Source organism: Actinomadura meridiana, assembly GCF_039537545.1.
Lineage (GTDB): Bacteria > Actinomycetota > Actinomycetes > Streptosporangiales > Streptosporangiaceae > Spirillospora > Spirillospora meridiana.
Genome location: NZ_BAABAS010000021.1, coordinates 283,594 through 381,688, shown reverse-complemented (window position 1 = coordinate 381,688; position 98,095 = coordinate 283,594). Strand labels below are relative to the sequence as shown.

The window sequence follows — 98,095 nt, the reverse complement described above, 5'->3', positions numbered from 1 at the left end:
GTGCCAACGACCTTCCTTTCCGGTTCCCCCAACCCTAGTTGGGGACCTGTCCGGAAGGTCCGAGGCACCTCAGATCGAGGGACGTTTCCTGGGCGGTCGGCCGCCTTATGGGTACCGGCTGGCTGATGCGGGCCCGCATCCCAACCCGGTGATGGCGGCTTTGGGGGCGCGGAGCCATCGGCTGGAGCTCGACCTGGAGGCGGCGCCGATCGTGGAGCAGATCTTCGCCCTGCGTCTTGCGGGATACGGCGCGCGGCGCATTGCCCGGGTGTTGGACGCCGACGGCGTTCCGTGCCCCTCGGCGCATGATCCTGCCCGTAACCGGCATCGGAACGGAGCGGGCTGGACGGTGGGCACGGTGCTGGCCATGGTGAGGAATCCGCGCTACACCGGGTTCGAGGTGTGGAACAAGCAGTCCAAGGCCGAGGTGCTCATCGACCCCCACAACGTTGGACTGGGTACGCGCACGGTGATGCGGTGGAATCCGCACGAGGCGCGTCCCTGCTGCTGATACACCTTCGCAAGGAGCACACGTACACGGACGCTGCCGACGACCCTGTCGTGATCACCCGGGCTCAGGTGGCCGAGTTCCTGCGCCCGTTCCGGGAGGAGGGCGACGGCGACGAGGCCAAGTTCGAGGGTCGCGTGGACGCCGCCATCCGTGCTGTGGCCGAACTGAAGCTGCTGACGCCGGACCCGGACGCCGATTACCTGTTCACCGTTTCGCCCGCCGTCGTGCCCCTGATCGGTGCCGACGAGATGATGCGCTTCGAGCAATACTTCATCCGGGCTGCCGAAGCCGCTGGCGCGACTGATGAGCCCGCGGGCGCGGAGTTTGGCGAGGACCTCGCGTGACCACGTCCGAGGCGACCGCGGGACCGGTCGAGCGGAACGCCCTGCCCTTGGTCGTGGCCGACGGGCAAGGCCCCGCGCAGTTCCGCATAAGCCAGGTGCAGGTCCTCAACTGGGGTGCGTACTCAGGTCTGCAGGCCATGACCGTGGCGCGCTCGGGCACCGCGATCGTCGGCCCATCCGGGCGCGGCAAATCCACCCTGCTGGACGCGATGGCCTCGGTGATCTTGCCCAATCCACAGGAATTCAATCAGGCTGCCCGCGACGACCGTGGCAAGAAGCGTGAACGGACCGTCTATTCGTACGCGCGCGGTCACACTGATCAAAGGCAGGACGAGAACCGGCGCTCTGCGACGACGAACTACCTGCGACCACCCGGCGGGCCCAGCTTTCCCAGCGGTGCCGCGATTACCTGGGAGACCCGCGACGGGCGCCGCGCCACCGCATTCCGCCTGGCATGGGTCGGCCCGGACGCTGATGGACACGAAACGATCAACGCCGCCACCGTGTACGGATTCGTCAACGACCGTTTCGACTTGGCGCAGCTCAACGGCATCACCGCCGTCCGCCAGGGCGCCTCCCCGTTGTCCAAGACGTCCCTGGAACGTCTTATCGTCCCAGGCCGGGGCGACGTGGTGGACTCCTCGCAGGCACGTGTGCACGCGAAGATGCGCACCGTCATGGGCATGGGCTCCACCGACGAGTCACAGCGCTTGGCCATGCGGTTGCTGCGGCGCGCCCAGGCATCCAAAGGAATCTTCTCCATCAACGCCCTGTTCAAGGACTTCGTGCTCACCCAGCCGCTCGCGCTGACCCGGTGGGATGTCGCGCTCGAGGCGTACCGGGAGGCTTCACGGCTGTACGAGGAGTTCGAGGCGGCACGCCGCCGCACCGAGACGCTCGCGCCCCTTCCCGAAATCGCTGAGAGGTACCGCGCGGTCGGCGCCGACTATGTGGTCAAGAACAGGCTGCTGACCGGTGACGGCCCAACTCGGATTCATGTGTGGCACGCGGAAAAGGTCGCCGAGTGGGCTGAGATCGCCGTTGACGACAACCGTCTCGCCAAAGCGGAGGGCGACGAACAGCACGCGGCCGCGGCCAAAAGGGCCGACGCCGCCGACCGGCGCGAGAAAGACACGATCGACCAGCTCACCGCAGCCGGCGGCGACCGTTCCAGGCTCATCCAGCTACAGATCGAGCGTGCGAAGGAAAAACTGGAGCAGGTGGATGCTGAACGGCGGCGATTCGAGAGCGGCCTCTCCGTGTTCGGATTGTCTCTGCCCATCTCATCAGGCGACGTTACGCTCACGCACGCCAGCCTCGATGACCTTGTCGCACAGGAAGCGAAGGCGCTGAAAGAAGCCTCCGAGACTGCCACCAAGGCCGCTGGCCGGCTCTGGCAGCTCCGCAGCGACGCCGAGGCGAAGAAGCGCGAGATCGCCGGGTTGCGGGCACGACGCAGCCTCATCCCCGAGGACGCCGATGCACGCCGCAATCGGATCGCGTCCGACCTTGGCATCGAGAACGAACGGCTCCGGTACGCCGGCGAGCTGCTACAGCTAAAACCCGAGCACCGCCGGTGGGAGAAGGCCGCCCGTCGGCCTGCTGCTGCCGTTGTCGAGCACGCTCCTGGTCGACAGCCATGAGTTCGCACGTGTGCGGCGGTACGTGCACGACCACGACATGCGAGGTTCGGTCACCATCGCCCCCGCTGTCTCCGACGCACCGAGACCCGTCCGGATGGACGGTGGGGTCCCGGCACTGCTCGACATCGCCGACCATCCATTCCAAGGGTGGCTCCTAGCCGAGCTGAACGAGACCGCGAACTACTTCTGTGTGGAGACCGAGGCAGAGCTGGATGACCAGCGCCCTGCATGGGCTCGAGGCGCGATCACCCCGGCGGGTATGCGCACCAGCGTCCGCGACCGGTTCACGAAGGACGATCGGCGCCTGCGCTACCCGTGGGTCGGGTGGGACACCCGCCGGCTGCTGCAGGAGCTGGACGACGAGCTCGAGTCGATCCAACGCGAGCTTCAGGTCGCCGAGGCGTCGGCGAATGATGCCGACCTGCTACGCGAGTCAGCTCGCGCCCGACTGGATGAGCTGCGAGCGCTCCGCAATGATCTTGCTTGGGACCGGATCGACACGTCAGCCACGAAGGATCGGATGGGTGAGCTCGAAACTCAGCTCGCGCAGGCGAACTCGCCTAAGGTCGCGCACCTGACGGAGCTGCTGCAGAAGCAGCGCGAGGAGGCTGTCGAGGCCCGCGGTCAGGTGAAACGGCTTGAGGGGGAACAGAAGAGACTTGACAGGGAATGGGGCGAACTCACCACGGCCGTTGACGATGCGAAGGACCGTATCGACGCAGCGCCGCCGCTGACCGACGATGAGCGTGCGGCGCTCGCCGCCACCCCGTTCGCCGCGCCGGCCGACACCACCGAAATCGCGGCAAGCCTGACGACCGCGATCACCGACTTGCGTCGGCAGATCGAACGGCACAAAGACGACAGGGAGAAACTCGAGACTGCCGTCGTGGGCCACATCGCCGCCTACCGGAACCTGGACGAACGAACCGCGCGGGAGACGGACGGCACGATCGATTCCCTGCCCGCGTTGCTGGCGATCCACGAGCAACTTGTGACCGACGACCTGCCCCGCGCGAAGCATGCGTGGCTGGCGAAGGTCGACGAGGACATGAACCAGCAACTGCGCGGGGTGCTCGTCCAGATCGACGACGACGCGCGGAGCATCAGGCGAGGGCTGGACCCGATCAACGATGTGCTACGGCACGTACGGTTCCGGCAGGACGCCACGTTGAGCATCGAATCGGTCGAGCGGCCAAGCAGCGACCTGAAGGACTTCCGTCAGATCATCATCCGATACACCAGCAACACCGTTGGCATGGACACTAGGCGAGACGCTGACCAGGTGGAGAAGTCATTCGTCCGCCTGCGCAAGCAGCTGGCCAAACTCGACGATCAGTCGCGAGCCGGGGACGCGTGGCGGCGGCGAGTGTTCGACGCCCGCGAGCACGTCGAGTTCCAAGCCGTCGAGACCCGTCCTGACGGGGTCAAGATCATCCATGACGGTGTCTCTGGCATGAGTGGCGGCGAAGGACAGGAGTTGATCGCGTTTATCCTCGGCGCCGCCCTGCGGTTCCGCCTCGGCGACGGCCACGAAGGTCCGCCCAGCTATGCGTCAGTCATCCTCGACGAAGGGTTCGTCAAAGCCGACAGTGATTACACGGGCCGGTCCCTGTCCGCACTGAAGGCCCTCGGCTTCCAGCTGATCGTGGGCGCTCCCCGCGAGAAAGCGACCGCCTTCGAGGACTACGTGGAGTCCGTTGCGTACATCAATCTCGACGTGGACGACCGCACCCGCGTGCGCATCTACCCGATGACGATGACGGAAGCGCTACAACTAAAGGACGAACAGCATTGATGCGCGATCCCAATCGGGTCATGGATCAGGTACGCGTTCGGTATCGCAAGAACTGGCGCGACTGGCTACTGGACGGTGCCGACGCCCAGTTCTCTTTTCCCCTCGCCGCACCGTCTGCGCAGGCGATCGCCCGCGAGTCCGACGCTGTCGGCCGGTGGGTGCGCGACTGGCGGAACTGGTCAGAGAAGCACCCTGCCGCCTGTCTGCGCAGCGTCACGCGGCGCACCGCCGTTGGTGCCCAAAAGATATTCACCCACTTGGACCTTTCGACGGTCGACGACCTCGTCGTCCTCGACCAGGTACTCGCCGATCACTGGCGGCGAGCGAACGTCAGGTGGTCACGGATCCGCGCCTTGCCGGGCGGTGTGGTCGAGCAGCGGTTGCGCCCCTATTTGCAGCAGATCATGGACCTGGACGGTGCCGACTTCGAGATTCTGCTCGAGGCCGCCAAGTGGTTCACCGAGAACCCGCGTTCCGGACTGACGATCCGGCAGGTTCCCGTTCTGGGCATGCATACCAAGTGGCTTGCCCGAAACCGCCGGCTCGTCTTGGCCTGCCTCAACATCACCGAACAACCACACGCTGATAAACAAGGCGAGGAGCTGGAACAGGACGACCTAGACCCGCTCGGGCTGAAGGCGTTGCCGGTTCATGTCGATGTGATCCTGGCCGACCCCGCCGATCGCGCACTGGTGGGTGGCTTGCGGCATTTGAGCGCACCCTTGCCGGAAGTAGGCGCGCTGCCCGTCCACCCCGAGACGATCTTGATCGTCGAGAACAAGGAGTCCGCCTACCTGGTCCGCGACCGACCCCGAACCGTGATCGTCCACTCGCTTGGCAACCACCTCAACGTCCTGGACGAGATCAGTTGGCTGGACGATGCGCGCCATCTGTACTGGGGAGACCTCGACCGTGCCGGGTTCACCTTGCTGTCACGTGCTCGTGCCCGGCTGCCGCACCTCGTCTCCGTCCTTATGGACCCGGTCACCCTCGAACAACACAGAACTCTTGCCGTTGAGGACGCGACACGAACCGACCCGCCGGATCACAACCTCACTGACATCGAAGCCGCCGCCCTGGCCGCACTATCTGCGGAGCAGGGCACCTACTTGCGCCTGGAGCAGGAACGCCTTCCGTCGCCATTCGTCCACGACCAGCTAAACCGCGCCATGAACAATAACGGCCCCGTCCAAGCGCGGTAGTATCCGCGGAGCGAGGCAGATGCCGGCATTCTGACGCTGCGACTCATGCAGGGCGCCCGCCCTACCGAACGAACGCTCAACTCACATTCCGGATACCTAAGTTAGAACGTGCCGGGCTTACATGACCGCTATCGGCCTACGACCAGGGCCGACGAGAGTCCACAGATATAAGGGTATGCATGGCATCGAAAGAACATTACATCACCCAATCCTACCTCGGGGACACAGAGCGAGCCTTCAAAGAGGCGTGCGAGGATGTCAGGTCCGCCGCCAGGATCTATGGAGGCTTCCGGTCGACCAATCCAACCAGCCGAGGCACTGTCAAGGCCCGCAATAGTTGGAACCTCAACGTCATCCTATGGATTTCCTCGACCGTCGTATTAGAGGAGGCTCTGGAGACAGTGCTCGTCTTGGAGCATGCCACCGATCCCACAGCGGCTGTGCCGGACCGGCCAGCTGTCGACTTGTCGACCGTTGATCTCCCCACGGGGCGCCTGCGAGACAAGGCTCCAATACCCGCGCAGAAGGCACTCGACCAGGTTGAGCGGTCAGCGACCGCAAGGCCGACTTAAGAGCCCGTTACAGAACGAGTCAATGCTTCCTGCGCCGCATTCACGAACAGTAGTTTCGCTTTCTCAAGATCGTCGAGGGAGTGGCTTGGCTCCTGACGCAGAGACTCGACGAACACCTGCGCTGTGCGAACCACGTCCGGCGGTCCCGCCAGGAGTAGCGCCATGCTGGTGCGTTGCAGGGCAAGACGCACATCTTCGGTGCTCGATCCGGTCCGGCGCGTCACGATCGCGGTCTCTGCGGCTTCGAGAAATCTCAGGTAGGTCTGACGGCGCTCCTCCGCTGTCCGTATCGCGCGCTGTTCCTCCAGGGTCATCCGCATGGTTTCGATCATGGCGTCCGCCTGCCGATCCCCGGCGTGCCTGGCCGCCGCCGCCTGTCGGGTCCCGGCGACGCGCGCGTACCAACCGGTGATCATGCTGCCGCCGAACGCCGAACCCGCCGCTATCAGCGCGACTCCCCAATCAGCCATGTGCACATTGTTCAGCACGGCGCACCAGCCGGGGGGCGCCATCTGAGCGGTGACCCCAACGTGTACCATCTGCGCACATTCCCCCATTGATGCAGGGACTACCCTTGATCTGCGAAAACAGCCCGCATTGCGGGGCTTTCCTCACTACGATGGGAAGGTCGATAGCGACGAGCGACGAGCGACGAGCGACGAGCGACGAGCGACGAGCGACGAGCGACGAGCGACGAGCGACGAGCGACGAGCGACGAGCGACGAGCGAGGTCACATCAGATCAGTCTTGTTCGCCGCACGGTCAGCGATCGCGCTGAACCGGCTCCTTGACGTTCTGCCTGTGTTCGCTGGTGATGACCGTGTAGAGCGGCTGTTCACCTTGATCCCCGGCTCGGAGTTTCATGTCGAGGCACTGACCTCGATCGAACGGGCACACGCGCGGATGATCCCCTGGGATCGTGCACGCGAGCGGTCCTTCGATCTGATTGTGGCGTCAAGCCCCAAGGGCATGTTCAGGTTGTTGCGCGGTAGGCGTGTGTTGCTCCCCCACGGGGCTGCTTTCAGCAAGACGATCCCGGGCGAGGGATCGGAGGGGTCGGCGTCTGGTCTGGACCCGGTGTACCTGCTCCACAATGGCCGTGCCGTGGCCGCGTTCCACGGGCTGGCCCACCCTGACCAGGTGAGACACCTGAACTCCGTGGCCCCGCGGGCCGCCGAGCGGGCAGCGGTCGTCGGTGACCCCACCCTCGAACGCCTTCTTGCTTCGCGGACGCACCGCGACCGATATCGAAGTTCGCTGGGCACCGGTGCGCGGAGCCTGGTCGTCATGGCGTCCACGTGGGGGCCCGAGTCACTACTTCAGAGACGTCCGAGGTTGCCTGCCGACCTGGCGACGCGGCTCCCCCATGACGCCTACCAGTTGGCGCTGGTCCTCCATCCGAACGCGCGCAGCGAGATCGGCGGCTTCGATCTGGCCCAACGTCTCGCGCCCGCGCTGGACGCGGGCCTTGTCCTGGGCGAGCCGTACGAGGAGTGGGCCGCGCTCCTTATCGCCGCCGATGCCGTCATCACCGACCATGGGTCGACAGCCCTGTACGCCGCCGCGCTGGACCGTCCGATAATCGGTGTTTACGACGGAGGCGATGAGCTGATTCCCGGCAGCCCGATGGCCGAACTCCTGGACCGCGCCCCGCGACTGGAGGTCGAGGGCGATCTTCAGGCGGCGATCCGCGGGCACGTTCCCGGCAGCGGTCCTCGACTCGCCGAATCGGTGTTCGCCGAGCAAGGAAGGGCATTGGAACTGCTGCGGCAAGAACTCTACGAGTTGCTCGGACTCACGCCGCCGGCGATTCAGGTCACCGCCCGCGTGCTCCCTGCTCCCTCTCCCCCCGTTCGGGCCCCCGTAGCCTTCGCGGCACGCACATACATCAACGGTTTCCAGGTGCGGGTTGAACGTCGCCCCGCGCACGGTGACGCACCCGCGCACCACCTTGCCGCCGAATTCGGTGTGGCCGGCGAGCGGCTCATCCAAAGTGCCGGACTTCTTTATCGCCGAGCCGAACACTCCCCCGAGTCCGTCTACGGTTTGGCGTGGACGGTAGAGGCATGGCTCGCGGACGTGCTGGAGAACTTTCCGGGCTGCCGGACCGCAGCAGTCATCATGTCCCCTTCCCTCAGCCTGACGCGCCGCCGTGGTGGGCCGATCCTGACAGTCAGTATCGGCCCCTGCCGTGAAGATGGCCGCATAATGCGGACTGACCCCGCCGCGATCCTCAGCGCGGTCCATGCCTGGCTCAGTTCGCATCCCGACCCACCTGCCGCGATCACCTGCGAGATTGGGCCGTACTCCTTCCCGGTACGGATCTCTCCGGCCACCGCTGAGGAAGCCGCCCGCGTGCTTTAGGCGAAACCTCCGCTGCGGTCGCGCAGAGCGTCAGCCATCTGACGATGCTGTTCCGCCTGGGCGGGGTCTCCGGCCTCTTCGGCCGCTGCGGCGAGGGAGCGCAGAATTCGCGCCTGGTCATAGGTGGAATCCCGCTCACGCGCGCTTTCCAGAGCCGCCACGTAGAGCGCGTGCGCTTGGTCGGCCTCTCCGAGTCTGCGCATCACGCCGGCCAGCGCGACGCCCGTCCGCGCGGTCATACGCTCACGCTGCAATGCGCGGGCCTTGTCATGGGCCTGCCTGAGCAGGGCCGCGGCCCGGTCGTTCTCGCGCAGTTCGGCGAGGGCTTGGCCGAGCCGGTAGGTCAGGAGCATCACGCCATACTCGTTGGGAATGGCCTGGTGCATTTCGCGGGAGGTCTCGAAGTCGGCGGCGGCGGCTCTCCATTCTCCCCGCGCCCCGTGCAGCATGCCACGGAACTCCACGACCGAGGCTTTGATTTTGCTGTTTGGTTCCGACGTCCCCAGGGCCGCGGCCGCGTTCCGCGCCGCCTCCAACTCACGCCCTGCCTCATCGAACCTGCCCTGCTCCCAGTAGGGGCGGGCAAGCTGGCAGCGCATGCGCGCCACCGCGGCGACATCGCCCGTCCGCTGTGCCGCCGCCAGCCCGGTGGTGAACGCGTCGACGACATCCTCGTAATGCGGAAAGTCCAGGTAGTGCGTCCACAACGGCTCACACAAAGCCCACGCGGTTTCGTCGAGCCCGTACGCATAGGCCTCGCGCACGCATCCGTTCAGCACATGCCGTTCGGACTCCAACCACCGCAATGCCTGGCCTTTGCCGGCGAACTGCACGTCGGGGGCACCCGGGATCGGTGGCCGGGGTTCCGCCAGACGCATCCGCTTACCCGCGGCGAGCGTGTCGGCTCGCTGCGCCTGGCGTAGATACCACTCCACAATGCGCCGCCGCCCGTCGGTGGCCTCCTCCGACCCGCCATCACGGCGGGCACGGCGCCTGGCATGCGCGCGCAGCAAATCCGGCAGGCGCATCCGACCGGTCCGCAGATCGAGCAGACTCGCGTTCTCCAACTCCTCCAGCGCATCGTCCGCGGCATCCCTCCCCCGGCCCAGCAGCGCTGTAACGGCCTCATCGGTGAACGACGGCCCAGGAAAGTCCGCGAGCAGCCGGTACAGCAGAGCCGCATCAGCGCTCAAGTCCCTGTACGCCGCGTCCCACACCTTCTCGACCACCGGAAGCCCTTTCTCCTGCAGATCGGTGGCCAGTTCGGACAGCAGCCGCGGCAAAGAGCGCCGCCGGTGCTTGCGAAGCAGGTGGCCCGCCGCGTGCACCGCTCCGGGCAACCCCGAGCACAGGCGAACCAACTCGATGGAAGTGTCGGGTTCGGCGGCCAGACGCGGATCCTCAGTGATCCGTTGGAGTAGTTCCATCGCATCCGCGTCACCCAGCGGCTCCACTGCTACCTCGACCGCCGCCCCGGCCTCCAGATCGAACAACCGTGCCTGACTTGTCACGATCACCACGGCGCTTTCCGACGCCGGGAGAAGCGGGACCACTTCGGACCCGTACCGGGCGTTGTCGACAAGCACAACCAGGCGTCGGCCGTCCGTCTTCACCGAATACTGCCGCTGACGTTCCCTGAGCGACCCCTTCAGCCATTCCGGCGCGACATCCAGCGCGCGCAACAACTCACCCAGCACATCAGTGGCCGACACGGCCCCCTGAACCCGCAGATCATCGAGATCGACATACAGAACCGCCTCAATGTCCTGATGCCGCTCGCGCAGATTCCGAGCGATCCGAAACGCCAGCTCGGTCTTCCCCGCCCCCGCCAGCCCACTCAACACCACACACATCGGACGATGTCGCCCACGCCACTCGTCAATCGCACGCAACGCTCGCCTCTCCTCGTCCACCCGATCGACGAAATGCGCGACGCCCGGCCGAAGATCAAACGCCACAGCGGCAACTCCGATACCTCACACGAATGACGACGAACCAACCGTAGTACCCAAACGGCCAACAGCCCCTCAAACTCATGCCTTCACCGCTGGGCTGAACCCGACGCCGCACCAGTGCGACGCAGCTCCCGCCGTCGGACCGCAGCCACCAGGGGGAAGATGCGTAGGGTCGGCGTCCGGCGAACACTCCGGGCGTAACCTCGTTACTCGCCGAATCCTTACCAGGCAGAGGAGGCGATGCCTGACGGACCGCGTCGGTGCGCTAGGAGTGCCCCACCGCTGAGCTCGACCGAACATGTCCCGTCAGCCTCCCCCGTGCCCACGGCTGGCTGGCGGCTAGGACTCCGGGTTGGCCGCATCGCCGATGTGTAGGTCGCGGCCAGCCACGTAGGTGCCCGATTGGTGAAAGTCGTTGGCGGCTACGGCTCCGGAATCGGTGATCTGGAGTTGACGGATCTCGGCGTGGTTGACCTGTTCGAGGAGTTGTTCCAGGCGGGCGGCGAAGTCGGGGTCGGCCGCGAGAAGTTCGGCGAGTGCGTTCTGCAGGGCGGCCCGTCGGCCTTCGTTGTCGGGTTGGGCTTCGGCGCCGTCAAGAACGGCTTCTTCGTAGGGGGTACCGGTCACGCGGCTGCGGATCGTCCGGTAGAGCTCCACGATGTGCTGGGAGGCGCTGTCCGATGCGGCTTCGCCGAGGCGGGCCAGACTTCCGCCAGCGAGCTGGCTGAGGTAGGGGACGAGTGCGCCGACTGCGGCGGCGGCCAGGGTGACTGGTTCCATGTTGTTTCCTCAGGGTCGGTTGAGGCCGAGGCGGGTGAGGATGGCCTCGGCCGCAGCGGCGTGGTCGGCGGCCGGATCAATTTCGGCGAGACCGAGGAGTGCGAGCGCTTCGCCGTGCGGGTCGGCGGCCCGTCGCAGGAAGGTCAACGCGTTTTCGTACGAACGTGCCGCAGCCCGGTGGTCTCCTGTGCGGCGTTCAAGATCGGCGCGTTCCCTGAGTGCGTTTCCCTGGCCGAGGAGGCTGCCGACGACTTCGAAATGACCGATTGCTTCATTCAGCAATGCCGGGTCGCGCTGGAAATGCCCCTGCCACAGCAAGGTGGTGCCCAGGCCATCCTGTTCGGGAACGTCCATGCCAGCGAATATGCGCTTCGCTTCCTGTAGTTGCTCAGGATCCTGGCGCGCCACCCCCAAATGTACGAGTGCCCAGCCCCGGCCGTAGAGATCGCCGATCTCGACGAACAACTCCAGGGCTTGGCTGTTGTGTTCGATTGCCTCAGCGGTCCGGCCGTACTGGCGGAGAATCCGGCCCAGATGGTTGTGAGCCCATGCCTGGCCCTGCCGGTGCTCGATGCGCTCAAAGATGCGCAACGCCTCCTGATGGTGTTGCTCGGCATCCTCGTAGCGCCATTGCGCGCCGCGCACGGAGCACAGGTTGTTGTGCGACCAGCCTTCGGCTGCCTGGTCCCCCACGCTGCTTAGCAGGCTGATCGCACGAGTGAGGGTGATTTCCGCGCCGTCCAGGTCACGGCGCCAGAACTGGACGTGCCCCAGCGTTCGGAGCACCAGGCCCTCGCCATGGGGGTCGGCGACGGCGCGGAAGATCTCGGCGGCCTGGTCCAAGCAGTGCTCTGCCTCGTCGTACCGATGGCTCTCGCGATACAGCGTGCCCAGGTGCGACAGCACATCGGCGCGCGGCACCTCTTCGGCGGGGACGTTCCGCAGCAGGGCCAGCGCCGCGACGCTCTCCTCGATCGCCTCGGTCAGCCGCCGATACTGCCGCAACGGCCACGAACGCATGTGCCGTGCGACGGCCAGCGCGAAGGGATCAGTGAGCCTGGAAGCGGACTCCATCGCCAATTCCGCGCTCTCCAGCCAATCCGACCAATCGCCCCGGACTTCGAAATAGCCCGCCAGGTGCGAGACGAGACGCCATGGAACATCGTCACGTCCGGTCTCGGCGGCCTGACGCACGAGGGCCATCAGGGCACGGTGCTCGCTGTCGAGTCCCCGCAGCGCCGCCTCGTACGCGGCGTCGTCGGCCGTGCGTCGACCGTCGACACCGATATGGCTGCCCCAATGGGTGACGGTCTCAACGGCCCAGGCCAGGGCACGGTCTACAGCCGCTTCCCGTTCGTCGCCGGTGTCCTCGGCGGCGGCTCTTTCCTGCGCGAAGACCTTGACCAGGTCATGAAACCGGCAACGATCCTCGCCGACCGGTTCGATCAGGTGAGTGTTGAGCAGTTCAGCGAGTGTCTCCTCCCCTGCCGCGGTGCCGTCGACGGCCACCGCCAACGCGGTCCCAAAGTCGGGGACCGCGATCAGGCTCAGCAGCCGGAAGTGCCGCGCGGCCTGCGGGCTGAGTTCCTGATAGCTGACGGAGAAGCTGGACCTCAGGTCCAGGTTGTCGGTCTGGAGTAGATCCAGCCGTTCGGCGGCAAGACGGTCGGCGAACCTACTCAACGGCAGCCGTTTGTTCGCCGGTTTGGTGAGTTGGGCCCCGGCCATGTGCAGGGCCAACGGCAGCCCTCCGCACAATTGGACGATCCTGCGCGCCGCGTCCGGCTCGGCAGCGACACGATCCGCGCCGATCCGCGTCTCCAGCAAGGCGTGGGCCTCGTCATCGGGCATACTGCCCAGATCCATCTCCCGAATACCTTCCAGCTCGGAGAAGCTACGCCGGGACGTCATGAGGACCCCGCAGTCAGGGCGGTTAGGCAACAACTCCAGGACCTGACTGACCGACGTCACACTGTCGAGCAGAAGCAACGTCGGTTTCCGCAGCTCAGCGTGGAAGACCTCGATACGACCCGAGAGACTTTCAGGAATCCGGTTCTCGGGAAGACCAAGTTGAAGCAGCAGCCGGAACAGCGCTTCGAAGGCGTCCAGTTCCGGCAGGCCCGCCTGGCTCAGTTCCAAGAACAGCTGCCCACCGGGATAGCCCGCAGCGACATCTCGCGCCACACGAAGGGCCAGCGAGGTCTTCCCGCACCCCGGCCCGTTAAGAACATTCACCAACGGGAACGGGTTGTGCTGGTAGTCCAGCAATCTGCCCAGATTCTCGCGTTGCTCGGTCCGACCGATGAAGGTCGTCACCCCACGACGTAACCCGGCAGCCGGGCCTCTGGACCGCGGACCGTCGCCCTGGTGGTAATGGATACTCATCGTTCCGATGTGAGTATCACGGCCTGCCACGAACTGCCCATCCTGGTGAACGTCACGGCCCGCTGACGCACCGGAACCAGTCTCGTGTCCGCCACCTACCGGGTTCTCCATGGCACGAGTCTCCGTGATCGCCGTAGCCCTTGTCCACGCGATCCACTCCAGACGACCGTGCCCCACGAGCCCAGGGTGGGCGATACTGCCTACATGCCCGATTTCCCACTCAGCATCGCCCAGGTATCGGAGCATGCCAGCCCCCTCGCCGAGGACATCGGCAGCACCGACGCGGGGGGCCAGAACATCTACGTCCGTGAACTCTCCCTCGCCCTGGCCGCCCAGGGCCACCACGTCACGGTGTTCACCCGACGCACCTCCCCACATCAACCCGCACGTGTCCGCCTGGCCCCCCGGGTCCAGGTGATCCACATCCCTGCCGGACCTGCCCGGCAACTCCCCAAAGAGGACCTGGCGCCGCTGATGGGCGACTTCGGCGACCAACTCGCCCTGCACTGGCAAGAGGAACCACCCGACCTGGTCCACGCCCACTACTGGATGAGCGGCATCGCCGCCCTCGCCGGGACACGCCGCACCGCGATCCCCGTCGTCACAACCTTCCATGCCCTGGGACTGGAACGAATCGCCTACCACCCCACCCCGCACCAAACGATCAACGAGAGAGAGAGAGTCGGGTCCGAACGCGCCGTTGGACAAGTCGCCGATGCCATCATCGCTCTAACCCCCGAAGAGGTCGACTACCTCACCGGTCCGAACGGCATCCCACCGAGCAAGATCACGACAATCCCCGTGGGCGTGAACCTGGACCGCTTCACACCCCACGGCGACGCCTTCCCGCGTAACGACCGCCTTCGAGTGGTGACCGTCGGACGCATGGTCCCTCGAAAAGGTGTCGACACGGTCATCGGCGGCTTCGCACAGGTAGCCGAAACATTCAACGCCGAACTGCTCATCGCAGGCGGCCCAGCGCCAGACGCCCTATCCGCGGATCCCACCGTACGACGCCTGCGCGACCGCGCCCGAAGACTCGAAGTCGACAGCAGAACCGAATTCCTCGGACGCATCTCTCATAAACGCGTCCCCGAGCTGCTACGGTCCGCCGATATATTCGTCTGCGCACCGCACTACGAACCCTTCGGCACCGCCGCCCTCGAAGCCGCCGCCTGCGGAATCCCCGTCATAGCATCTGCGGTCGGCGGCCTCAAACACCATGTCCACGACGGACGAACGGGACTACTGATTCCGGCGGCCAACCCAGATGCCCTCGCGACCGCCCTAGTCTCCCTCCTCAGCAGCCCCCGGACACGTAGCAACATGGGAGCAGCCGGGGCCGCCAACGCCGATCGCTTCTCCTGGCCCGTCGTCACCGGTCAGATTCTGGGCCTATACCAATCCATGCTAAAACACCGATGAGGCGCTGCTCCTAGGTTTCAGGCCGGCCCATCGGTGACGTGTGCACTGCGATCAAGAGGGCGGTGTCGCCCTCCCTGAGCCTCCTTCTAGGGCGTGTCCGGTAGATCTTGATCTATCGGTTCGGTAGTTGTTGGTCGGTGACGCGGCGGTTCGAGCTGACTGATGCGGAGTGGGAGCGGCTTGCGCCGCTCCTGCCATCTTCTGGTGGTCGTGGTGGTCAGTGGGTCGACCACCGGCGAGTGGTGTCGGGCATCTTGTACCGGGTTCGGACGGGGGTGCCGTGGCGGGATCTGCCGGAACGGTTCGGGCCGTGGAAGACCTGCTACGAGCGACATCGCCGCTGGTCAGCGGACGGAACCTGGCGCCGGATCCTGGATGAGCTCCGGATCGGGGCCGACCTGGCCGAGGGCGATGATTGGACGGTCGGGGTCGACTCCACCGCGGTGCGTGCGCACCAGCACGCGGCCGGAGCCCGGCATCGCCGACCGCGTCGGCTCCGCAAAAGGGGGACCTGAGAAGGGACGAATCCGACGGCCGGGAGGCACTGGGCCGGTCCCGCGGTGGGCTCACCACCAAGATTCACCTGGCCGCCGACCGGCGCTGCCGGCCGATCGCCCGGCTGACCTCACCGGGCCAGCGATTCGACGGCACGATGTTGCTGAGAGTGCTCGGCCAGGTCCGCATCAAACGCTGCGGCATCGGCCGCGATCGAGTCCGGCCCGGCCGTGTGCTAGCCGACAAGGCCTACTCCAGCCGAGCCATCCGCGCCCATCTCCGCCGCCGGGGCATCAAGGCGGTCATCCCGGAGAAGACCGACCAGCAGAAATGGCGTAAGCGCCGTGGCGCGGCAGGCGGTCGCCCGGTCGCGTTCGACTCCCAGGCCTACAAGGACCGCAACGTCGTCGAACGCTGCATCAGCAAGCTCAAGCAGTTCCGGGCGGTCGCAACCCGCTACGACAAGAGGGCGTTCGTCTACGACGGCACCATCGACGTCGCCTCCATCAAGATCTGGCTCCGCGACCTCACCCAAGATCTACCGGACACGGCCTAATAGTCTCCGGCTACATCCTCGCCTACGCGGTGTTGCTGGTGACCGGGGCGCGACTCGGTGACATGCGCGGATACCGGCGAATGTTCATTGTCGGTCTGGTGGTCTTCACCGCGGCGTCGCTGTGGTGCGGGCTGGCCCCGAACGCCGGGACGCTCATCGCCGGGCGGCTCGTCCAAGGCGTCGGCGCGGCGCTCATGGTTCCGCAGGTGCTCACCGGGATCCAACTGAACTTCACCGGCCCCGCGCGTGGACGCGCCTTCGCCTACTACGCGCTCTCGCTCGCCGGAGGGGCGGTCGCCGGTCAGGTTCTCGGTGGCGTGCTGCTCTGGGCCGACCTGTTCGGCGCCGACTGGCGGCCGCTGTTCCTCATCAACGTGCCGATCGGCGCGATCCTGCTCGTCGCGGCGTTGCGGTATCTGCCCGTCGACCACATCGACGACCGCGGTCCCGCCAAGAAACTCGATCTGGGCGGGGTGGTCGCCATCCTCGCCGCGATCCTGCTGCTGGTCGTCCCGCTGGTGATGGGCCGCGAGCAGGGGTGGCCCGCGTGGGCGTTCGCGGCGCTCGCGGCCAGCGTCCCGGCGCTGGTGCTGTTCGTGGCGGTCGAACGGCGTGTGGCCGCGCGCGGCGGATATCCGCTCCTCAATCTGCAAATCATGACCTGGCCGCGGATCGCCTGGGGCCTGGTCGCGCAGATGGCGGTCCAGTCGTCCTACTTCGCCGTGCTGTTCACGCTCGCGCTGTACCTCCAGCAGGGACTCGGCCACAGCCCGCTCTACTCCGGGCTCGCCCTGCTGTCGTGGGTGATCGCGTTCGGCGTCGCAGGATTCGGCGTCCGGCGCGTGCCCAAACGGTGGAGCCCGCTGACCCCGGCGACCGGCTACCTGTTCCTCGCACTGGTGTACGTGCTGCTGAGCGTCGCCACGGGCCTGGGCGTCCACAACGGCGTCCTGCTGATGACGCTGCTGGGTCTCGGCGGTGCCGGACTGGGCACGGGGTTCAACTCGATGATCGCCCATCTGACGGCCTCGCTGCCGGGACGGTACGCGCCCGACTTCAGCGGCATCCACAGCACGGTTCTCCAGGTCGCGGGCACCCTGGGCGTCGCCGTGTGGGGCACGTTCTACCTGAGCGAAGCACCGGACGGCGGACGGGACCCCGCCACGCACGCCTTCTCGGTCGTCTGCGCGGCCCTCGCGGCCTCGGCGTTCGTCGCGGCGGTGGCGGCCTACCGCTCCACCCACGCGCGGGAGATCACGGAGGAGCCTCCCGCCGGTGAGCGGACGGCGCGACGTCAGACGGTGGCCCGGGCCGACAGGTCCGGTTAGCGGCGCGGTCCGGTGTGGGTGATCACGCTCGCCTTCCTGACCAGTTCCGCGCTCGTCATCATGGCGCCCGGGCCGGACCTCGCGTTCATCACCCGAACGGTGCTGCGGCGCGGACGGCGTCCCGCCATGGCGGCGGCGGCCGGAATGATCAACGCGGGCGCGCTCCAGGCGGCCATCGGTTTCGTCGGCGTCGCCGTGCTCATCCCACCGAACCTGCTGCGGTTACTGGGCGCGGCGACGCTCACCCTGTTCGGGGCGTTCTTCGTCCGGGCGGCGGTCAGACCGACCGCCGCCCCCGACGGCGACGTGCAGGGAGCGCCGGACCGGGCGCGGCGGGCGTACTTCCAAGGGTTGGCCTGCACCGGCCTGAACCCGAAGGTCGGCGTGTTCCTGATCGCCTACCTCCCGCAGTTCGTCCCTCCGGGCGCGCGGACGGGTCCGTCGACAGCCGTGCTCATGGCGGTGTATCTCGGCATGGGAATGGCGTGGCTCGCGATCTGGATCGGTGTCGTCCACCGGCTGGGCAAGCTCTTCCTCGCACCGCGCATGGTCCGCGCCTCGGACCTGTTCGTCGGGCTCGTCCTGATGACGTTCGGCCTAAGACTGGCCATCCTCTGAGACTCGGGGCACCACCCAACCGCCGGAGCCCCTTGACAGCGGGGCGGGAAGCCGTCTAACTGGCAACAAACCTTTCAATTTCCCGCCGCTGAAGGGTCCGCCCTGATGAACGTCGCCCGGCTTCCGCGTGCACGATCGCGCTCCAAGCAGTTCTTGGTCGTCCTGTCCTCGCTGACACTGTTCGTGGCGGGTGCGGGGCCGGGGGTGCGGGCGGGGGTGCACGCGGCGCCCGCCGTCCAGGTCGCGAGTATGCAGGACGTGGTTCCGGTGCCGGTCAAGGTCGAACCGGCCACGGGCGCCGACTACGCGGTCACAAGCGATACGGCGATCTATGTCCAGTCCGGTTCGTCCGGGGTGGGTGACTATCTCGCCGCGCTTCTGCGCCGGTCGACCGGCTACCCGCTGCCGGTCAAGGACGCGCCCGCTGCGCCCGCCGACGGCATTTCGTTGCTGCTCACCGGCGCCGACCCGACCGTGGGTGACCAGGGCTACCAGTTGGACGTCACGGCGTCCGCGGTGGTGATCCGGGCCAAGCAGCCCGCCGGTCTGTTCGCGGGTGTGCAGACGCTGCGGCAGCTTCTCCCGGCGGCGATCGAGAGCACCAGCACGCAGCCGGGTCCGTGGGTCGTCCCAGGCGGCCACATCGTCGACTATCCGCGGTTCGCCTATCGCGGCGCCCACCTCGATGTCGCCCGCCATTTCTTCACCGTCGACGAGGTCAAGCGGTACGTCGATGAGATCTCTCTCTACAAGGTCAACTATTTGCATCTGCATCTGACCGATGACCAGGGCTGGCGCATACAGATCAACAGTTGGCCCCGGCTGGCGACGTACGGCGGCGAACTCGAAGTCGGTGGCACCCCCGGCGGGTACTACACCCAGGACCAGTATCGCGACATCGTCGCCTACGCCGAAAGCCGCCACATCACCGTCGTCCCCGAGATCGACCTGCCCGGCCACACCAACGCGGCGCTGGCCTCCTACGCGGAACTCAACTGCAACAACACCGCGCCGCCCCGTCGAACCGACGTCGAGGTCGGCTACAGCTCGCTATGCATCAGCAAGGACGTCACCTACAAGTTCGTCGGCGACGTCATTCGCGAGGTCGCGGCGCTCACCCCCGGCCCCTACCTCCACATCGGCGGCGACGAGGCCAGTTCCACACCCCAGCAGGACTACATCACCTTCCTCAACCGGGTGCTGCCACTCGTCCAGCAGCAGGGAAAGACCGCGATGGGTTGGCACGACATCGTCGACGCCACCCCGCCCACCTCCGCCGTCCCGCAATATTGGGGGACGGCCACATCGCACGCGGGCGTTCAGGCGGCGGCGCGTCGAGGCAACAAGATCCTCATGTCACCGGCCAACAAGTCCTACCTCGACATGAAATACAACTCCAGCACGCGTCTCGGGCAGAACTGGGCGGGCTTCATCGAGGTGCAAACCGCCTACGAGTGGAATCCCGGAGCACACCTGACCGGCGTAAACGAATCGCAGGTGTCCGGGGTCGAGGCCCCGCTGTGGTCGGAGACCCTGCTGAACATCGACGACATAGAATTCATGGCCTTCCCCCGGCTGCCCGCCATCGCCGAACTCGGCTGGTCACCGCAATCCACCCACAACTGGAGCGCCTTCCGGCAACGCCTGGCCGCGCAGGGACCACGGTGGCAGATCATGGGTGTCGACTTCTACCGATCAAGCCAGGTGCCCTGGAAGACCGACAACACCCCCGGGTCATGCGCCGACTCCGCGTGGGAATCCTCAGTGGCCTACACCGGCGGCCAGAAAGTCTCCTACAACGACCACACCTGGACCGCCAGATGGTGGACCCAAGGCGACGTCCCCGGCGACAACTCCCAAGACGTCTGGACCGACGACGGCCCCTGCTGACAACCAAAGACCCGTCCATCCCCTCCGAGCAAAGGCAACCCCACAGAGCCCACCCTGGTATTGGACGGCGCCGGGCAGCCGCCGATCGTGCGTGGCCGTTGAGCCATCCGCACGGCGCTGTCGCGCGAATGGACGGTGATCAGTCGATTCGCATGGCAGGGAGAGCCCATGAAGCCCGTCTCACCAAGACCTACCGACTCCACGTCGGCCTCCAACCACGCCGACCTCCTCCTGGGGGAAAGAAGTACTGCCCCACCGCCTCGCCACCGACCAGTCGGGGGCTGGAGCCGACGGCTGTTGTCCGCCATAATCGCGGCAATCGTCGTCGCCGGTTCTTTCCTGGTCATCACCAGTGCCCCGGCGGCGGCGGATCAGCAGGGCTTGATAGACCAAGCCCGTTTCCGCGCCCAGCTCGCGCTACTGCGTGCCGATTGCAGGCAGTACCTGACCGGCCCGGACTTCCAGCCGCCGGATGACCGCGATCCCCAGCAGGTGGCGGTGCGCGCGGAGATCGTTCCGGGTCCGGTCCCCGCGGGCCAGCCCGCGGGCGCCGTCGCGTCCTCGCCGATTCGCGGTGGGGTCCGTGGCAAGATCACCGTGCACCCCGATTTCTTCGCGGCCGACCCGGGCCTGCCGATCTCCCCCGCCGCCGCGTTCGCCCCTTCGGCCGATCAGCAGCGCACCATCGCCGTCCTGCATGAGATCGGTCACCTGACCGGCCGGGAAGGCGACCACAACGGGGACCTGCCGCGGCAGTTCGACTACAACGCCACCATCCTGAACCTGTGCCTGCTCGGGCCGCCCCTGGAGATCACCGCGTTCAGCTGTGACGGGGACGGTTCGGATTACTACCGCCACTACTCCTGCTATCTCTCCTGGACAGGCGGCACCGACCCCGACCAGGTCCAGATCAGCTCGAACACCGGCATGGCCCGCCGAACCAACCACTACGACGAGAACTACGTCACCCTTGAGGGGACCTGCCGCGGCGTCAACAACCCCTACGTCTCGGCCACCGTCTTCGACTCCGGCGGACGCCGCGCCGACGCCTACCTGTACGCCTTCTGCTGACCAGGCACCGGGCCCGCCTCCACTCCAACCCGCCCGGAGGCGGGCCCCTCCCAGGTTCAACGGGCGACGCTCTACCAAGACCGGGCGGCCTTACTTGACCGCCTTCAACTACGGACGCGTCGCGGAACCGACCGCGCGCAATGGGATGTGTGGCGGCGCGTCGGAGAGGAGCGGTGAGCCCTCTGGTGGGGATACGAAGATCGCTGACTGGAAGTGGCCGCTCCGGCGTCTTCAAACTCGCTGTCGCAGGTCAGAGCCGAGGTAGGTGGTGCATGGTCTGTGCCCGAAGGGGGCTTCGGGTGGGGCGCCCGGCGGGGTTGACCTTGACGTGGCGGCAACGTTTGTAATGGGGGAATGCGGATCGGGGAGCTGGCCGCGCTGGTCAGGGTGTCGACCCGGGCCGTGCGGCATTACCACCATGTCGGGCTGCTGCCCGAGCCGGAGCGGCTGGCCGGGCTGCTGGACGAGGCGGAGCTCAGCGCCGACTCGGCGGTCTCGCCCGAGATGGCCGAGGCGTTGCGGGGGTTGCCGCCCGGACGCCGGTGAAGAGGCCGATCACCGTGGCGGGGTCGTCGGCGTAGAAGCGGATCGTCCGCGCCATGGCCCGTTCGCCCAGGGGCCGGACGACGACGATCGGCTCGTCCAGCTCGACGACCACGTTCGTCTGCGCCGCCACGGCCACCTGACACTGCCGAGGTGGCGCCCAGGGCACCTGCCCCGTTTACGCGGTTCGGTCGGGGTATCGGCGGTGGATGGACGACCGCTCACGAAGGCTTCTCGGCATCTACCTCAACGATCACCTCGCGGCGGCCGCAACTGGCGTCGCCCTGGCCCGCAGGCTCACGCGCGCTCATCGCGGCTCGGACGAGGTCGCGCGGCTGGCCGACGACATCGCCGCCGACCGTGGGGCCCTCCTGGACATCCTCATGTCGCTCGGGCTGCCGATTCGCCGATACAAGAGCCTGGCGATGGCGGCGGCCGAAAAGGCGGGACGCGCCAAGCTCAACGGCGCCCTGGTCCGCCACTCGCCGCTGAGCGACATGGTGGAACTGGAGGCCATGACCCTCGCGGTCGAGGGGAAACGCACCGGATGGCGCACCCTCCTCGCCATCGCCGACCAGGAACCCGAACTCGACATCAAGCGACTACGGCTGCTCCAGGCACGCGCGGACGACCAACTCGCCGTCCTGGAACGGCTCCGGGCCGACGCGGTCCGCGACACCTTCCGCGAACCGAGCGCCGCCGATCCCGCCGAAACGTCGCTGACACCGTAGGCGGCACGGCGGCGGCAGGCCGTCGAGGCCTCCGAACATCGGGACGATCGGGGGGCGGACCGTGCAGACCTTCCTTCCGCACGCCGACTTCGCCGCCACGGCCCGGGTCCTCGACCAGCGCAGGCTCGGCAAACAGCGCGTCGAGGCAATCCAGATACTCCGCGGCCTGACCGTCCCGGGCTACGGCTGGCGCAACCACCCGGCCGTGCGGATGTGGACCGGATACGAAGAGGCGCTGGTCCGCTACGGGCTGGAGATCTGCCGCCGGTGGTCCAGCCTCGGGCACCGCGACACCTGCGCCACCACGCTGACCACCGAGCTGGCCGAAGCCTCGGGCATCGAACGGCCACGCGACCAACAGCGGCTGGCGGACGCCGGTGAAGTGCCGCCCTGGCTCGGCGATCCGGCGCTGCACCGAAGCCACCGCTCCGCGCTCGTCCGGAAGGACCCCACGTTCTACCGGCCGCGCTTCCCCGACGTCCCCGACGACCTGCCATACGTCTGGCCCACATCAGACCGCGAACGCACGACAGACCCCTCCTGACCGGCATGGCCCCCGGATGGACGGCTGTCAGCCACCGGGACGGTCCAGCGGGCCCCATTCGACGTTCGTGTTCCGCTTCAGGAGTTCCTCGGCCTCGTCCAGGACCCGCTTGTCGATGAGGGCCACCAGGCGCGGCCGGGCGATAACGGGTTCGTTGTCCGGTCCGCGGCGGGCTCCGCGCCCGCGCGTGCACGGTTTGACCTGTTTTGGACGGGTATGGCTGGGCGGGTTCCGGCCGGACGGGCGTTGGGGACCTCACACGGCGAACACACGGCGAACATCGGGGGACGCTGTGCGGACACGATGGAAGCGGCGGGCGCGGGCGGCACGCTGGCCCGCGGGCATGGGCATCGCCGGGTGGCGATGGCTGCGGCGCTCCCGGCGGGTCTCGCGGCGCAGGCTCCGGGCGGGGGCGCTGCCGGAGGCCGGACAGTTCCCGCGACGCGACGGAGCCCGGATGCAAGGCGCGCGGCAGGGAGTCGGCCCCAGCTTCCAACGGCGCTACATCGTCCAGATCACCGGCAGCCCGCTGACCCCGGCACAGTTGATCACCCGGCTGGGCGACGATCTCAACGCCGCGTCGCCGGTGGAGATCGCCGTCTTCGACAAGACGTCGGGAGGCTCCCGGCGGCTGAAGGCCGACGACGAATACGTGGTCCACATGCCGGGGCCGTGGAACTGTCCCGTCCGGGTCGTGGAGCGGACACCGGTGTCGTTCCGGTTCGCCACCCTGCGCGGCCATATGGAGGCCGGTGAGATCGAGTTCCGGGTGGCGGAGGGCCGCGACGGCGGCCTGGTCTTCATGATCGAGTCCTGGGCGCGCAGCGGCGACCGGCTGGCGGAGCTCCTCTACGCGAAGGTCGGCATCGCGAAGGAAATGCAACTGCACATGTGGTCACATTTCTGCATGCGGGTCGCCGAACTCTCGGGCGGCCGCATGGCCGGGGAGGTAGAGGTCCAGACGGAACGAAGGGAAGTCCCCGAGACGGGGCGGCGGAGACGGCCGGTCGCTCGCGCCGTCGAAGCGGTGTTCACCCGGGGTTTCGCGCTGGCGGCGCGGCGGCTGCGGAACCGGCCGCTGCATCCGAACGGCCTTGTGGTCGATGCCGTCCTGCGCCTGCACGGCACGTCCCAACGCTGGGGAGTGCCATTGCTGGACGACCAGACGGAATTGCGCGGCAAAGCCCGGCTCTCCCGCGCGCTGGGGCTGCCGTCCGCGCTGCCGGACGTCCTGGGACTGGCGCTGCGATGGACGCGGCCGGAAGCGGAGACCGACGATCGGGAAACCGCCGAACTGCTGCTGGCCACGACCGGGCGCACCATTCTCGGCCGCCATCTGCTCCGTCCGACGAACCAATGGAGTCCCGCGTTCTACGGCTCCCTGCTGGCATACCGGGTCGGTGATCGCCGCGTCCTGCTGGGGGCGGTCGCCCGGGGAACGCGTCGCACACCGGCCGACCTCGCGACCCTCGCGCGGGCACTGCGCGAACGGCCACTGCTCTTCGATCTGGTCGTGGCGACCGAGTCCGGCCCGTGGGAACGGTTCGGCGACCTGCGGCTCACGGGACCACCCCACAGTGACGAGCGTGAACCAATGCGCTTCAATCCGACCCTGCATCCGATACCCGAACTGCACCCCGCAGGACTGTTCCAGCAGATTCGCGGCACCACCTACGCGGCCGTCCAGCGAGCCGCGTCCCCTCGCGCGGGCCGTGGCTCCGTCCGCCGGAGAAGCCGCGCCCCTCGCCGCATGCGACGGCGGTACGCCGACCTGCACCGCCTTTCCCTCAATTTCGACCCACGGCAGCACGACATGGAAAGGTCCGAGAAGGGCTGGCACGTCGACGACTACCGGCAGCAGTTGCCCCCGGAGCCGCCGGGTCCTCCCGTCTCGGGGGGAAGCTGGGAGGTCGCCCGCCGCCTCGTCAGGAACTACGAGTACGCCGACCCGGCCGTCATCAGGCGGATCTGTCGCTCGGGCCCGCCCGAGCCCGGCCGGGACATGCTGCTCGAAGCCCGGTTCTACGGCCTGCGCTTCCACCTCGGCCTCCGGGTCGGCGGCGTCGTCGACACGACCATCGAGAAGAACGGACGCCAGGCGAGAGTGTGGGGCTGGAACTACCAGACGCTGGAAGGACACCTCGAACGTGGCCAGATGAGCCAGGAGGTGCGCAAATGGCTCGACACGGGCGAGGTCGAGTTCCATATCCACGTCTTCTCGCAGGGCGCGTCCGCGTCCCACCCCGTCGTCCGTCTCGGCTTCCTGATCTTCGGCCGATACATGCAGCTGAAGTTCTACAAACGGGCATGCCGCCGCATGAGGACGCTGACAGTGTCCGCCCTGGCCGACCCCGATCACGCGCCGACGGACAGGGGACGTTGGCACTGATGAGCCATCGGCGATGGGCAGATGACGAACTGCCCGGACAGATGGATGGCGCAGACCGGACGTGCCGGGGTCAACGCAGTGAAAGGGACCCCGACAGCCGGACGCGCGCCCGGTGGCCAACGGGCCGCCAGCAGCAAGAAGGCAAGCAGAGAAGAGAACGCAGGTAGGGAGAATACGGAAGGAGGACCTCGGCACCATCGGGATCGCCCGTCGCAGGCTTCAGTGACGCCGCGCGGGTACCGCAGCCCCACAGATTGGACGGTGGTCTACGGTCACGCATCCGCGATCCCCGCGCCCCCGCCCCAGGCGGCTGGCGCGGACGACAACCGGCCCCAGAGCCGGATAGATGGTGTTGTACCTCATGGCCCCGGCGTCGCCCTTTGACGCCGGGGCCCCGTCATGCCCGACCCCCTACCGCGACGGCAAGCACAGACCGACAAACACGCAGACGGCAGTACGGAAGGTTTTGTGAGCCCACCTCAGCCGGTCAGGCCCGGCACCAACCCAGTCCACCCCGACCCGCACCCCACGCGGCCCGACCCAATGCTGAACGAATCCGACACCAGGCTGGACGACAAGCTCGACGACGAGGACTATCCGGCCTACAGCATGGGCCGCGCCGCCGAACTCCTCGGTGTCACCCCCGGGTTCCTGCGCAGCCTGGACGCCGCGAGACTGTTCGCCCCGCAACGCTCGGCCGGTGGGCACCGCCGCTACTCCCGCTACCAGCTTCACCTGGCCCAACGCGCCCGCGACCTGGTCGACCAGGGCACCGCGCTGGACGCGGCCTGCCGCATCATCATCCTGGAGGACCAGCTCGCCGAAGCCCAGCGCATCAACACCCGACTCCAACAGCGCATCGACCAAGACCCCGAACGGGACTGATCGGCGGCACCGACGACGCGGGCAGCAGGGGTTCGGCCCAGCCAGTCGCTCCGAGCGGGACCACGACGGCGGTGAGCCCGAGGGAACCGAGGCGAGGGGCATCTCGCTGCCGACTGGCACGGGCGCTGGCGGCTCTGCCAGTGCCCGTGCCAGCCAGTGCCCGTGCCGTCCAGTTCCTTGACGGGGCGGTGGTCAGGCTGGGGCCAGGCGGCGGAAGCGGCTGGTGTGGAAGACCAGTGGAGGGGTTTCCGGCCTGGCCGCCAGGCATTGGACCTCCAGGAGGACGATCATGTGGTCGCCGGCCGGGATCTCGTCGTGGAGGCGGCAGTCCAGCCAGGCGGTGGCGTCCAGGACGAACACTCCACCGCCCGGACGGGCCTCCCAGTCGACCCCGGTGAAGCGGTCGCCCTCCTTGCGGGACAGGCGTAGGCAGGCTTCGTTGTGGTTCTCCGCGAGCACGCTCAGCCCGAGCCGCGGCGCGTTCCGCAGTTTCGGCCAGGTCTCCGACGTGTTCTGAACGCAGATCGACACCAGCGGCGGGGCCAGGGACACCGAGGTGAACGTGCTCGCCGCCATGCCGGTCGGCGTCCCGTCGACGAGGGCGCACACCGCGGTCACGCCGGACGGGAAGCACCCGAAGGTCCGTCTGAGCGCCGCGACGTCCTCGGTGACCTCCTGCATTTCGATCACCTCTCCGTCAGGCCGTGGCGAGCGAGGGGGCCTGGGACGGGTCCAGCCCCATCGTGATCAGTCCGGCCATCTCGGCGCAGGCGTACGCGTTGGGCGGCATGATCGCGGCCGTGGTCACGTCGCGGAGCATGCGCTCGTAGCCCCTGGGACGCATCAGCGCGTTGAGGCCGCCCGCGGCGGTGCCGAGTTCGACGAGGCGTCCGATCGCGTCCGCCAGCATCAGCTTGGCCTTCAGGTAGGCGTGGCAGGTGCCGAGGCCCGGGCCGGTCGTGTCGGCGTTCCACGCGGCCTGGTACATCATCAGCCGGGCGGCTTCGACGTGGGTCGCGACGCGGCCGACCGCGGAGCTGATCGTCGGGTGGTAGCCCATCGGCTGGGCGTAGCCCTTGGCGGTCCGGGTGCCGAGGTTCTCGGTCAGCCAACCCACCATTCCCTCGGCGAGGCCGAGGTAGCAGCCGGTGTAGCCGCCCCAGCTCACGGCCGCCTGCGCGACGATCCAGTTGGTGACGAAGTCGTCGATCGGGCCGAGGACGAGTTCCGCCGGGACGTGCGCGTCGGTGATGTTCACCTTGTTGCTGCGCGTCGCCCGCATCCCGAGCGTGTGCCAGACGTCCTCGACGACGATGTGCTCCGGCTGCTCGACCGGGAGCAGGAACGCGATGACGGACGTCGGGTCGTCGCTCCAGTCGGGACGGGCGAACATGAAGGCGTAGTCGCTCGCCTCCCAGATCGACGCGAACATCTTCGTCCCGCTGACGCGCAGCCCGCCGTCGGCGGCGCGGGTGGCCGTCACCGTCGGCAGGAACGTTCCAGGCAGCAGGCTCGACGAGGACGGCTCGGACAGCGGCGCCGAGATCAGCGCGCCGTCGTCGATCACCAGCGCGGCCACGTGCTTCTTGACCTCGGGGTCGAACGACGGCAGTTCCGCCGCGATGCGCGTCGCCACGTAGTGCATGTTGAATCCGAGGGCCGTCGAGGCGTCGCCCTGCGCGAGCTGCTCGACGGTCGCGAGCCACGCCATGGACCGCGCGCCGAGCCCGCCCAGGTCGGTGGAGATACCCGCCCCGTACAGTCCCGCCGAGCGCAGGGCGGCGAAGCTTTCCGTGGGAATGGCGCGCTGCTCGTCGGCGTCGGCGGCGCGGGGCGCGATTTCGGCCGCGAGCTGTTTTCCGATCTCCGCCATTCGCAGGCTTTGTTCGTCGAGCTGGAAATCCATTGTTCCTCCACGAGGTTCGGGTGGCGCGTCAGTCCCACATCGGGGGACGCGCGTTGTCGAGACTGACGTTGACGACCTTCGTGGCCTGGTATTCGGCGATCGTCTCGGCGGCGCCCTCGCGCCCGAAGCCGCTGGCCTTCACCCCGCCCTGGGGTTGGCCGAGGGGGGTCGCGAACCAGGTGTTCACCCAGACCATGCCCGCTTCCAGGCGTCCGGCGATACGGTGCGCGCGGGCGAGGTCGGTCGTCCAGACGCCGCTGGCCAGGCCGTAGTCGACCGCGTTCGCGCGGGTGACGGCGTCGTCCTCGTCCGTCCAGCGTTCGACGGTGAGGACGGGGCCGAAGAACTCGTCGCACGAGGCGCTCGTCCGGCCGTCCGGGTCGGCGAGGATGGTCGGCCGGTAGAACGCGCCGCCGCCGAGATCGCCGCCCAGCTCCGGGACGGCGTGCCCGGCGACGACGATGGCGCCCTCCGCGACGGCCCTGTCGACGGCCGCCGCGACACGGTCCCGGTGCGTGACGCTGATCAGCGGACCGACCTGCGTCGACGGGTCGAGCGGGTCGCCGACGCGGATCCGCTCGGCGCGGGCGGCGACGCGTTCCAGCAGCTCGTCGTGCACGTCGGCGTGCGCGAGGACGCGGGACGCGGCGAAGCACACCTCGCCGTTGGCGGCGAAGATCCCGGTGAGGACGTCGTCGGTCAGCGTGTCGAGATCGGCGTCCGGGCCGACGACGAGCGAGCCCTTGCCGCCGAGCTCCATCAGCGCGGGGGTCAGCGCGGCGCCCGCCCGGCTGAGGATCGTCCGCGCGGACGCCGTCCCGCCGGTGAAGCTGATCTTGGCGACGCGGGGGTCGGTGACCAGCGCGTCGCCCGCGCTCGCGCCGAGGCCGGTGACCACGTTGACGACGCCCGGCGGCAGCAGGTCCGCGATCGCCTCGACGAAGCGGACGGTGCTCACCGACGCCAGCTCGGACGGCTTCACCACCACCGTGTTACCCGCCGCGAGCGCCGGGGCGAGCTTGTGGGCGACGGAGATGAGCGGCGAGTTCCACGGCACGATCGCGGCGATGACGCCGAGGGGCCGCCTGGTGGTGTAGACGTGCGACGACTCCGGGGCGCCCTGGATCGTCTCGCCGTGGACGCCCCGCGCCATCCCGGCGAAGTAACGGAAGATCTCCGCGGCGGTCGGGACGTCGATCAGCTGCGCCTCGCGGATCGCCCGCCCGTTCTCGGTGGCGAGCAGCGCGGGCCAGTCCTGGGCCGTCGCGGTCAGCCGGTCGGCGATCGCCCACAGCACGGCCTGCCGCTCCGCGAGGGAGGTCGTCCGCCAGGTCTCGAACGCGGCGGCCGCCGCGCCGACCGCCTCGGACACGACCCCGGCGTCACAGTCGGCGATGTGCGCCCAGGTCCGGCCGGTCGCCGGTTCGACGGCCGGGAGCAACTTCGAGACCGGCCGCGGCTCGCCGCCGACGATCGCCGGCAGCGGCCGGTCGATCGTCAGGCGGCCGGTCGCGACGGTGGTCACGAGTCGAGTCCGATGTGGGCGGAGTGGAACGGGTTGTCGATCACGATGCGCCAGGTTCCGTCCGGGCGGCGACGGAAGACGTTGGAGTCGATCGCGCTCATCTCGACCCGGGTGCCGTCGGGGCCCGTGCCGGTCAGCTCCCAGCGGAGCGCGACCAGGACGATGTCGTCCGCCTCAACGCGGTGCAGTTCGTTGATCGTCAGGTGCGGCTTGAGTTCGAGGAACTCGGCTAGGGCCGCCCGCAACTGGTCCATGCCGCGCGCCGGGGGCGTCCCCGGGCCGGTCTGGAACACGGTGTGCTCGTCCCAGCAGGAGAGCGCGCCCTCCAGATCACCGGCGTTCATCGTCTCGACGAACAGATCGTTCAGCTCCGTGACACTGTTGTGTGATCCCATGCCGGAGACGCTACAAATCGTCCATTCCCAGCACATCACCCGTTCACGGGAATGCTCAGGTCACCCGAAGATGGGGGCCTACCCGCAGGCGGGGTTCCACCCGAAGGTGAGGCTCAACATGAGGCTCAACCCGAAGGCGGGATCAGCGCAGAAACAAACCCGCCAACTCGACCCGCGAATGCACATCGAGCTTCGAGTAAATCGACTTCAGATGGTGTTTCACGGTGTTCGGGCTGATGTGCAGGCGGCTGGCGATCTCGTGGTCGCGGCGCCCGGCGGCGACGAGTTCGGCGATCGCCGTCTCCCGGCCGGTGAGCAGGCGGCGCAGCGCGGGCGGCAGCTCCGGCGTGGACGACTCCGCCGACAGGATCGACACGATCACCGAGGGCCGCTCGGGCAGGGGCGCCGACGTCACGCTGACCTCGGTCGCCGCGCCGCCCCCGGCGGGCCGCACCGTCAGCCGCTGGATCGCCTCGCCGCCGTCGATCGCCGCGTCGAGGACGGACCACGCGTCGTCCGCGGCGTCCAGCAGCGCCCGCGCGGGACGGTTCGCGTGCCGCTCGGCCCGCTCCAGGTCGGTGACGACGATCGCCTGGCCGCTCGACTCCAGCGCGCCCCACCACGCGGCCCGCTCGGCGTCGATGGCCGTGACCAGGTCCGTCGCGGCGACCGCCGCCTGGAACATCATCGCCGCGACGGTCGCCCGCCGCCGGTCGCGCTGGTCGAAGGCGGGCTCGCCGCCGGCGCGGGCGAAGTTGACGGTCCCGACGATCTCACCGCCGCTGACCAGCGGCGCGCACATCACGTGCGCCATGTCGTAGTGCCGGAACAGTTCCTGGACGATGGGCGCCCGCCGCCACTGGTCGGCGGGCGCCACCAGGGAGTCGTCGAAGGCCCGCCGGGCCGCGACCGCGCCCCGCAGCACCGGGTCGACCGGTCGGCCGAAGCGCTCGTAGCGGTGGACGTAGAACCGGCTGAGCCCGCGCACCGCCGACGCCCGCGTCTCGCCCGTCCGGGGGTCGAACAGGTAGACGCCCAAGGCGAAGGACGGCACGTGGCCCGCGACCCACTCGAAGTAGCGGTCCTGCAACTCGTCCAGGCCCCGGGCGGTGACGAGCACGGCCAGCCCGGAACTCAGATGCTCCTCGTCGGCGACCATCGCGTCGCCGACACCGATGTCGTCGCCCATCCAGCGAGTATGCGCCGCAGACATGCGTTCCTGCTAGATGGGACGGCCACTGATCGTGGCTCTGGCCTGCGAAGTCATGATCGTCCAAGCTCTCCCGGCGCCGCGTGGGCGGCCGTTCAGTCGTCGTGCCGCTGGTTCAGGAAACCGGTCACGACCGAGTAGAAGTCGTGCGGACGCTCCTCCTGCAAATGGTGCGAGGCGTAGTCCATGACGTACAGATGGCCGCGCGGCACCATGCGGGCCAGCATCAGCGGATAGTCGGGCGTCAGGAACGCGTCGTGCATCCCCCACGCGAAAAGGACGGGCGCGACGACGCGGCCGAGTTCCTCGGTGAGATCCTGCCAGTCGCCGCGCGGGTTGTCCGAGGACGCGGCGAGCGCCATCTCCTCAGGGTCGAGGCTCTGCTCGTAACGCAACGTGACGGTCTCTTCCGGGAGGGCCCCGGCGTCGTACCACTCCAGGCGGGCGACGAGGTCGCGCATCTTCTCCCAGGTCGGGCCCGTCCCGCCGTAGTAGGCGTCGCGGGCGTTGCGTCCCCGGCGGCCGCCCTCCGGCAGCGGGGCGAGCGGCCCGTAGAACACCGGCATGCTGCCCGTGACGACCAGGGACCGCACCCGCTCCGGGTACTTCGCGGCCAGGTTCAGCGCGATCGTGCCGCCCCAGGAATTGCAGACGAGGTCGGCGCGGCCGATTTCCAGGACGTCCATGAGCGCGACCGTCTTGGCGGCGTGGAAGTCCCACATCGGCCCGGTGATGACGCATTTCGCCGACCGGCCGTACTGGAGGATGTCGACCAGGAAACAGTCGCGGTCGCGGGCGAACATCGGGGCGACGGCGGCGAAGTCCGTCCAGGCCGTGCAGCCGGGGCCGCCTCCGTGCAGGAATATCGTCGGGGCGCCCGAGCCCATTCGCGTGTAGTGGTAGTTCACGCCGTCCGCCTCGGCGTAAAGGCCCTCGGGGCCCGGCTTGGTGTCCATCCCCGGATCCTCATCGCCTGGCGCGGACGCAGGAAGCGCGGCGGTCCGCTGAGCGGGACGTTTTCGTAGGCAAGCCCTTTCCGTCGGCCAATCATCTCGGCATCGCTCACCGTGACATCCGAGAGGACGATGCGCATGACCGGCTCAGACTCGCCCGCCCCGAAGGACGGGGACGGCGCCCGTCCCAGGGCACGCGGGGTCGCGCGGCCGGGCCGGCAGGACTGGTCCGCCTGGCCCGAGTACGACGCCGCCACCGCGGGCTTCCGCGGCTACTGGTACCCGGTCACCTGGTCCAGCCACGTGACCGGGACGCCGCTCGCCGTCACCGTCTGCGGGGAGAAGATCGCGCTGATCCGGGACGGCGGGCGGGCGTACGCGCTGCACGACCGCTGCCCGCACCGGGGCGTCCCGCTGTCGCTCGGCGACCAGCAGTTCCCGGGCACGCTGAGCTGCCCGTACCACGGCTGGACGTACCGGCTCGGCGACGGCCAGTTGTGCGCCGTCATCACCGACGGGCCCGAATCCCGCATCTGCGGCAAGGTCACCGTCCGGACCTATCCGGTCGAGGAACGGCTCGGAATGGTGTGGGTGTACGTGCCGCTCGCGAACGAGGAGCCCCACCCGATCGACTCCCAGCTTCCCGAGGAAATGGTCGAGAACCCCTTCGTCATGGGCGGACGGATCCAGCCCCGCACCGGGAACTGGCGTTTCGCCGCCGAGAACGGCTTCGACGAGGGGCACGCGAAATACCTGCACCGCACCTCGCTGTGGCGGCTGTTCAAGCCGATGCCGACCTGGAACATCACCAAGATCGTCCCTGGTGGGCGGTGGATCTACCGCGTCCAGCAGGAGGTGCACTGGGACGCGATCTTCCCCGGCGTCGGACGCTGGTCGAACACGCGGTGGTGGAAGTTCCAGCCGCCGAAGGAGACCTTCAACATCGGCAACACGGGAAAGCCGAAGAAGCTCGATCCAGTCATCGAGAAGTGCGATTTCCCGGGATTCGCGTCGCTGTCCATGCCGGGCGTACTGCGCATCGTCTACCCGAACTTCATCCACTACGAGTTCTACGTCCCGGTGGACGCCGACAACCACCGGTACGTCGGCGTGATGATCAACTTCACCGAGGGGTGGAAGGTCGCCGGGTTCTACCTCAAGTACCTGGGCGCCATCCGCTGGCTGTTCCACGGCCAGTTCACCGGCCAGGACGCCTGGATGGTCGACGTCACCGACGCCCCGCCGGAGAAGCTCTACCGCCCCGACGTGTCGCTCACCGCCTGGCGCGGCCTCGCGCAGGAGGAGTTCGCCAAGAAGAAGGCGGCGGCGGGCGCGCAATGAGATCCGAGGAGAGAACCATGCGACGTACCCTGCTGACCCTTCTCGCGGGCGTGGCCCTCACCGTGGTCGCGCCACTGCTCTGGCGGCGGCTCGCCCGCACCGTCAACACCCAGGTCCACCGGATCGACCCGTGAGTGTTACGGACGGCCTCGCCGGGCTGGACGGACGCCGCCGTGACCAGGTCAAGGCGGCATGGCGGCACGTCACCGCCGACCGGCTCCGCGACCTGGTGCGCGGCCTGGTGGACGTGCCGAGCCCGACCGGCCACGAGACCCCGCTCGCCCGGCACATCGCGGACACTCTCGCCGCCGCCGGGATCCGCGCGGCGACGCAGCCGATCGACGACCGGCAGGCGAACGCGTGGGGGCGCCTGCCCGGCGACGGCACCGGCCCCGACCTGATGCTGTACGCGCCGATCGACACGCTGACCACCGGCGACGCGGACGAGGACGTCCCGTGGATCGGTCCGGAGTTGCGTCCCGACATGCGCGCCGAGGCCCGGGACGTCGGCGACCTCGTGACCGGGCTCGGCGCGTCCAACCCGAAGGGCCACGCCGCGTGCGTGCTGATGGCCGCCGAGGCGATCCACCGCGCCGGGCTGCCGCTGACCGGCGATCTTCTCGTCGCGTTCGGGGCCGGGGGGATGCCCACGAACGCGCTCGCCGGGGACGTCCGGCGCAACACCGGGCAGGGCGTCGGCTGCTCGTTCCTGCTCGAACAGGGCCACTGGACCGACTTCGCGATCATCGCCAAACCCGGCTGGACGGTCTCCCGGGAGGAGGTCGGCCTCGTCTGGTTCGAGGTGACGGTGCACGGCGTCCACACCTACGTCGGGTCGCGGCACCGCCTGCCCTACCGCAACGCGATCGCCGCCGCGGGCGAGGTCGCGAAGCGGCTCGAAGCCTGGTTCCCCGAGTACGCCTCACGACACACCGAGGGCACGGTCGCGCCGCAGGGCGTCATCGCCTCGGTGGAGGGCGGCTGGCCACGGATGGCGGCCGTCACGCCCGCCGCCTGCCGCCTGCTGGTCGACCTGCGGATCGGCCCGCACACCACGCCGATGCAGGCCAAGCGCGAGTTCATCGCCGCGATCGAGCGGATCCAAGCCGACCTCCCCGAAACGGAGATCACCGTCGAGATGGTGCTCGCCATCCCCGGCACCGCGTCCGACCCAGACCGGTGGGTGTGCCGCAGCGCGGTCGCCGCCTGGGAGGCCATCGCGGGACGCCCGCACGAGGTGATCCGCGGCAACAGCGGCGCGACGGACGCCAACATCCTGCGCGGCCGGGGAATTCCAACGGTGCGGATCGGCATGCCCAAGGTGACCGACGCGCCTTTCGACATCGACTTCTCGATGGGGATGAACACGGTCGACGTCCGCGAGATGGAACGGCTCACGCGCCACCTTATCCGCACTGCCGTCGACACCCTGACCCGAACCCGAGCCGAGGTGGGACTGTGACGGAAATCGTGCTCGGCGTCGGAGCGTCGCACAGCACTCTGATGAACACCCATTGGGACGAGACGACCCACAAAGCCGAGGCCGAGCGTTTCCGCGACGGCCTTCACTCGGCCCGCGACGAACTGGCGGCGGCGCGTCCGGACACCGTCGTCCTGGTCGGCTCGAACCATTTCCGCGGGTTCTGGCTCGACCTCATTCCGAGCTTCACGATCGGCGTCGGCGAATGCGTCGCCAGCGGCGAGTCGGGAACGCCGAAGGGCCCGCAGCCGGTGGACGTGGACTTGGCCCGGCACCTCGCCGAATCTCTCGTCGGCGGCGGCCGCTTCGACGTCGCCTTCTCGGCCCGGCTCCAGATCGACCACGGGCAGTCGCACGCGATCCAGTACCTGCTCGACGGGCTGGGCGTGGAAATCGTGCCGATCGTCGTGAACGTGTTCGCGCCGCCGCTGCCGACCCTCGCCCGCTGCGAGGCGCTCGGACACGCGATCCGGGAAGCCGTGCACGCCTTCCCCGGCGAAAGGCGCGTCGCCGTCATCGGCTCCGGCGGCCTCTCGCACCGGCTGCCCTGGCCCGACTGGCGGAGCCCGGACGGCGACGACGAGGAGTTCATGGTCCGCGCCTGGCTCGACGGCCGGAACAACTGGCGCGACTACGACGCGCGGCGGCGCCAGATCATCCGCACCGCCGAAAGCGCGATCACCCCGGAGTTCGACCGGGAATTCCTCGACCTCATCGAGAAGGGCGAAACCCACCGCCTCACCGCCCGGACGACCGAAGAACTCGAAGAGGCGGCCGGAAACGGCGCCCAGGAACTGCGCACCTGGCTCGTCATGGCCGCCGCGCTCGGCCACGCGCCCGGCCGCCGCCTCGCCTACGAGGCGATCCCCGACTGGCTCACCGGAATGGCCGTCGCCGTCATCGACCCCACCGAACAAGGAAAGGCTTGGAAATGAGCATCTGGACCGCACTGTCGGACATCGACTATCGGCACACCCACGTCGACGCGGGCGGCGTCCGGACAAGAGCCGTGCAGGCCGGGCCCAAGGACGGCGAACACGTCGTCTTCCTCCACGGCACCAGCGGGCACCTTGAGGCGTTCGTCCGGAACCTCCCGGCGCACGCCGCCGAGTACCGGTGCCACGCCATCGACATGCTCGGCCACGGATACACCGCGAAACCGGACGTCCCGCAGGAGATCCCCCGCTACGTCGACCACCTCATCGCCTACCTGGACGCGGTCGGCGCCGAGCGCGCCCACCTGGTCGGCGAGTCGCTCGGCGGCTGGGTGTCGGCGTGGACGGCCAGCGAACACCCGGAGCGGGTCGCGTCGCTGCAACTGCTGTGCATGGGCGGCACCAAGATCAACCCGCCCGTGATGGAACGCATCAAGAAGACGACGACCGCCGCGTCCCTGAACGACGACGTGGAACTGACCCGCGACCGGCTGCGCCTCCTGTGGGCCGACTGGGACGACGAGTTCGGCGACGAACTGACCGACGTCCGGTACGCGATCTACCACCGTCCGGACTTCCAGAAGAACCTGCCCAACCTGCTCGCCTTGCAGGAGCCCGAGATCCGCGAACGCAACCTGCTGCTGCCGGAACGAATGGGCAAGATCACCGCACCGACGCTGGTCGTCTGGGGCAACAAGAACCCGTTCGGCGACGTGCCCGAGGCGCAGGCGATCGCCGACGCGATCCCCGGCGCGCGACTGGAGATCTTCAACGCGTGCGGGCACTGGCCGCAGCACGAGCGGGCCGACGAGTACAACCCGCTCAGCCTGGCGTTCCTGGCGGATGCCCAGGTCAGAGCATTGCCGAACTAAGAGGCCATGTGATTTGTTGGCCCCCGGACCGCCGAACAACCTGCGAGGTCTGAGTCATGGCAGTAGTGCCGTTCGCCCGTCCCGGATCGACGGCCGCCGCGTCCGCGGCGAACCCCGCGGACGCCGACGCGATGAACTCCGTCATCGGCAAGACCCGCCTCATCATCGAGGCCTTCACCGCCGACGACGACACGCTCTCGCTCGCCGAACTGGTCCGGCGGTCCGGGGTGCCGAAGGCCAGCGTGCACCGAATCGCCCAGGAACTGCTCGACTGGGGCGTCCTAGAACGGGCCGGGAACCCCTACCGCCTCGGCCTACGGCTGTTCGAGATAGGCCAGCGGGTGCCACGGCAGCGGAGTCTCCGCGAGGCCGCCCACCCGTACATGGAGGACCTCCTGCTCGCCACACAGGAGACCGTCCATTTCGCGATCCACGACGGGCTTGAAGTGCTCTATGTGGAGAAGCTCGTCGTCCATCGCGGGATGAAGAAGGAGTCACGGATCGCGGGACGGCTGCCGCTGCACTGCACCGCGACGGGAAAGGTGATCCTCGCCTTCTCGCCTCCCGAGCTGCTTCAGGACGTGCTCCGCGACGGCCTCACCGCGCTGACCCGCAAGACCGTCACCCAACCGGGACGGCTCCGCCAGCAGATCGAACAGTCCCGCGCCGAACACCTCGCGGTCGAGGTCGAGGAGACCAGGCTCGGCTACATGAGCGCGGCGGTCCCGGTCTTCGGCAATGACGACATGCTGGTCGGGGCCTTGTCGATCACGGCCCCCACCTTCCGCATGAACCTCGGCCGCTTCGCCGGAGGCCTGCGCACGGCGGCGAACGGAATCTCCCGCTCGCTCCAGTCCCCCTCCTGACCGGCACCCACCACCGCGCCCCGGCGAGCAAACCGCCGAGGCGCCCACTCGGCCTGAGCACCACCGAACAGGACGCGCCATGGAAGAGAACGAACACGACCTGCTCGTCCGGTCGATGACCTGGGAGGCGGACGGAGTCCTCTCCGTCGTACTGACCCACCCGGACGGCGCGCCGCTACCACCCTGGGAGCCCGGCGCCCACCTGGAACTCGACCTCGGAAAATGGATCCGCCAGTACTCCCTCTGCGGAAAGCCAGGCGACACCGAGACCTACCGGATCGGCATCCTCTACCAACCCGACGGCCGAGGCGGATCCGCCTACGTGCACGAAGAGCTACGTCCCGGCCAAACAGTACGGACACGCGGCCCACGCAACCGTTTCCCCCTAGTGGACGCGCCGCGCTACCTATTCCTCGCAGGCGGCATAGGCATCACCCCACTACTACCAATGCTGGCGCAGGCATCAGCCCAAAACATCCCCTGGCACCTGACCTACGGCGGCCGAACCCAAGCAACAATGGCGTTCCTACCGGAACTCGCCCCTTACGGCGACGCGGTGACCATAGTCCCAGCCGACACCGCCGGACTCCCCGACCTAGACTCCCTACTCAACACACCCACCCCAGACACAGCGGTGTACTGCTGCGGCCCAGAGCCCCTACTCACAGCGGTCGAAAACCTATGCACGACATGGCCAGACGGCAGCCTGCACACCGAACGCTTCGCCGCCGCCCCCCGCGACAAGTCCCAAGACGGCGACGACACCGCCTTCGAAGTCGAATGCGCACGATCCGCCCTGACCGTGAACGTCTCCGCCACCGAATCAATCGTCGACGCCCTGGAACGATCCGGAATCTCCGTCCCAACGGCCTGCGGCGAGGGCATCTGCGGAACCTGCGAAACACCAGTCCTGGCCGGAACCCCAGACCACCGCGACGACCTACTAACCGACACAGAGCAAGCCTCCAACCGAACAATGATGCCCTGCGTCTCCCGCTCCCTGTCGAACCGCCTCGTCCTCGACCTCTGACAGCGATCCACCGGTGAGGGCGACGACGACCAGTCCCCCGCCTCCCCCTGCCCGGTGTGTGTCGTGGTCCTCTCTGGGCCTCCCAACACATACGGGCGTCCCGCTGAGTCCGGTATTGCGAGCACACTGTTTCCGCTCGCTCGGATCACCCTGGCTTGGGTTCGAGCGAGCGGTGTCCTGTCCCTCCAGCGAGATCATCATGCCGACGGCGATGACCATGTCTTCCTGGCCGCATACGAAGCGCGGGGCTCATACTGGGGTGACGCGTGCTGATGGCGCGTCCCGGTCGGCGGACAGGCAGACGCCAGTGCGTCTCGGTTAGGTGAGAGGTGGAGCCATGAGTCTCGCGGGTGAGCGTTTCTCCCTCGGCGCCCCGTTGACCGGCGGTGACCCGGGTGAGAACGCCTCGGGTCCCCGCCCGTGGGGGTTGCGGTACGCGGTGACGGTACCGCGAACCCGGCTGCCCGAGCACCGCTATGACCCCGCCCGGCAGGTCACCGTCACCCCCGGTGGGGAGCCGATGCCGCAACTGGGCACCAGCAAGAAGACCAACCCCGACGGCGACCCCACGAATCCGCCGCCGTGGGATGAGGGTGGCGACTGACCGTGCCCGAGGGGCCGGTGCTGGGTGTTGACGGCACCGCAGGACCACGCCGCCGACCTGGTGGTCGCTGAGTTGGGGCGCCGCGACGTCCCTGTGGTGCGCATGGACGCCGCCGACTTCCCGGTCCGCATGCGCATGGCCACGACACTCGACGGGACCGGCTGGTCCGGGACGCTGTCCGACGCGCACCGCACCCTGGACCTGGACCGGGTGCGGGCCGTGTACAACCGGCGTCCTGGGCTGCACGTGCTGCCGTCCGGCATGTCGCCGCCGGTTGCCGAGTACGCGATGGCGCAGGCCCGCGACGGGTTCGGCGGGGTGTTGATGGCGTTGGACGGCTGGGTGAACCATCCGGCCCGCAACGCCGACGCCTCCGTCAAGCCCTGGGCGCTCGCGATCGCGGCCGAATGCGGGTTCGCCACCCCGGCGACACTCGTTACCAACGACCCCGCCGCCGTCCGCGCGTTCGCCGACCAGCACGGCCCGGTGGTGTGCAAACCGCTGCGCCGTCCCGCCATCGTGGAGGGCGGCGTCGTCAAGGCCGTCTACACGCGGTTGCTCACCGTCGAGGACCTGGCCGACCTGACCGGGATCGAGACCACTGCGCACCTGGTGCAGGCGTATGTCCCCAAGTCGTTCGAGCTGCGGGTGACGGTGGTCGACGACCAGGTCTTCACCGCGCGCGTCGATGCCGGATCGGACGCGGCCCGGATCGACTGGCGCGCCGACTACGATGCGCTGACCTGGCGGCCGTGCGACCTGCCCGGCGAGCTCACCGCCCCCGTCCACGCCTACATGAAGGCGACGGGCCTGGTGTACGGCGCGTTCGATTTCGCCGTCGATCAAGCCGGGACGCCCTGGTATCTGGAATGCAATCCCAACGGCCAGTTCGGATGGCTGATCGAGGCGGCGGGCCTACCGATCCACCACGCCCTGGCCGACGTACTACAGGCCGGGACGGCGCGGTGACCGGCCCTGGGACCACCGCTACCGAGGCCGCGGCCCACATGGCCTCCCTCGCCAACGACCTGGTCCTCCGAGGGCGGATCACCGACGAACGGTGGCGGGAGGTTTTCGCCAGCACTCCCCGGCACGTGTTCACCCCCGAGTTCTACCGTCGCACCGACGGCCCGGACGGCACCGTATGGCGCACGGTCACCGCCGCCGACACCGGCTGGCTCGACGCGGTCTACGCCGACGTCACCCATGTCACCGCCTTGGACCCGGCGACCGTGCGGCCGGCCCCGGGCGGCGGCGTTACCGGGGTGCCGACATCGTCGTCCACCCTGCCTTCGGTGATGGCCATCGTGCTGGGCCACCTGGGCTTGGACGACGGGGACACCGTGCTGGAGATCGGCACTGGCACCGGCTACACCACCGCGCTGCTGTGCGAACGGCTCGGAGACGCCCAGGTCACTAGCGTCGACATTGATCCCGGCCTGGTCGAGAACGCCCGCCGACGGCTCACCGACGCGGGATACGCCCCCGAGTTGGCCGCCACTGACGGAGTCACCGGTTATCCGGCCCGAGCCCCCTACAACCGGATCATGGCGACCTGCTCGGTCCCCGCGATCCCGGACGCGTGGATACGGCAGACCCGCCCCGGCGGGCTGATCCTGGCCGACGTGCGCGGCGGTGTCGGCGGCGCGCTCGCCGCACTCACCGTCACCGGCGACGGCGCCGCCGAGGGGCGGTTCCCCGCCGACGGCGCCTACTTCATGCCGCTGCGCCACGACACCGTCGGCTACCGCGACCGGCCCGCCCCGCCACCCGCCCCGTATGACGCGGACACCGTTGACGGCCGTACGTCGCTGGACCCGATGCTGCTGCACGACTTCGCGTTCGGGTTCGTCGCGCAACTCCACCTCCCCGGTGTGGACATCGGTCATGACACCGACGACGGAGCCCCCGCGACCATCCTGACCGGCACCGACGGCTCCACCGCACGCATCACCACCGATGGAGCCGAATGGCGGGTGCACCAACACGGATCACGCCACCTGTGGTCGACGGTCGAGACCGCCCACGCCTGGTGGACCGGCGCCGGGCGCCCCGACTGGTCACGGTTCGGCATGACCGTCACCCCCACCCAGCAGACGATCTGGCTCGACACACCCGCAGGCCCCGCTTGGCCCCTGCCACCCACCCCATGATCAAGACCTCGCGACCGCGGCGTCCCGCCGACCGTCAGATTCCGAGCTCGCGGGCCGATGTTCGCGATCGTCGCCTTGCGCCGCTCGGGAACGAGCCGGAAGTAGACCCTCCCGGCAATGGTGAGAAGCGGCCATGCCAGTCGAAGAGCCTCACAATCCCGTCGAAGTCGTCGGATTCGCAGAGGCGCTCGCGATTCGCAGACTGGGGTGCCACGCAAAACCGCCGGGCAGGCTCGGGCGACCGGGCTGGATCCCACAGTCCGATAGTTCTCACCGCTGGTGCGGCTCGGCGTTCGCGTCGTTGTCGTACCAGCAGACGACGTCTTCCGCCGTGTCGTAGAGGTCGGTGATGGGGCGGCGGACGCGGGCGGTGGCCGTGCCGTAGGAGAGGTGGCCCGGCTCGATCCACACGTTGAGTTCCCGTCCGGCCCCGGCCCGGACGCTCACCACCGCCACGCGCCTGCCGTAGCCTTCGACCACGGTGAGCCCACGGGACCTGATCGTGGACGCGAGGTGACCGGCGGTCGCCACCGGTGGAGCGGTGACGCACCCGCGCGGCCACGGGCGCGGCAGCGTGAAGGCGCACCACACCGCCTTTCCCCGAACGCCGTTCCCCGCCCAGGAGCGAGAGGGGTGCGCGCCCCAGGAGTCGGCGAGCATGCCGACGATGGCCAGTCCCTTGCCGTGCTCGTCCAGCAGATCATTGGAAGCGGCGTTCGGCCGGGACCAGCGGCAGGCGTCGAACACCGACACCACCAGTTGCGGCCTCGGCGTCGCCCGCGCCCACAGCCACAACTCGGGCGGGACGAGCGCGGCGCCTTCCTGGATGCGCAGCCCGTGGTTCAGGGCGTTGGTGGTGAGCTCACTGGCCGCCAGGACCGCGTCCTCGACGATGGCGCGTTCCAGACCGAGCGTCGCCACCGCCCCTCGGACCAGAGAACGCGCGATGGACGCGCACCTCTCGTCCGGAGGGAGACGCCACGCGCCCATGCCGCCTTTCGAGATATCGCGCGAAAAAGCACCGCCAATATGTCCAGACTGCACCATGTGTGCCATTTTGGAACTCACCTCACAAGTCAGAACTCCCTTTCTTCGCAACACACAGTGCGCGGCGATCCCTACGCTTGTCCGAGTTGCTTGCAACACCCGCAACTGCGAGAAAACGGAGGCCAGGTATGTCGCACCGCCCTTCGCCTGACCCGAAGTCCTCCCTGTGGGACCTCATCGCCTTCTACCTGCGGTTCTGTCGGCTCCAGCGGAAGCTCACCGGTGACCTGCTGGGCGAGATCTTGAGCTGCTCGAAGTCCACAGTTTCTCGACTGGAGACCGGCGCGCTGAAACTGGACGAGACCCAGGCCGCGGCACTCGACCGGGCGTGGAATACCGGAGGGCTCTTCAGTTTCCTCGTCTGGTACGCCGCATTGGGGCATGATCCAAACTGGTTCAAGCAGTACGTCGATCTTGAAAGGCGGTCCTCCGTCATCAAGGACTGGCAGGTAGACCTTGTCCCAGGTCTCCTCCAGACCCCGGACTACGCTCGGGCTGGCCTGGCCACCGGCAACGTGAGCGACGTGGAAGCCAAGCTCGAAGAGCGCATCGCTCGGCAGGCGATCCTGGACCAGGAAGCTCCACCGACTTTGTGGTTTCTACTGTCGCAGACCCTCTTGGAGCTACCGTGCGGCGGTGTCAAAGTCATGAAGGCGCAACTCGCCCACATCCTTGAGGCATCAGATCGCCCCAACGTCGGTGTACGCATAGTCCCCAAGTCCGTCGGACACCACCCCGGCCTAGACGGGGCCTTCATGCTGATGACACTCGCCGAGCCGCACAGGGAGGTCGCCTACGTCGAGGCACCGGGCGGCGGAAGGCTCGTGGCATCCAGCGCCGAAGTAGCCGGGTATGCACTACGGTATGACCGAATCGGTCATCATGCCCTACCCGAAGGGCTATCCCGAGATCTGATCAAGCAGATCATGGAGGGAATGGAATGAGTCCCGTGTGGCGGAAGAGCCGCAAGAGCACCAATCAGGGCGGTGCATGCGTTGAGGTAGCCGCCATTTCTGACTCAATCGGAGTGCGAGACAGCAAGAACCCCGGCAACGGACACCTCACCCTCACAGCCGAGCAGTTCGCCGCCCTCCTCCAGCGAGTCAAGGACGGCATCTAGCCGATCGGCAGCACTCTTATTGGGCACGGTCACCCCGCTCGCACGGGTCGCGCGTACGCGCCAAGGATCATGACGGCCCTGCCCTCGGGGTCGCCGTCGTGATCGCGTCGCGGATCGGCAAAGCCGGGCGAATGGGGGGCGCCTCGGACACCCCCTGACCGGGCGCGCCGCCCCACACCGCGGGAACCCCACACTGGTCACGGCGATGACCGAACGCGGCATACGCGTCGAAGAAGAACAGGTGCTGCCCGACCTCCTCAAGGGTTTGTGATCGGGCACCACGAGACCGAGTCTGCGGCCCGCTGAACCGCATGGCGATGTCCGAGGAGTCCAGCGAGATCGGCGAGCTCTCGTTCGAGTTCGCGTTGATGGCCGCGCAGTTCTGCCAGCCCGGCTCTCATAGGGGCTTGTTCTGGTGGGTGTCGGGTACGGGGCGAGGGAGCGGGGGGCGACCAACATGCTTCATCGGGGGATCGGCAAGGCGTTCCGGCTGGTGTGCGGTGACTCACCGGCGAGCCCATGATGGGCGGCCAGCGGGACGGCGACGCGCGGGTGTTCTTGGTTACGGGGGCCAGTGGGTATATCGGGGGGCGGCTGGTGCCCGAGTTGTTGCGTGCTGGGCATCGGGTTCGGTGCATGGTGCGGTCGGCGCGGCGGGTGCGCGATCATCCGTGGGCGGGGCGGGTGGAGGTCGTTGAGGCCGATGCGACGGATCGGGAGTCGACTCGCCGGGCTCTGGACGGGGTGGATGTCGCTTACTACCTGATTCATGCGATCGGTGGCGGGGCTGGGTTCGCCGAGACAGATCGCGTGGCCGCGCGCAACTTTGCTGCGGCTGCTTGCGAGGGTGGTGTGCGGCGGCTCGTTTATCTGGGTGGGATGGATCCGGAGGAGGAGTTGTCGCCGCACTTGTCGTCCCGTGCCGAGGTCGGGCGGATTCTGCTGGACGCGGGCGTGCCCGCGGTGTGGTTGCGGGCGGCGGTGATCACCGGGTCGGGTTCGGCGTCGTTCGAGATGCTGCGTTACCTGACGGAGCGGCTGCCGGTGATGGTCACGCCGCGTTGGGTGCGCTCGCGGATCCAGCCGATCGCGATTCGGGACGTCCTGCACTATCTGGTCGCGGTCGCTGATCTGCCTGAAGACGTCAGCCGGGGGTTTGATATCGGCGGGCCGGACGTGCTGACCTATGCCGACATGATGCGTCGCTATGCCGTCGTGGCGGGGTTGAGGCGGCGGATCATTGTTCCGGTTCCGGCGCTGAGTCCGGGGTTGTCGAGTTTGTGGGTCGGGGCCGTCACGCCGGTGCCGGGGAGCATCGCGCGTCCGCTGGTGGAGTCGTTGCGCAACGAGGTCGTCTGCCGGGAGCACGATGTTGGGCGGTATGTGCCACCGCCGCCCGGTGGGCCGACTGGCTTCGAGCGTGCGGTTGAGCTGGCGCTGCGTCGCGTCCGCGATGCCGATGTGGCGACGCGTTGGTCGTCGGCGAGCGTTCCGGGGGCGCCCAGCGATCCGTTGCCGACCGACCCGGACTGGGCGGGCGGCAGCCTGTACACCGACGAGCGGAGCCGGGCGGTGGACGCCCCCGCCGAACGTCTCTGGACGGTGATCGAAGGCATCGGCGGTGATCACGGCTGGTACTCCTTCCCGCTCGCCTGGCGGGTACGCGGTGTCGTGGACCGGCTGGTGGGCGGGGTGGGCCTGCGGCGGGGCCGCCGGGATCCGCGGCGGCTGCGGATCGGCGAGACCGTCGACTTCTGGCGTGTGGAGGAGATCGACCCCGGGCGGCTGCTACGGCTGCGCGCGGAGATGCGGCTGCCCGGTCTCGCCTGGCTGGAGCTGCGCGTGTCGGAGCGGGACGGCCGTACTGAGTATGTTCAGCGGGCGCTGTTTCATCCGCTTGGGCTGGCGGGACACGCCTACTGGTGGGCGTTCAGACCCTTCCACGATGTCGTGTTCGGGGGGATGTGCCGGGGCATCGCCGAGGCCGCGCAAGGGGGACGGATCTCAGCGGGCGGCCGGGCCGGGGCTGTTTACGCTGCCTGGGACGGGTACCGGCGGTGGATGGACGTGTCGCGCTCACGACGGCTTCTGGGCATCTACCTCAACGATCATCTCGCGGCGGCCGCGGGCGGTGTCGCCCTGGCCCGCAGGCTCGCGCGGGCTCATCGCGGCTCGGACGAGGTCGCGCGGCTGGCCGACGACGTCGCCGCCGACCGCGGCGCCCTCCTGGACATCCTCATGTCGCTCGGGCTGCCGGTTCGCCGGTACAAGAGCCTGGCGGTGGCGGCGGCCGAGAAGGCGGGACGCGCCAAGCTCAACGGTGGGCTGATACGGCACTCGCCGCTGAGCGACATCGTGGAGCTGGAGGCCATGACCATCGCGGTCGAGGGGAAGCGCACCGGTTGGCGGACCCTCCTCACCGTCGCCGACCAGGAACCCGGGCTCGACATCGAGCGGCTGCGACTGCTCCAGGCTCGCGCGGACGATCAGCTCGCCCTCCTGGAACGGCTTCGGGCCGACGCGATCCGCGACACCTTCCGCGAACCGAGCGCCGCCGATCCCGCCGAAACGTCGCTGACACGGTAGGTCGACCGGCGCGGGACGGCGGCGGCCGGGACGATCGGGGGACGAGCCGTGCAGACGTTTCTTCCGCACGCGGACTTCGTCGCCACGGCCCGCGTTCTCGACCAGCGCAGGCTCGGCAAGCAGCGTGTCGAGGCGGTGCAGATACTGCGCGGTCTGACCGTCCCGGGCTACGGCTGGCGGAACCACCCGGCCGTGCGGATGTGGACGGGGTACGAGGAGGCGCTGGTCCGCTACGGGTTGGAAATCTGCCGCCAGTGGTGCGGCCTCGGGCATCGCACACGTGCGCCGCGACGCTGACCACCGAGTTGGCCCGGGCGTCGGGCATCGAACGGCCACGAAAGCAGGAGCGGTTGGCGGACGCCGGTGAGCTGCCGCCCTGGCTGGGTGATCCGGCGCTGCACCGCAGTCACCGTTCCGCGCTCGTCCGGAAGGACCCCGATTTCTACGGGCCGCGTTTCCCCGGCGTCCCCGCCGACCTGCCCTATGTCTGGCCCAAGTCGGATCGCGAACGCATGACCGATCCCTGATCGCGGGTTCGTCCGCCCGGTGATGCTCTCGACGCCGTCGCCATCATCGGGAAGGATCTCCTCAGCCTCGGCCATCACGCGGTCGCGGCGCCGTAACCGCTCGGGGAACACAGGAAGGAATGTCCGTGCGAAGAACCATCACGTACCCCCTCGCCAGCCGCGGCGACATCCGCTTCGAGAACTCCGCATGAACCCGAAGCTCCCGCGACCCCGCCAAACCGCCAAGCTCCCCCGCCGCCCCGCAGTGCGCTCGCCGCACCGTGTGCTCGCTGGAGTTCTCTTCGCCTTTGTCATGGTGCTCACGGCGTGCGGCACTTCAAAGGCGAGTGATCCGGCAGAGGCCAAGCCGAAACAGAACGCGACGGCCGATCACAATGGCGACGACGTCATGTATCTGCAAATGATGATCGCGCATCGTCAGCAGGCGCTCGACATGGCCCGGCTGGTGCCCGGCCGCTCCCAGCGCGCCGAGGTCCAGAAGCTGGGCGCGTCCGTCGAGAAGGACAGCACCGGTGAGATGCGGCAGATGACCTCATGGCTCACCGCGTGGTCGGAGCCGACCACGTTGCAGGGACCGGCGAACTCCCACGCCGCCCATGGTGGCCTTCCGGCCGTCGGCCCGGTGGAGATGGAGTCGCTGAAACAGGCCAAGGGCCCCGGGTTCGACAGCACGTTCCTCAACCTGCTCCTCGGCCATCAACACAACGCGGTGGAGATGTCGAAGGTGGAGATGGCGAAGGGCGCCAACCCCGCCACCAAAACCTACGCCAATGGCGTCATGCAAAGCACCAGCAATATGGTCAGGCAATTGCTCGGCCTGCTCAACAGCTGACACTCGCCAGGCACGGGCCCGGCCTCGATTCGATGTCGAGGCCGGGCCTCCGCGCGTCGGATTGGTCAGTCGAAGTAGTCTTCGGCGCCGCCGGTGCGGACGGTGTCAAGGGTGAAGCAGTGGAAGCCGCCGCCGAACAGGCGGCGGTGGCGGTGACGGGCGGGGACGACCGTGAAGCCGTGCGCCTCCAGGGTGCTGATCAGCGTCTTGCAGGCGTCGTTGACCAGGACGGTTTCCTCGTCGATCGACAGGACGTTCAGGTCGACATAGGGGCTGGCCGGGATGGGGTCGTCGTTCTCGTACTGCGGATAGTCGTCGATCTCGGGAGTGGGTGCGACGACCGTTTTCCACGTGCGCAGTTTTTCGGGTAGGTAGTCCAGGACACGCTCGGAGCGGACGAGGAGCGTTCCCGGACGGAGCGGGATCACCACGCTGTCGATGTGGCTCTGGGTCAGCCGGTGCATGCGGTGGACGCGGAACCGGCCCTCCAGGTGGCGTTCCAGCCAGTCGCAGCCCAGCGCGTGGTTGGTGTTGGAGATGTTGACGATCAGGTCGCGGCCGAGGCGGAGACAGTTCGCGCCGTCGATCATGATCTCCATGCCGACGTCGCAGGGGGACGGCCGGGGCTCCTCGGGCACCTCGATGTTGGGAGCGGCGTTCTCCACGTTCGCGGGGTCGAAGGAATGGTCGGTCATCATCGGCCGCGGCATGGTCGTCCAGCGCGCGCCCTGCTGGAAGTACTGCATGAAGACGGGTTTGAGGAACTGGGTCTCGAAATAGCGGGCGCGCAGCGTCGGGGGCGTCTCGACGATCTCGTCGCCGAGGACGAGGGTGTTGTCACGCACGTTCAGCGGCGGGGTGACCGGCGCGGACCACGCCGGAGTGACCATGTCTTCAAGGGCCGTCGGCATCGGACGATGCACCGTCACCGAAAGGGACTGCAACAGGGTCGCGATCCCCTCGATGTCCTCGATGAGTTCTTCGACGAACCGTTCTTTCATTGCCAACAGGTGCGGTTCGTTCCGGTTGCGGCGGGCCTCGCCGGGACGCCAGTCGGTGATGCTCGGGTAGTAGCCCCGCGCGCCCGAGAGGTTGTCGCTGATGAACATGTCGAACGACAGATCGCGGATGCGATCGGCGTAGCCCGTCGCGGAGCCGAGGATGACCTCCTTGAGCGGAGTGAAGTCGTCGTAGCTGTTCAGGAGCATCAGGGGCCTTCCTGTCGAGGCTCGGCCTCCGTCACGGTGATGGCTTGCATCGGGCACCGGTAGGCGGCTTCGCGCACGTCGTCGTGCAGTTCCCGGTCGGGGCTGTCGTTGATCAGCAGGACTTTGCCTTCGGTGTCGTCCTGGTCGAATATCTCGGGCAGTGCCAGCGCGCACTGGCCGGACCCGATACAGCTGTCGGTGTCGGTGGTGATGTGCATCGGCGTTACCAGGTGACGGGCAGGCTGTGGGCTCCGTAGACGCTCATGTCCGTGGAGAGCGGCACGTCCTCGGGGGGAATGGCGAGGGCCAGGTTCGGGAAGCGTGCGAACAGGGCGGGCAGGGCGGAGCGCATCTCCATTCGCACGAGATTCTGGCCGAGGCATTGGTGGATGCCGTAGCCGAAAGCGAGGTGGCCGGTGGTCCGCCGCTCGACGTCGAACGTGTCGGGCGAGTCCTTGAACCATCGCGGGTCGCGGTTCGCCGCAGGCAGCGACACGGTGATGGATTCCCCGGCCTTGAGCTGCTGTCCGGCGAATTCCAGGTCTTCCAGTGGGGTGCGTGGAACGCCGAAGTGGAAAACGGTCAGATACCGCAGCAGTTCTTCGACGGTGTTGTCCACCAGCGAGGGATCGTTCATCATCCTGGCCAGCTGGTCGGGATGGGAGAGGAGGGCGAACGTGCTCAGCGCCAGCGAACTGGAGGTCGACTCGTGTCCGGCGGTCAGCAGCAGCACGCCGACGCCCGCGATCTCCTCGGCGTCGAGCGTTCCGTCCTCGGCGAGCATGCTCAGCAGGCCCTCGGGACGGCCGGCCGTCCGCCCCTTGGCCAGCTCGCGGAGGAACGTGTAGAGCCGGTCCATCGCGGCGGACGCCTCTTCGGCCGTGACCTTCAGGCTGAACAGCTGCTCGCTGTTGCCCTGGAACTCCTCCCGATCGCCGTACGGGACGCCGAGCAGCTCACAGATCATCCGAGACGGCACGGGCAGCGCGTAGGACTCCACCAGGTCGACCGGAGGCCCCTGGCGTTCCATGTCCGTGAGCAGTTCGTCGACGATGCGGTCGATCACCGGCCGCATCTCTCTCATCCGGCGGGCGGTGAACTTCCCGGCAAGCCGCTGCCGCAGCCGGGTGTGCTCCGGCGCGTCCATGTCGACCAGCCATCCGGGCAACGCGGGCGCGCCATAGAACGGTTCCGCGCCGGGCCTGGCGACCGGTGCCCGTTTGAATTCCGAACGGGCGCTGAAACGCGGATCCGACAGCATGCTCCGGGCAAGGCTGTGGCTGGTGACCAGCCAGCCGATGTGGCCGTCCGGGTAGCGCATCCGGCGGATGGGGGCCTGCTCGCGGTCCTCACCCAGTTCCGGTGGCGGATCGAATGGTGCGGGACGAACCGTCGGATGCGGCGGAACGTTTCGCGGGTTCATACCCCGATCTCCTCTCGGATGAAATCGGCAAGTCGCCGCACTCCCGTCTCGATCTGCTCGGGATCGAGGTAACTGCATGAAAGCCGCAGCTGGTGGTCGCCGCCGCCGTCCAGGTAGAACGGCGCCATGGGCGTCCAGAGGACCCCGTACTTGGCCGCGGAGACCTCCAGCAGGTCAAGGTCAACCGGAACCGGAAGCCTTACTCGGACGAAGAAGCCGCCTTCCGGCCTGTTCCACGTGACCCCGGCCGGGGGTGGCTCGCCCAGGTGCCGGTCCAGCGCGGCCAACAGGCAGGCCAGGTTGCGCCGGTAGATCGCGGCCCTGCGGTGGCTCGGCTCCGCGAGGGAACCGCCGTGCTCCAGCAGGAACCCGGCCACGGCCGCCTGGCTGAGCGGTGCGGTGTTCACCGTGATCATGCTCTTGAGCGCGGCGAGTTCCGTGGCGAGCAGCCGTTCGCCGCCGTGACCCGCGTCCAAACCCCCTGGTCGCGCGTCCAAGCCCCCTGGTCGCGCGTCCAAGCCCGTCGGCCCCGCGTCCAAGCCCGTCCGCCCCGAGCGCTTCGGCGCCGGGTCCGAGTGGCTCGGGTTCTCGGCGGTGATGGGCTGGTCGGCGACGATGTAGCCGACGCGGGCGGCTGGGAAGCAGGTTTTGGCGAATGTGCCGATGTGGAGCACGCGACCGTCGATGTCCAAGGCCTTCAGGGACGGCAGCTCGTCCGTCGGCGCGGCGGTGAAGCCGTAGGTGTTGTCCTCGATCAGCAGGAGTTCTTCCTGTTGGGCGAGTCGGAGCAGGTCGCGGCGGTGGTCGAGCGACATGCGGCCGCCGCCGGGGTTGGCGAAGTCCGGCGCCAGGTGGCAGGCGCGGACGCGGTGGCCGTCGCGGCGGGCCGTCCGGCACGCCTCGGTGAGGGCTTCGAGGTCGATGCCGTGCTCGGTCTCGCGGACGGGGACGACTCCGACGTCCAGCAGCCGTGCCGCCCCCACGATCCCGACGAAGCACGGGCTGGCCACGGCGAGCAGGTCGCGCGACGACCCGAAGAGCGCGCGCAGCGCCAGGAGCATGGCCTCCTGCGCGCCCACGGTGATCACGATCGCGGCGGGGGGCACGTCGATCCCCTGGTCCCGCCGCAAAGCCTCGGCGACGATGCCGTTGATGAGCCCGCGGGCAGGCCCGTATTCGTAGAGAAGGCGGCGGGCGCGCTCGGGGTCGTGCCCTTCCACGCGCACCAGATGATCGAGGAATCGCTCGACGTACCGGTGGACGTCGAGTTCGTCGTGGAAGTCCGGGTGCGGGGCGCCCGGGGCGAAGGAGATCGCGTCCGGGTAGCGGCCCATCACCTCGTTGAGGAAGCCGATCGACCCGAGTACCGGGTCCCTCAGCGAGTCGTGCAGCGCGGCGGGATCCAGGGCCACCATGTCAGGTCCCCTTTCCAGCTTGCCGCCTGGATTCCGAGGCCTGCCACCGGCGTTCCACCTTGGCGAGGACGTCCTCGCTGTAGGCGCGCTCGACCTGGACGACCGCGAACTCGGCCAGGTACTCGCGGAACACGTCCACCGGCTCCTCGCCGTGGGCGAGCATGCGCCGGTTGGCGGCCACAGCGGGGACGGACAGCTCGCGGACGGCGCGGTCGATCGCCTCGTCCATCCGCTCGGGGGGCACGACCTCGTCGCACATCAGGGCCGCCTCGGGGTCGGTCGCCATGATCCGGCGGCCGCCGAGGATCACGTCGCGGGCGACCCGCGCTCCGGTGCGCCGGGGAAGCCGCAGGTTGCCCAGCCCCGGAACGATCCCTTCGTCGGCGGCGGGAAGGCTGAAATACGCCCCCGTCTCGGCGATCACACGATCGAGGACCAGCAGCAGTTGCATACCGCCGCCGATGGCGAACGACTCGACGGCGCCGATCCAGGGTTTCTGGACGGTGCGCGTGCAGTTCGTCGTCCCGGCTGGGTCGACGAGCACGCCGCGAAGCATCTTGTTGATGTAGCCGAGCTCCCGGCCGAGCAGAAACTCGACGAGTGGGATGCGGCCGTCCCGCAGGTCCTTGAGGTTGATGCCCGCGCTGAACACGCGTCGGCCACGGTAGCGCGGGTGGTCCATCTCGCCCCCGCGCAGGACGCCGACCCGGACCTGGTCGTCCAGCAGGACCAGGTCGATCGCCGTCTCCATGTCGGCGATCAGCCGCTCGCTCTCGGCATTGAGGCAGTGCCCGTTGTGGAAGGTCACGTGCGCGGCGGGCCCACGGCGCTCGACCAGGACGGAGCCCAGGTCAGCGCGGCCCGTCTCGCCGAACTCGTCGAGCAGGGCGAGCGAACGTGCCACGGGACGCAGCATCGCGTCGATGAGATGGCGTCCGGCGGTCGGGGAACCGAGCAGGGCGCCGCAGAGGATGCCCTGGTCGATCTCGCGTCCCTCCTTGTGCGCCTGGATGCACGCCCGTTCGGCTTTCATCTGCGCGCCGGTCGGGACAAGCCCCGGGAACCGTTCGGACGCCTTGTCCACAAGTTCCGGTAGCCGCACGTAGCGGGTACGTCCGTCGGTAATGGCGTCGTACACGGCGTCGGCGTGCAGGCCGAGGAAGGCGCGGCGTGACGCCCGGACCTCGGCGAGGATCTCCGAGGCGAGGCGCCGTTCGGCCACGCTGCGGTCCGGAACGGGCGGTAACTCGGCCAGCGCCTCGTCGGCCGCGCCCGCCTCCAGCGCGAGCGCCGCCGCGTCCGGCCCCAGCTCCCCCGAGAAGATGGCGGGCGCCGCGCTCGTGGTCATGGCGCCGCTCATGAGGCGTTCTCCGCCGCCGGCCTCAGCGCCTCGTCCCGCAGCCGCCGCAGTTCCCGGTCGCAGGCCGCGAGATGCACGCCCAGGGCGGCCTCGTACTCCGCCGATCCCGCCTCCAGCAGCAGTTGCCGCCGGATCGAGAACTCCCGGTCGGAGATGCGGCCCGCGAGCACCGACGCCTCACGCACACCCTCCACGGCGTCCTTGCTGACCTGGTCGATCAGGCCGAGGTCCGTCGCCCGGTCCAGGGGGATGTCGGTCCCCCACAGCACGATCTGCCGGGCCCGCGCCAGGCCGAGCTGCTGGACCAGCCGGTAGGCGGCCATCCCGGGCCAGAAGTGACCGTCGTTGACCGGCAGCATCAGGACGAGGTCCGGCGTGCCGATCCGCCAGTCCGCGGCGAGCAGGACGTCCAGGGCAGGGCCGCCGCAGGTGCCACGCGCGACCGCGATGGTGACCGCCGACAGCCGTTCGAAGCGGCGGACGGCGCGCTCCCAGCGGTTCACCTCCTGGATGCTGTCGGCGTCCGGCCACTCCCGGCGCGGGACGTGCGCGAGTTGTAGGACGACCACCGATCTCTCCTGGCGTTCCTCCACCTCGTCGCAGACCGCGTTGATCGTGGCGGTCAGCTCCCAGAGGGGCGGCGACCCGTCGATCACCGCGACCGGGCCGAGGTCATCGGATAACTGAGGCGTGTTCACCATGTTCACCGTGCTTCCTTCCGTCACCGGCTTCCTTCCGTCACCAGCCCACGAGGGCCATCTCGATCGTCGATCCCGGACCCATGGTCATGAACACGCCGAGATCATCGGGTTGCGTGCACGCTTCGGCGCGCAGCCGCTCGTACGAGAAAAGGAAAGACCCGCTGGACACGTTTCCGTGGTCGCGGAGGACGCGGGTCGTGTGCCGCAGGTCGTGGCGCGTCAGGCCAAGGTTGACGCGGACCGAGTCGATGACCTTCTTCCCCCCGGAGTGCACGATCCAGTGGGAAATGTCGGAGCGCTGGACGCCCGTCCCCCGCAGCAGCCGGTCAAGAGAGATCTCGGCGTTCGCCCCCACCACGTAGGGGACCTCGGGGTCGAGATAGAAGCTGAACTTCCCGTGGTCGTCGTCCCAGTCGTAGCGCATCGCTCCGACCGCCTCCGGAATGATGCGACTGCTGAAACGGAGCAGGGCCGGGCCCGCGGACGGCGCGGCGTCGGCCGCCAGGACCGCGATGGCGGCGGCGCCGTCCCCGAAGAGGCTGTTGACCACGGACGATCGCATCGTTCCATCGAAGACGTACGCCGCCGAGCAGGCCTCGACGCACACCATGATCGCCAGTTCGCCGGGGTGGGCGGCGGCCCATCCGGCGACCGCGGTCAGGCCGTTGAGCCCGGCGTTGCAGCCCATGCCGACGACGTCGAGCCGCGAGCAGTGCCGGTCGATTCCCAGCTCCTTGATGAGCAGCGCGGAAAAGCCCGGGGTGAGAAAGCCGGTCGAGGTGACGCAGCATAAGTACCGGACGTCGGCGAGGGTGGCGTTCGCGTCCCGGAGGCATGCCTCGACGGCCTCCCGTCCCATGGCGAGTCCGTTCGCGGTGTGCTTGCGCAGGAGTTCACCCTGGGTCTCCATGCGTCGCTCGCCGTTGGCGTCGACCGGCGGCAGGCTGAGGCCGCGCCGGTCGATGGCGCTGTTCAGGAAGACCGACCGCACGCGCGGATCGGTGATGTCGAACTCGTCCAGAATCTCCTGCTGCGTGTAGGTCGTGGGCGGGACGGCGGTTCCCACCCCGGTCATTCGCGGGCTCGGGTTGTTGTTCGACACCATCCGATCGGCCTCCAACGGGTGCGATGTCAGCTGAGGTAGTCCTCGGGACCACCGTCGCGGACGGTGTCGAGGGTGAAGCAGTGGAAGCCGCCGCCGAACAGGCGCCGGTGCCGGTGACGGACCGGGACGACGGTGAAGCCGTGCTGCTCCAGCGTCCGCATGAGGTCGGGACACGCCTCGTTCACCAGGACCGTCCCGGGATCGACCGACAGGACGTTGAGATCTATGAACGGGCTGGTCAGGATGAGATCGTCGTCGTCGTAGCGGGGGAAGTCGTCGCCGGTCGGGTCCGGCGGGACGATCAGGTCCCAGCCGCGTAGCGGTTCGGGCAGCAGGTCGGCCACGTCCTTGGAGCGGACGAGCAGGGTGCCGGGCCGCAGGGCCAGGACCATGCTGTCGATGTGGCTGTCGCTGAGGCGGTGCACGCGATGCACGCGGAACCGGCCTTCGAGGTGACGTTCCAGCCAGTCGCAGGCCAGCGCGTGGTTGGCGGTCGAGATGTTCGCCACGATGTCGCGGCCGAGCCGCAGGCACTGCGCGGCGTCGAACATCATCTCGTGGCCGACGTCGCACTGTGAGGGACGCGGGTCGTCGATCGGCTCCGTAGGCCCACCGGCCATGCTGGTGCGCGCGTACGACAGGTCGAAGGACGCGTCGGTCATCAGGGGCCGGGGCATGACCGTCCAGCGGGCGCCCCGCCGGAAGTACTCGCCGAAGATCGGCTTGAGGAACTGGGTCTCGAAGTAGCGGGACCGGATCATCGGCGGCGTCTCGATGATCTCGTCGCCGACGATGAGCGTGTTGTCGCGGATGTTGAGGGGCGGGACGACGGACGCCGTCCAGGCGGGCGTGCGGACCTCCGTGGTGGCGGCGTCCAGCGGCAGCGGCCGGTGCACGGTGACCGAGAGCGAGCGGAAAACCTCGGCCATGCCCGCCAAGTCCTCGTTCAGCTCGGCGACGTACTTCTCCTTGATCGGAGTCTTGACACCCCGCGTGCCGGCACCGCCGACGGACAGCCGCGGGTAGTACCACTCCGAGCGTGCCGGGTTGTCCCGGGCGAGGTTCTCGTGGAAGAAGAGGTCAAAGGACAGCTCCCGCTCATGCGTGAGGTAGTTCTCCGCGGAACCAACGACCACTTCGCGTAGTGGTGACCATTCGTCGAAACTATTCAGTCGCATCGGCAAACCCCTGGGCATGTCGCGGCCATCACCGTACGTGAAGCAATGAATACGCCCCGTTAAAATCAAATGTCATCGGGTGGATCCGACCTTGGGCCGAGCGGCCTCAACGTTTGTATAAACGTCATGTCAAGTGATTGTCGAATCGGCTCGACTCTAGGCATGGCCATCGCACCGACGCAAGCGGCGATGTCGAGAAATGCGATGTGATCCAGGCCACGTTCAGCTGTGCTTGACTTATCAAGCAGGCAAAACGAAATTGTTCGTGTGTAAAGCCTCCCCCCGCTTACCCACGGTGTCGGTGTTCGCGCCGAGCCTTTTGACCTGCACAGAAAGAGAGTCCGAGGGAAGATGCCCAGCCGGCCGGACAGTGATCAGAGCTACCAGCAGTTCCACTTCCTCATGAACGCCCCGGCGCTCTTCAACGCGGCGGCGACGGCGACTGAACTGGGGGTTTTTGAGTTCCTTCACCAACACCCGCGGTCCTTATTCGAGGAGGTCAGGGAGCACACGCGGATTCCCGCGCACCAACTGCGCGTGCTGCTCCAGGCCGTGTGCGCGGCCGGTCTGCTGACCCGGACCGATGGGCGGTACTCCAACGCACCCGTCGCCGACGACCTTCTCAGCACCGACGCCGAGGACAGCTGGAGCCACATCCTGCTGGGCTGGAAGGAGGTCTACTACCCGGCTTTCGTGCACATGACGACCGCCCTGCGCACCGGCACCAACACCGCGCTGGCCACCTATCCGGGCGATGAACCGACGCTCTACCAGCGCCTTTCCCGCGATCCCGAGTTGGAGGCGGTGTTCCACCGCGCGATGAGCGCGTTCACCCTCCGGTCGCTGGACGCGCTGGCCGAACGCCCGGAGTTCGGCGGCGTCCGGCGCCTGCTCGACGTGGGCGGCGGCGACGGCACGACCTCGCTCAGGCTCGTCGCCCGGCACCCCGAACTGACGGCGACGATCTTCGACATTCCCAGCGTGTCCAAGCTGGCCGACGACAAGATCGCGACGTTCTCCGACCGGGTCGACCTCCGTCCGGGCAACATCTTCACCGACGACTTTCCGGTGGGTTCGGACGCCGTTCTCTTCAGCCATGTACTGGAGATATTCGCGGCCGAGCAGATCCTGGCGCTGCTCAAGAAGGCGTACGACGCGCTTCCCCCCGGCGGCCGGGTGTTCATCTACGGATACAACGTGTCCGACGACGAGACCAGCGGGGTCTACTCCGCCCGGCTCGGCCTGTACTTCAACGTTCTCGCCAGCGGCCAGGGAATGGCGTACCCGGCCACGGATTACGAGGAATGGCTGCGTCAGGTCGGCTTCACGGCGGTCGAGACCGTCCGCGATATGCCCTACGAACACGGACTGACCATGGGTGTCCGATAACGCCGTATCCGGCGAAGGAGCTGATCAGTGCCCAATCCATTCGATGACCCGGACGGAGTCTACCTCGTCCTCCGCAACGCGGAGGGACAGTATTCGCTGTGGCCGCAGTTCGCGGAAACTCCGGACGGGTGGACGGTCACCGGCGGCCCGGCCGACCGCGCGGCCTGCCTGGAAATCATCAACGCCGGCTGGACGGATATGCGGCCGCGCGGCCTGGTCGCCCACATGGACGCCTACACGGACGTCCGCACGGACACGGAATAGGCGCACGAGACGCGTTCGACGAGATCGATGGGGAGACTTCATCATGCCCGTTGCCACACCGCCGTTTCATGACGTGAAGGTCCGCTATGGGCGGGAGGGCTGGTTTCCCATGCCCTTCACGTTCGGCACGGCAGAGATCACGAAGATGCGGGAGAGCATCGAGGTCATCAGCGCGCAGAACCGTCCGGAGGTCGTGTTCGAGGAGAACTCGACGGCGGTGCGCGCGGTTCACGGCTGCCACGACTACGACGCGGTCTGCCACCGGCTCGTCCGGCTGCCCGCCCTGCTCGACTTCGCCGAGCGGTTACTCGGCGGCCCGGTCTACGTCTACCAGTTCAAGGTCAACATGAAGCAGGCCAGGGAGGGCTCCGCCTGGCCGTGGCACCAGGACTGGGCGTTCTGGCACAAGGAGGACGGCATGGCGTCCCCCGAGGCCGTGAACATCGCCATCTTCCTGGACGACGTCACGGAGGAGAACGGTCCACTCCAGGTGATCCCCGGCACCCACCACCTCGGGCTGATCGACCCCGAGGGCGACAAGCGGGAGCCCACCCACGACTGGCGGCAACACGTGTCCGCGGCGCTGGAGTACACCGTTCCGGACGATTTCGCCGCGTCGCTGGCGGGCACCCATGGCACGCAGCGGTTCATCGGCGTGGCGGGGACGGCGGTCGCGTTCCACCCCGCCCTGGTCCACTCCTCGTCCAACAACCTGTCCGAGCACCGGCGCCGCATGCTGCTGATCACCTACAACCGGGTCAGCAACGCACCGGCGAACCCCGCCCGGCCGGAGTTCCTCGTGAGCAGGGACAGCACGCCCCTCGTTCGCGTCGAAGGCGACCACCTGTAGCTCGACCAGCGGGTCCTGACGGCTGACACCGGCCACAGGACCCGTTGCGGCGTCGCGGCGCCGCGCGTTGACCGTTGTTGCGGAGACCCCTGAGGAGCGACCCGACGATGATCGTGGGTTCGGTGCACGAGTCCTTCGAGGAACAGGCGAAGCGTTCCCCCGAGGCCGAGGCGGTCCGGTGCGTGGGACGCGGCCTCACCTACCGTGAGCTGAACGAGCGGGCGAACCGGCTGGCGCACCGGCTGATCGCCGCGGGCGCCGGGCCCGAACGTCCGGTGCTGGTGCTCGTGGACCGGACGGTCGAGCTGGCCGTCGGCCTGCTGGCGACCCTCAAGGCGGGCTCCTTCTACCTGCCGCTGACCACCGCGTTCCCGCAGGACCGGATGCAGTGGATCGCCGACGAGAGCCGCGCGCCGGTGCTGCTCGCCGACACCGTCACGCGCGACCGGTGGCTGCCGCGGACGCCGACGACCGTGCTGCTCGACCGTCCGGACGACGTCGCCGACTTCCCCGACACCGACCCGGACGTCCCGGCACATCTCGACCAGCTCGCCTACGTGATGTACACCTCGGGCTCCACCGGGGCTCCCAAGGGCGTGGCGATCTCCCACCAGAACATCGTGGACCTGGTCAACGACTCGATGTTCACCGTTCCCGGTGCGCACGACCGGGTGCTCTTGGTGGCGTCCTACGCCTTCGACCCGTCCACCTACTCGTTCTGGTATCCGCTGTTGCACGGCGGCACGGTGGTCATCGCGGCCGAGGACGAGCTGTCGGTGGACCGGCTCGCCGATCTCTTCGGCGCCGAGCGGATCACCGGCGTGGACATCACGGCCGGGCTGTTCCGGGTGGTCGCGGAGGAGCATCCGGAATGCTTCGACGGCGTCCGCGAGATCATCACGGGTGGCGACGTCACCTCCGCCACCGCGGTGCGCCGGGTGCTGGAATGCTGCCCCGACATCACGATCCGCTGCGCCTACGGGCCCACCGAGACCACCCTGTTCGCGACCCAGTCCCCGTGGACGCGGGCCGCGTCCGTGCCCGACCGGGTGCCGATCGGCAGGCCGCTGGACGGCATGCGGGCCCACGTCCTCGGCGACGACCTGGCCGAGGTTCCCGCCGGTCAGGCGGGCGAGCTGTACCTGGCCGGTGCCGGGCTGGCGCGCGGGTACTTCGACCGGCCGGACCTGTCGGCGGAACGCTTCGTCGCCGACCCGTTCGGCCCGCCGGGCTCGCGCATGTACCGCAGCGGCGACATCGCCCGCCGGAAGCCCGACGGGCTGCTGGAGTTCGTCGGCCGCGTCGACAACCAGGTCAAGATCCGGGGTTATCGCATCGAACCGGGCGAGGTCGAGGCGGCGCTCGCCGCCCTGCCCGGCGTCCGGCAGGCGGCGGTCGCGGTGCGGGAGGACGTGCCGGGCGACAAGCGGCTGGTCGCCTACGCCGTCCCGGACGAGGACACCGCCATCGCGGGCACCGCCATCGAGGGCACCGCCATCGAGGACACCGCCATCGAGGTCGACGCGCTGCGGGACGGCCTCGCGCAGCGACTGCCCGCCTACATGGTGCCGTCCGCCATCGTGGTCATCGACCGCCTGCCGCTGACGGCCAACCACAAGGTCGACTACCGGGCCCTGCCCGCGCCGACCACGGTTCGCCAGGCGGGGCAGCGGGCGAGCACCGCTCGGGAGGAGCGGCTGTGCGTCCTGCTCGGGGAGATCCTCGGCGTGCCGGACGTGGGCGTCGACGACGACTTCTTCGACCTCGGCGGCCACTCGCTGCACGCGACCCGTCTGGTGAGCCGTATCCGTGCCGAGTTCGACGTGGACCTGGCGGTCCGGGCGGTGTTCGGCAGCCCCACGGTGGCGGGGCTCGCCGAGCTGATCGACGAGGCCCCGGCGGCGCGTCCGGCCGTGCGTCCCATGCCTCGTCCCGAGGTGGTGCCCCTGTCCCCCGCGCAGTATCGCTTGTGGTTCCTCAGCCGGTTGGAAGGCGGGTCCGCGGCCTACAACCTGCCTATCGCGGTGCGGTTGCGAGGCCAGCTCGACCGGGCTGCCTTGGAGGCGGCCCTGGGCGACCTCTTCGCTCGGCACGAGGGCCTGCGCACCGTGTTTCCCGAGCGTGACGGCGAGCCGCATCAGGTGGTTCTGCCCGTTGACCGGGTCCGTCCAGCTCTGCCGGTGGAGCGGCCCGAGGACGTGGACGCCGCGTTGCGGGACGCCGGACGCACGCCGTTCGACCCGGCCACGGACCCGCCCATGCGGCCACGATTGTTCGCCACCGCGCCCGACGAGCACGTGCTGCTGCTCACCATGAACCACATCGGCAGCGACGGATGGTCGATGGAACCGCTGACCCGCGACCTGCGCGAAGCGTACGAGGCACGGTTGGCCGGACGGTCGCCTGACTGGTCCCCGTTGCCGGTGCAGTACGCGGACTACACACTCTGGCAGCGGGCGATGCTCGGCGACGCGCACGACCCCGGCAGCGTCGCCGCCCAGCAGTTGGGCTTCTGGCAGGCCACGCTGGCGGGCGCCCCGGAGGAGCTGGAACTTCCGGTCGACCACCCGCGTCCGGCGGTGGCCGGGCATGGGGGCGACTCGGTGCCGGTGACGGTCGAACCGGAGCTGCACGAAGCGGTCGTGGCGCTCGCCCGTTCCAGCGGCGCGACCGTTTTCATGGTGTTGCAGGCGGCATTGGCGGGGCTGCTGACGAAGCTGGGAGCGGGCACCGACATCCCCATCGGGAGCACCATCGCCGGACGCACCGACAAGGCGCTGGACAACCTGATCGGTTTCTTCGTCAACACCCTGGTGCTCCGCACCGACGCCTCCGGCGATCCCGCTTTCCGTGCGTTGCTGGGACGTGTGCGGGACACGGATCTGGCGGCCTACGAGAACCAGGACGTGCCGTTCGAACAGGTCGTGGAGGCGGTGAACCCGAACCGCTCACCGGCCCGCCAACCACTGTTCCAGGTGATGCTGGTGCTGGAGCGTCCCAACGGCTACCAGTTCTCGCTGCCCGGCGTCACGGCCGAGACCGAGGAACTGGGCACCGACACCGCGAAGTTCGACCTGCTCTTCAGCTTCACCGAGCGGTACGGCGTGGACGGCGCCGCGTCCGGCATCACCGGACGGCTGGAGTTCGCCACCGATCTCTTCGAGCCCGCCACCGCGACGTTACTGTCCGAGCGCCTGCTGACGCTGCTGGCGGGCGCGGTGGCCGCGCCGGACGCGCCGCTGTCAGAGGTGGGGATGTTCCTCGACGGTGAACGCGCCCGACTGTTGACCGGCTGGAACGCCACGCGGGCCGAGTTGCCGGGCGGCCACCTCCCCGAACTGATCGAGGCCCAGGTCGCCCGGACGCCGACGGCCCTGGCGGTCTCCGCGCCCGACGGAACGCTCTCCTACGCGGAACTGAACGAGCGGGCGAACCGCCTGGCGCACCTGCTGCTCGCCCACGGTGTCGGGCCGGGTTGTCATGTGGCCGTCGTCCTGCCGCGCGACACGCGGCTGATCGTCGCCTTCCTGGCGATCCTCAAGGCGGGGGCCGCCTATCTGCCCATCGACCCCGAATATCCGCGGGATCGCGTCCATTACATTCTCGGGGACGCTCGTCCCGCCATCGCCCTCACCAGCGAGGCGATCGACGTTCCGCTGCCGGGAAACGTCATCACGATCGACGACGCCGAGGTCCGGAGGCGGCTGGCGAACGAGATGCCCGCGCACAATCCGTGTGACACCGATCGGCCGGTCCCGCTGTCCGCCGAGGCTCCCGGGTACATCGTCTACACGTCCGGCTCCACGGGCCGTCCCAAGGGCGTGGTGCTTCCCGTCCGGGTGCTGCACAATCTGCTGGCCTGGAACGCGTCGATCTTCCCGGGTGAGGCCGGGTCCCGTGTCTCCCAGTTCAGCGCGGTCGGGTTCGACGCCTCCGAGCACGAGTTCCTCACCGCCCTACTGAACGGGAAGGCCCTGTGCGTCCCGGACGAGGAGACGCGCCTCGATCCGCCCCGGCTAGCCGCGTGGCTGGACCGCGAGCGGATCACGGAGTTCTTCGCCCCGGACCTGGTGATCGCGGCCGTCTATGAGGCCGCGCGCGAGCAGGGCCTGCGGCTGGACGCGCTGCGCCACGTGCTCCAGGCCGGGGAGGCGCTCCAGCTGACCGCCGACGTCCGCGAGTTCCACGCGGCCCGGCCGGAGCTGCTCCTGCACAACCACTACGGCCCGTCCGAGACGCACGTCGTGACCGGCGCGACGCTGCCCGCCGACGTCACGACGTGGCCGGTGACCGCTCCGCTGGGCGGCCCGATCTGGAACACCAGGACCTACGTCCTGGACGATCGGCTGCGTCCCGTGCCGATCGGAGTGACCGGCGAGCTGTATCTCGCCGGGGACTGCCTGGCCCACGGCTATCTGAACCGCCCCGACCTCACCGCGCAGCGTTTCGTGGCCGATCCGTTCGGGACGCCGGGCACCCGGATGTACCGCAGCGGCGACCTCGTCCGCTGGCGGCCGGACGGGACGCTGGAGTTCCTCGGACGCGCCGACGACCAGGTGAAGATCCGCGGCATCCGGCTCGAACTCGGCGAGATCAACTCGCTGATCATGGATCACCCCGGCGTCGCCCGGGCCGCCGCCCTGGTCCGCGAGGACCGCCCGGGGGACAAGCGCCTGGTCGCCTACGTGGTCCCCGCGTCCGCCGAGAACCCGCCGTCGACCGACGCGCTCCGGCGGCACGCGGCGGCCTCCCTGCCGTCCGCCGTGGTGCCGTCGGCCTTCGTCGTCCTGGACTCGCTCCCGCTGACCTCCAACGGCAAGCTCGACCACAGGGCGTTGCCCGCTCCGTCCTACGCGGGGTCGTCGGTCACGGCGCCGCGAACGGCCACCGAGCAGGTGCTGTGCGGGCTGTTCGCGGAGATCCTCGGCGCGCGGGACGTCGGAATCGACGACGGCTTCTTCGACCTGGGCGGCCATTCCCTCCTCGTCACCCGCCTGGCGAACCGGGTGCGTTCGACGCTCGGCCCGGAACTGCCGATCGGCACGGTGTTCGAGGCGCCGACGGCCCGCGAGCTGGCCATGCGGCTGGACGACGAGGCGAGCCGGACGCGAACGAGGCTGGAGGCCAGACCACGGCCGCAGCGCGTGCCACTCTCCTACGCCCAGCAGCGGCTGTGGTTCCTCAACCAGCTCGAAGGCCCGAGCGCGACGTACAACTTGCCGGTGACCTACCGGATCACCGGTGCGATCGACGCGGACGCGCTGGCGCACGCGATCAACGACCTGGTCGACCGGCACGAGATCCTCCGGACCGTCTACCGGGAGGTCGACGGCCGTCCCGAGCAGGTGGTGCGGCCGTCCGGCACCATGCCCCTGCGCCGGTTGAGCTGCACGGAGCCAGAACTCCCGGACGTGCTGCGGCGCGTCGGCGCCCACGCCTTCGATCTGGGGGCCGAACCGCCCTTCCGGGTGAGCCTGATCTCCCTCGGGCCGACCGATCACGTGCTCATGACGCTGCTCCACCACATCGCCGGGGACGCGGTGTCGATGCGGCCGTTCGGGGACGATCTGGGCGCGGCGTACCGGGCCAGGTCCGCCGGGCAGGCGCCGCGATGGGAGCCGCTGCCCGTCCAGTACGCGGACTACGCGCTGTGGCAGCGCGAGGTTCTCGGCGACCAGGACGACCCCGGCTCCCCGCTCGGCGTCCAGCTGGCCTTCTGGCGGAACGCGCTGAAGGGGCTGCCGGACGAACTCGGCTTTCCCACCGACCGTCCGCGACCGGCGATCGCCTCCCAGCGCGGCGAGGTGTTCGACACCGAACTCGGCGCCGACCTGCACGCGGCGCTCGGCGAACTCGCCCGGACCACCGGCACGACCCTGTCGATGGTCGTGCACGCGGCGCTGGCCACGGTACTGACCCGGCTCGGCGCGGGCACCGACATCCCGATCGGCACGCCGGTGGCCGGACGCACCGACGAGGCGCTCGACGACCTGCTCGGCTGCTTCGTCAACACGATCGTGCTGCGCACCGACACCTCGGGCGACCCGTCCTTCCGCGACCTCCTCGCCCGGGTCAGGGACGCGGGCCTCGCCGCCTACGGGCATCAGGACGTGCCGTTCGAACGGGTCGTGGAGGCGCTCAACCCGCCGCGCTCCCCCGGCCGCCACCCGCTGTTCCAGATCATGCTCCAGGTCGGCCGCGACGAGGGGACGGAGCTGACGCTGCCCGACGCCACGGTGACCAGGCTCGTGACGAGCCTGGACGTGGCCAGGTTCGACCTGTCGATGAACTTCCAGGCCGCCGTGGCCGACGACGGGCGGCCGGGACCGATCCGGGTGCTGGTCGCCTTCGCGGTGGACCTGTTCGACGGCCCGACCGTCCAGGCCATGTTCGACCGTCTCGTGCGCGTCCTGCGATCGGTGGCGGCGGATCCGTCCAGACACCTCAGCGCCATCGACATCCTGGGCGACCGGGAACGCGGACAACTGACCGCTCAGGGCACCGGCCGCCCCTCGGACGTCGGCACCTTCCACGAACCTTCGTTGCAGGAGGCGTTCCGACGTCAGGCGGCGCGCACGCCCGACGCCGAGGCGGTGCGATGCGCGGGCCGCGCACTCACCTACCGGGAGCTGGACGAACGGTCCAACCGCCTGGCGCACCGGCTCATCGCGGCGGGAGCCGGTCCGGAACGCCCGGTGGCGGTGTTCATGGACCGGACGGTCGACCTCATGGTCGGTCTCACCGCGATCCTCAAGTCCGGCGCGTGCTACCTGCCGCTGCACCACGCCTATCCGCCCGAACGGATGCGCTGGATTCTGGACGAGAGCCAGGCGCCGATCCTGCTCACCGACCAGGCGATGAGCGACCACGACCTCCCCGAAGCGCAGATCGTGATTCGAGCCGACGAGGAAGACGCGAACGCGGCGTTCCCCGCGACGGATCCCGGCGTGCGTGGGCATCGCGAGCAGCTGGCCTACGTGATGTACACCTCGGGTTCGACCGGTAAGCCGAAGGGCGTCGCCGTCACCCACCAGGACGTTTTCGAATTGCTCGCCGACAGCATCTTCACCAGCCGCGAGGCGTACGAACGGGTTCTGCTGGTCCTGCCCTACGAGTTCGATCCGTCCACCTATTCGTTCTGGTGTCCGCTGCTTCGCGGCGGGACGGTCGTCATCGCCCCGGAATCCGACCTGACGGTGGAGCGGATGGCGCGGGTGATGAAGGCGGAGCGGATCACGGCGGTCGACGTCACCGCGGGACTGTTCCGGGTGATCGCCGAGGAACGTCCCGACAGCTTCACCGGGGTGCCGCTGGTCCTGTCCGGCGGGGATGTGGCGTCGCCCGTCGCGGTCCGTCGCGTCCTCGACCACTCGCCGGGCACGGTCGTGCGCAACACCTACGGGCCGACCGAGACGACCCTCTTCGCGACCTCGGTCCTCTGGACCAGCTCAGCCGACGTTCCCGCGCCGGTCCCCATCGGCCGACCGCTGGACGGAATGGTGGCCTATGTCCTCGACGACGCGCTGACCCCGGCCCCCACCAGGGTGACCGGCGAGCTCTACCTGGCGGGGACGGGTGTGGCCCGCGGCTATCTGAACCGTCCCGACCTCACCGCCGAACGCTTCGTGGCGAACCCGTTCGGCCCGCCCGGATCACGCATGTACCGCACCGGCGACCTGGTCAGGTGGACGCCGGGCGGGCTGCTGGACTTCGTCGGACGCGCGGACGCGCAGGTCAAGATCCGCGGCTTCCGGATCGAGCCGCCCGAGATCGAGGCCGTGCTCGGCGCCGACCCGGACGTGCGCGAGGTCGCCGTCGTCGCGCGGGAGGACGGGCCGGACGGCAAGCGCCTCGCCGCCTACGTCGTCGCCGACGAGGGGATCGACCTGCCCGCACTGGAACGGCGCGCACGCGCGATCCTGCCCGAGTACATGATCCCGGCCGCGTTCGTGCGCCTGGACGGGCTTCCCCTCACCCCCAACAACAAGGTCGATGTCAAGGCGCTACCGGCTCCCGGCACCGCGCGGCAGGAGGACATGCGCCCCCCACGCGGCCCGGCGGAAGCGACCTTGCGCGACCTGTTCGCCGACGTCCTGGAAGCCCCGGAAATCGGAATCGACGACAACTTCTTCGAGCTGGGCGGCCATTCGCTCCTGGCCACCCGTCTGATCAGCCGTATCCGAGCCGCCCTGGGCGCGGACCTGCCGGTGCGCGCCATTTTCGAGGCGCCGACCGTCGCACTGCTGGCCGAGCGCATCGACCACGGCACGGAGACGAACGCGCTCGATGTCCTTCTCGCGCTGCGCGCCGACGGCAGCCGCCGCCCGCTGTTCTGCGTTCACCCCGCCGTCGGGCTCAGCTGGTGCTACAGCGGCCTGCTGGCGCACCTGGACCGCGACCAACCCGTCTTCGGTCTGCAAGCACGCGGATTCCGGGACCCCGGCGCCACCTCGCCACGGTTCGACGACCTTGTCGCCGACTACGTCGCGCAGATCCGGAGCGTCCAGCCCCACGGGCCGTACGCACTGCTCGGATGGTCCTTCGGCGGCACCACGGCGCACGCCATGGCCGCGCGGCTCCAGCAGGAGGGAGAGGAGGTCGGCTTCCTCGCGGTACTCGACGGCTATCCCTCGACGCACGACCGTCACCGGGCTCAACTCACCTACGACGATCCACAACTGTGGTCCCTGATCGGCGAATCTATCGGCTACGACCCCACCTCACCCGACAGCCCGCTGGCCGGGCTCGGCGAGACCGGCCTGGACGCTTTGGCCAAGGTGTTCGTCGACCTGTCCAACCTCCGAGGCGAGCACACGTCAGGAACCTTCGACGGCACGATGCTCCTGTTCAGCGCGACGGCCGACCGCCTCGGACCCCCCGCATCCGACCTCTGGAAACCTCACGTCACCGGGGACGTGGAGGTTCATGAAATCGACTGCTCCCATGGCACAATGACCCAGCCTCGCCCCCTCGCCGCCATTGCCAGAATCGTTGCCCGGCGCCTGAACGACCTCGCCACGGGAGTCTGATGGAAAACACCAAAAGCCTTGGTCCCAGCTTTACGCGGCTGTGGCTCGCAGCCGCCACCTCCGCCCTGGGAGACGGCGCTTTCTTAGCCTCCGTTCCCCTGCTGGCCGCGAAGCTGACCCACGATCCGATGCTGATCGGCGCCGTCGGCGCGACCACCGTGGTGCCATGGTTCCTGTTCGGCCTTCAGGCCGGTGCGCTCGTGGACCGGTGGGACCGCCGCAAAGTCATGTGGCGCGTGGACCTGGCCCGCTTCCTCGTCGTCGGACTGCTGGCCATCGGCGTTTTCGCGGGCGTGGTCAACATCTATCTGCTGATCGTGGCGGGCTTTCTGCTCGGCGTCGGGCAGACGTTCTTCGACGTGTCCGCCCAAGCTCTCATCCCCGCGGTCGTCTCCCGCGATCCGGACGCCCTTATTCGGGCCAACGGTCGGATGACGCTGGCGCTGAACAACGGTGAGCGGCTCATCGGCCCTCCCCTGGGCAGCACAATGTTCTCCGTCACCCGTGGGCTGCCCTTCGTCTTCGACTCGGTCTCCTTTCTGTTCAGCGCCCTGGTCATCCGTGCCGTGCCGGGCGACTTCTCCAGCGGGGAAACGACACGGCGACGCCTCCGCACCGAGATCGCCGAGGGGCTCCGCTGGCTGTGGGGACACCGCGTGCTGCGGGCCCTGGCCCTGACGGCGGCCGTGAACAACCTGGTCTACAGCGCCACGATCTGGCTCGTCGTCCTGCTCGCCCAGCGCAAGCTCGGCCTCGGCGACGTCGGCTACGGTTTGCTGCTGAGCACCGAGGCGGTCGGCGGCCTGATCGGCGGGGCCGTGGTGAAGAAGATCAACTCCCTGATCTCCGTGAGCACCATCAGGGTCGCCGGGATGATCATCGAAGGAATCTGCATCGGCGCCCTCGCCTTCGTGTCGGACCCCTGGATGGCCGGGGCCCTGATCGGCTCACTCGGCTTCTGCCGCTGCATCATCATCGTCGTCACCGGAACGCTGCGGCAGCGCCTTGTCGAACCGGAAATGCTGGGCCGGGTCCTTTCCACCAGCCGAATGGTCTCCCTGGCGGGCATGCCGTTCGGCGGCCTACTCGGCGGTTATCTCATGCGTGAGTACAACATCGGAACGCCGTTCGCCCTCGGCGGCATCCTGCTGATAGTGACGGCCTTCATTTCGATGCCCGCACTGTCCAACCACGCGATCGCCAAAGCGGAAAACGTCCCCTCACTGCAAGAGCAGGAGGACAAAACCGAGGTCTAGAACCCAGCGCGACCGCTCACATCGACATTCCGCCGTCCACCGGCACGACGGTCCCGGTTCTCGACGTCGGCTGTTTCCAGGGTTTCGACACCGAACAACAACGAGCCGAGGCGTACGGCATCACCGCACTAGCCAATCCCAACTCCACACTGCTGATGCTCGCATTCGGCCCCACCCGACTACGCGCCCGGATCGGCGGGGTATCCCAAGCAGAGATCGAGGCCGCGTTCCCAGACTGGGAACTCCTCGACGTCCACCCCGCGGACACCAAGGGCCTGGGCTGGCCAATGAACAGAACCTCCCCCAGTGGTACCGCCTACGCCAACGACCCTGAGCAGCGCGTCGCGCCCGGCGTCCGCTGCCACTTGGCACCTCGGGCGCCAGTTCGCCGGGGGACGGGTGGGTGGGGTGTTGGGTTTGTGGCGTCCGGGACGATAGATGTGGAGTGAGACGGCGCTGACTGGGAGGCGGGGGTTGTGGACGAGTTCGATGTCGTGGTGCTGGGAGCCGGGCCGACGGGCGAGAACCTGGCGGAGCGGTCGCACGCCGGTGGGTTGAGTGTGGCGATCGTGGAGAGCGAGTTGGTCGGCGGGGAGTGTTCGTACTGGGCGTGCATGCCCAGCAAGGCGTTGCTGCGTCCGGCCGCTGCGCTGGCTGACGCGCGTCGGGTCGCCGGTGCGCGTGAGGCCGTGAGCGGAGCGTTGGACGCGGCGGCGGTCCTCAAGCGCCGGGACGAGTTCGCCTCGCACTGGAAGGACGACGGCCAGGTGAACTGGCTGGAGGGCGCCGGGCTCCAGCTTGTACGCGGGCATGGACGGCTGGACGGGCCCAAACGCGTCATCGTGGACACCCCGGACGGCGGGCAGCGGCTGCTGACCGCCCGGCACGCCGTCGCGGTGTGCACGGGCACCCGTGCCGCGTTGCCGGATCTGCCCGGGTTGGCCGACGTCCGCCCGTGGACCAGCCGCGAGGCGACCTCGTCCGGACAGGTGCCGCCACGGCTCGCCGTCATTGGCGGCGGCGTGGTGGCCTGCGAGATGGCGACCGCCTGGCGGGCGCTGGGAAGCGAAGTCGTGCTGCTGGTGCGCGGTTCACGGCTGCTGCCCCGGATGGAGCCGTTCGCCGGAGAGGCCGTGGCCGACAGCCTGCGCGCGGCCGGGGTGGACGTGCGCTTCGGCGCGTCCGCGACGGAGGTCCGCCGCGACGGCCTGGTCACCCTTGCCCTGGACGGCGGCGACACCGTGACCGCCGATGAGGTTCTGTTCGCCACCGGCCGCGTTCCCGCCACCACCGATCTCGGGCTGGAAACCGTCGGGCTCTCCCCCGGCCGTCCGGTCGACGTCGACGCGACGGGGCTCGCCACCGGCGTCACCGGGGAATGGTTGTACGCCGCTGGCGACGTCAATGGCCGTGCGCTGCTGACCCACCAGGGCAAGTACCAGGGGCGGATCTTCGGCGCCGCGATCGCGGACCGTGCCGCCGGGCGGCCGCTCGACACCGCCGAGTGGGGACGCAGCGTCGCGACCGCTGACGAACGGGCCGTGCCGCAGGTCGTCTTCACCGACCCCGAGGTCTCCGCCGTCGGGCTCACCCTTGAAGAAGCGACCCAGAAGGGACGCCGGGTCAGGGGCGTCGACTATGACCTCGGTAATGTCGCGGGGGCCTCGCTGCACGCCGACGACTATCAGGGGCACGCCCGCGCGGTCGTCGACCTGGACACCGAAACGCTTCTCGGCGTCACCTTCGTCGGGTCGGGCGTCGCCGAGTTGCTCCACTCCGCCACCATCGCGGTCGTCGCCGAAGTTCCCATTTCCCGGTTGTGGCACGCCGTCCCGTCCTATCCCACCATCAGCGAGATCTGGCTCCGCCTCCTGGAGACTTACCGCAACTGACCCCGTCGAGCACCGCACCTAACGCAGGACGACCTCAACCACACCGAACTCCCGTCGCGAACCGGCACCGACCGGGATAGGTCACCTGAGAAGTAGTACTTTCAGCGATATGTGCTGACTCGTCCGCTGTCCTGGTGCTAACACTGTGGTGATCGCCGGGACGTTGCATGGACGATGGGGTCCGGTGCCCGGCGATACTTGCGGGCATGGGGAGCGAGACGATGGTGGCGACGGAGAGCGGGGCTCCGGCACAGGGCCAGTTGGTGAGCGTCCGCAAACGTCAGTGGGTGGTGGCCGACGTCGCCCGCGGGACGGTCGCCAGCAGTGACCCCTACGACCTGACGAGCGAACCGCAGCACCTGGTAACGCTGATCAGTATCGAGGACGACGCCCGCGACGAGGAACTGCGCGTCGTCTGGGAGCTGGAGTACGGCGCGGTCGTGCACGATCAGGCGCTGCTCCCCGATCCCGCCGGAGGCTTCGACGACCCGGCGGAGCTCGACGCGTTCCTCGACGCCGTCCGCTGGGGGGCGATCGCGTCGGCCGACAAGACGGCCCTCCAGGCACCGTTCCGCTCCGGCATCCAGATCGAGGACTACCAGCTCGACCCGGTGGTGCGCGCTCTGTCGATGCCGCGTACCAACCTGCTGATCGCCGACGACGTCGGTCTCGGCAAGACGGTCGAGGCCGGGCTGGTGATGCAGGAGTTGATGCTCCGCCACCGTGCCCGCACGATGATCATCGTATGCCCGGCGGGCCTCACCGTGCAGTGGCATGACGAGATGCGCGACAAGTTCGGCCTGGACTTCCACATCGTCGACACCGCTCTGTTGCGGCGGCTACGCCGAGAGCGCGGCCTGTACGCCAACCCGTGGACGCACTACCCGCGGCTCATTGTCAGTATCGACTGGCTCAAGCGGGAACGGCCGCTTCAACTGCTCCGGGACGTACTGCCCGCCGTCCCCCGCCATCCCCGCACCTTCGACATGCTGGTGGTCGACGAGGTGCACACCTGCGCGCCGTCGGGTCGCGGCAAGTACGCGGTGGACTCGCTCCGCACCCAGGCCATCCGGCAGCTCGCCCCGCACTGCGAACACCGGCTGTTCCTCTCGGCGACCCCCCACAACGGCTACCTGGAGTCGTTCACGGCGCTGCTGGAACTGCTGGACGACCAGCGGTTCGCCCGCGGCGTCAAACCGACCGAAGAGCAGCTGAAACGGGTCATGGTGCGCCGCCTCAAGCGCGACCTTCCGCCGAGCTGGGACGGCACCCCCGCGTTCCCCGCCCGCCGACTCGGCTACCTGGAGGTCGGCTACTCCGACGCCGAACGGCACGCCCACGCGCTGCTCACCCGCTACGTCGACAGCCGCCGCGCCCGCGCCGGGGCGGGCGGCAGGGGCGGCGCCCACGCGGCCGACTTCGTGACCATGCTGCTGAAGAAGCGGCTGTTCTCCTCCCCGAAGGCATTCGCGGAGACCGTCGAGACGCACCTGCGGACGATGAACGCCCGGGACACCGAAGACGACGACTTCGGCCAGGCCGCCGCGCGGGCCGGGGCGAGGGTGCTGCGCCCGCTGGCCGAACGCCTGGAGGAGACCGCCGAGGACGACACCGCGTACGGCACCGTCGAGGCGGACGCGCTCACCGCCGTCCGGCGGATCTCCCCACCGCTCACCGCCGAGGAGCGCGGCTTTCTGCGGGAACTGCACACGTGGGCGCGCGAGGCACAGGACCGGCCCGACGCCAAGTTCGCCGCGCTGCGCGCCTGGCTGGAGCCGATCGTCTGCCCGGACGGCCCGCGCGGCGCGTGGACGAACGAGCGGGTCATCATATTCACCGAGTACCGCGATACCCAGCGCTGGCTGCACGAACGGCTGATCGCCGCGGGCCACCCAGCCGACCGGATCGCCCTGCTGTACGGAGGGCAGGACCCCGACCAGCGCGAGCACATCAAGAACGTCTTCCAGGAGTCCCCGGACCTGCCGGGCGGGGATGTCCGGATCCTTCTCGCCACGGACGCCGCCAGCGAGGGCATCAACCTCCAGAACCACTGTCACCGCCTGCTGCACTGGGAGATCCCGTGGAACCCCAACCGGCTGGAGCAGCGCAACGGCCGCGTCGACCGGCACGGCCAGCGCGCCGCCGAGGTGCGGGTGCTGCACTTCGTCCCGCGCGGCTGGGACGGCGCCGACTTCGACGCCGGGACGCTGGAGGACGAGATGCTGTTCCTCCAGACAGCGGCGCGCAAGGTCGAGCAGATCCGCGAGGACCTCGGCAGCGCCGGCGAGGTCATCGCGGCCCGGGTGCAACAGAAGATGCTGGGCGGCCGTACCGACTGGGAGAGCGCGGACGTCGAGATGGCCCGCCGGTCCACCAACGCCCGTCTGAAGGTCGAACGCGACCTCGCCCGCGACCTGGAACGGCTGACCGGTGCGCTCGCGAGCAGCCGAACCGAGCTGAACCTGTTCCCGGAGATGGTCGAGCGGGTGGTGCGCACGGGCCTGCGGCTCGCCCACCGCAAGGACTTGGTCGACGCCCCCGCCCCGGACGACTTTCCAGCGCGCTGCTTCCGGCTGCCGGAGCTGCCGGGCGCGTGGGCGAAGGCGCGCAACGCGGGCCTGCACCACCCGGTCACGGGCGCGGAGCGTCCCGTCACCTTCGACCAGGACGCCGTGGCGGGACGCACCGACGTTGTGCTCCTGCACCTGGGACACAACCTGGTCCAGATGTGCTTGCGGTTGCTGCGCGCGGAGCTGTGGGCGGGCGCGACCGGCCAGAGCGCCCGGCTGTCCCGGGTCACGGCCCGGATCGTCCCCGGCGACGTGCTGCGCAGGCCCGCCGCCGTCGCCCATGGCCGGGTGGTCGTCACCGGCGCCGAGGGCACCCGGCTGCACGAGGAGCTCTATGTGGCGGGCGGGCTGATCGAGGGCGGGCAGTTCATCCGCGCCCGCGAGGACGAGGTGGAGCACTGGCTCTCCGCCGCGAGCGAGGAAACCGCCCCCGAGGACGTCCGGAACCGGCTCGCCGGGCTGTGGACGGACCTGTCGGAGCCGCTCGGCAGGGCGTTGCGGACCCGGGCCGGGCAGCGGACCCGCAGCCTCGACAAGCTCCTCGCCCGCCGCGCCGATGAGGAGGTGGAGGCGATCAAGGCGGTGCTGACCGAACTCGAACGGTCCATCGCGGCGGCGCTCGACGATGTCGGACGCTGGGAGCAGGGCAGCCTCTTCGACACCGACGAGCAGCGCACCCAGTTGCGCCGCGACCGGGAGGCCCTGGCCGAACGGCTGCGCACCATTCCCGAGCAGCGGGAGACGGAGGCGGCGGCGCTGCTCCGCCGCTATGCCGACCCGCAGGGCCGCTGGTTCCCCGCCGCCGTGACGTTCCTGGTGCCGGCCGCGGTCGCGCACCGGCCGGGAGGTGCGCGCTGATGCCGCCCCGCACCCGCCTGCCCTCCCAGACGGTCGCCGAACAGCACGCCGAATGGCTCACGCTGCTGCGTCCGGACGGCCCCTTCCTCGCCCTCCCGGTGATCGTCGAGGCTCTCCCGCAGGGGCTGGAGACAGTCCCGACCGAGACCCGCGACGAGATCCGGCAGGCATGGGCCCAGGTGCAGGACGGCCCCGACCTGCTACTGCCGAGCTGGTACGACCGCATCCTGCGAACCCTTCTCGGCATCCCGTTCAACGCCCTGGTGCAGGGCTCGACGATCGAGACGCTCTACCGCCGCGCCCGCCCCGACCTGGTCGCGTACGGGCCGAGCCCGAACGGCCGGGCCATGCGGCTGTTCATCTACAAACACCCGTGGGACGAGCACCTCACGCGGGGACGCGGAGACCGTCCGTCCCCCGTCGAGCAGGCCGCCACGCTGTGCCGTGAGACCGGCGTGCCGCTGGCCCTGGTCACCAACGGCCGGTTCTGGATCCTGGTGCACGCCAGGCCCGGCGAGGCGACGTCCACCGCCGTCTTCGACGCCGACCTCTGGCTGGAAGAACCGACGCTCCTTCGGGCGTTCACAACGCTGCTCGGCGCGCGCCGCGCGCTCGCCCCCGCCGAACGTCCCGACGGGACCCCGTCCGACGGGCTGGCCTCCCTGTTCGCCCGCAGCGCGCAGGCGCAGACACAGGTCACCGACACCCTCGGCCGCCAGGTCAGGCAGGCCGTCGAACTGCTGGTCGGCGAACTGGCCCGGCTGGACCGCGAGTCCGGCGGCGCGCTGCTCGCGGACGTCGCCGAACGCGACATCTACCGGGCCGCGCTCATCGTGCTGATGCGCCTGGTGTTCCTGCTGTACGCCGAGGAGCAGGAGCTCCTGCCGACCGACGAGTTGTACCAGCTCTCCTACGGGGTGGCGGCGCTGTACGACAGGCTGGCGAGGGAACGCGACCAGCAGGGCGAGGAGGTCGGGGACCGGCGCTCCGCCGCCTGGTACCGGCTGCTGGCCCTGTTCCGCGCCGTCCACGGCGGCAGCGAACACCCCGACCTGCGCGTTCCCGCCTACGGCGGATCGCTGTTCGACCCGGCGGGGTTCGAGTGGCTCGCGTCCGCGCCCGTCACCGACCGCGTCGTCCACCAGGTTCTGGACGCCCTGCTCATCCTGCGCCACAAGCGCGGCAAGGCCGCCGCCGAACGCCTCTCCTACAAGGGCCTGGACGTCGAACAGATCGGCCACGTCTATGAGGGCCTGCTGGAGTTCTCCTGCCTGAAGGTCGACGAACCGTACGTCGGTCTGATCGGACGCGACGAACCCGAGCTGCCGCTCCACCTCCTGGAAGAGGAACACGCCAAAGGCGCGACGTCGTTCCTCGCCTGGCTCAAGGACAAGTGCGGCGCCACCCCGAAGCAACTGGAGAAGGCGCTCGCCAAGACCCCGGACACCGTGCAGGCCGCCGCGCTGCACGCCGCCTGCGACAACGACGAGGAACTCGCCGGACGCATCAGACCGTTCCTCGGGCTCCTGCGTCCGGACCTGCGCGGCGACCCGACCGTGTACCCGCCCAAATCGGTCCTGTTCACGCAGGTCGGCGACCGCCGCGCCACCGGCACCCACTACACCCCGAAGTCCCTCGCACAGGAGATCGTCCAACACACCCTCGCGCCGCTGTGCCACCGCCCCGGCCCCGCCGAGGGCGCCCCGGAGGACGAATGGCAGCCCAAGCCCGCCGCTGAACTCCTCGAACTCAAGATCTGCGACCCGGCGATGGGCTCGGGCGCGTTCCTGGTGTCGGCGTGCCGGTACATCGCCGAACGGGTCGTGGACGCCTGGGAACGTGACGGCGTGCCCGCCGACGTCCTGGACCTGCTCGGCCCCGACCACGACCGCGAGGACCTCCTGCTGTTCGCCAAGCGCCGCACCGCCGCGAGCTGCGTTTACGGCGTCGACCGCGACGATATGGCCGTCGAACTGGCCAAACTGTCCCTGTGGATCGAGACCCTCGCCAAGAACAAGCCGTTCAGCTTCCTCGACCACGCCCTCCGGCACGGCGACTCCCTCGTCGGCCTCATCGACGAGGCGCAGGTCTGGACTTTCCACCTCGATCCGCAGCGCGGCCGGAGCATCAACGCGCGTTTCGAGACCATCATCGACGACCTGGAACCGATGCTCACCCGCGCCCAGGAACTCCGCGAGGAGATCGAGGCGTTCCCCGCCGACGACATCGAGCGCATCACGGAGAAGCAACGCAAACTCGCAGAAGCCGAACGGCTCACCGAGTCGCTCCGCCTGGCCGCCGACACCGTCGTCGCCGCCGCCCTCTCGACCGCCGGACGCCCGGAGGACGAACTCGACGACCGGCTACTCGGTCTCGCCGACGACGTACAGGCCGTCCTCGGAGCCGAACGCCCGGAGGGGACCAAGGAGTTCGCTCGCGAGTCCACGCCGTCAGTCCTTGAGAAGCAACTGCGCGACACGCTGGAAAACTGGCTCAAGGGCACGAGGAAGGCCCCGGTGAAGCCGTTCCACTGGCCCCTCGAATTCCCCGAGGTCATGCGCCGCGGCGGCTTCACCGCCGTCGTCGGCAACCCGCCCTTCATCGGCGGCCAGCGCCTCACCGGCGCCATGGGCGTCGACATGCGGGAGTATTTCGTCCACCACATCGGCGGCGGCCGACGCGGCAGCGCCGACCTGTGCGCGTACTTCTACCTGCGCGACCTAGCCATCACCAACAACGGCCGGGTCGGCATCATCGCCACCAACACCCTCGCCCAAGGCGACACCCGCGAAGTCGGCCTGGCCCAGGCCCGCGACAAGGGCTGGGACATCTACCGCGCCGAAAAGTCCCAGCCCTGGCCCGGCACCGCGTCCCTTGAGGTCTCCCTGGTCTGGACGGGCCACCCGAAGGCCGACGAGAGGCCGATCCTGGACGGCCGCCAGGTAGCCGGAATCACGTCAAGCCTCGATCCCAAATCCCGAGTCGTAGGCGACCCATACCGCCTCGCCGCAAACGCAGGCCAGTCGTTCATCGGCTCCTACGTGCTCGGAAAGGGCTTCATCCTGGAGCCGGAGGAGGCTCAGGCGCTTATCGACAAAGACCCACGCAACCGAGACGTGCTTTTCCCGTACATGGGCGGGGAGGACCTGAACTCTCGCTGGGACCTGTCGGCGCCGCGCTGGGTCATCAACTTCCACGACTGGGATGAAGAAAAGGCTCGAACCTACCCTGACTGCTTTGAAATTGTTGAGCGCAAAGTCAAGCCGTTTAGGGCAAAGAATAGCGACAGACGTCGACGCGAAATATGGTGGCGGTTTACAAGACCTACAGTTGAATTGTATGACAAGATATCCGATCTACAGCGCGTTCTTGTGATCGCCCTAGTGAGCCGCCTGGTCATGCCTACTTTTGTTTCAACTGGGCATGTCTTGTCGCACAAACTAGGTGTATTTGCTGTAGAGGATCGGGCTTCCTTGGCTCTACTGTCGAGCGCCTATCATTACCATTGGGCTTGGGCGAGCTCTTCAACTATGAAGGCTGATCTCAACTACTCGCCATCTGACGTATATGAGAGTTTCGCCATGCCTTCAAGCACTATACACATGGAGGAAGTGGGTTGCGAGTTGGAGTCGGCACGCCGAGAGGTAATGCACCAAGATAGGATCGGCCTAACTGCACTCTATAATAAGCTCCACGATGCAGCCGTCCATAGTCCAAGAATAGCCCGGTTGCGACAAGCCCACATCAAGGTAGACGAAGCCGTCCGAGAGGCTTACGCGCTGGACGAAGAAAGGGAGCCCGCAATCTGTGAATTCGAGGCGCGAGTGGCCTCGGAAGAACTACCGTCGTGGCGAGCGATCGAACTGGATCACGGCTTTCATCAAACGCGGCAGGGCGTTCGGTTCACGATCTCACCGCAGGCACGTGACATCGTGCTCGACAAGTTGCTTGCGCTGAACCACTACCGGTATCAGCAGGAAGCCAGGCAAGGACTTCACGATAAGAAGAGAAGCCGGAAGCAGGTAAGTGCGGCTGAAGGCAAGCCGCAGGGGACGGCAGTCGACACATCAATGGAGAGTCGGGAAGCGGGTGCCGAAGAATCTTCCTTCGACGGCTTGTTCGCCCCACCGGACGCTTTGTTCTGAACTCGACACGACGCTCTTGGGCTGAGCCTGGCGTCATCACACGGCCCAGCCCAAGATCGAAGTCTCAGATGTTGCGTAGACGGGTGATGAGCCCTGCCCACTCGGTGCGGCTGAGTTCAAGCATCTCGGCCGGAGGCTGAGCCTTGGAGTCACGGACGCCTATGCCGCCGTCCGCAGCTTTGGCAACCTCCACACAGTCCCCATTTGGATCGCTGTAGCGTGACTTTCGCCAATGGTTGTATTTTGCGCTCATGTAGTTATTCCGTCCCATTGTCCAGTCGCTCGGCCGCTTGGGCCAGGAAGGCCAAGCTCTCCTCCGGGGGCAGCGCGACCTTCCTCAGGAGATCGTAGTGTCCGGTATACCCTGCCACCTCACGTCTGTCGGTGAGGACGAGGTCGGTGGTGACCGTGTCAACTACTGCCAACGGTGGGTCGGCCTTGTCGGGGAAGGTGTAGAGCGAGAACGAGGACTTGGGCATGAGGACGCCCGACAGGTAGGCGTTGAAGCGCAGGACGCTGAGGCAGATGTTCGGCTCTACGGAGACGGCTTCGACCATGTGCCTGAGTTGGGCGCTCATAACATCGCGTGGCACACCAAGCCGGTAGATCACGCATTCGTCGAGCACAGTGTCGTAGTTGGGGCCGTCCTGGCTTAGTAGGTGTTGCTGTCGGCGGATGCGGGCGTCGGTCATACGCTTGGGACGGTAGGTGATGGGACCAGCGGCGTGATCACGTTCGATCAGAGCCGCGATGAGTTCGGGTGTCTGCAAGGCGGCGGGGATGCCCGTTTGATTGTAGCTGCGGATGGTATTGGCGCCTGATTCCAGGTCGGCGTAGAGGCGCTGGCGGTCGCCCATCGCGTTGCCGTACCTGTCCCACCAGCCCTTACGGGCGGCTGCGTGAGCGAGGTCGAAGATCTTGTCGTACTGTCGGCCGGTGACGTCCAGAGCCTTCAGGATCGTGACGATCTCGGCGAGGTCCGGACGGATCTGGGCGTTCTCCAGTTTGGAGATCTTGGTTCGGGACTGGTAGACGAGCCGGGCCAGCTCGTCGGTGGTGAGGCTGCTGGCCTCGCGGAGCTTGCGCAGCTCGGCGGCGAGGCGGCGGCGTCGAATATAGGGGCTGGCCATCGGCGACCTCCGGTACCTTCGCGATCCGCTGGCGCGGCGCGTCGACCGCAATGGATTACCTTCTGTTGACGCTCATAACGCTATGCGATTGCCATGGATGTGGGCGGTGATCGACCTGATTCGGGCCGACGTGGCCGCAGAGAGTACGTGCCGATCCGGCACGTCCGGCTCGCGAACGTTCGAAAATGAGAGTTGCAGGTTGGGGACACGGGTGACGAGACCGTTTCTCCCGGCTGTCCGTGGAGCCCACACCGCACCGCACCGCGCCGTGACGGAGCCAGGGCGCGCGACCCCACTCGGCGGTTCCGCGCCCGTCTGCCGCGCTCCGGACGGCTTCGCGAAGGGCCGACCGTGGACGGGGCAAGTCCGATATCGGTGTCCGCCGGGTAAACCCGTCGCCCTGGGACCGGCTCGGCTAACATACCCATATGGACGGGGCGGACGCGGGCTGATATGAGCGTTAAAACATCTCTTAGCGGCCGGTTGCGCAATACGAAGCTCCCGAAGACCCGCGCTCTGCTTCCTCTCTTGGAAGCCGTCGTGAACGCGGTCCAGGCCGTCGATGCGACACATAATGATATGGATCATGCGAGGATCGAGGTACGGATAATCCGTGATCAGCAGGCCGCCTTGCAGTTCGACGAGTCGCTTCGGAGGCCCGCGGACAAGGGGCACATCACCGGCTTCGTCATCACGGACAACGGCGAGGGCTTCCATGACGAGAACATGGAGTCCTTCGAGACCCTCGACAGTGAGTACAAGGCGAAGCAGGGTTGCCGTGGCGTGGGACGGCTGCTCTGGCTGAAAGCCTTCGACAAGGTCGAGGTAATGAGTCGCTACGTCGGCGACGGCGGTGCCCTTCTGAGGCGTGAATTCACGTTCACCAGCCAGAAAGGAGTGTCCGACCAGACGATTCAAGACTCATCCGGATTGGGTACGGGAACCGAAGTCCGACTACGGTCCTTCGCCGATGGGTACCGGGAGGAGGCGCCCAAGAGCGCGTTTCCCATCGCCAAGGACATCCTTGAACACTGCCTCTGGTATTTCGTTCGTCAGGGTGGCGCTCCGCACATCACGGTGGTCGACTCCGATGAGCGGATCGATCTTCAGACTATCTTCGATGATTACCTGCTCGATTCGTCCAACATGGCGGACGTCATCGTGAAGCAGAAGCGGTTCTCGCTCATTCATCTGCGACTGACGGCCACGAGCAGGCCCGCCCCACAGGTGAACTGGTGCGCCGCGACCAGAGTGGTCACCGTGGAGAACTTGTCCGGCAAGATTCCGGGCCTGCACGGCCGGGTGAAGGACGGAAGCGGCGAGTTCATGTACGCCTGCTACCTTACGGGCGACTACCTTGACGAGTCCGTCCGCTCCGAGCGGACTGGTTTCGACATCCCCGAAGTGACGGCGGGGACTCTACACGAGGGCGAGCCTTCCCTGTCCGACATCCGGGCGGCCGTCCTGAAGGCGGTGGAGGAGCACCTGCACGAGAACCTCGCCGAGTCGCGCGAGGCGGGTAGGGAACGGGTCAGGAACTACATTGACCACAAGGCCCCACGCTACCGGTCGATCCTGCCCCACATCAGCGAAGAGAAGCTCGGAGTCGATCCCGGGATCTCCGATCGGGAACTGGAACTGCACCTGTACCGACAGTTGGCTGACATCGAGGCCGAAGTACTCGCCGAAGGCCAACAGGTCCTCAACGAGGAGATCAGCGAGGACACGGAATACAGCGAGAGGGTCCAGAAGTATTTGGCCAAGGTCAGCGACATCAAGAAGTCCGACCTCGCCGCGTACGTCTCCCACCGGCGAGTGATTCTGGAGTTGCTGGACAAGGCGATTCAAGCCGACGAGCAGGGAAAGTACGTCAAAGAGGAGGTCGTGCATCGGCTGATCATGCCGATGCACGCGACCAGTGACGAAACACCGCCGGACGCAAGCAACCTGTGGCTCGTGGACGAGAGCCTCGCCTTTCACAACTTCCTGGCGTCGGACAAGCCCATCAAGTCAATGCCCATCACCGATTCAGATTCCACACTCAAACCGGACCTGCTAGCGCTCCAGCTCGCAAACGTTCCCATTCTGGTAGCCGAGGGCGACAGAATGCCGCTCGCCGCCATCACGGTGGTCGAGATCAAGCGGCCGATGCGCGACGACGTCGGAACCGGAACGGACAAGGACCCCATCGACCAGGCGCTGAACTACCTGGAGAAGATCCGCGAGGGCAAGGCCAAGACCGCGAGCGGCCGCGCGATCCCACAATCAGACCGGGTTCCGGCCTTCTGCTACATCATCGCGGACCTGACGCCGACCATGCGTCGACGCTGCAAGCAGACCGGCCTGCGCATCACACACGACGGGCTCGGCTATTTCGGCTACAACGCCAACTATGAAACCTACATCGAGGTCTTCTCGTTTGAGCGCCTCCTGAACCTGGCGACGCAGCGGAACCGCGCCTTCTTCGACCGCCTCGGCCTGCCCGTCAATTGATCAGCCCCTTGCGCGTAAAGACATCCACGCATGGCTTGTCGTTCTGCCGGGTGCCGGTGTCCTGTGTACCGGGCTCGTGGGTGGTGTCCTCGGCGGTCGGGACCTGTTGTTCCTCGCGGGCACGGCGGATGCTTGCCAGGCGGGACGGTTGACCGAGGGAGCCGGGATTGTCGGGTGGTGATATCCAGGTCCGTTCCCCGGTGCCCGGGGAGTCGGTGGTCTCGGTGCGCCCATCGGTCCGCGCCTGGCCTCGCACGAGATGCTGAGCTGATCCGGACACATTCCAGGAGAAGACGAACGTGGCGGAGCGGAACGTCCGGCCGAGGGCCGTCGGGGACGAGCCCGAGGAATAGGGCGCCCTGGTTGAGTGACGACACCACCGCGATCCCGACCTCAGACCCGGAAGACTCCCCAGCCGGGCGGGCTTCACCGTGCCGCGCGTGGTGCTGGCCGTGCTCGTCACCAAGCACGGGCTGAACCTCCGCGATGGACCTTGGTGAACACCACCCCATTCCCGCGTCTCAGCTCTTACCCCGCGAGGAACTCGTGTGCGCCGCGTAGGCGGGTCGTGAGTTCTTTCTGGGTGCGGGTCCCGTCGAGGCGGACGTCCAGTGCTCCTGGCCTTGCGGAGCCGGCCTGTCGGCCGATGCGACCGAGATCTACCGGGACCTCCACCAGCCCGACCAGGCGCTGCGCTGGAACCGGCAGGCCGCCGCGATGCCCCGAGGTTCCTTCACCCGCTCCGTCGGGATGCGGCTCGCGATCGTCGGAACCGTCCACCTACAGCAAGGCGACCTCGAACGAGGACTGGACCTCGGCCACCAAGCCGTCACGATCCTCTCGCGCGTCGAATCCCAGCGCGCCCAGGACTACGTCAACGAGTTCACCGCCGCGTTGACGCCATGGCGACGGGAACCTCAGGTTCGGGCCTTCCGCCGCAACCCCGGCTCGACGGCGTAGTCGTTTGCGTGGGTGTCGGCACGCACCGCACTCGCCGACCTGATGCCTGCACCGAGCATCCCCACCCCTCGATCACCCTGACCGAGCAACGCCCTGACCCGCGCGCACCCCTTAGCGCCAATACTCGCCAGTACGGTCCCCGGCCCCCGGAACGTTCGGCTCGGGAACGTTCGGCGGTCGGGAAGCACGAATCGTCCTCTGGAGCCGTCTGACCAGGGCACATCGCCCCTACGAGGTGTCGCTGCGTGTGAGCATGTGGCCACTGTGCGGGTGTCCATCCGCTTCCCGACTTCGGCACATGGAGTGCGCATGCTCTCGACGCTTCCCGCCCACACCGCACCTTCGGCGCTCTGCTGGCGGCAGACGTTCCCCGGCGATGCCGCGCAGGCCCGTACCGCTCGCCGGTTCGTTTCCTGTCTTTTGTCCGGTCGCCCCTGCCTCGATGACGTCGTCCTCACCGTGGACGAGCTGGTGGCGAACGCGCTCCGGCACACCAAGTCCGGACAGGACGGCGGGTCGTTCACCGTGGAGCTGCGGTTCGCGGGCGACCGAGTCGCCGTGTCGGTCGCCGACCAGGGCGGCCCCGGGGAACCCGCGGCCCACGACGCGGCCCCGACCGACGAGTCGGGCCGGGGTCTGCGGACCATCTCCCTCACCGCCGAGTCGTGGGGTTGGCACGGCAACGACCAGGGCCGCACGGTCACCGCGGTGTTCGCGGCCGGGGACATGACATGAACCAGGGGCACGCCGCCCTCCACGAACGGGTCAGCCGACGAGTCCACTCGGCCGTCATGACCGCCATGCGCGCCGATCCGAAGGCCGTCGCCGCGTTCGTCCAGGACTCACCGGGGCTCGACCCGCACACGCGCGACTTTCTCCGCGAGGCGCGGCGTCTGGCCCTGACCTGCGCCACCGCCCTCACCGCCGTTCTGGAGGGCCACCGCCCGGACGGAACACACTGCCTGGCGTGCGGCACCCTGGAGTGCCGCACACTGCGGCGGATCGCCGGGGTACTCGCCGCGTACTCGGTCCGTCCCGTCCCGGTCGACCGGGCCGAGGCGTGGCGCCGCGCGGACGCCTGCCTGGCGCGTGGCGACCGACCCACGGTCCCGATCGGGATAGAGCCGTTCGAGCACGGCTACGTGGCCTGGCCCGCGTTCGACATCGGCGAAGGCGACTTCGTCCTGGTCATCGACCGCATCACCGGCACTGTGACGCGCTGGCCGCGCCTGCCCTTGGACGTTCTCGCCCGCGAATACCCAGACCACGAGGTGTCCCGTCCTGACCAGGCCACGTCACCCACACATGGAACAGACGCCTGACAGTGGCATCTGCACAAAGCAGTTCGGGCAGGTCTCGCCGACCCGGTTGACGCGACCCGCCTCGCTGTCGCCGCTTCCCCAGTCACGGCCGGGAGGACAGCATCGGCCAGGCCGATGGCCTGCACAACCGTGCCCGAGGTCAGCCTTGTTCCACGGGCTGAAGGCGGCATACGCCCGTCACCCTGCACCGCTGGCACAACAGCCCCGCCCCATCTCGGCTGATCACGTCCGCCTTCTCGTCCTCACTGACCACGGCAAGACAGTGAGGGAAGGCAGACGTCCAGCCTTCCGGCCAGGTCTGGCGGGCAAGCGACGAGTCGGCAAGCACGTGGTGCAGATCGATGTTGTCGACTGGAACGGCTCCGTGAAATGACACCGCATCTTTAAAATATGCTTCGCAAAAATGCCCCATGGGTCCAAAGTTCACACCCGTGAAGTCCGCAGTGTCGTCGAAGCACGCGCGCTCGAACGTCACACCGTCCCGAAATGCGACATATTGGAAATCGGCGGCCTCAACGAAATGGACGCGAAGAAAGGATGCCTCTCCCGCAAAGTAGGCATGGGCAAAGTCGACCATGCCTTCGAAGGACGCCCGGTGAAAGATACAGGTACCCTGGAACACGGCGCCACTGAAATCTGCCCCCGCTTCCGAGATCCGACAGCCGGTAAAGTAGACCTTTCCAGCAAAAGATGCCTCAACGAAGCTGGCGTGATGCTGAAAGTTTGTTTTCCGGAAATCAGTGGAACCCAAGAATCTCGCTCCGGTGAAGTCCGCGCGGTAGACCGATCCATCCCAGAGCGTGAAGTCAGTGAGCTCGGCCCCGGTCAGGTCGAGGCTGATCTCCTCCCAGGCATCGTCGGTCGGATCGCCATTCTCGTCCCATGCGGTGAGGCGACGCCTAAGGATATCCTGAAGGTACTGGCGAAGCCTCGGCTCTTCGGGTTCCTGCCGTGTCGGCGACCTGAGGTAGTGACAGATTTGGTCGACCACGTCTTGGCGTAGGTTCGGGTCTGCCGTCCCAAGCTGTTCGAGGACCGCGAAGGCCGAGCGGCGCGTGCCCGGCTCGCTGTGGCCGGTTCTGTCCGAGGCCGCCAGAAAATCTCGGAGCACAGATCCGGCCTCATCGGGAGCAGGCCCAAGGACCCTGTTCCACAGGTCTTCTAGATCATGACGTTCCCAGACCCGCAGTCTGGTCCGGGGGTGGCGACTTCTCCACTCGTCCAACCTTCGCCTTGTCTGGAGGGTGAGCTCGCCATCGACCATGGCCAACAGGACGTCCGCTTCCTCGTCGAGATCCAGTAGGGCCCTGAAGTCCCTGTAGCGGAGCGTCTCCCTGCGGCGTTGTTTGCACTCGACGAACCAGCGTTCCTGCCACGTGTGCTCATCGGGATCCGTCCGGGAAAGCACGGCTTCGATGTCGTACCCTCCATCGGCCCCGCTGCTCTCGCCCGACGTGCCTTTCCGCCAGACGACATTCCGGTGACCGAGCTTACGAAGTAGGTAAACACAAGACCGTTCGAACTCTTTGGCGCTGAGGCCGTCGAACGGATGCCGGGCACCTTCGCTCATGCCATCGATGATCTCAGATTCGGGCCTACCAAACCCTGGGCTCAATGGCCCCGAACGAGGTGGGACCTCACTCGGTGTCGATGTCGGTCTCACCCTCGCCGAGCGTGGCGACAAGCCCGAACCGAGCCATGAACACCCGCTCGCGCTCGGCGAGGAAGTCTCGGCGGGATTTGATGAAACCCTCGTCATCACCGGCGGCGAGCAGATCCATCGCTTCTTCCGGTATCCCGTGCCCGGACAGCACCCGGCCACGGACTCCGCTGGAGAGACCGAGCAGGGTCCTCTTGACCGAAACCCCCGGTTCCGTCGTCATGATGATGCGGTTCGCCGGACTCGATGTGGCGGACAGGCCGCGCTTCCTGACGACGTGCCGGTAGGCCGAAGTGGCCTCATGTGCGAGGGCGTCCACCCCCTTGATCTCGGTGCCGTCCGCCGCCAGCCGGTCGGGGAACTCGCCCAGTTCCCAGATGATGAACGCGCGAACCCGCGCGCTGCGCAGGTCGAACCGGTTCGGGAACGGCTGGGCACGCACATCCTTCGGAGTGATCGAGCCGTCGTACCACGCAAATCGCCTGATCTGCTGGATCGCCTGCTTGATCTGTGTCGTGTTGGCCCCGGCGAAGAAGCCGGACCAGGACGTCACCCAGAACCAGCGCGTCAACTCCTGGAGTTGGCTCGTGCTCGGCTCGGGGCACTCATGGAAGAAGGTCACCAGCAGCATCAACTGGGCGTCATAGGGGATCAACCGCGCCAGCGGAACACCGACCGTGTCACGAAGGAAGACCACGGCGCGGATCAGCGCCTCCTCGGCCGCTTCCGCGGAATCGGCCAAACCCTCCTGGATGCGTCTGGCCAGCACCTCCCAGCGAGCCTCCTGGACGTTGTCCTCTCCGGCGACCGCGAGGACGGCCCGGAACAGCGCATCGGACGAGACCTCACCGAACCCCGTGTCGGCGACCTGCTCCACCATCGCGTCGAGACGTTCCGCGAGGGTCGGTCCCTCCCCCTTGCGGTAAGTGAGCGCCGAGACCATGTCCGTCGGCCGCATCACCTGCCCCGTGCTGTTGACCCGGGAGAACACCTCCACGGCGTTGGTGAGGTCGCCACCCACAAGCCGAACCACCGGGATGCGGTACGACCTGATCCGCTGGGCGACGACCTCGGCCTCCCTGATGAGGCGGTCGGGGTCCGCCCCTTCGGGCGGGTCATCGATCAGTGCCCGCGAAAAGCTCAGGAACTCCATCGTGCGCAGGACCGAACGGAGCGGAAGGTAATGGTTCGGCGGGGGCAAGGAGGATTTCCAGTGCCGGTAGCGGTTCAGACCGTCGTCCACCTCGCCCAGAACCCGGTAGGGCCACCACATCCAGTCGCGCTGTTCCGAGGAAGAACCGAGGGATCTCGGGCGTCGCAGGGTCCCGTAAAGGGCGGAAAGACGCTGGTGACCGTCCAGCACGTAGGAGACCGGAGCACCCGGTTCGGGGTGCTTTGGCGGCTCGATACCGCCGATGCTCTCGAAGGTGGTGTAATCCTCGCGGGTCTCCCAGAAGAGGAGGCTGCCGATGGGGTAGCCGCGTTCGATGCTGTCGAACAGATCGAGAATCTGCTGTGGTCGCCAGACGAACGGACGCTGGAACCTCGGAACCCTCAGCGTCCCATCGTCGATCAGCGTCATCAGATCCTCCATCAGGAGGACCTCCGGCTTGACGGTGATCTCGTGCTCGTCGGCTGCCATGAACCTATCCCTACAGGATCTCTCGGAGCATCGCGAGAAGGCCGCGCAACTCGCCGGGCACGTCCTCGCCCACGTTGCGGGCGAGGTCGTCTTCCGACAGGTGATCCGCCATGGCCTCGAACACCTCAAGAATGTTTTGACCGAAACCTTGGTCGAGCCCCCTGATCACTTGGGGCCGAGTCCCAGCGAACAACTGCTGTTGCTGCTCGGGCACCCCGCTCGTCTTCCTGAAGCCGTGCTTCATGTCGAAGTGTCCGCGCTGGTCGTGGTCGAGCTGCTTGAGATGGTCGAGCCGCGCCAACGACGTCCGGATCGGCTTCACCGCGTGGAGCACGTTGTTCGGCACGTAGTTCTCGGCCTCGCGCAAGGTCAGCACGTGGACCCCCAAGCCGAGTTCACGTAACTCCGCTATGCGGTGCGCGTTCTTCGCGGGAGTCCCCGGCGCCCATCGGTCACTGTCGAGCAGGGTCGCTGCACGCTTAACCCGGTGGAAAGACTCGTGTTTCTCTCTCGCCCTCCGGTAGGTGTCGCCGCCTCCTCCGTGCTCGATCTCCAGCCAGCGCTTCTCGACTGCCTCAAGGATGTCAGAGGCTTTGAAGAGCTTTGCGATACCTTTTACGAACAGTCCGTCCGAATGGTTATTTTCCACCACGAGGACGGCCGGTCGCCCGAGATCCTCTACGCACTCCTTGATGATCTCAGGCCAGATCTTCACCGGCACTGAAGCCGTAGGCGTCCTGTAGGCATGTTGCTGCTTGGACGCCTTAAGAGCGAGCTGCTTGTAGGTTGGTGCGAGTTGTGGGGCCAGGTTTCGCTCGATGAAGGACTCGGCGGTACGGGCGAGTTGCGGGGGGACCACCCATGCATGACGCTTCTTGTTGAAGTGGCGGAGGAGATCGCAGACTTCTTCTGCGTGCTCGTCCGTCTCGAGAACCGCGGCCGTCAGCTCAACCCGCATCGCTCTCCAGCCGTGTCTCCTGGGCCTCGGCGAGGGCCCGCACCTCTTCAAAGCCCTCGTCGAAGATTCCCTCCGGCCAGTAGTCCACATTGCCGAATTCGTCGACATTGATCCGCCGGACGATCGACGAGCCGCCGTCATCGTCGACGAAGTAGAGCGCCAGCCGCTTCGCGTCCAGATCGCCCTCCGCGACGCGGCGGCGCAGCCGCAGCAAGAAGGTCTCGCTGTGCGTCTCCACAAGGAACCGGACAGAGCCGTTGTTGACTGCCCTGATATAGAGATCCGCCAACATCGCTTGTGCGGACGGATGCAGATGTAGTTCGGGCTCTTCGATGAGCTCCAGGACGTCCCGTTCGGGTGGTTTGAGTTCATCCTGTGCGCGTCGGACCAGGAACGGAAGAATCTGGACGATCCCGGTACCCGAATCAGTGGCCGGTACCCAAAGGCCGGTTCTTCGTGACTTCAGGCCAACCGAGAAGCCGTGGAGGTGGGGCTGAACCTCTACCTCCCACTCGGGGAGGGGACCGCGGAGATACTCGTTGATCTTCTCAGTCAGGCGGTGCTTCCCTCGCACGTGGTCGTAGACGAGGATTTCATCCGTGAGGCTACCGAACTCGTCCTGACTGGGCTCCCTGACGGGGAGGCGCACCGTTCGTCTCGGTTTGATACGGAACGGCCCCAGGTGCCGGATGATGTCGAAGGACGAGCGGATGCGGGCTGGATCGAACCATTCGGTGCCTACATGGTTCGTCAGCTCGACTGGCAGGAGGCCCCTGAAATCTAGCCACACCGGTTCGGCTGACCGCTCCGACGGTGCGTAGAAATTCTGCTCCGGTTCTCCTGAAGCATCTCCAATCACCCATCTGTAGTCGGCCTCGTGGTCATCCGAGCGCAGCCGCCACTCCAGAACTCGCTGAGTCAGTAGTTCGGGAACGTTCTGGATCGTCGCTTGGAGTTCGTACTCCTCCCCCTGCGTCCCAGTGAGCACGAGCTCCACGGAGAAGTTGCTCAACTCCAGCCTTCTGTGGACCAGGTCGATGAAGTCCGGGGCCTCGTCGCCGAGTTGCTCCAAGTCAAGGGGTACCGAGTGATCGTTGCGGATCCCGGTTTGCAGGATGATCGGTGCCCGGACCAAGGCGCTCTTGCCCGAGTTGTTCTTCCCCAGGACCACGGTGATCGGGCGCAGCTCGATGTCCTGCCGCTCCGCGAAGCATCGGTAGTTGCGGAGCGAGAGTTTCGCCAGGGCCATGTCCACAGACCCTAACCGGCTGTGCCGTCTTAGGCCCTGGGAACAGGGCGTATCCGTCCGACCGGCGTCCTACAGTGCTGTCATGACCGAACTCCCCGTGCTCCAGGTCCCCGACGCCGCCGCGATCCGCGACGAGCTGGCCGAGCTCGTCTGCGCCGACCTGCACGGCCCGGCGGCGGGGGACGAAGAGGAGTTCACCGAGCGGCCGACCGACCGCTACCTGCTCGGCAGGCTGGCACCCAATGGGGCGATGGTCGACCCTGGGGAGCAAGACTCGCTGGCCGACGTCGAACTCGACGGCGAGTCCGGTCCCGACCAGGACGCCCCCAACGTGCCCAGCATGTTCCCCTCGTCCTACGGCTTCACCGCACACGTTGCGGGTGACGTCGACCGGCTGACCGTGACGGCCGAATGGGCGCGGTACGTGCGGGCCCGCTCGTCCGACGAGGAACGCGCCGGAGAACTGGTGTGGCGGCGGGAACCGATGGCGGGCACCGTCACCGTGCCGCTGCGTTCGGGCAAGGTGAAGCCACAGCCGTTCGACGACGACCAGCCCGAGATCGTGGTGCGCGGACGGGTCCGCAAGCACGACGGCAACTGGCTCGTCACCCTGTTCCTCGTGAACGCCCAGCGGGGCGACGTGAAGGACAGCAAGGCGTGGGTGTTCCAGGCGCGGATGGCGGCGAGCGCGCCTGGCGACGAGCCGGTGTTCCTGCGGCGCCCGGTCAGGACGGCGGGGGGCGACGAGGCCGACCGGGCCGAACGGCGGCGGCTCGCGATGGCCTACCGCTTCTGCCCGGAGTTCGCCACCGGCCACGGCGTCGCCGTCCACGCCGAGCAGTCCCCCGGCGACCCGATGCGCGCCGTCCGGGTCGGCACCGCCGCCGTGCCCGTCCATGACGTACCGGCCACCGACGTGCCGCACGCCGACACCGACCCCGACCTGCCGGAGCTGGCCGACCTGAACGTCGACATGAAGCAGCTCGCCGGGATGGACGCCGACGAGCTTCGGGCCGCCCTGTCCCCGCTGGTGGGCGGATATCGGGCCTGGCTCGACCGGATGACGCGCTCCGTCGCCGACCCGGCCGCCCGGCTGAACGGGCACGAGGACGAGGCGCGGCGCAACCTCGACGACGCGCGGCGCGCCGCCGACCGGATCGAGGCGGGCATCGCGCTGCTCGTCGACAACGACGACGCTCGACGCGCGTTCGCGTTCGCCAACGCGGCCATGCACATGCAGCGCGTCCACACGATCACCGCGGCGGAGCGCCGCCGGAGGCCCCGGCTGTCACTGCCGGAGGCGGCGCGGGAGGCCGACCTCGTCCGCAACCGGAGCTGGCGCCCGTTCCAGCTCGCCTTCATCCTGCTGAACCTGCCCGCGCTCGCCGACCCCGTCCACCCGGAGCGCAGCGGCCGGGACGAGTCCGTGGCGGATCTGCTGTGGTTCCCCACCGGCGGCGGCAAGACCGAGGCGTACCTCGGCCTGACCGCGTTCACCCTCGCCATTCGGAGGCTCCGGCCCGACTACGGCGGGCACGACGCGGAAAGCGGCGTGGCCGTGCTGATGCGCTACACGCTGCGGCTGCTCACCATCCAGCAGTTCCAGCGGGCCGCGGCCCTGATCTGCGCGTGCGAGAAACTGCGCCGCGACGACGAGGACCTGTGGGGACGGACGCCGTTCCGGCTCGGTCTGTGGGTGGGCGGCCGGGTCACTCCCAACCGCACCGACCAGGCGACCGAATGGACCAGGGAGCAGCGCCGGACCACGGGACGCCCCCGGCACGTGAGCGGGTCCCCGCATCAGCTCACGTCCTGCCCCTGGTGCGGAACCGCCATCGTTGCGGGGCGGGACATCGAGGTCGACAAACTTCGCCGCCGCACCCTTATCCGCTGCTCCGACTTCGACTGCGATTTCCACGCCTACGCCGGGGACGGCGACGGGCTGCCGGTCGTCGTCGTGGACGAGGAGATCTACCGACTCGGCCCGGCGTTCGTCATCGCCACCGTCGACAAGTTCGCCCAGCTCCCCTGGGTCGGCGACACGCAGACGCTGTTCGGACGCGCGGAGCGCCGCTGCGAGCGGCACGGGTTCGTCACGCCCGACCTCGCGGAGGTCTGCTGCGAGGGCCGCACCAGCCACCAGGCGAGCGGGGCGCTGCCCGCCGCGCGGCACGTGCCGGTGCCGCCCGTGCGACCGCCCGACCTGATCATCCAGGACGAGCTGCACCTCATCTCCGGGCCGCTCGGCTCGCTCGTCGGCCTCTACGAGACCGCCGTGGACCGGTTGTGCACCTGGGACGGGCCCGGCGGACGCATCGTCCGGCCCAAGGTGATCGCCTCCACGGCGACGGTGCGGCGGGCCGCCCGGCAGCTCTACGCCCTGTTCGACCGGGGCCGCACCGAGATCTTCCCGCCGCCCGGCCTCAGCGCCGACGACAACTTCTTCGCCCGTCAGCGACCGAGCGAGCCCCGCCCCGGTTACGAGGGGGTCGTCAAGCCGGGTCGTCGCTATGTCGGCGTCTGCGCGCACGGCGTCCGCATCAAGTCCACGCTCATCCGGGTCTACGTCGCGGTGCTCGCAGCCGCGCAGAAGCTCCACGACAAGTACGGGCAGAACCCTGTGACCGACCCGTACATGACGCTGGTGGGCTACTTCAACAGCCTCCGCGATCTGGGCGGAATGCGCCGCCTGGTGGAGGACGACGTCTCCACCCGTTTGTCCCGCGCCGACCAGCGCGGCCTGGCCCGGCGGTACGAGCCGAAGCTGCGCGAGCTGACGTCCCGGCTGTCGTCCGGCGACATTCCCGAGGTGCTGGCCGAACTCGAACTGCGGTTCGGCCCCCGCGCCAAGGGCGACCGGCGGCCGATCGACGTCCTGCTGGCCACCAGCATGATCGCGGTGGGGGTCGACGTTTCCAGGCTCGGTGTCATGGTGGTGGCCAACCAGCCCAAGTCCACCGCCGAGTACATCCAGGCCACCAGCCGCGTCGGCCGGGAGGACCCCGGCCTCGTGTTCACCGTCTACAACTGGGCGCGACCGCGTGACCTGTCGCACTACGAGAAGTTCGAGCACTTCCACGCCACCGTCTACCAGCATGTGGAGGCGCTCTCGGTCACGCCGTTCGCCTACCGGGCCGTCGACCGAGGACTGACCGGTGTTCTCGTGGCGCTCGTCCGCGGGCTGGAACCGGCGTTCAACGCCAACGACGCGGCCCGCCTGTTCGGCCGGGAGAGCAAGCTCGCGGATCACGTCGTCAACGTGATCCGGCGGCGGGCCCGGCATGTTCTCGGCAACGCGCGGGACGCCGTCGACGTCGAACGGGAACTCGACACCCGGCTGGACTTCTGGGCGCGGGAGCGCACCGTCCCCGAACGCGTCCTCGGATACCGGACGCCCCGCCGCTCCGACGTGGTCGCGGGGTTGCTGCGACAGCCGGACGGCGGCCCGTGGACCAAGACGATGTGCCCGACCTCCCTGCGCGACGTCGAACCCGGCGTCCGGCTCCTGCTGCTCGACCAGCACGACCTGGGCGCGACGGAGGCTCCGCCCTTCGCGCCCGTCCCGCGAGAGGAGCAGGAATGACCATGCGCGTCGGGGAGCTGCGTCCCAACCAGCTCTTGCACACCTACGGCGTCGGTGCCGTGGCCGACCTGCCGAACCTTTCGGTCGTCCTGATGGGCCTGGAGTCCTGGGACGAGCCGCAGGCGCGCGTCCTCACCGAGGATCGGCTGCTCGCCGCCGTCCGCCGCAAGCTCGGCCCCCAGGTCGAGACGCTGCGCACCCCGCCGTACTCACCGGAGGACGCGGGCGACCCGTTCGGCGAATGGACCAGGGTCGGTGTGCCGGTCGCCGCGTTCCCCCGCTACCTGCGCTGCACCGACCTTCGCTGCAACCGCCTCGCCTCGATCGACACCCGGCTCTTCGAGCTCGTGCCGAGCCCGTTCTCACCCGACAGAGTTCGATACGTTCACACCTGTCGCGGCACCGGCGGGCGCCGTCCCACCGCCGTTCCCGCCCGTTTCGTCCTCGCCTGCACGCGAGCCGGGCATCTGGACGACTTTCCCTGGTCGTACTTCGCGCATCGCGGCACGTCCCCGGAGGCCGGTGACCACACGCTCCAGCTCGTCGAACGCGGGACCGGCGGCGAGGCCGCCAACGTCTTCGTCGTCTGCTCGTGCGGCGCCCGTCGCACCATGGCGGAGGCGATCGGCCTCGCAGGGGAGCGGAATCTGCCCGCGTGCCGGGGCCGTCACCCGCACCTCGGAACCTTCGAACCGTGCGGGCTGCCGACCCGGACTCTGGCCCTGGGCGCCACCAACGGCTGGTTCGCCATGCAGATGCGCGTTTTCAGCCTTCCCCGAGCCGACAACGACCTCGCCCAGCTCGTCGCCGACCTTTGGAACGACCTCAACCTGTTGCCGCACCTGGACGAGTCCGCGGCCAAGAGTCTCCTGCCGAAACTGGGTGTCTGGCCCGAACTCCAGGTACATGGGGTCGACGCGGTCCTACGGACCATCCAGAAACACGCGGACCAAGACGGAGAGCACCAGGACGACCGGGACGAACTCGACCTCACCGGTCCGGAGTGGGCGGCGTTCACGCACGACGAGGACGTCGAGCTGCCCGACTTCACCACCCGTCGGGTGAGCGTCCCGCAAAGCGAACGAGGATGGCTGGAAAGGGTCACGCTCGTCCCGCGTCTCCGCGAGGTCGCGGCCCTCTACGGCTTCACCAGGATCGACGCCCCCGAATGGGACGTCGTCTCCACGGACGACAGTCGTCGCGCCCGGCTTTCCAGGGATGCGCCGACCTGGGTGCCCTGCGCGGAGATGCGCGGTGAGGGCATCTTCCTGAAGTTCAAGGAGGACCGTCTCGCCGGTTGGGAGGACAGCACCGAGGTCCAGGAGCGCGAGAAGATTCTCCGCGAGGCGCATGAGGCATGGCGGGCCGCCCGAGGGCTGGAGCCCGGCCACTGGCCCGGCATTCGCTACCTCATGCTGCATACGTTCGCCCACACGCTGATCCGAGAGTTCTCACTGGAAAGCGGCTACAGCGCTACCGGCATCGCCGAACGGGTCTATGCCCGCGCCGCCGAGCCGATGGCGGGCGTGCTGCTCTACACCGCCGCCCCCGACAGCGAAGGCACCCTCGGCGGCCTCGTCTCCCTCGGTTACGCCGAACGGCTCGGCCCGCTGATCCGGCAGGCGCTCGACGCGGCCAAGCTGTGCAGCTCGGATCCCCTCTGCTCGGAGCACGACCCCCGCAACCACGGACACCTCTACGGCGCGGCGTGCCATGCGTGCCTGTTCGCGGCCGAGACCTCCTGCGAGCGGGGCAACCACTACCTCGACCGCGCCCTGGTCACCGACACGGTGACCGGAAGCCGGTGCGGATTCTTCCGATGACCGGCGACCTGCCGTCGGTCATCGCCGCCACCGCCGCCGAACTCGCGCCGAGGCACCTGGCGGCCTGGTGCCGCGTGTTACGCGCGACCGATCGTCCCTCCCAGACGGTGGAGGCCGCCCTGCTGGAATCACGCCCGGGTTACGCGCTGAGCGGCATCGCCCGCAGGCTGGTCACCGCGTGGTCGCACTCGGGAGCCTCCGGCGAGTCGGTCGCGCTCGCGCTGGAGACCGCCGGAGCGATCCGCCGCGAGCAGTCGGTCCAGAGGAGCACGATCGCCGTCAGCGGCCCGGTGAGCGACGCCGTGCCGGTGCGGCTCACCAGCCAGGTCGCTCTGGAGGTCATCCGAGAGGCCACACGCTCCTTGCTGATCGTCAGCTTCGCCGCGCACGGGGTGTCCGAGATCGTCACTGAGGTGGCCCGGACCGCCGACCGGGGCGTACGCGTCGATCTCGTCCTTGAGACGTCGGTGGCCGACGGGGGCACACTCGACGGCCCCGGCGCCGCGGCTGCCTTCCGGTCTCTGCGAGACAGGCCGGGAGTGCGCTTCTGGCATTGGCCCCAGGACCGACGCTCGATCCTTGGCCGATCCCGCGCCGCACTACACGGCAAGCTGATAGCCGCAGACGAACGCAGCGCCCTGCTAGGCAGCGCCAACCTCACCGACCGGGCTTTGGCGCAGAACCTTGAGATCGGAGTGGTCCTCCGTGAACCATCCACCGTCCAGAGCCTTGTCCGCCACTTCCAATCCCTAATGAATCCTCACAACGGCCCACTAAGCCGCCTCTCCTAAGAACGCGCCAAAGCTGAGAGCACACCCTGTCATTGATGTACAAAGCCCTTTTCGGCCGAGGGACCGATCGCCTTGCTCCTGAACCGCCGCACATCAGTTGGTCAGTGGAGGATGCGCATCAGGAACGCTTGCCGGGAGGCATCTTCTTGACCTTCTTCTTCGGAGCCGAAGGCGCTGCCCCGACGGCACCGATTACCTTGCGTGCAAGCTCGGTCCATTTGGCTCGTCCACTCCGTCACGGTCGTCGGTGTACATCAGTGTCCCATTCGGGCCGCCGCCCTCCTCGAAGGGAAGGATGCCAGCCGCACGGTACCTCTCCAGCTTGGTCTCCCCAGAGCAAGGTTCCGCCCGCTCCCTCGCGGGAGCCCACCACCCGGCAGCCCGAACCGCCAAGTGCGGCCCAGCATCACTCCAGACGGACCAAGGCGCCCGGCAAGCGGCGGCGTCCCAGCCTCGGCCCCCGTCCCCGGACTCACCGGCCGCATCGGGCGCCTCGGACACCGGCGTGGGTCCGCGACGAATGCCGCCGCCGGTTTCCACGCGACACCACCCGCCAAACCGCATGCATCGCCGCCCTGCGCAACTACCTACGGCGCTGACCCTTGCCGTGCGGGGCTACGCGTCGGGCGGGAGGGTTTCTGGGAGGCCGAGGCGTGGGAACTGGTCGTCGTGAAACGTGATGATCTCGGTGATCGAGCCGCCCGTGACGCGCAGGACGTCGATCGTCATCGGGACGTACGCGCCCTCGGGCTCGCGCAGTTGGTAGAAGGCGACGGCGGGCTGCCGGTTCACGTGGGTCAGGACGCCCCGAAGGTGGTGAAGGCCCTCGAAGCCGCCCTCGACCCAGCCGTTCACCACCGTGTCGCGGCCGACGTACAGGCCCGGCGCGGGCCCGCTGCAACGCGCTGTTGACCGAGTTGACCGAGTCGCCGAGAAGCTCCGCGACGTCCTTGGCGGGCCAGCCGAGCACGTCCCGCAGGATCAGCACGGCCCGGGGGCGCGGCGCGAGGTGCTGGACCGCGACCAGGTACGCCAGTTCGATCGTCTCCCGCGCGACGGCGAGTGCCTCCGGCTCGTCGGCGTCGGCCGTGGGCAACTCGTCCAGCAGGCAGTCCGGGTAGGGCCGCAACCACAGCACCTCGCCGCCGGTCGCGGGCTCCGGACGGCGTTTGGCGAGCAGGTCCAGGCAGGCGTTGGTGGCGATCCGGTACAGCCAGGCCCGGAACGTCGACCGTCCCTCGTAGGTCTCGCGCCGCCGCCAGGCGCGCAGGTACGTCTCCTGGACGGTGTCCTCGGCGTCCTCGAACGACCCGTGCATCCGGTAGCAGTGCACATGCAGCTCCCGCCGGTGCCGCTCCGCCAGACCTGTGAACGCCGGCTCGTCGACCTCACTCAGGCCGCTCACGTCCAGCTCCCTGTTCGCACCCATCACCTCATCCTTCCCACTCGTCATGTGCTGTCAGCAGGTATGACGGGTTCGGGCGCGAGAACTCATCACCGCGTGATCATGCGGGGTGAGGAGTGTTCGCGGTGGCGGTGGGTGGTGGGGGTCGGGCGGGGTGGGACGGTGGTGTGCCGTTCCAAGGCGGCGCGGGGGCAGACGCGGTGCCGATCGCCGAACGCGTCAGCGGCGACACCGGGCACCGGCTGCTGCGCGGCGGCGTTTTTCTGGGCGGCGCCGTCCGGCGCGTCCAAGATCGTCGATCCGTCCTTTCGAATGCCATGGAAAGGGGAGCGAGCCCAGGTTATGAATTGGGCCGAACGCCGTGCCGATAAACGGCTGTCGGCGTTGGCGTTCGGCCCGTCGTCGTCAGCGGAGGATGGGGTAGCGGCGGACCAGGGGGAGGCGGGCCCAGGTTCTGCCGAAGCCGAAGGTGGTGCCGGCGTCGGCGAGGGCGGCGGAGATCAGCAGGGCCGCGTAGATCCAGTGCTGGTCCATGAACGGGTTGCTGTCCGGCCAGAGGGACGCGGCCCACAGCATGGTGAGGAGGATGGTTCCGCCGACGGCGGCGACGCGGAGGCAGATCCCGAGGGTGAGCGCGACGCCGAGACCGCCGAGGCCCAGCATGAACAGGGTGTCGACCCACAGCTGGCCGGCCATCGAGTGGAAGATCTCCTTGAACGGGCCGTCGGCGTGGCTGAGGAAGCCCTTGGACGGTGAGGTGCCCGACAGCCAACCGCTCTCGGTGGGCTTGCCCAGTCCGAAGAGCTTGTCGACGAACGCCCAGAGGAAGATCCAGCCGAGCAGGATTCGTCCGATCGCGAGGGCGTAACGGGCGGGGTGCGCAGGGGCCAGGGAAGGCGAAGGCCGCAGGCGGGTATCGAGAGACATGGCTGTTCCTTGGGGGTGGGAAGCTAGAACGTGCCAATCGATAGGTAAGTTTCCTATTAGTTTACGGTTGAATCAAGTAGACCAGTGGCATTTTTCTCGCC

75 protein-coding genes and 2 pseudogenes (1 of these 77 cut by a window edge) are annotated in these 98,095 nt (G+C 68.2%); 47 read left to right on the top strand and 30 right to left on the bottom strand.

Features of this window, described 5'->3' with window-relative positions; all coding sequences use genetic code 11:
* From ABD808_RS31485 to ABD808_RS31465, 5 genes are all read left to right on the top strand, one after another.
* Positions 1 to 511: recombinase family protein (locus ABD808_RS31485; RefSeq protein ID WP_344904552.1), on the top strand; the 511-nt coding region annotated here is incomplete at its 5' end.
* Positions 478 to 855 carry a DUF4194 domain-containing protein gene (locus ABD808_RS31480; protein WP_344904549.1) on the top strand — a complete coding sequence of 126 codons (378 nt, stop codon included), beginning with the start codon at positions 478 to 480 and terminating at the stop codon, positions 853 to 855. The genes ABD808_RS31485 and ABD808_RS31480, both read left to right, overlap by 34 nt.
* Positions 852 to 2,498, top strand: a complete 1,647-nt coding sequence (locus ABD808_RS31475; protein WP_344904546.1) for an ATP-binding protein — start codon at positions 852 to 854, stop codon at positions 2,496 to 2,498. The genes ABD808_RS31480 and ABD808_RS31475 overlap by 4 nt, the downstream gene beginning before the upstream one ends.
* Positions 2,467 to 4,293, top strand: coding sequence for an SbcC/MukB-like Walker B domain-containing protein (locus ABD808_RS31470; RefSeq protein ID WP_344904543.1), 1,827 nt, complete (start codon positions 2,467 to 2,469; stop codon positions 4,291 to 4,293). The genes ABD808_RS31475 and ABD808_RS31470 overlap by 32 nt, the downstream gene beginning before the upstream one ends.
* A 20-nt stretch (positions 4,294 to 4,313) precedes the next feature.
* The gene (locus ABD808_RS31465) at positions 4,314 to 5,495 is read left to right on the top strand and encodes a Wadjet anti-phage system protein JetD domain-containing protein (RefSeq protein WP_344904540.1); all 1,182 of its coding nucleotides are present in this window, start codon (positions 4,314 to 4,316) and stop codon (positions 5,493 to 5,495) included.
* 568 nt (positions 5,496 to 6,063) lie between these two features.
* Here the strand turns inward: ABD808_RS31465 and ABD808_RS31460 are convergent.
* Positions 6,064 to 6,537 carry a hypothetical protein gene (locus tag ABD808_RS31460; protein WP_344904536.1) on the bottom strand — a complete coding sequence of 158 codons (474 nt, stop codon included), beginning with the start codon at positions 6,535 to 6,537 and terminating at the stop codon, positions 6,064 to 6,066.
* 277 nt (positions 6,538 to 6,814) lie between these two features.
* Here ABD808_RS31460 and ABD808_RS31455 point away from each other — a divergent pair, with 277 nt between their 5' ends.
* On the top strand, positions 6,815 to 8,431 hold the full coding sequence (locus ABD808_RS31455) for a hypothetical protein (protein ID WP_344904533.1): 1,617 nt from the start codon (positions 6,815 to 6,817) through the stop codon (positions 8,429 to 8,431).
* On the opposite strand, the gene ABD808_RS31450 is transcribed toward ABD808_RS31455, so the two are convergent.
* The 3 genes from ABD808_RS31450 to ABD808_RS31440 all read right to left on the bottom strand — a co-directional run bounded on the left by ABD808_RS31450 (position 8,428) and on the right by ABD808_RS31440 (position 13,482).
* A complete protein-coding gene (locus ABD808_RS31450; RefSeq protein WP_344904530.1) occupies positions 8,428 to 10,389 on the bottom strand; it encodes an NB-ARC domain-containing protein in 1,962 nt (653 codons plus the stop codon). The genes ABD808_RS31455 and ABD808_RS31450 overlap by 4 nt on opposite strands.
* A gap of 336 nt (positions 10,390 to 10,725) precedes the next feature.
* Positions 10,726 to 11,166, bottom strand: coding sequence for a hypothetical protein (locus ABD808_RS31445; RefSeq protein WP_344904527.1), 441 nt, complete (start codon positions 11,164 to 11,166; stop codon positions 10,726 to 10,728).
* A 9-nt stretch (positions 11,167 to 11,175) separates the two neighbouring features.
* Positions 11,176 to 13,482 carry a tetratricopeptide repeat protein gene (locus tag ABD808_RS31440; RefSeq protein ID WP_344904523.1) on the bottom strand — a complete coding sequence of 769 codons (2,307 nt, stop codon included), beginning with the start codon at positions 13,480 to 13,482 and terminating at the stop codon, positions 11,176 to 11,178.
* Positions 13,483 to 13,755: 273 nt separating this feature from the next.
* On the opposite strand from ABD808_RS31440, the gene ABD808_RS31435 reads away from it, so the two are divergent.
* From ABD808_RS31435 to ABD808_RS31395, 9 genes are all read left to right on the top strand, one after another.
* A complete protein-coding gene (locus tag ABD808_RS31435; RefSeq protein ID WP_344904520.1) occupies positions 13,756 to 14,976 on the top strand; it encodes a glycosyltransferase in 1,221 nt (406 codons plus the stop codon).
* A gap of 137 nt (positions 14,977 to 15,113) precedes the next feature.
* Positions 15,114 to 16,027 (top strand): IS5 family transposase gene (locus tag ABD808_RS31430; RefSeq protein WP_344904517.1). Its coding sequence is split into 2 segments (ribosomal slippage): positions 15,114 to 15,489 and positions 15,489 to 16,027, totalling 915 coding nucleotides; the frame shifts between segments, so codons are not numbered across the junction.
* Between the two features lie 29 nt (positions 16,028 to 16,056).
* Positions 16,057 to 17,355, top strand: coding sequence for an MFS transporter (locus tag ABD808_RS31425; RefSeq protein ID WP_344904516.1), 1,299 nt, complete (start codon positions 16,057 to 16,059; stop codon positions 17,353 to 17,355).
* Between the two features lie 18 nt (positions 17,356 to 17,373).
* The gene (locus tag ABD808_RS31420) at positions 17,374 to 17,973 is read left to right on the top strand and encodes a LysE family translocator (RefSeq protein WP_344904514.1); all 600 of its coding nucleotides are present in this window, start codon (positions 17,374 to 17,376) and stop codon (positions 17,971 to 17,973) included.
* A gap of 105 nt (positions 17,974 to 18,078) precedes the next feature.
* The gene (locus ABD808_RS31415) at positions 18,079 to 19,863 is read left to right on the top strand and encodes a family 20 glycosylhydrolase (RefSeq protein ID WP_344904512.1); all 1,785 of its coding nucleotides are present in this window, start codon (positions 18,079 to 18,081) and stop codon (positions 19,861 to 19,863) included.
* Between the two features lie 297 nt (positions 19,864 to 20,160).
* The gene (locus ABD808_RS31410) at positions 20,161 to 20,934 is read left to right on the top strand and encodes a hypothetical protein (RefSeq protein WP_344904510.1); all 774 of its coding nucleotides are present in this window, start codon (positions 20,161 to 20,163) and stop codon (positions 20,932 to 20,934) included.
* 354 nt (positions 20,935 to 21,288) lie between these two features.
* Positions 21,289 to 21,480 carry a MerR family transcriptional regulator gene (locus ABD808_RS31405; RefSeq protein ID WP_344904508.1) on the top strand — a complete coding sequence of 64 codons (192 nt, stop codon included), beginning with the start codon at positions 21,289 to 21,291 and terminating at the stop codon, positions 21,478 to 21,480.
* A 206-nt stretch (positions 21,481 to 21,686) separates the two neighbouring features.
* On the top strand, positions 21,687 to 22,208 hold the full coding sequence (locus ABD808_RS31400) for a hypothetical protein (protein WP_344904506.1): 522 nt from the start codon (positions 21,687 to 21,689) through the stop codon (positions 22,206 to 22,208).
* Between the two features lie 61 nt (positions 22,209 to 22,269).
* Positions 22,270 to 22,752 (top strand): MSMEG_6728 family protein, encoded by a 483-nt coding sequence (locus tag ABD808_RS31395; protein WP_344904503.1) that lies wholly within the window; start codon positions 22,270 to 22,272, stop codon positions 22,750 to 22,752.
* Between the two features lie 27 nt (positions 22,753 to 22,779).
* On the opposite strand, the pseudogene ABD808_RS31390 reads toward ABD808_RS31395, so the two are convergent.
* A pseudogene (locus ABD808_RS31390) lies at positions 22,780 to 22,947 on the bottom strand (DUF6098 family protein); the annotation flags it as partial.
* A gap of 97 nt (positions 22,948 to 23,044) precedes the next feature.
* On the opposite strand from ABD808_RS31390, the gene ABD808_RS31385 reads away from it, so the two are divergent.
* Positions 23,045 to 25,141, top strand: a complete 2,097-nt coding sequence (locus ABD808_RS31385) for a DUF1990 family protein (protein WP_344904500.1) — start codon at positions 23,045 to 23,047, stop codon at positions 25,139 to 25,141.
* 543 nt (positions 25,142 to 25,684) lie between these two features.
* Positions 25,685 to 26,026 (top strand): MerR family transcriptional regulator, encoded by a 342-nt coding sequence (locus ABD808_RS31380; RefSeq protein ID WP_344904574.1) that lies wholly within the window; start codon positions 25,685 to 25,687, stop codon positions 26,024 to 26,026.
* 192 nt (positions 26,027 to 26,218) lie between these two features.
* On the opposite strand, the gene ABD808_RS31375 is transcribed toward ABD808_RS31380, so the two are convergent.
* The 6 genes from ABD808_RS31375 to ABD808_RS31350 form a co-directional block, all read right to left on the bottom strand.
* Positions 26,219 to 26,707 carry a flavin reductase family protein gene (locus ABD808_RS31375; RefSeq protein ID WP_344904498.1) on the bottom strand — a complete coding sequence of 163 codons (489 nt, stop codon included), beginning with the start codon at positions 26,705 to 26,707 and terminating at the stop codon, positions 26,219 to 26,221.
* Between the two features lie 16 nt (positions 26,708 to 26,723).
* A complete protein-coding gene (locus ABD808_RS31370) occupies positions 26,724 to 27,932 on the bottom strand; it encodes an acyl-CoA dehydrogenase family protein (RefSeq protein ID WP_344904495.1) in 1,209 nt (402 codons plus the stop codon).
* A gap of 28 nt (positions 27,933 to 27,960) precedes the next feature.
* A complete protein-coding gene (locus tag ABD808_RS31365) occupies positions 27,961 to 29,457 on the bottom strand; it encodes an aldehyde dehydrogenase family protein (RefSeq protein WP_344904492.1) in 1,497 nt (498 codons plus the stop codon).
* Complete coding sequence (locus ABD808_RS31360; protein WP_344904488.1) at positions 29,454 to 29,852, bottom strand: YybH family protein; 399 nt, start codon at positions 29,850 to 29,852, stop codon at positions 29,454 to 29,456. The genes ABD808_RS31365 and ABD808_RS31360 overlap by 4 nt, the downstream gene beginning before the upstream one ends.
* A gap of 142 nt (positions 29,853 to 29,994) precedes the next feature.
* Positions 29,995 to 31,041: a LuxR C-terminal-related transcriptional regulator gene (locus ABD808_RS31355; protein ID WP_344904483.1), complete on the bottom strand. Its 1,047-nt coding sequence runs from the start codon at positions 31,039 to 31,041 to the stop codon at positions 29,995 to 29,997.
* A gap of 116 nt (positions 31,042 to 31,157) precedes the next feature.
* Complete coding sequence (locus tag ABD808_RS31350; RefSeq protein WP_344904480.1) at positions 31,158 to 32,018, bottom strand: alpha/beta fold hydrolase; 861 nt, start codon at positions 32,016 to 32,018, stop codon at positions 31,158 to 31,160.
* Positions 32,019 to 32,153: 135 nt separating this feature from the next.
* On the opposite strand from ABD808_RS31350, the gene ABD808_RS31345 reads away from it, so the two are divergent.
* The 9 genes from ABD808_RS31345 (at position 32,154) to tgmC (ending at position 41,296) form a co-directional block, all read left to right on the top strand.
* Positions 32,154 to 33,356 (top strand): Rieske 2Fe-2S domain-containing protein, encoded by a 1,203-nt coding sequence (locus ABD808_RS31345; protein ID WP_344904477.1) that lies wholly within the window; start codon positions 32,154 to 32,156, stop codon positions 33,354 to 33,356.
* 130 nt (positions 33,357 to 33,486) lie between these two features.
* Positions 33,487 to 34,818: a M20 family metallopeptidase gene (locus ABD808_RS31340; RefSeq protein ID WP_344904466.1), complete on the top strand. Its 1,332-nt coding sequence runs from the start codon at positions 33,487 to 33,489 to the stop codon at positions 34,816 to 34,818.
* On the top strand, positions 34,815 to 35,771 hold the full coding sequence (locus ABD808_RS31335) for a DODA-type extradiol aromatic ring-opening family dioxygenase (protein ID WP_344904462.1): 957 nt from the start codon (positions 34,815 to 34,817) through the stop codon (positions 35,769 to 35,771). The genes ABD808_RS31340 and ABD808_RS31335 overlap by 4 nt, the downstream gene beginning before the upstream one ends.
* The gene (locus tag ABD808_RS31330) at positions 35,768 to 36,643 is read left to right on the top strand and encodes an alpha/beta fold hydrolase (RefSeq protein WP_344904459.1); all 876 of its coding nucleotides are present in this window, start codon (positions 35,768 to 35,770) and stop codon (positions 36,641 to 36,643) included. The genes ABD808_RS31335 and ABD808_RS31330 overlap by 4 nt, the downstream gene beginning before the upstream one ends.
* 56 nt (positions 36,644 to 36,699) lie before the next feature.
* Positions 36,700 to 37,509, top strand: coding sequence for an IclR family transcriptional regulator (locus tag ABD808_RS31325; RefSeq protein ID WP_344904456.1), 810 nt, complete (start codon positions 36,700 to 36,702; stop codon positions 37,507 to 37,509).
* A 79-nt stretch (positions 37,510 to 37,588) separates the two neighbouring features.
* Positions 37,589 to 38,539, top strand: coding sequence for a PDR/VanB family oxidoreductase (locus ABD808_RS31320; protein WP_344904452.1), 951 nt, complete (start codon positions 37,589 to 37,591; stop codon positions 38,537 to 38,539).
* A gap of 337 nt (positions 38,540 to 38,876) precedes the next feature.
* A complete protein-coding gene (tgmA, locus tag ABD808_RS31315; RefSeq protein WP_344904449.1) occupies positions 38,877 to 39,143 on the top strand; it encodes a putative ATP-grasp-modified RiPP in 267 nt (88 codons plus the stop codon).
* A gap of 27 nt (positions 39,144 to 39,170) precedes the next feature.
* Entirely contained in the window at positions 39,171 to 40,112 is a 942-nt protein-coding gene (gene tgmB / locus ABD808_RS31310; protein ID WP_344904446.1) for an ATP-grasp ribosomal peptide maturase, read from the top strand.
* The gene (gene tgmC / locus ABD808_RS31305) at positions 40,109 to 41,296 is read left to right on the top strand and encodes an ATP-grasp peptide maturase system methyltransferase (protein ID WP_344904444.1); all 1,188 of its coding nucleotides are present in this window, start codon (positions 40,109 to 40,111) and stop codon (positions 41,294 to 41,296) included. The genes tgmB and tgmC overlap by 4 nt, the downstream gene beginning before the upstream one ends.
* Positions 41,297 to 41,566: 270 nt before the next feature.
* On the opposite strand, the gene ABD808_RS31300 is transcribed toward tgmC, so the two are convergent.
* Positions 41,567 to 42,286: an ATP-binding protein gene (locus ABD808_RS31300; RefSeq protein ID WP_344904441.1), complete on the bottom strand. Its 720-nt coding sequence runs from the start codon at positions 42,284 to 42,286 to the stop codon at positions 41,567 to 41,569.
* A 185-nt stretch (positions 42,287 to 42,471) separates the two neighbouring features.
* On the opposite strand from ABD808_RS31300, the gene ABD808_RS31295 reads away from it, so the two are divergent.
* From ABD808_RS31295 to ABD808_RS31270, 6 genes and pseudogenes are all read left to right on the top strand, one after another.
* Complete coding sequence (locus tag ABD808_RS31295; protein WP_344904438.1) at positions 42,472 to 43,287, top strand: helix-turn-helix domain-containing protein; 816 nt, start codon at positions 42,472 to 42,474, stop codon at positions 43,285 to 43,287.
* The gene (locus tag ABD808_RS31290) at positions 43,284 to 43,463 is read left to right on the top strand and encodes a DUF397 domain-containing protein (protein WP_344904435.1); all 180 of its coding nucleotides are present in this window, start codon (positions 43,284 to 43,286) and stop codon (positions 43,461 to 43,463) included. Before ABD808_RS31295 ends, ABD808_RS31290 begins: the two co-directional genes overlap by 4 nt.
* 522 nt (positions 43,464 to 43,985) lie before the next feature.
* Positions 43,986 to 45,455, top strand: a pseudogene (locus tag ABD808_RS31285) (SDR family oxidoreductase); the annotation flags it as partial.
* Between the two features lie 642 nt (positions 45,456 to 46,097).
* Positions 46,098 to 46,346 (top strand): MSMEG_6728 family protein, encoded by a 249-nt coding sequence (locus tag ABD808_RS31280; RefSeq protein ID WP_344904432.1) that lies wholly within the window; start codon positions 46,098 to 46,100, stop codon positions 46,344 to 46,346.
* The gene (locus tag ABD808_RS31275) at positions 46,307 to 46,576 is read left to right on the top strand and encodes a hypothetical protein (protein WP_344904429.1); all 270 of its coding nucleotides are present in this window, start codon (positions 46,307 to 46,309) and stop codon (positions 46,574 to 46,576) included. Before ABD808_RS31280 ends, ABD808_RS31275 begins: the two co-directional genes overlap by 40 nt.
* A gap of 187 nt (positions 46,577 to 46,763) precedes the next feature.
* Complete coding sequence (locus tag ABD808_RS31270; protein WP_344904426.1) at positions 46,764 to 47,408, top strand: DUF305 domain-containing protein; 645 nt, start codon at positions 46,764 to 46,766, stop codon at positions 47,406 to 47,408.
* Between the two features lie 65 nt (positions 47,409 to 47,473).
* Here ABD808_RS31270 and ABD808_RS31265 read toward each other — a convergent pair whose 3' ends face one another.
* From ABD808_RS31265 to ABD808_RS31230, 8 genes are read right to left on the bottom strand one after another with little or no spacing between them, the layout of a single operon-like run.
* On the bottom strand, positions 47,474 to 48,616 hold the full coding sequence (locus ABD808_RS31265) for a glycine amidinotransferase (protein WP_344904423.1): 1,143 nt from the start codon (positions 48,614 to 48,616) through the stop codon (positions 47,474 to 47,476).
* On the bottom strand, positions 48,616 to 48,834 hold the full coding sequence (locus ABD808_RS31260; protein ID WP_344904420.1) for a ferredoxin: 219 nt from the start codon (positions 48,832 to 48,834) through the stop codon (positions 48,616 to 48,618). Before ABD808_RS31260 ends, ABD808_RS31265 begins: the two co-directional genes overlap by 1 nt.
* 5 nt (positions 48,835 to 48,839) lie before the next feature.
* On the bottom strand, positions 48,840 to 50,039 hold the full coding sequence (locus ABD808_RS31255; protein WP_344904417.1) for a cytochrome P450: 1,200 nt from the start codon (positions 50,037 to 50,039) through the stop codon (positions 48,840 to 48,842).
* Positions 50,036 to 51,454, bottom strand: a complete 1,419-nt coding sequence (locus tag ABD808_RS31250; protein ID WP_344904414.1) for an aminotransferase-like domain-containing protein — start codon at positions 51,452 to 51,454, stop codon at positions 50,036 to 50,038. The genes ABD808_RS31255 and ABD808_RS31250 overlap by 4 nt, the downstream gene beginning before the upstream one ends.
* A gap of 1 nt (position 51,455) precedes the next feature.
* A complete protein-coding gene (dpgC, locus tag ABD808_RS31245) occupies positions 51,456 to 52,814 on the bottom strand; it encodes a (3,5-dihydroxyphenyl)acetyl-CoA 1,2-dioxygenase DpgC (RefSeq protein WP_344904411.1) in 1,359 nt (452 codons plus the stop codon).
* Entirely contained in the window at positions 52,811 to 53,515 is a 705-nt protein-coding gene (gene dpgB, locus ABD808_RS31240; RefSeq protein WP_344904408.1) for an enoyl-CoA-hydratase DpgB, read from the bottom strand. Before dpgB ends, dpgC begins: the two co-directional genes overlap by 4 nt.
* 37 nt (positions 53,516 to 53,552) lie before the next feature.
* Positions 53,553 to 54,620: a 3,5-dihydroxyphenylacetyl-CoA synthase DpgA gene (dpgA, locus tag ABD808_RS31235; protein ID WP_344904405.1), complete on the bottom strand. Its 1,068-nt coding sequence runs from the start codon at positions 54,618 to 54,620 to the stop codon at positions 53,553 to 53,555.
* 26 nt (positions 54,621 to 54,646) lie between these two features.
* Complete coding sequence (locus ABD808_RS31230; RefSeq protein ID WP_344904402.1) at positions 54,647 to 55,798, bottom strand: glycine amidinotransferase; 1,152 nt, start codon at positions 55,796 to 55,798, stop codon at positions 54,647 to 54,649.
* 351 nt (positions 55,799 to 56,149) lie between these two features.
* Here ABD808_RS31230 and ABD808_RS31225 point away from each other — a divergent pair, with 351 nt between their 5' ends.
* The 8 genes from ABD808_RS31225 (at position 56,150) to ABD808_RS31190 (ending at position 78,051) form a co-directional block, all read left to right on the top strand.
* Positions 56,150 to 57,187 (top strand): methyltransferase, encoded by a 1,038-nt coding sequence (locus tag ABD808_RS31225; protein ID WP_344904400.1) that lies wholly within the window; start codon positions 56,150 to 56,152, stop codon positions 57,185 to 57,187.
* A gap of 27 nt (positions 57,188 to 57,214) precedes the next feature.
* Positions 57,215 to 57,451 (top strand): MbtH family protein, encoded by a 237-nt coding sequence (locus tag ABD808_RS31220; RefSeq protein WP_344904397.1) that lies wholly within the window; start codon positions 57,215 to 57,217, stop codon positions 57,449 to 57,451.
* Positions 57,452 to 57,494: 43 nt separating this feature from the next.
* The gene (locus tag ABD808_RS31215) at positions 57,495 to 58,301 is read left to right on the top strand and encodes a phytanoyl-CoA dioxygenase family protein (protein WP_344904394.1); all 807 of its coding nucleotides are present in this window, start codon (positions 57,495 to 57,497) and stop codon (positions 58,299 to 58,301) included.
* Positions 58,302 to 58,408: 107 nt separating this feature from the next.
* Entirely contained in the window at positions 58,409 to 67,330 is an 8,922-nt protein-coding gene (locus tag ABD808_RS31210) for a non-ribosomal peptide synthetase (protein ID WP_344904391.1), read from the top strand.
* Entirely contained in the window at positions 67,330 to 68,586 is a 1,257-nt protein-coding gene (locus tag ABD808_RS31205) for an MFS transporter (RefSeq protein WP_344904388.1), read from the top strand. Before ABD808_RS31210 ends, ABD808_RS31205 begins: the two co-directional genes overlap by 1 nt.
* Positions 68,587 to 69,062: 476 nt before the next feature.
* Positions 69,063 to 70,478, top strand: a complete 1,416-nt coding sequence (locus ABD808_RS31200) for a dihydrolipoyl dehydrogenase family protein (protein ID WP_344904384.1) — start codon at positions 69,063 to 69,065, stop codon at positions 70,476 to 70,478.
* A gap of 206 nt (positions 70,479 to 70,684) precedes the next feature.
* Positions 70,685 to 73,906: a DISARM system SNF2-like helicase DrmD gene (gene drmD, locus ABD808_RS31195; RefSeq protein ID WP_344904381.1), complete on the top strand. Its 3,222-nt coding sequence runs from the start codon at positions 70,685 to 70,687 to the stop codon at positions 73,904 to 73,906.
* A complete protein-coding gene (locus tag ABD808_RS31190) occupies positions 73,906 to 78,051 on the top strand; it encodes an Eco57I restriction-modification methylase domain-containing protein (RefSeq protein WP_344904378.1) in 4,146 nt (1,381 codons plus the stop codon). Before drmD ends, ABD808_RS31190 begins: the two co-directional genes overlap by 1 nt.
* 64 nt (positions 78,052 to 78,115) lie before the next feature.
* Here the strand turns inward: ABD808_RS31190 and ABD808_RS31185 are convergent, their stop codons facing one another.
* Both ABD808_RS31185 and ABD808_RS31180 read right to left on the bottom strand, forming a co-directional pair.
* Complete coding sequence (locus tag ABD808_RS31185) at positions 78,116 to 78,304, bottom strand: DUF397 domain-containing protein (protein WP_344904375.1); 189 nt, start codon at positions 78,302 to 78,304, stop codon at positions 78,116 to 78,118.
* A 4-nt stretch (positions 78,305 to 78,308) separates the two neighbouring features.
* Positions 78,309 to 79,181: a helix-turn-helix domain-containing protein gene (locus ABD808_RS31180; RefSeq protein WP_344904372.1), complete on the bottom strand. Its 873-nt coding sequence runs from the start codon at positions 79,179 to 79,181 to the stop codon at positions 78,309 to 78,311.
* Between the two features lie 540 nt (positions 79,182 to 79,721).
* Here ABD808_RS31180 and ABD808_RS31175 point away from each other — a divergent pair.
* The 4 genes from ABD808_RS31175 to ABD808_RS31160 all read left to right on the top strand — a co-directional run bounded on the left by ABD808_RS31175 (position 79,722) and on the right by ABD808_RS31160 (position 83,956).
* Positions 79,722 to 81,674 carry an ATP-binding protein gene (locus ABD808_RS31175; protein ID WP_344904369.1) on the top strand — a complete coding sequence of 651 codons (1,953 nt, stop codon included), beginning with the start codon at positions 79,722 to 79,724 and terminating at the stop codon, positions 81,672 to 81,674.
* Positions 81,675 to 82,253: 579 nt separating this feature from the next.
* Complete coding sequence (locus tag ABD808_RS38775; RefSeq protein ID WP_486303661.1) at positions 82,254 to 82,634, top strand: NsdA family TPR-like regulatory protein; 381 nt, start codon at positions 82,254 to 82,256, stop codon at positions 82,632 to 82,634.
* A 309-nt stretch (positions 82,635 to 82,943) separates the two neighbouring features.
* Positions 82,944 to 83,369 (top strand): ATP-binding protein, encoded by a 426-nt coding sequence (locus tag ABD808_RS31165; protein WP_344904363.1) that lies wholly within the window; start codon positions 82,944 to 82,946, stop codon positions 83,367 to 83,369.
* A complete protein-coding gene (locus ABD808_RS31160) occupies positions 83,366 to 83,956 on the top strand; it encodes a hypothetical protein (protein WP_344904360.1) in 591 nt (196 codons plus the stop codon). Before ABD808_RS31165 ends, ABD808_RS31160 begins: the two co-directional genes overlap by 4 nt.
* 139 nt (positions 83,957 to 84,095) lie before the next feature.
* Here ABD808_RS31160 and ABD808_RS31155 read toward each other — a convergent pair whose 3' ends face one another.
* The 4 genes from ABD808_RS31155 to ABD808_RS31140 all read right to left on the bottom strand — a co-directional run bounded on the left by ABD808_RS31155 (position 84,096) and on the right by ABD808_RS31140 (position 89,465).
* Positions 84,096 to 85,526, bottom strand: coding sequence for a pentapeptide repeat-containing protein (locus ABD808_RS31155; RefSeq protein WP_344904357.1), 1,431 nt, complete (start codon positions 85,524 to 85,526; stop codon positions 84,096 to 84,098).
* 67 nt (positions 85,527 to 85,593) lie between these two features.
* Entirely contained in the window at positions 85,594 to 87,258 is a 1,665-nt protein-coding gene (locus tag ABD808_RS31150) for a DUF262 domain-containing protein (protein ID WP_344904354.1), read from the bottom strand.
* A gap of 10 nt (positions 87,259 to 87,268) precedes the next feature.
* Positions 87,269 to 88,216 (bottom strand): hypothetical protein, encoded by a 948-nt coding sequence (locus ABD808_RS31145; protein WP_344904351.1) that lies wholly within the window; start codon positions 88,214 to 88,216, stop codon positions 87,269 to 87,271.
* Positions 88,206 to 89,465, bottom strand: a complete 1,260-nt coding sequence (locus ABD808_RS31140) for a DUF3696 domain-containing protein (RefSeq protein ID WP_344904348.1) — start codon at positions 89,463 to 89,465, stop codon at positions 88,206 to 88,208. Before ABD808_RS31140 ends, ABD808_RS31145 begins: the two co-directional genes overlap by 11 nt.
* Positions 89,466 to 89,547: 82 nt before the next feature.
* On the opposite strand from ABD808_RS31140, the gene drmA reads away from it, so the two are divergent.
* Genes drmA through drmC form a run of 3 tightly spaced genes read left to right on the top strand, consistent with a single transcriptional unit; the run spans position 89,548 to position 95,662 of the window.
* Positions 89,548 to 93,048 (top strand): DISARM system helicase DrmA, encoded by a 3,501-nt coding sequence (gene drmA, locus ABD808_RS31135; protein ID WP_344904345.1) that lies wholly within the window; start codon positions 89,548 to 89,550, stop codon positions 93,046 to 93,048.
* Positions 93,045 to 94,871 carry a DrmB family protein gene (gene drmB, locus ABD808_RS31130; protein ID WP_344904342.1) on the top strand — a complete coding sequence of 609 codons (1,827 nt, stop codon included), beginning with the start codon at positions 93,045 to 93,047 and terminating at the stop codon, positions 94,869 to 94,871. The genes drmA and drmB overlap by 4 nt, the downstream gene beginning before the upstream one ends.
* A complete protein-coding gene (gene drmC, locus ABD808_RS31125; RefSeq protein ID WP_344904339.1) occupies positions 94,853 to 95,662 on the top strand; it encodes a DISARM system phospholipase D-like protein DrmC in 810 nt (269 codons plus the stop codon). Before drmB ends, drmC begins: the two co-directional genes overlap by 19 nt.
* Positions 95,663 to 96,245: 583 nt before the next feature.
* Here drmC and ABD808_RS31120 read toward each other — a convergent pair.
* The 4 genes from ABD808_RS31120 to ABD808_RS31105 all read right to left on the bottom strand — a co-directional run.
* Positions 96,246 to 97,091: a sigma-70 family RNA polymerase sigma factor gene (locus ABD808_RS31120; RefSeq protein WP_344904336.1), complete on the bottom strand. Its 846-nt coding sequence runs from the start codon at positions 97,089 to 97,091 to the stop codon at positions 96,246 to 96,248.
* Positions 97,092 to 97,156: 65 nt separating this feature from the next.
* Positions 97,157 to 97,357, bottom strand: a complete 201-nt coding sequence (locus ABD808_RS31115; protein ID WP_344904332.1) for a hypothetical protein — start codon at positions 97,355 to 97,357, stop codon at positions 97,157 to 97,159.
* A 115-nt stretch (positions 97,358 to 97,472) separates the two neighbouring features.
* Positions 97,473 to 97,994: a hypothetical protein gene (locus ABD808_RS31110; protein ID WP_344904329.1), complete on the bottom strand. Its 522-nt coding sequence runs from the start codon at positions 97,992 to 97,994 to the stop codon at positions 97,473 to 97,475.
* A gap of 56 nt (positions 97,995 to 98,050) precedes the next feature.
* Positions 98,051 to 98,095, bottom strand: the 3' portion of a protein-coding gene (locus ABD808_RS31105; protein WP_344904326.1) for an MFS transporter. The gene runs 597 nt beyond the window's last position; 45 of the gene's 642 nt are visible here — the last part of the coding sequence; the start codon falls outside the window, past its right edge; it ends in the stop codon at positions 98,051 to 98,053.

What these genes read in the sequence shown, in the direction of transcription:
- ABD808_RS31255 (WP_344904417.1), bottom strand. Translation starts at nt 50,039, where the DNA reads ATGAACCCGCGAAACGTTCCGCCGCATCCGACGGTTCGTCCCGCACCA.
- ABD808_RS31150 (WP_344904354.1), bottom strand. Translation starts at nt 87,258, where the DNA reads ATGGCAGCCGACGAGCACGAGATCACCGTCAAGCCGGAGGTCCTCCTG.
- ABD808_RS31360 (WP_344904488.1), bottom strand. Translation starts at nt 29,852, where the DNA reads ATGGGATCACACAACAGTGTCACGGAGCTGAACGATCTGTTCGTCGAG.
- drmB (WP_344904342.1), top strand. Translation starts at nt 93,045, where the DNA reads ATGACCATGCGCGTCGGGGAGCTGCGTCCCAACCAGCTCTTGCACACC.
- ABD808_RS31295 (WP_344904438.1), top strand. Translation starts at nt 42,472, where the DNA reads ATGTCGCACCGCCCTTCGCCTGACCCGAAGTCCTCCCTGTGGGACCTC.
- ABD808_RS31400 (WP_344904506.1), top strand. Translation starts at nt 21,687, where the DNA reads ATGGACGACCGCTCACGAAGGCTTCTCGGCATCTACCTCAACGATCAC.
- dpgB (WP_344904408.1), bottom strand. Translation starts at nt 53,515, where the DNA reads ATGGTGAACACGCCTCAGTTATCCGATGACCTCGGCCCGGTCGCGGTG.
- ABD808_RS31120 (WP_344904336.1), bottom strand. Translation starts at nt 97,091, where the DNA reads ATGGGTGCGAACAGGGAGCTGGACGTGAGCGGCCTGAGTGAGGTCGAC.
- ABD808_RS31165 (WP_344904363.1), top strand. Translation starts at nt 82,944, where the DNA reads ATGCTCTCGACGCTTCCCGCCCACACCGCACCTTCGGCGCTCTGCTGG.
- tgmA (WP_344904449.1), top strand. Translation starts at nt 38,877, where the DNA reads ATGAGTCTCGCGGGTGAGCGTTTCTCCCTCGGCGCCCCGTTGACCGGC.
- ABD808_RS31270 (WP_344904426.1), top strand. Translation starts at nt 46,764, where the DNA reads ATGAACCCGAAGCTCCCGCGACCCCGCCAAACCGCCAAGCTCCCCCGC.
- ABD808_RS31140 (WP_344904348.1), bottom strand. Translation starts at nt 89,465, where the DNA reads ATGGCCCTGGCGAAACTCTCGCTCCGCAACTACCGATGCTTCGCGGAG.
- ABD808_RS31320 (WP_344904452.1), top strand. Translation starts at nt 37,589, where the DNA reads ATGGAAGAGAACGAACACGACCTGCTCGTCCGGTCGATGACCTGGGAG.
- ABD808_RS31290 (WP_344904435.1), top strand. Translation starts at nt 43,284, where the DNA reads ATGAGTCCCGTGTGGCGGAAGAGCCGCAAGAGCACCAATCAGGGCGGT.
- ABD808_RS31260 (WP_344904420.1), bottom strand. Translation starts at nt 48,834, where the DNA reads ATGCACATCACCACCGACACCGACAGCTGTATCGGGTCCGGCCAGTGC.
- ABD808_RS31460 (WP_344904536.1), bottom strand. Translation starts at nt 6,537, where the DNA reads ATGGCTGATTGGGGAGTCGCGCTGATAGCGGCGGGTTCGGCGTTCGGC.
- drmA (WP_344904345.1), top strand. Translation starts at nt 89,548, where the DNA reads ATGACCGAACTCCCCGTGCTCCAGGTCCCCGACGCCGCCGCGATCCGC.
- ABD808_RS31355 (WP_344904483.1), bottom strand. Translation starts at nt 31,041, where the DNA reads ATGGGCGACGACATCGGTGTCGGCGACGCGATGGTCGCCGACGAGGAG.
- ABD808_RS31345 (WP_344904477.1), top strand. Translation starts at nt 32,154, where the DNA reads ATGACCGGCTCAGACTCGCCCGCCCCGAAGGACGGGGACGGCGCCCGT.
- ABD808_RS31405 (WP_344904508.1), top strand. Translation starts at nt 21,289, where the DNA reads ATGCGGATCGGGGAGCTGGCCGCGCTGGTCAGGGTGTCGACCCGGGCC.
- ABD808_RS31160 (WP_344904360.1), top strand. Translation starts at nt 83,366, where the DNA reads ATGAACCAGGGGCACGCCGCCCTCCACGAACGGGTCAGCCGACGAGTC.
- ABD808_RS31445 (WP_344904527.1), bottom strand. Translation starts at nt 11,166, where the DNA reads ATGGAACCAGTCACCCTGGCCGCCGCCGCAGTCGGCGCACTCGTCCCC.
- ABD808_RS31265 (WP_344904423.1), bottom strand. Translation starts at nt 48,616, where the DNA reads ATGCTCCTGAACAGCTACGACGACTTCACTCCGCTCAAGGAGGTCATC.
- ABD808_RS31350 (WP_344904480.1), bottom strand. Translation starts at nt 32,018, where the DNA reads ATGGACACCAAGCCGGGCCCCGAGGGCCTTTACGCCGAGGCGGACGGC.
- ABD808_RS31375 (WP_344904498.1), bottom strand. Translation starts at nt 26,707, where the DNA reads ATGCAGGAGGTCACCGAGGACGTCGCGGCGCTCAGACGGACCTTCGGG.
- ABD808_RS31300 (WP_344904441.1), bottom strand. Translation starts at nt 42,286, where the DNA reads ATGGGCGCGTGGCGTCTCCCTCCGGACGAGAGGTGCGCGTCCATCGCG.
- ABD808_RS31210 (WP_344904391.1), top strand. Translation starts at nt 58,409, where the DNA reads ATGATCGTGGGTTCGGTGCACGAGTCCTTCGAGGAACAGGCGAAGCGT.
- ABD808_RS31435 (WP_344904520.1), top strand. Translation starts at nt 13,756, where the DNA reads ATGCCCGATTTCCCACTCAGCATCGCCCAGGTATCGGAGCATGCCAGC.
- drmD (WP_344904381.1), top strand. Translation starts at nt 70,685, where the DNA reads ATGGGGAGCGAGACGATGGTGGCGACGGAGAGCGGGGCTCCGGCACAG.
- ABD808_RS31215 (WP_344904394.1), top strand. Translation starts at nt 57,495, where the DNA reads ATGCCCGTTGCCACACCGCCGTTTCATGACGTGAAGGTCCGCTATGGG.
- ABD808_RS31225 (WP_344904400.1), top strand. Translation starts at nt 56,150, where the DNA reads ATGCCCAGCCGGCCGGACAGTGATCAGAGCTACCAGCAGTTCCACTTC.
- ABD808_RS31370 (WP_344904495.1), bottom strand. Translation starts at nt 27,932, where the DNA reads ATGGATTTCCAGCTCGACGAACAAAGCCTGCGAATGGCGGAGATCGGA.
- ABD808_RS31415 (WP_344904512.1), top strand. Translation starts at nt 18,079, where the DNA reads ATGAACGTCGCCCGGCTTCCGCGTGCACGATCGCGCTCCAAGCAGTTC.
- ABD808_RS31465 (WP_344904540.1), top strand. Translation starts at nt 4,314, where the DNA reads ATGGATCAGGTACGCGTTCGGTATCGCAAGAACTGGCGCGACTGGCTA.
- ABD808_RS31180 (WP_344904372.1), bottom strand. Translation starts at nt 79,181, where the DNA reads ATGGCCAGCCCCTATATTCGACGCCGCCGCCTCGCCGCCGAGCTGCGC.
- ABD808_RS31330 (WP_344904459.1), top strand. Translation starts at nt 35,768, where the DNA reads ATGAGCATCTGGACCGCACTGTCGGACATCGACTATCGGCACACCCAC.
- dpgA (WP_344904405.1), bottom strand. Translation starts at nt 54,620, where the DNA reads ATGGTGTCGAACAACAACCCGAGCCCGCGAATGACCGGGGTGGGAACC.
- ABD808_RS31185 (WP_344904375.1), bottom strand. Translation starts at nt 78,304, where the DNA reads ATGAGCGCAAAATACAACCATTGGCGAAAGTCACGCTACAGCGATCCA.
- ABD808_RS31230 (WP_344904402.1), bottom strand. Translation starts at nt 55,798, where the DNA reads ATGCGACTGAATAGTTTCGACGAATGGTCACCACTACGCGAAGTGGTC.
- dpgC (WP_344904411.1), bottom strand. Translation starts at nt 52,814, where the DNA reads ATGAGCGGCGCCATGACCACGAGCGCGGCGCCCGCCATCTTCTCGGGG.
- ABD808_RS31250 (WP_344904414.1), bottom strand. Translation starts at nt 51,454, where the DNA reads ATGGTGGCCCTGGATCCCGCCGCGCTGCACGACTCGCTGAGGGACCCG.
- ABD808_RS31155 (WP_344904357.1), bottom strand. Translation starts at nt 85,526, where the DNA reads ATGAGCGAAGGTGCCCGGCATCCGTTCGACGGCCTCAGCGCCAAAGAG.
- ABD808_RS31325 (WP_344904456.1), top strand. Translation starts at nt 36,700, where the DNA reads ATGGCAGTAGTGCCGTTCGCCCGTCCCGGATCGACGGCCGCCGCGTCC.
- ABD808_RS31110 (WP_344904329.1), bottom strand. Translation starts at nt 97,994, where the DNA reads ATGTCTCTCGATACCCGCCTGCGGCCTTCGCCTTCCCTGGCCCCTGCG.
- ABD808_RS31380 (WP_344904574.1), top strand. Translation starts at nt 25,685, where the DNA reads ATGCTGAACGAATCCGACACCAGGCTGGACGACAAGCTCGACGACGAG.
- ABD808_RS31145 (WP_344904351.1), bottom strand. Translation starts at nt 88,216, where the DNA reads ATGCGGGTTGAGCTGACGGCCGCGGTTCTCGAGACGGACGAGCACGCA.
- ABD808_RS31190 (WP_344904378.1), top strand. Translation starts at nt 73,906, where the DNA reads ATGCCGCCCCGCACCCGCCTGCCCTCCCAGACGGTCGCCGAACAGCAC.
- ABD808_RS31205 (WP_344904388.1), top strand. Translation starts at nt 67,330, where the DNA reads ATGGAAAACACCAAAAGCCTTGGTCCCAGCTTTACGCGGCTGTGGCTC.